This is a genomic window from Streptomyces sp. NPDC050439, from assembly GCF_040655335.1.
Taxonomy (GTDB): domain Bacteria; phylum Actinomycetota; class Actinomycetes; order Streptomycetales; family Streptomycetaceae; genus Streptomyces.
Genome location: NZ_JBFAJT010000002.1, coordinates 520,233 through 632,295, shown reverse-complemented (window position 1 = coordinate 632,295; position 112,063 = coordinate 520,233). Strand labels below are relative to the sequence as shown.

The 112,063-nt window shown below is 71.0% G+C and carries 101 protein-coding genes and 2 riboswitches (1 of these 103 running past the window's edge); of the genes, 60 read left to right on the top strand and 41 right to left on the bottom strand.

The window, feature by feature from the left end:
• On the bottom strand, positions 1-799 hold the 5' portion of the coding sequence (locus AB0I66_RS10025; protein WP_363207275.1) for a LacI family DNA-binding transcriptional regulator. Its footprint begins 218 nt before the window's first position; the window shows 799 of its 1,017 coding nt (coding positions 1-799); its start codon is at positions 797-799; its stop codon lies beyond the left edge, outside the window.
• A gap of 250 nt (positions 800-1,049) precedes the next feature.
• Here AB0I66_RS10025 and AB0I66_RS10020 point away from each other — a divergent pair, with 250 nt between their 5' ends.
• The 6 genes from AB0I66_RS10020 (at position 1,050) to AB0I66_RS09995 (ending at position 9,295) form a co-directional block, all read left to right on the top strand.
• Positions 1,050-2,357, top strand: a complete 1,308-nt coding sequence (locus tag AB0I66_RS10020) for an extracellular solute-binding protein (protein ID WP_363207274.1) — start codon at positions 1,050-1,052, stop codon at positions 2,355-2,357.
• Positions 2,358-2,379: 22 nt separating this feature from the next.
• Positions 2,380-3,297, top strand: a complete 918-nt coding sequence (locus AB0I66_RS10015) for a sugar ABC transporter permease (protein ID WP_363207273.1) — start codon at positions 2,380-2,382, stop codon at positions 3,295-3,297.
• Positions 3,298-3,389: 92 nt separating this feature from the next.
• The gene (locus AB0I66_RS10010; RefSeq protein WP_363207864.1) at positions 3,390-4,235 is read left to right on the top strand and encodes a carbohydrate ABC transporter permease; all 846 of its coding nucleotides are present in this window, start codon (positions 3,390-3,392) and stop codon (positions 4,233-4,235) included.
• A gap of 48 nt (positions 4,236-4,283) precedes the next feature.
• Positions 4,284-5,543, top strand: coding sequence for a glycosyl hydrolase (locus tag AB0I66_RS10005; RefSeq protein ID WP_363207272.1), 1,260 nt, complete (start codon positions 4,284-4,286; stop codon positions 5,541-5,543).
• Between the two features lie 241 nt (positions 5,544-5,784).
• The gene (locus AB0I66_RS10000) at positions 5,785-8,826 is read left to right on the top strand and encodes a glycoside hydrolase family 38 C-terminal domain-containing protein (protein ID WP_363207271.1); all 3,042 of its coding nucleotides are present in this window, start codon (positions 5,785-5,787) and stop codon (positions 8,824-8,826) included.
• A 97-nt stretch (positions 8,827-8,923) separates the two neighbouring features.
• Entirely contained in the window at positions 8,924-9,295 is a 372-nt protein-coding gene (locus AB0I66_RS09995; RefSeq protein WP_363207270.1) for a VOC family protein, read from the top strand.
• Positions 9,296-9,310: 15 nt separating this feature from the next.
• Here the strand turns inward: AB0I66_RS09995 and AB0I66_RS09990 are convergent, their stop codons facing one another.
• Positions 9,311-10,012, bottom strand: a complete 702-nt coding sequence (locus AB0I66_RS09990; RefSeq protein ID WP_363207269.1) for an FCD domain-containing protein — start codon at positions 10,010-10,012, stop codon at positions 9,311-9,313.
• A 214-nt stretch (positions 10,013-10,226) separates the two neighbouring features.
• Between AB0I66_RS09990 and AB0I66_RS09985 the strand changes: the two genes are divergently transcribed.
• The 8 genes from AB0I66_RS09985 to AB0I66_RS09950 are packed head-to-tail and all read left to right on the top strand — an operon-like array spanning position 10,227 to position 18,297.
• Positions 10,227-11,324, top strand: coding sequence for a sugar ABC transporter substrate-binding protein (locus AB0I66_RS09985; RefSeq protein WP_363207268.1), 1,098 nt, complete (start codon positions 10,227-10,229; stop codon positions 11,322-11,324).
• A gap of 8 nt (positions 11,325-11,332) precedes the next feature.
• Entirely contained in the window at positions 11,333-12,898 is a 1,566-nt protein-coding gene (locus AB0I66_RS09980) for a sugar ABC transporter ATP-binding protein (RefSeq protein WP_363207267.1), read from the top strand.
• Between the two features lie 34 nt (positions 12,899-12,932).
• Positions 12,933-13,934: an ABC transporter permease gene (locus AB0I66_RS09975; protein ID WP_363207863.1), complete on the top strand. Its 1,002-nt coding sequence runs from the start codon at positions 12,933-12,935 to the stop codon at positions 13,932-13,934.
• 50 nt (positions 13,935-13,984) lie between these two features.
• Positions 13,985-15,325 carry an L-fuconate dehydratase gene (locus tag AB0I66_RS09970; protein ID WP_363207266.1) on the top strand — a complete coding sequence of 447 codons (1,341 nt, stop codon included), beginning with the start codon at positions 13,985-13,987 and terminating at the stop codon, positions 15,323-15,325.
• The gene (locus AB0I66_RS09965) at positions 15,322-16,086 is read left to right on the top strand and encodes an SDR family oxidoreductase (protein ID WP_363207265.1); all 765 of its coding nucleotides are present in this window, start codon (positions 15,322-15,324) and stop codon (positions 16,084-16,086) included. The genes AB0I66_RS09970 and AB0I66_RS09965 overlap by 4 nt, the downstream gene beginning before the upstream one ends.
• A gap of 5 nt (positions 16,087-16,091) precedes the next feature.
• The gene (locus AB0I66_RS09960) at positions 16,092-17,087 is read left to right on the top strand and encodes an aldo/keto reductase (RefSeq protein ID WP_363207862.1); all 996 of its coding nucleotides are present in this window, start codon (positions 16,092-16,094) and stop codon (positions 17,085-17,087) included.
• On the top strand, positions 17,084-17,398 hold the full coding sequence (locus AB0I66_RS09955) for an L-rhamnose mutarotase (RefSeq protein ID WP_363207264.1): 315 nt from the start codon (positions 17,084-17,086) through the stop codon (positions 17,396-17,398). The genes AB0I66_RS09960 and AB0I66_RS09955 overlap by 4 nt, the downstream gene beginning before the upstream one ends.
• Positions 17,399-17,412: 14 nt before the next feature.
• On the top strand, positions 17,413-18,297 hold the full coding sequence (locus AB0I66_RS09950) for an amidohydrolase family protein (RefSeq protein WP_363207263.1): 885 nt from the start codon (positions 17,413-17,415) through the stop codon (positions 18,295-18,297).
• Positions 18,298-18,320: 23 nt separating this feature from the next.
• On the opposite strand, the gene AB0I66_RS09945 is transcribed toward AB0I66_RS09950, so the two are convergent.
• Positions 18,321-19,739: a lipase maturation factor family protein gene (locus AB0I66_RS09945; protein WP_363207262.1), complete on the bottom strand. Its 1,419-nt coding sequence runs from the start codon at positions 19,737-19,739 to the stop codon at positions 18,321-18,323.
• A gap of 109 nt (positions 19,740-19,848) precedes the next feature.
• Between AB0I66_RS09945 and AB0I66_RS09940 the strand changes: the two genes are divergently transcribed.
• The 3 genes from AB0I66_RS09940 to AB0I66_RS09930 are packed head-to-tail and all read left to right on the top strand — an operon-like array spanning position 19,849 to position 24,050.
• Positions 19,849-21,021: a DUF6777 domain-containing protein gene (locus AB0I66_RS09940; RefSeq protein ID WP_363207261.1), complete on the top strand. Its 1,173-nt coding sequence runs from the start codon at positions 19,849-19,851 to the stop codon at positions 21,019-21,021.
• 42 nt (positions 21,022-21,063) lie between these two features.
• The gene (locus tag AB0I66_RS09935) at positions 21,064-23,157 is read left to right on the top strand and encodes a SpoIIE family protein phosphatase (protein ID WP_363207260.1); all 2,094 of its coding nucleotides are present in this window, start codon (positions 21,064-21,066) and stop codon (positions 23,155-23,157) included.
• Positions 23,158-23,189: 32 nt separating this feature from the next.
• Positions 23,190-24,050 (top strand): DNA-formamidopyrimidine glycosylase family protein, encoded by an 861-nt coding sequence (locus AB0I66_RS09930; protein WP_363207259.1) that lies wholly within the window; start codon positions 23,190-23,192, stop codon positions 24,048-24,050.
• Positions 24,051-24,068: 18 nt separating this feature from the next.
• Here the strand turns inward: AB0I66_RS09930 and AB0I66_RS09925 are convergent, their stop codons facing one another.
• The gene (locus tag AB0I66_RS09925; RefSeq protein WP_363207258.1) at positions 24,069-24,722 is read right to left on the bottom strand and encodes a zf-HC2 domain-containing protein; all 654 of its coding nucleotides are present in this window, start codon (positions 24,720-24,722) and stop codon (positions 24,069-24,071) included.
• 151 nt (positions 24,723-24,873) lie between these two features.
• Positions 24,874-25,389: a hypothetical protein gene (locus AB0I66_RS09920; RefSeq protein ID WP_363207257.1), complete on the bottom strand. Its 516-nt coding sequence runs from the start codon at positions 25,387-25,389 to the stop codon at positions 24,874-24,876.
• A 289-nt stretch (positions 25,390-25,678) separates the two neighbouring features.
• Here AB0I66_RS09920 and AB0I66_RS09915 point away from each other — a divergent pair, with 289 nt between their 5' ends.
• Complete coding sequence (locus tag AB0I66_RS09915) at positions 25,679-26,923, top strand: CapA family protein (RefSeq protein ID WP_363207256.1); 1,245 nt, start codon at positions 25,679-25,681, stop codon at positions 26,921-26,923.
• Between the two features lie 81 nt (positions 26,924-27,004).
• On the opposite strand, the gene AB0I66_RS09910 is transcribed toward AB0I66_RS09915, so the two are convergent.
• The 3 genes from AB0I66_RS09910 to AB0I66_RS09900 form a co-directional block, all read right to left on the bottom strand.
• Positions 27,005-27,637, bottom strand: a complete 633-nt coding sequence (locus AB0I66_RS09910) for a GNAT family N-acetyltransferase (protein ID WP_363207255.1) — start codon at positions 27,635-27,637, stop codon at positions 27,005-27,007.
• Between the two features lie 53 nt (positions 27,638-27,690).
• Positions 27,691-29,115 carry an amino acid permease gene (locus AB0I66_RS09905; protein ID WP_363207254.1) on the bottom strand — a complete coding sequence of 475 codons (1,425 nt, stop codon included), beginning with the start codon at positions 29,113-29,115 and terminating at the stop codon, positions 27,691-27,693.
• A gap of 123 nt (positions 29,116-29,238) precedes the next feature.
• Entirely contained in the window at positions 29,239-29,700 is a 462-nt protein-coding gene (locus AB0I66_RS09900) for a universal stress protein (protein ID WP_363207253.1), read from the bottom strand.
• A 130-nt stretch (positions 29,701-29,830) separates the two neighbouring features.
• On the opposite strand from AB0I66_RS09900, the gene lysX reads away from it, so the two are divergent.
• Entirely contained in the window at positions 29,831-33,133 is a 3,303-nt protein-coding gene (gene lysX / locus AB0I66_RS09895; RefSeq protein WP_363207252.1) for a bifunctional lysylphosphatidylglycerol synthetase/lysine--tRNA ligase LysX, read from the top strand.
• A gap of 110 nt (positions 33,134-33,243) precedes the next feature.
• Entirely contained in the window at positions 33,244-34,074 is an 831-nt protein-coding gene (locus AB0I66_RS09890; RefSeq protein WP_363207251.1) for a polysaccharide deacetylase family protein, read from the top strand.
• 25 nt (positions 34,075-34,099) lie between these two features.
• On the opposite strand, the gene AB0I66_RS09885 is transcribed toward AB0I66_RS09890, so the two are convergent.
• Positions 34,100-34,756 carry a class F sortase gene (locus AB0I66_RS09885; protein ID WP_363207250.1) on the bottom strand — a complete coding sequence of 219 codons (657 nt, stop codon included), beginning with the start codon at positions 34,754-34,756 and terminating at the stop codon, positions 34,100-34,102.
• A 351-nt stretch (positions 34,757-35,107) separates the two neighbouring features.
• Between AB0I66_RS09885 and AB0I66_RS09880 the strand changes: the two genes are divergently transcribed.
• Positions 35,108-35,620 (top strand): hypothetical protein, encoded by a 513-nt coding sequence (locus AB0I66_RS09880; RefSeq protein WP_363207249.1) that lies wholly within the window; start codon positions 35,108-35,110, stop codon positions 35,618-35,620.
• Positions 35,621-35,742: 122 nt separating this feature from the next.
• On the opposite strand, the gene AB0I66_RS09875 is transcribed toward AB0I66_RS09880, so the two are convergent.
• The 3 genes from AB0I66_RS09875 to AB0I66_RS09865 all read right to left on the bottom strand — a co-directional run bounded on the left by AB0I66_RS09875 (position 35,743) and on the right by AB0I66_RS09865 (position 37,263).
• Positions 35,743-36,291, bottom strand: a complete 549-nt coding sequence (locus tag AB0I66_RS09875) for a hypothetical protein (protein ID WP_363207248.1) — start codon at positions 36,289-36,291, stop codon at positions 35,743-35,745.
• A 265-nt stretch (positions 36,292-36,556) separates the two neighbouring features.
• Positions 36,557-36,775, bottom strand: a complete 219-nt coding sequence (locus AB0I66_RS09870; RefSeq protein WP_363207247.1) for a hypothetical protein — start codon at positions 36,773-36,775, stop codon at positions 36,557-36,559.
• A gap of 41 nt (positions 36,776-36,816) precedes the next feature.
• Positions 36,817-37,263, bottom strand: coding sequence for a nucleotidyltransferase domain-containing protein (locus AB0I66_RS09865; RefSeq protein ID WP_363207246.1), 447 nt, complete (start codon positions 37,261-37,263; stop codon positions 36,817-36,819).
• Positions 37,264-37,500: 237 nt separating this feature from the next.
• Between AB0I66_RS09865 and AB0I66_RS09860 the strand changes: the two genes are divergently transcribed.
• Positions 37,501-38,142 carry an HAD family hydrolase gene (locus AB0I66_RS09860; RefSeq protein WP_363207245.1) on the top strand — a complete coding sequence of 214 codons (642 nt, stop codon included), beginning with the start codon at positions 37,501-37,503 and terminating at the stop codon, positions 38,140-38,142.
• Positions 38,143-38,197: 55 nt separating this feature from the next.
• Here AB0I66_RS09860 and AB0I66_RS09855 read toward each other — a convergent pair whose 3' ends face one another.
• Positions 38,198-38,962, bottom strand: coding sequence for a hypothetical protein (locus AB0I66_RS09855; protein ID WP_363207244.1), 765 nt, complete (start codon positions 38,960-38,962; stop codon positions 38,198-38,200).
• A 15-nt stretch (positions 38,963-38,977) separates the two neighbouring features.
• Entirely contained in the window at positions 38,978-39,106 is a 129-nt protein-coding gene (locus AB0I66_RS09850) for a hypothetical protein (protein ID WP_363207243.1), read from the bottom strand.
• A 10-nt stretch (positions 39,107-39,116) separates the two neighbouring features.
• Here AB0I66_RS09850 and AB0I66_RS09845 point away from each other — a divergent pair, with 10 nt between their 5' ends.
• The 5 genes from AB0I66_RS09845 to AB0I66_RS09825 all read left to right on the top strand — a co-directional run bounded on the left by AB0I66_RS09845 (position 39,117) and on the right by AB0I66_RS09825 (position 44,832).
• On the top strand, positions 39,117-39,431 hold the full coding sequence (locus AB0I66_RS09845) for a hypothetical protein (protein WP_363207242.1): 315 nt from the start codon (positions 39,117-39,119) through the stop codon (positions 39,429-39,431).
• 365 nt (positions 39,432-39,796) lie between these two features.
• On the top strand, positions 39,797-40,765 hold the full coding sequence (locus AB0I66_RS09840; RefSeq protein ID WP_363207241.1) for an SCO0930 family lipoprotein: 969 nt from the start codon (positions 39,797-39,799) through the stop codon (positions 40,763-40,765).
• Positions 40,766-41,071: 306 nt separating this feature from the next.
• On the top strand, positions 41,072-41,884 hold the full coding sequence (locus tag AB0I66_RS09835) for an SAM-dependent methyltransferase (RefSeq protein WP_363207240.1): 813 nt from the start codon (positions 41,072-41,074) through the stop codon (positions 41,882-41,884).
• Positions 41,881-44,016, top strand: coding sequence for an EAL domain-containing protein (locus AB0I66_RS09830; RefSeq protein ID WP_363207239.1), 2,136 nt, complete (start codon positions 41,881-41,883; stop codon positions 44,014-44,016). Before AB0I66_RS09835 ends, AB0I66_RS09830 begins: the two co-directional genes overlap by 4 nt.
• A gap of 27 nt (positions 44,017-44,043) precedes the next feature.
• Positions 44,044-44,832 carry a VOC family protein gene (locus AB0I66_RS09825; RefSeq protein WP_363207238.1) on the top strand — a complete coding sequence of 263 codons (789 nt, stop codon included), beginning with the start codon at positions 44,044-44,046 and terminating at the stop codon, positions 44,830-44,832.
• A 174-nt stretch (positions 44,833-45,006) separates the two neighbouring features.
• Here the strand turns inward: AB0I66_RS09825 and AB0I66_RS09820 are convergent, their stop codons facing one another.
• A complete protein-coding gene (locus AB0I66_RS09820) occupies positions 45,007-45,885 on the bottom strand; it encodes a LysR substrate-binding domain-containing protein (protein ID WP_363207237.1) in 879 nt (292 codons plus the stop codon).
• Positions 45,886-46,020: 135 nt separating this feature from the next.
• Between AB0I66_RS09820 and AB0I66_RS09815 the strand changes: the two genes are divergently transcribed.
• From AB0I66_RS09815 to AB0I66_RS09800, 4 genes are all read left to right on the top strand, one after another.
• The gene (locus AB0I66_RS09815; protein WP_363207861.1) at positions 46,021-46,692 is read left to right on the top strand and encodes a succinate dehydrogenase; all 672 of its coding nucleotides are present in this window, start codon (positions 46,021-46,023) and stop codon (positions 46,690-46,692) included.
• Between the two features lie 3 nt (positions 46,693-46,695).
• Positions 46,696-48,654: a fumarate reductase/succinate dehydrogenase flavoprotein subunit gene (locus tag AB0I66_RS09810; protein WP_363207236.1), complete on the top strand. Its 1,959-nt coding sequence runs from the start codon at positions 46,696-46,698 to the stop codon at positions 48,652-48,654.
• Complete coding sequence (locus tag AB0I66_RS09805) at positions 48,651-49,397, top strand: succinate dehydrogenase/fumarate reductase iron-sulfur subunit (RefSeq protein ID WP_363207235.1); 747 nt, start codon at positions 48,651-48,653, stop codon at positions 49,395-49,397. The genes AB0I66_RS09810 and AB0I66_RS09805 overlap by 4 nt, the downstream gene beginning before the upstream one ends.
• An 87-nt stretch (positions 49,398-49,484) precedes the next feature.
• Complete coding sequence (locus AB0I66_RS09800; protein WP_363207234.1) at positions 49,485-50,996, top strand: acyl-CoA synthetase; 1,512 nt, start codon at positions 49,485-49,487, stop codon at positions 50,994-50,996.
• Between the two features lie 23 nt (positions 50,997-51,019).
• On the opposite strand, the gene AB0I66_RS09795 is transcribed toward AB0I66_RS09800, so the two are convergent.
• The gene (locus AB0I66_RS09795) at positions 51,020-51,919 is read right to left on the bottom strand and encodes a LysR substrate-binding domain-containing protein (RefSeq protein ID WP_363207233.1); all 900 of its coding nucleotides are present in this window, start codon (positions 51,917-51,919) and stop codon (positions 51,020-51,022) included.
• Between the two features lie 142 nt (positions 51,920-52,061).
• Here AB0I66_RS09795 and AB0I66_RS09790 point away from each other — a divergent pair, with 142 nt between their 5' ends.
• Positions 52,062-53,072: an aldo/keto reductase gene (locus AB0I66_RS09790; RefSeq protein WP_363207232.1), complete on the top strand. Its 1,011-nt coding sequence runs from the start codon at positions 52,062-52,064 to the stop codon at positions 53,070-53,072.
• A gap of 41 nt (positions 53,073-53,113) precedes the next feature.
• Here the strand turns inward: AB0I66_RS09790 and AB0I66_RS09785 are convergent, their stop codons facing one another.
• A complete protein-coding gene (locus tag AB0I66_RS09785; protein WP_363207231.1) occupies positions 53,114-53,545 on the bottom strand; it encodes a Rid family hydrolase in 432 nt (143 codons plus the stop codon).
• 156 nt (positions 53,546-53,701) lie between these two features.
• Here AB0I66_RS09785 and AB0I66_RS09780 point away from each other — a divergent pair, with 156 nt between their 5' ends.
• Together AB0I66_RS09780 and AB0I66_RS09775 are read left to right on the top strand one after the other, a co-directional pair.
• Positions 53,702-54,622 carry a helix-turn-helix domain-containing protein gene (locus tag AB0I66_RS09780; protein ID WP_363207230.1) on the top strand — a complete coding sequence of 307 codons (921 nt, stop codon included), beginning with the start codon at positions 53,702-53,704 and terminating at the stop codon, positions 54,620-54,622.
• An 80-nt stretch (positions 54,623-54,702) separates the two neighbouring features.
• A complete protein-coding gene (locus AB0I66_RS09775) occupies positions 54,703-55,497 on the top strand; it encodes an SDR family oxidoreductase (RefSeq protein ID WP_363207229.1) in 795 nt (264 codons plus the stop codon).
• A 32-nt stretch (positions 55,498-55,529) separates the two neighbouring features.
• On the opposite strand, the gene AB0I66_RS09770 is transcribed toward AB0I66_RS09775, so the two are convergent.
• From AB0I66_RS09770 to AB0I66_RS09760, 3 genes are all read right to left on the bottom strand, one after another.
• Positions 55,530-56,399 (bottom strand): glycoside hydrolase family 16 protein, encoded by an 870-nt coding sequence (locus tag AB0I66_RS09770; protein WP_363207228.1) that lies wholly within the window; start codon positions 56,397-56,399, stop codon positions 55,530-55,532.
• A gap of 196 nt (positions 56,400-56,595) precedes the next feature.
• Positions 56,596-58,941 (bottom strand): excinuclease ABC subunit UvrA, encoded by a 2,346-nt coding sequence (locus AB0I66_RS09765; RefSeq protein WP_363207227.1) that lies wholly within the window; start codon positions 58,939-58,941, stop codon positions 56,596-56,598.
• 39 nt (positions 58,942-58,980) lie between these two features.
• Positions 58,981-59,994 (bottom strand): LLM class flavin-dependent oxidoreductase, encoded by a 1,014-nt coding sequence (locus AB0I66_RS09760; RefSeq protein WP_363207226.1) that lies wholly within the window; start codon positions 59,992-59,994, stop codon positions 58,981-58,983.
• Between the two features lie 102 nt (positions 59,995-60,096).
• Here AB0I66_RS09760 and AB0I66_RS09755 point away from each other — a divergent pair, with 102 nt between their 5' ends.
• Positions 60,097-60,585, top strand: a complete 489-nt coding sequence (locus AB0I66_RS09755; RefSeq protein ID WP_363207225.1) for an HAD family acid phosphatase — start codon at positions 60,097-60,099, stop codon at positions 60,583-60,585.
• 28 nt (positions 60,586-60,613) lie between these two features.
• On the opposite strand, the gene AB0I66_RS09750 is transcribed toward AB0I66_RS09755, so the two are convergent.
• On the bottom strand, positions 60,614-60,835 hold the full coding sequence (locus tag AB0I66_RS09750) for a dodecin (protein WP_160509111.1): 222 nt from the start codon (positions 60,833-60,835) through the stop codon (positions 60,614-60,616).
• A 308-nt stretch (positions 60,836-61,143) separates the two neighbouring features.
• Between AB0I66_RS09750 and AB0I66_RS09745 the strand changes: the two genes are divergently transcribed.
• Complete coding sequence (locus AB0I66_RS09745) at positions 61,144-62,400, top strand: extracellular solute-binding protein (RefSeq protein ID WP_363207860.1); 1,257 nt, start codon at positions 61,144-61,146, stop codon at positions 62,398-62,400.
• Here AB0I66_RS09745 and egtD read toward each other — a convergent pair.
• The 4 genes from egtD to egtA are packed head-to-tail and all read right to left on the bottom strand — an operon-like array spanning position 62,384 to position 66,769.
• The gene (egtD, locus tag AB0I66_RS09740; protein ID WP_363207224.1) at positions 62,384-63,346 is read right to left on the bottom strand and encodes an L-histidine N(alpha)-methyltransferase; all 963 of its coding nucleotides are present in this window, start codon (positions 63,344-63,346) and stop codon (positions 62,384-62,386) included. The two genes, AB0I66_RS09745 and egtD, sit on opposite strands and share 17 nt — an antisense overlap.
• Complete coding sequence (gene egtC / locus AB0I66_RS09735) at positions 63,343-64,098, bottom strand: ergothioneine biosynthesis protein EgtC (protein ID WP_363207223.1); 756 nt, start codon at positions 64,096-64,098, stop codon at positions 63,343-63,345. Before egtC ends, egtD begins: the two co-directional genes overlap by 4 nt.
• Positions 64,098-65,426 carry an ergothioneine biosynthesis protein EgtB gene (egtB, locus tag AB0I66_RS09730; protein WP_363207222.1) on the bottom strand — a complete coding sequence of 443 codons (1,329 nt, stop codon included), beginning with the start codon at positions 65,424-65,426 and terminating at the stop codon, positions 64,098-64,100. The genes egtC and egtB overlap by 1 nt, the downstream gene beginning before the upstream one ends.
• Positions 65,423-66,769, bottom strand: coding sequence for an ergothioneine biosynthesis glutamate--cysteine ligase EgtA (egtA, locus tag AB0I66_RS09725; protein ID WP_363207221.1), 1,347 nt, complete (start codon positions 66,767-66,769; stop codon positions 65,423-65,425). Before egtA ends, egtB begins: the two co-directional genes overlap by 4 nt.
• Before the next feature lie 255 nt (positions 66,770-67,024).
• Here egtA and AB0I66_RS09720 point away from each other — a divergent pair, with 255 nt between their 5' ends.
• The gene (locus AB0I66_RS09720) at positions 67,025-67,900 is read left to right on the top strand and encodes a TIGR02452 family protein (protein WP_363207220.1); all 876 of its coding nucleotides are present in this window, start codon (positions 67,025-67,027) and stop codon (positions 67,898-67,900) included.
• Here the strand turns inward: AB0I66_RS09720 and AB0I66_RS09715 are convergent.
• Positions 67,854-68,324 (bottom strand): type II toxin-antitoxin system PemK/MazF family toxin, encoded by a 471-nt coding sequence (locus AB0I66_RS09715; RefSeq protein WP_363207859.1) that lies wholly within the window; start codon positions 68,322-68,324, stop codon positions 67,854-67,856. The two genes, AB0I66_RS09720 and AB0I66_RS09715, sit on opposite strands and share 47 nt — an antisense overlap.
• 7 nt (positions 68,325-68,331) lie before the next feature.
• On the bottom strand, positions 68,332-69,762 hold the full coding sequence (locus tag AB0I66_RS09710; protein WP_363207219.1) for an amidase: 1,431 nt from the start codon (positions 69,760-69,762) through the stop codon (positions 68,332-68,334).
• 181 nt (positions 69,763-69,943) lie between these two features.
• On the opposite strand from AB0I66_RS09710, the gene AB0I66_RS09705 reads away from it, so the two are divergent.
• Positions 69,944-70,996: a LacI family DNA-binding transcriptional regulator gene (locus AB0I66_RS09705; protein ID WP_363207218.1), complete on the top strand. Its 1,053-nt coding sequence runs from the start codon at positions 69,944-69,946 to the stop codon at positions 70,994-70,996.
• 31 nt (positions 70,997-71,027) lie between these two features.
• Here AB0I66_RS09705 and trxA read toward each other — a convergent pair whose 3' ends face one another.
• On the bottom strand, positions 71,028-71,414 hold the full coding sequence (trxA, locus tag AB0I66_RS09700) for a thioredoxin (protein ID WP_363207217.1): 387 nt from the start codon (positions 71,412-71,414) through the stop codon (positions 71,028-71,030).
• Positions 71,415-71,557: 143 nt separating this feature from the next.
• Between trxA and AB0I66_RS09695 the strand changes: the two genes are divergently transcribed.
• The 3 genes from AB0I66_RS09695 to AB0I66_RS09685 all read left to right on the top strand — a co-directional run bounded on the left by AB0I66_RS09695 (position 71,558) and on the right by AB0I66_RS09685 (position 74,626).
• Positions 71,558-72,985 carry an NAD(P)/FAD-dependent oxidoreductase gene (locus AB0I66_RS09695; protein WP_363207216.1) on the top strand — a complete coding sequence of 476 codons (1,428 nt, stop codon included), beginning with the start codon at positions 71,558-71,560 and terminating at the stop codon, positions 72,983-72,985.
• A 97-nt stretch (positions 72,986-73,082) separates the two neighbouring features.
• The gene (locus tag AB0I66_RS09690; RefSeq protein ID WP_363207215.1) at positions 73,083-73,832 is read left to right on the top strand and encodes an SDR family oxidoreductase; all 750 of its coding nucleotides are present in this window, start codon (positions 73,083-73,085) and stop codon (positions 73,830-73,832) included.
• Positions 73,833-73,915: 83 nt separating this feature from the next.
• Positions 73,916-74,626 (top strand): TetR/AcrR family transcriptional regulator, encoded by a 711-nt coding sequence (locus AB0I66_RS09685; protein WP_363207214.1) that lies wholly within the window; start codon positions 73,916-73,918, stop codon positions 74,624-74,626.
• Between the two features lie 67 nt (positions 74,627-74,693).
• On the opposite strand, the gene AB0I66_RS09680 is transcribed toward AB0I66_RS09685, so the two are convergent.
• A complete protein-coding gene (locus AB0I66_RS09680) occupies positions 74,694-76,685 on the bottom strand; it encodes a heavy metal translocating P-type ATPase (RefSeq protein ID WP_363207213.1) in 1,992 nt (663 codons plus the stop codon).
• A gap of 103 nt (positions 76,686-76,788) precedes the next feature.
• Between AB0I66_RS09680 and AB0I66_RS09675 the strand changes: the two genes are divergently transcribed.
• The 3 genes from AB0I66_RS09675 to crcB (AB0I66_RS09665) all read left to right on the top strand — a co-directional run bounded on the left by AB0I66_RS09675 (position 76,789) and on the right by crcB (AB0I66_RS09665) (position 78,048).
• The gene (locus tag AB0I66_RS09675) at positions 76,789-77,154 is read left to right on the top strand and encodes a metalloregulator ArsR/SmtB family transcription factor (RefSeq protein ID WP_363207212.1); all 366 of its coding nucleotides are present in this window, start codon (positions 76,789-76,791) and stop codon (positions 77,152-77,154) included.
• Between the two features lie 89 nt (positions 77,155-77,243).
• A complete protein-coding gene (crcB, locus tag AB0I66_RS09670) occupies positions 77,244-77,660 on the top strand; it encodes a fluoride efflux transporter CrcB (protein ID WP_363207211.1) in 417 nt (138 codons plus the stop codon).
• A 13-nt stretch (positions 77,661-77,673) separates the two neighbouring features.
• Positions 77,674-78,048 carry a fluoride efflux transporter CrcB gene (crcB, locus tag AB0I66_RS09665; protein ID WP_363207210.1) on the top strand — a complete coding sequence of 125 codons (375 nt, stop codon included), beginning with the start codon at positions 77,674-77,676 and terminating at the stop codon, positions 78,046-78,048.
• Between the two features lie 82 nt (positions 78,049-78,130).
• On the opposite strand, the gene AB0I66_RS09660 is transcribed toward crcB (AB0I66_RS09665), so the two are convergent.
• A complete protein-coding gene (locus tag AB0I66_RS09660) occupies positions 78,131-78,478 on the bottom strand; it encodes a tetratricopeptide repeat protein (RefSeq protein ID WP_363207209.1) in 348 nt (115 codons plus the stop codon).
• A gap of 149 nt (positions 78,479-78,627) precedes the next feature.
• Here AB0I66_RS09660 and AB0I66_RS09655 point away from each other — a divergent pair, with 149 nt between their 5' ends.
• From AB0I66_RS09655 to AB0I66_RS09630, 6 genes are all read left to right on the top strand, one after another.
• Entirely contained in the window at positions 78,628-79,593 is a 966-nt protein-coding gene (locus tag AB0I66_RS09655) for a pirin family protein (RefSeq protein ID WP_363207208.1), read from the top strand.
• A gap of 359 nt (positions 79,594-79,952) precedes the next feature.
• Positions 79,953-80,135, top strand: coding sequence for a hypothetical protein (locus AB0I66_RS09650; protein ID WP_363207207.1), 183 nt, complete (start codon positions 79,953-79,955; stop codon positions 80,133-80,135).
• An 11-nt stretch (positions 80,136-80,146) separates the two neighbouring features.
• Positions 80,147-80,854, top strand: a complete 708-nt coding sequence (locus tag AB0I66_RS09645) for a hypothetical protein (protein WP_363207858.1) — start codon at positions 80,147-80,149, stop codon at positions 80,852-80,854.
• Positions 80,851-81,870, top strand: coding sequence for a hypothetical protein (locus AB0I66_RS09640; RefSeq protein WP_363207206.1), 1,020 nt, complete (start codon positions 80,851-80,853; stop codon positions 81,868-81,870). The genes AB0I66_RS09645 and AB0I66_RS09640 overlap by 4 nt, the downstream gene beginning before the upstream one ends.
• A complete protein-coding gene (locus tag AB0I66_RS09635; protein ID WP_363207205.1) occupies positions 81,867-82,790 on the top strand; it encodes a hypothetical protein in 924 nt (307 codons plus the stop codon). The genes AB0I66_RS09640 and AB0I66_RS09635 overlap by 4 nt, the downstream gene beginning before the upstream one ends.
• Positions 82,787-83,884: a serine hydrolase domain-containing protein gene (locus tag AB0I66_RS09630; RefSeq protein WP_363207204.1), complete on the top strand. Its 1,098-nt coding sequence runs from the start codon at positions 82,787-82,789 to the stop codon at positions 83,882-83,884. Before AB0I66_RS09635 ends, AB0I66_RS09630 begins: the two co-directional genes overlap by 4 nt.
• A 20-nt stretch (positions 83,885-83,904) precedes the next feature.
• Here the strand turns inward: AB0I66_RS09630 and AB0I66_RS09625 are convergent, their stop codons facing one another.
• Positions 83,905-85,242 carry a carbohydrate-binding protein gene (locus AB0I66_RS09625; protein WP_363207857.1) on the bottom strand — a complete coding sequence of 446 codons (1,338 nt, stop codon included), beginning with the start codon at positions 85,240-85,242 and terminating at the stop codon, positions 83,905-83,907.
• Positions 85,243-85,852: 610 nt separating this feature from the next.
• Here AB0I66_RS09625 and AB0I66_RS09620 point away from each other — a divergent pair.
• Entirely contained in the window at positions 85,853-86,278 is a 426-nt protein-coding gene (locus AB0I66_RS09620; RefSeq protein ID WP_363207856.1) for a MarR family winged helix-turn-helix transcriptional regulator, read from the top strand.
• Here the strand turns inward: AB0I66_RS09620 and AB0I66_RS09615 are convergent.
• The 5 genes from AB0I66_RS09615 to aceA form a co-directional block, all read right to left on the bottom strand.
• The gene (locus AB0I66_RS09615; protein WP_363207203.1) at positions 86,260-89,427 is read right to left on the bottom strand and encodes a hypothetical protein; all 3,168 of its coding nucleotides are present in this window, start codon (positions 89,425-89,427) and stop codon (positions 86,260-86,262) included. The two genes, AB0I66_RS09620 and AB0I66_RS09615, sit on opposite strands and share 19 nt — an antisense overlap.
• Before the next feature lie 102 nt (positions 89,428-89,529).
• Positions 89,530-91,851, bottom strand: coding sequence for a 5-methyltetrahydropteroyltriglutamate--homocysteine S-methyltransferase (gene metE, locus AB0I66_RS09610; RefSeq protein WP_363207202.1), 2,322 nt, complete (start codon positions 91,849-91,851; stop codon positions 89,530-89,532).
• Positions 91,852-92,012: 161 nt separating this feature from the next.
• A riboswitch (cobalamin riboswitch) is annotated at positions 92,013-92,231 on the bottom strand.
• Positions 92,232-92,402: 171 nt separating this feature from the next.
• Positions 92,403-93,272: a 3-hydroxybutyryl-CoA dehydrogenase gene (locus AB0I66_RS09605; RefSeq protein WP_363207201.1), complete on the bottom strand. Its 870-nt coding sequence runs from the start codon at positions 93,270-93,272 to the stop codon at positions 92,403-92,405.
• Positions 93,269-94,888 (bottom strand): malate synthase A, encoded by a 1,620-nt coding sequence (gene aceB / locus AB0I66_RS09600; RefSeq protein ID WP_363207200.1) that lies wholly within the window; start codon positions 94,886-94,888, stop codon positions 93,269-93,271. The genes AB0I66_RS09605 and aceB overlap by 4 nt, the downstream gene beginning before the upstream one ends.
• A gap of 67 nt (positions 94,889-94,955) precedes the next feature.
• On the bottom strand, positions 94,956-96,257 hold the full coding sequence (aceA, locus tag AB0I66_RS09595; protein WP_363207199.1) for an isocitrate lyase: 1,302 nt from the start codon (positions 96,255-96,257) through the stop codon (positions 94,956-94,958).
• Positions 96,258-96,480: 223 nt separating this feature from the next.
• Between aceA and AB0I66_RS09590 the strand changes: the two genes are divergently transcribed.
• From AB0I66_RS09590 to AB0I66_RS09560, 7 genes are all read left to right on the top strand, one after another.
• On the top strand, positions 96,481-97,884 hold the full coding sequence (locus tag AB0I66_RS09590; RefSeq protein WP_363207198.1) for a short-chain fatty acyl-CoA regulator family protein: 1,404 nt from the start codon (positions 96,481-96,483) through the stop codon (positions 97,882-97,884).
• 95 nt (positions 97,885-97,979) lie between these two features.
• Complete coding sequence (gene tsaD / locus AB0I66_RS09585; RefSeq protein ID WP_363207197.1) at positions 97,980-99,044, top strand: tRNA (adenosine(37)-N6)-threonylcarbamoyltransferase complex transferase subunit TsaD; 1,065 nt, start codon at positions 97,980-97,982, stop codon at positions 99,042-99,044.
• Entirely contained in the window at positions 99,044-99,682 is a 639-nt protein-coding gene (locus tag AB0I66_RS09580; RefSeq protein ID WP_363207196.1) for a GNAT family N-acetyltransferase, read from the top strand. The genes tsaD and AB0I66_RS09580 overlap by 1 nt, the downstream gene beginning before the upstream one ends.
• An 85-nt stretch (positions 99,683-99,767) precedes the next feature.
• Positions 99,768-99,952: riboswitch (cobalamin riboswitch) on the top strand.
• A gap of 29 nt (positions 99,953-99,981) precedes the next feature.
• Entirely contained in the window at positions 99,982-100,749 is a 768-nt protein-coding gene (locus tag AB0I66_RS09575; protein ID WP_363207195.1) for an energy-coupling factor ABC transporter permease, read from the top strand.
• Complete coding sequence (locus tag AB0I66_RS09570; protein ID WP_363207194.1) at positions 100,749-101,138, top strand: energy-coupling factor ABC transporter substrate-binding protein; 390 nt, start codon at positions 100,749-100,751, stop codon at positions 101,136-101,138. Before AB0I66_RS09575 ends, AB0I66_RS09570 begins: the two co-directional genes overlap by 1 nt.
• A gap of 6 nt (positions 101,139-101,144) precedes the next feature.
• Positions 101,145-101,894, top strand: a complete 750-nt coding sequence (cbiQ, locus tag AB0I66_RS09565; protein WP_363207193.1) for a cobalt ECF transporter T component CbiQ — start codon at positions 101,145-101,147, stop codon at positions 101,892-101,894.
• Positions 101,891-102,754 (top strand): ATP-binding cassette domain-containing protein, encoded by an 864-nt coding sequence (locus tag AB0I66_RS09560; protein WP_363207192.1) that lies wholly within the window; start codon positions 101,891-101,893, stop codon positions 102,752-102,754. The genes cbiQ and AB0I66_RS09560 overlap by 4 nt, the downstream gene beginning before the upstream one ends.
• On the opposite strand, the gene AB0I66_RS09555 is transcribed toward AB0I66_RS09560, so the two are convergent.
• The 4 genes from AB0I66_RS09555 to AB0I66_RS09540 all read right to left on the bottom strand — a co-directional run bounded on the left by AB0I66_RS09555 (position 102,743) and on the right by AB0I66_RS09540 (position 107,990).
• On the bottom strand, positions 102,743-103,927 hold the full coding sequence (locus AB0I66_RS09555) for an MFS transporter (RefSeq protein WP_363207855.1): 1,185 nt from the start codon (positions 103,925-103,927) through the stop codon (positions 102,743-102,745). The genes AB0I66_RS09560 and AB0I66_RS09555 overlap by 12 nt on opposite strands.
• Before the next feature lie 95 nt (positions 103,928-104,022).
• A complete protein-coding gene (locus AB0I66_RS09550) occupies positions 104,023-105,852 on the bottom strand; it encodes an ABC transporter permease subunit (protein WP_363207191.1) in 1,830 nt (609 codons plus the stop codon).
• Between the two features lie 6 nt (positions 105,853-105,858).
• Positions 105,859-107,352: an ABC transporter substrate-binding protein gene (locus tag AB0I66_RS09545; RefSeq protein WP_363207190.1), complete on the bottom strand. Its 1,494-nt coding sequence runs from the start codon at positions 107,350-107,352 to the stop codon at positions 105,859-105,861.
• A gap of 104 nt (positions 107,353-107,456) precedes the next feature.
• Positions 107,457-107,990 carry a GNAT family N-acetyltransferase gene (locus AB0I66_RS09540; protein ID WP_363207189.1) on the bottom strand — a complete coding sequence of 178 codons (534 nt, stop codon included), beginning with the start codon at positions 107,988-107,990 and terminating at the stop codon, positions 107,457-107,459.
• A 115-nt stretch (positions 107,991-108,105) separates the two neighbouring features.
• Between AB0I66_RS09540 and argG the strand changes: the two genes are divergently transcribed.
• On the top strand, positions 108,106-109,554 hold the full coding sequence (gene argG / locus AB0I66_RS09535) for an argininosuccinate synthase (protein ID WP_363207854.1): 1,449 nt from the start codon (positions 108,106-108,108) through the stop codon (positions 109,552-109,554).
• 94 nt (positions 109,555-109,648) lie between these two features.
• On the opposite strand, the gene AB0I66_RS09530 is transcribed toward argG, so the two are convergent.
• The gene (locus AB0I66_RS09530; protein WP_363207188.1) at positions 109,649-110,641 is read right to left on the bottom strand and encodes a helix-turn-helix domain-containing protein; all 993 of its coding nucleotides are present in this window, start codon (positions 110,639-110,641) and stop codon (positions 109,649-109,651) included.
• A gap of 277 nt (positions 110,642-110,918) precedes the next feature.
• Between AB0I66_RS09530 and AB0I66_RS09525 the strand changes: the two genes are divergently transcribed.
• On the top strand, positions 110,919-111,959 hold the full coding sequence (locus AB0I66_RS09525; protein ID WP_363207853.1) for an NAD(P)-dependent alcohol dehydrogenase: 1,041 nt from the start codon (positions 110,919-110,921) through the stop codon (positions 111,957-111,959).
• The last annotated feature ends 104 nt before the right edge of the window (positions 111,960-112,063 follow it).

Sequence of the window (112,063 nt, the reverse complement as noted above, 5' to 3'; positions counted from 1 at the left end):
CGGAGAAGCCCAGCGAGGCCGCCGCGGCGATCCCCGCGACGGCCATCACGTCGTTGTCGTACACCAGAGCCGTCGGCGGTGACGCGGCGGACAGCACACGCCGGGTCACCGCGGCGCCCTCCGCGTCCGAGTAGTCCGTGGTCACCGAGCGGACCTCCGACAGGTCGCGCCGCTCGGCCTCGGCCCGCAGCGTGCGGATCCGCCGCTCGGTGTGGGCGAGGCCGGGCAGTCCCGCGATGTGCACGATGCGGCGGTGGCCGAGGGCGTGCAGATGGTCCACGACCGCTGCCATCGCGCCCGCGTCGTCGGCCCAGACGGTGGAGAGACCGGGGTGGTGTGCCTCCGGGTCCGGTACGCCGCCCGTCACCACCGCGGGCAGTCCGAGGTCGTCGAGGAGCGCCGGGCGCGGATCCTGAGTGCGCGGGTCCACGACGAGCACGCCGTCCACCCGGTGCTCGGCCCACCAGCGCTGATAGACCGCGCACTCGGCGGTCACATCCTCCACCACCTGGAAGAGCAGGCCCAGTTGACGTTCCGCCAGGACCTCCTGGATGCCCGAGATCAGTTGCAGAAAGAACGAGTCGACGCCCAGTGTCCCGGCGGGCCGGGCCACCACGAGCCCCACCGTCGCGGACCCCTCGCCGGACAGCGCGCGCGCCGCCGTGCTCGGGTGCCAGCCCAACTGCTCGGCGACCCTGCGGACCCGGTCGCGGGTGACCTCGGAGACTCCGGGCCGGTCGTTGAGCGCGAAGGACACGGCGCTCTCGGAGACGCCGGCGCGGCGTGCGATGTCCTTCATGGTCGGCCGGCGTGCCGGGGACCGCTTGCCTTGCACCGGTAGTGCCCCTTTCCTGTGGCGCGCATACTAATGCGCTTGAGCCAGCACACTCTAAAGCGCTTTAGTCGATCCCCGCAAGAAGTTCAACGTACCGCTCTGACCTGCATAGTTGAAGAGATTCCCGGGAGTGTTCCACGAATCCATTGACTTTTTGCCGGAGTTCCATGCAAGGTCTGCCTCACGCTGGGCCGAGCAAAGGAGCCGTTTCACCGTGCGCATCTCCCACCACCCCCGCATCCCCAGAAGGGCAGCCGCCGCTGCCGCCGTCCTCGCCGTGCTCCTGCCGCTGAGCGCCTGTGGCGACGGAGGCGACGGCGGCGGTTCGACCGACGCGTCCGGCAAGATCGAGGGCGAGATCACCTTCCAGACCTGGAACCTGAAGGCGAACTTCAAGTCGTACTTCGAGGGCGTCGTCGACGGCTTCGAGAAGAAGTACCCCGGCACGAAGGTGAACTGGGTCGACCAGCCCGGCGAGGGCTACGCCGACAAGATCAGCGCCGACGCCGCGGCCGGCACCCTGCCCGACGTCGTCAACGTCTCGCCCGACCTGGTGGCCCCGCTCGCCAAGGCCGGTCTCGCGCTCGACCTCGACAAGGCCGCGGGCAAGTACGAGAAGGAGTATCTGCCGGGGGCGTGGAAGAGCCACCAGATACCGGGCACGGAAGGCACGTACGCCTTCCCGTGGTACCTGAACACCGGGCCGCTCTTCTACAACAAGCGGATCTTCAAGGAAGCCGGGCTCGACGCCGACAAGCCCCCGAAGACGTACGACGAACTCTTCGCCGACGCGCTGAAGCTGTCGAAGGAGACCAAGGGCAAGACCGCCACGCTCGCCAACGTCCCCACCATCGAGGACTTCGGGCGCTACGGCGTACCGCTGATGGACAAGGAAGGGACCAGGTTCACCTTCAACGGCCCCAAGGGCGTGGAACTCCTCACCAAGTACAAGGAGTTGTACGACGCGAAGGCCCTGGACGGCCAGGCGCTCACCGCGACGCCCGAGTCGACGGGCAAGAAGTTCCTCACCGAGGCCGTCGCCATGAACCCCGGAAGCGCCCTGGACCTCGGCAAGTTCAAGAAGGACGCGCCCGGCCTCTACAAGAACATCGGGATCACGCCGCAGATCACCGACACCGGCAAGGACAACATGTACGTGATGGGTGTCATGGTGAACACCCGCACCAAGCAGACGCCCGCCGCCGTGGCCTTCGCCCACTACGTGACGGACGCGCAGCGCCAGATGTCTTTCGCCAAGAAGGTGGCGATCTTCCCCAGCACGAAGGGTTCGCTCGACGACCCGTACTTCACCAAGCAGGACGGCACCGACGACACGCGGGTGCGGGTCGCCGCCGCCAAGTCCATCAAGACCGCGGTGAACTACACGCCCGTGCTGTTCAGCGAGCAGATGAAGATCGAGCTGCGCAACGGCGTGGCCAGGGCGCTGCAGGGCAAGCAGAGCCCCAAGGAAGCGCTTGACAACGCTGTCAAGAACTGTGACCGGCTGCTGAAGCAGAGCTGACAGGACGACACGGACCACCACCATGAAAAGCTCCAGCACCGCGGCCGACCAAAGCCCGCCCCTCCGCCGCATCAGACGTCAACTGCCTTCCAGCCCATGGCTGTTCGCGGCACCGGGCCTGCTGATCGTCGGCATCTTCATCCTCTATCCGTTCGTCAGCACGCTCATCAACTCCTTCACCGACAAGCGCACCCTGATCCCGGGGGAGTACGTCGGTCTGGACAACTTCCGGGAGCTGCTGCACGACGACATGTTCTGGATCGGGCTCCGCAACTCGACGCTCTACATCGTGGGGGTCGTCCCCGCGCTCGTCCTGCTGCCGCTGCTGCTCGCGATGCTCGTCCAGAAACACATCCCCGGCATCACCTTCTTCCGGTCCGCCTTCTACACGCCGGTGGTCGCGTCCATCGTCGTGGTGGGCCTGATCTGGGTGTGGATGCTGGATGAACGGGGCCTGGTCAACGCGGTGCTGGAGGCCGTGGGCGTCGGCTCGGTCGGCTTCCTCAGCGACCAGTGGCTGCTCCTGCTGAGCGCCATGGCCGTCACGGTCTGGAAGGGCCTCGGCTACTACATGATCATTTACCTGGCGGCGCTCGCCAACGTGCCGCGTGAACTCCACGAGGCCGCATCCGTGGACGGCGCGGGCTCCGTCCGCCGCTTCTTCACCGTCACCGTGCCCGCCGTGCGCTCCACCATGGTGCTGGTGGCCGCACTGTCCTCGGTCGCCGCCTTCAAGGTGTTCTCCGAGGTCTATCTGATGGCCGGGCCCAACGGCGGCCCGGCCGGCGAGGACACCACGCTGGTGATGCTGGTGCAACGCGTCGGCACCGGCCTGACCGGCCGCGTCGGATACGCGTCGGCCATCTCGGTCGTCGTCTTCGTCGTCACCGTCGCGCTCATGCTGCTCGTGCTGCGCGCGGACCGGAAGGAGGACGCGTGAGCATCGCGACGGACACGCGCGAGACCGAGCAGGCGGCGCCGAGGACGAAGGGCGGCAAGGCCGGCAAGAGCGGCGCCCGCAGGCGCGGGCGGATCACCGACGAGAACGGCCGCAGGATGCCCATATGGGAGATCATCCTGCGCTACGGCCTCCTGCTCGCCGTACTGGCCCTGATGATCGGCCCCTTCCTCTGGCAGCTGTCGACCTCCCTCAAGGGCCCGCACGAGAACATCTTCAGCTCCCCGCCCAAGTTCCTGCCGAGCAGCCCCACCTTCCACAACTACGAACGCGTCGCCGACACCATCCCCGTCTGGGACTACGCGCTCAACTCCCTTAAGGTGGCCGCCGCCAACGTGGTGACCAACTGCGTGGGCGCCACCCTCGCCGGCTACGCGCTCGCCCGCCTGCGCTATCGCGGCCGCCGCGCGGCCACGATCGTGTTCGTGCTCGCCATGCTGGTGCCCGTGGAGGGCATCATCATCGCCCAGTTCACGACCATGCGGGAGCTGGGCCTGAACAACACCCTCATCGGTGTGCTGCTGCCCGGCTGCGTCTCCGCGCTCAACGTCCTGCTGATGCGCAACGCCTTCCTGAACCTGCCCTACGAGATCGAGGAAGCAGCGTACGTCGACGGCGCGAACGTCTGGCAGCGGTTCCTGCGTATCGCCCTGCCCGCGGTCAAGGGCACGCTCGCCGTGGTCGCGATCTTCGCCTTCATGGGCGCCTGGGACGACTTCCTCTGGCCGCTGATCGTGCTGAGCGACCCGGACAAGTTCACCCTGACCATCGGCCTGAACTACCTGCACGGCACCTTCGCCAACGACGAACGGCTCGTCGCCGCGGGCACGGTCATCGCCGTGCTCCCGCTGATCGTGCTCTTCGCCTGCCTCCAGCGGTACTTCTTCCGTGGGGTGGGCGAGGGGGCGGTCAAGGGCTGAGCCGCCCCCCACCTCGTATACCCCCACACTCCGAGAACCAGGACTCGCATGTCTCGTACGACCCGTGTGCCCTCCGCCGCGCCGCGTTTCGGCGCGAACTACACCCCGAGCCAGGGGTGGTTCCACCACTGGCTCGACTTCGACATCGACGCCGTACGCGCCGATCTCGACGCGATCGCCGCGCTGGGCCTCGACCACATCCGGGTCTTCCCGATCTGGCCGTACTTCCAGCCCAACCGCACCCTGATCCGGCCGCGCGCCGTGGAACAGCTCGTCGCCCTCGCGGACGCCGCGGCCGAGCGCGGGCTCGACGTCAACGTCGACGGACTGCAGGGGCACCTGTCCAGCTTCGACTTCCTGCCCGCGTGGACGCAGACGTGGCACCGGCGGAACATCTTCACCGACCCTGATGTCGTGGAGGGCGAGGTCGCGTACCTGCGTACGCTCGCCGCCGCGCTGGCCGACCGGCCGAACTTCATCGGCATGACCATCGGCAACGAGGTCAACCAGTTCTCGGCGGGTCCGCATCCCGACCCCGACCGCATCACGCAGGACCAGGCGGGGGAGTGGCTGCGGCGGGTGCTGGCCGCGTGCGAGGAGGGCGCGCCGGGCAAGCTGCACCTGCACGCCGAGTACGACGCCGCCTGGTACCAGGACGACCAGCCCTTCACCCCGGCCCAGGCCGCGCGCCTAGGCGGCGCGACCGCCGTGCACTCCTGGGTGTTCAACGGCACGGCCCAGCGGCACGGCCGGGGCGGGGTTCCTACGGCCCACCACGCGGCGTACATGATCGAACTGTCCAAGGCGTGGGCGGACGATCCGCACCGCCCTGTGTGGCTCCAGGAGGTGGGCGCACCGGCCCCCCTCATCCCCGCGGAACACGCGGCCGCCTTCACCGAGGCGACGGTGGAGGCGGCGCTGGACTGTGCGGATGTGTGGGGGGTGACGTGGTGGTGCTCGCACGATGTGTCGCGGTCCTTGGCGGACTTCCCCGAACTTGAGTACAGCCTGGGCCTGCTGACCAATGAGGGGAAGGTCAAGCCGGGGGGCGAGGTGCTGGCGCGGCTCGCGAAGGAGTGGCGGGGGCGGGAGTACGCGCCTGCGGTGCGGGGCACTGCCGTGGTGGTCGGCGACTCCCCCTCGGAGCGGTCCGCGTGTGCGCCGGGGGGCACGGTGTTCGACGCCTTCATGGGCCTTGTCGCGGACGGGGTCCGGCCGACGACGGTGCTGGCGAGCCGGGCGGGGGACTCGGAGCACTTGGCTGCGCGGGGCATCACGGAGGTTGTGCGGCCGGGGGAGGTCGGTTAGGCCCAGGTCCTTTCCCCCACCCCGCCCCTTCCCGAAACTCGCTGCGCGAGGGCCTCCTCAAACGCCGGAGGGGCTGAAAAATCAGCCCGTCCGGCGTTTGAGGACGAACTCGGCGGAGCCGGTGATGACGGCACCCAGGGCCCCCGCGCCAGAGCGGGTTTTCGGGAAGGGGCGGGGTTGGGGACAAAAAAATTCACCCGCCCCCCAGAACCCGCAGTGAACGAGCAACCGGAGAACCCACATGCATGACGACCGCACCCTCATAGAAGCCCGCCTCAAGCGCGTCCTCGACGAGCGCATCCGCCCCGCCGTATACCCCGAGTCCGTACCCCTGGACGTAGCGGTGTGGAACGCACCGGGCGAGCCGGTCCCAGTAGCCGAAGGCCTCGCCGCGCACCCCGACCCCACGGAGGTCGGCGCACGATGGGGCGCCCCCTGGGCCACCAGCTGGTTCCAGGTGACCGGCACCGTCCCCAAGGACTGGGCGGGGAAGACCGTCGAGGCCATCCTCGACCTCGGCTTCGACGAGAACATGCCCGGCTTCCAGTGCGAGGGCCTGGTCTACCGCCCCGACGGCACCCCGGTGAAGGGCCTGAACCCCCGTAACCAGTGGGTGCGGATCGCCGCCCCGGCGACCGGCGGCGAAGACGTCCACCTGCACATCGAGGCCGCCTCCAACCCCGTCATCCTCGACTACCACCCCTTCCTGCCCACCCAGCTCGGTGACAAGGAGACGGCCGGCAGCGAGCCCCAGTACAAGCTCGCCCGCATGGACCTCGCCGTCTTCGACGAGACCGTGTGGCAGCTCGTCATCGACCTGGAGGTCCTGGGCGAGCTCATGCAGGAGCTGCCCGAGGACTCCGGTCGCCGCTACGCGATCGTGCGCGCCATCGGCCGTGCCCTGGACGCGGTCGACCTCCAGGACGTGAACGGCTCCGCGCCTGCCGCCCGCGCCGAGCTCGAAGGCGTCCTCACCACCCCCGCCGAGCCCTCGGCCCACCGCATCAGCGCCGTCGGCCACGCGCACATCGACTCCGCGTGGCTGTGGCCGTTGCGCGAGACGGTGCGCAAGGTCGCGCGTACGACGTCGAACATGACCGCGCTCCTTGAGGACGAGCCGGACTTCGTCTTCGCCATGTCGCAGGCGCAGCAGTGGGCGTGGGTAAAGGAGCACCGGCCCGAGGTGTGGGCGAAGGTCAAGAAGGCGGTCGCCGACGGGCGGTTCGTGCCCGCGGGCGGCATGTGGGTCGAGTCGGACACGAACATGCCGGGGTCGGAGGCGATGGCCCGGCAGTTCGTGCACGGCAAGCGGTTCTTCCTGGACGAGTTCGGCGTCGAGAACGACGAGGCGTGGCTGCCCGACACCTTCGGATTCGCCGCCGGGCTCCCGCAGATCATCAAGGCGGCGGGCTCCAAGTGGCTGCTGACGCAGAAGATCTCCTGGTCGCAGACCAACCGTTTCCCGCACCACACCTTCAACTGGGAAGGCATCGACGGCACCCGCATCTTCACGCACTTCCCGCCCGTCGACACCTACAACTGCTCGATGAAGGGCAGCGAGATCGCCCACGCGGCGAAGAACTTCAAGGACAAGGGCGTCGCCCGGCACTCCCTCGCCCCGACCGGCTGGGGTGACGGAGGCGGCGGCACCACCCGCGAGATGATCGCGAAGGCGGGCCGCCTCCGTGACCTGGAGGGCTCCGCAACGGTCAAGTGGGAGACCCCGGCAGCCTTCTTCGAGAAGGCGGAGGCGGAGTACCCGAACGCTCCCGTCTGGGTGGGCGAGCTGTACCTGGAGCTGCACCGCGCCACGCTCACCAGCCAGGCGGGAACCAAGCAGGGCAACCGCCGCAGCGAGCACCTGCTGAAGGAGGCGGAACTCTGGGCGGCGACGGCGGCGGTCCGCGCGCCCGAATTCGCCTACCCATACGAGGAGTTGGACCGCATCTGGAAGACGGTGCTGCTCCACCAGTTCCACGACATCCTGCCCGGCTCGTCCATCGCCTGGGTGCACCGGGAGGCGCGCGCGACATACGCGAAGGTCGCCGAGGAGCTGAACGGCATCATCGAGGCAGCTCAGCGGGCGCTGGCAGGGGAGGGCAGAGGCACCGCCACCACCACCCTCGTCTTTAACTCCACCCCGCACACCCGTGACGGCGTCCCGGCGGGCGGCGCGCGGCCTGCCGCGATCGACGGCCAGTCGGCGATCGCCTCGCGTGCCGAGGGCGGCCATGTGTTGGACAACGGTCTGCTGCGGGTCGAGATCGACGCGCGCGGTCTGATCGTCTCGGCGTACGACATCCTGGCCGGCCGGGAGACCGTCGCGCCCGGCCAGGCGGCGAACCTGCCGCAGATCCACGCCGACTTCCCGAACATGTGGGATGCGTGGGACGTCGATGAGTTCTACCGGAACACGGTCACGGACCTGACGGAGGCGGAGTCGGTCGAGCCCGTAGAGTCCCTCCGGGGCGGCGCCTCGGTCCGTGTCGTACGCAGCTTCGGCGCGTCGCGGCTCACGCAGACGCTGTCCCTGGCGCCCGGCTCCATGCGCCTGGACATCGACACGGAGGTGGACTGGCACGAGACGGAGAAGTTCCTGAAGCTGGCGTTCCCGCTGGACATCCACGCGGAGCGGTACGCGTCGGAGACGCAGTTCGGCCACTTCTACCGGGCCACGCACACCAACACGAGCTGGGAGGCCGCCAAGTTCGAGGCGTGCAACCACCGCTTCGTGCACGTGGAGGAGCCGGGCTGGGGCGTGGCCCTGGTCACCGACTCGACGTACGGCCACGACGTGACCCGCACGGTACGCGCCTCGGACTCCGGTACGACCACGACGGTCCGCGCCTCGCTCCTGCGCGCCCCGCGCTTCCCCGACCCCGAGACGGACCAGGGCGTCCACCGCTTCCGGCACGCGCTGGTCCCGGGGGCCGGGATCGGCGACGCGGTGCGTGAGGGCTACCGGATCAACCTGCCCGAGCGGCAGGTCCCGGGCAGCGCCGAGGTGACCCCGCTGGTGACCCTCGACAACGACGCGGTGGTCGTCACGGCCCTCAAGCTCGCCGACGACGGCAGCGGCGACGTGGTCGTCCGCTTCCACGAATCACGGGGCGGCCGCGCGAAGACAACGCTGACGCCGGGCTTCCCGTTCGGCTCCGTCGTGGCGACGGATCTCCTGGAGCGCCCCCTCACCGACGCACCGGCTCCGGAGCGCTCGAACGACGGTGTCGCCCTCACACTGCGCCCGTTCGAACTGGTAACGCTGCGCCTGACGCGGGCGTGACGTCGCGCTGAGCTGAGCGAGGAGACGCCGGCGGGGCAGAAGGACAGTCCCGCCGGCGCCGTCGTGCGCCCTTTCATCCGGGCGCACACTGACCCACATGCCCATCGCGCTGCACCACATCGTCATCGACGCCCACGACCTGCCCGCCCTGGCCCGCTTCTGGGCGCAGGCGCTGCGCTGGCGGATTCTGTCCGAGCGGGAGCGGGAGGTGGTCATCGGCCCCGACGAGAACGCGCCGGTCGGCATCTGCTTCATGCCGACGGCGGACCGCAAGGTCGTCAAGAACCGCCTGCACCTGGACCTGACGTCCGACGCGGGTGAGCGCGAATCCGAGATCGCCCGCCTGCTCGCACTCGGGGCGCGGAAGGCGGACGTCGGGCAGAGCGGCGAGGAGTCGTGGACCGTTCTCGCCGACCCCGAGGGGAACGAGTTCTGCGTGGTCCGCCCGAAGCGGACCCTCATCGGGTAGGGCGGGGGTGACGCGTCAGCCGTCCACCTGTGCCCGCATCCATTCCTCCACCTCTCCCACATGTGCCGCCGCCGCGGCCCTCGCTGCCTCTGGGTCTCGGGCCGCCAACGCCCGGTGGATACGGGCGTGTTCTCGGCGGGTTCGGTCGAAGGCTCCCTCTTCCTGGTAGCCGCGCCAGACCCTTGCGCGGAATGTGCGGGAGGACAGGCCCTCCAGGATGGCCGCCATCGTGTCGTTGCCTGCCGCGAGGGCGATCGTTCGGTGGAACGCCAGGTCGTGGGAGAGGATTTCCTCCGGGTCCTCCGTGGCGTTCATCGCCTCCAAGTGTTCCTCCACGTCCGCCAGTTGGTCGGCGGAGATCCGTGCCGCCGCCAGCGCCGTCGCCGTGGATTCGAGGATCCGGCGTACCTCCAGGAGTTCCACGAGGCGCGGTCCTCGTGACAGGTCGGCCACGACGCCGAAGGTCTCCAGGAGGTCCCCGGCCTCCAGCTGGGTGACGTAGATGCCCGAGCCGTGCCGGGCCTCCAGGACCCCCATCACCGTGAGGGCGCGGATCGCCTCCCGCATGGAGCTTCGTGAGATGCCCAGCTGCGTGGCCAAGTCGCGTTCCGTGGGCAGGCGTTGGCCCGGTTCGAGCCGGCCCTCGCCGATCATCGCCTTGATCTGCTCGATGGCCCGCTGCGTCACGGTGCCCTTCTGCGGGCCGGTCTGGTCCACGTAACGCTCCTCCACTAGCCGAGTGCGCCGCAGTCTAATCCGAGATGTGGTCGGACCACTACGGCCTGAAAGCGGCAAAACTTGGTGTCGAGGGGTGTTGTGAGCGCCAAGTGGTCTGATAAATATTCGCCATCGGTCGCTGGGACAGTCCGCTCGGACCGTCACTGGGACAGTCGTCAGGACTCCCGACCCACCCTCGATGAGGAGCCGTCAGATGGCCGGCAGAACAGCGCGCGACAGGGCAGGCAACAGGACCAGCAGGGCGGGAACCTCGCGTGTGGCGCGGATCGCCGCCGCCGCGGCCTGCGCGTCCCTCGTGCTCACGGCGTGCGGCAGTACGAAGGACAGCGCGGCGCCCGCGGGCGGCGGAGGCGGCGGAGAGGGCAAGGTCGGGGTGATCCTGCCCCTGCTGACCTCGCCGTTCTGGCAGTCGTACAACGACTACGTGCCCAAGATGGCGAAGTCCGAGGACGTCGACGCGATGAAGACCGTCAACTCCAACAGCGACCCCTCGCAGCAGATCACCGACATCAACAACCAGCTCAATCAGGGTGTCAAAGGGCTCGTCGTCGCACCCCTCGACAGCGCGGCCATCTCCGCGGGACTTGACCAGGCCGAGCGCAAGGGCGTGCCCGTGGTCGCCGTCGACGTCGCCCCCGAGAAGGGCAAGGTCGCGATGGTGGTGCGGGCCAACAACGTCGCGTACGGCGAGAAGGCCTGCGACTACCTCGGCAAGCAGGTCAAGAGCGGCAAGGTCGTCCAGATCATGGGAGACCTCGCCTCCGTCAACGGCCGTGAACGCTCGGAGGCCTTCCGCACCTGCGTGAAGGAGAAGTACCCCAAGCTGAAGGTGTTGGAGATTCCCGCCAAGTGGGAGTCCGACACGGCCGCCTCCAAGCTGGACACGCTGCTCAACTCCAACCCCGACATCAAGGGCATCTACATGCAGGCGGGCGGGGTTTATCTCGCGCCCACCCTGCAGACCCTGAAGTCGAAGAAGATGCTGAAGAAGACGGGCGAGAAGGGTCACATCGCCGTCATCTCGAACGACGGCATCCCGCAGGAGTTCGACGCCATCCGCAAGGGCCAGATCGACGCCACGGTCTCGCAGCCGGCCGACGCGTACGCCAAGTACGGCATGTACTACATCAAGGCCGCGATGAGCGGGAAGAAGTTCAAGCCCGGCAAGACCGACCACGGTTCCACCATCGTGAAGCTGCCCAGCGGCATCCTCGAGGACCAGCTGCCCGCACCGCTGGTCACCAAGGAGAACGTGGACGACTCCGAGCTGTGGGGCAACACGGTCAAATGAGTACGCCGATGACCGAGACCCCCACCGGCCCGACGACGACCCCGCTCGTCGAGGCGGCCGGCATCACCAAGCGGTACGGGCCCACCGTCGCCCTGCAGGACGGCCGGCTGACCGTCCTGCCCGGTGAGTCCCACGCCCTCGTCGGCCGCAACGGCGCGGGCAAGTCCACCCTCGTCACCATCCTCACCGGACTCCAGGCCCCGGACGCGGGCACCGTCCTCTTCGACGGGCAGCCCGCGCCGCCGCTCACCGACCGCGACGCCTGGCGCCGCAAGGTGGCCTGCGTCTACCAGAAGCCGACGGTCGTGCCCGACCTGACCGTCGCCGAGAACCTCTTCATCAACCGGCAGCCCGCCGGCCGCGGCGGCTTCATCAGCTGGCGCAAGCTGCGCGCCCAGGCCGCGGAGGTGCTCGACACCTGGGACGTGCGCGTCGACCCGGACGCCCGCACCGCCGACCTCAAGGTCGAGGACCGCCAGATGGTCGAGATCGCGCGGGCGCTCAGCTTCGGGGCGCGGTTCATCGTCCTGGACGAGCCCACCGCGCAGCTCGACAACCGGGAGATCGAGCGGCTCTTCACGCGCATGCGAGCGCTCCAGGAGTCGGGGGTCACCTTCCTCTTCATCTCGCACCACCTCCAGGAGGTGTACGAGGTGTGCCAGACCGTCACGGTCCTGCGCGACGCCCGCTGGATCACCACCGCCCCCGTGGCCGACCTGCCCCGCGCCGCCCTGGTCGAGGCCATGGCGGGCGAGGCCCTGCGGGAGAAGGAGGCCGCCGAGGAATCCGTGGCCCGGACCGAGGTCCCCGCCGACGCCCCGGTGATGCTCGACGTCAGGGGCCTCGCCGGCGACTCGTACGCGGACGTCGACCTGACCGTCCGCAAGGGCGAGGTCGTGGGCCTCGCCGGGTCCAGCGGCAGCGGAAAGATCAACCTCGCGGAGACCGTCGCGGGGCTCCACACGCCCACCACCGGAAGCGCTCGACTCGACGGCGAGAAGCTGCCGTTCGGAAACGTCACCGCCTCGCTGCGTGCCGGAGTCGGCTGCGTGCCGCGCGACCGGCACGACCAAGGCCTGGTCTTCGGCATGTCCATCGGCGACAACGCCACGATGACCGTGCTCGACCGGCTCGGGAAGTACGGTTTCGTCGGCACCGAACGCAAGCGCGGCTTCGCCGAGGAGCTCATCGACCGCCTCGACATCCACGCCGAGGGACCCGACCAGCCCGTGTCGGACCTCTCCGGCGGCAACGCACAGAAGGTCGTCATGGCGCGCGCACTCGCCTCCGACCCGCGCCTCCTCGTCCTCATCAACCCCACCGCGGGCGTGGACGTGAAGTCCAAGGAGTCGCTGCTCGCCCGGATGGACAACGCCCGTGAGGACGGCACCGCCGTCCTCGTCGTCTCCGACGAACTGGACGACCTGCGGCGCTGCGACCGCGTCCTGGTCCTCTTCCACGGCAGGGTGGTCGCCGAGCACGAGGCGGGCTTCGCCGACCACGACCTGATCGCCTCGATCGAAGGCGTGGAAGAAACCCAAGGAGCACGAGAAGGAGTGAATGACCGTGGCTGACACGAAGGCCCCGTCGGCCTCGACCACACCGGACCTGACCGCGAAGACCGACGACGCCCGCGCCCAGGCACGCTCCGTGCTGCTCCGGCGTGCGCGTGAACTCGCTCTCGTACCAGCCCTGTTGCTGCTCATGCTGCTCGGCACCCTGGTAAATGACTCGTTCCTCACGGAACGCAACCTCATCTCGATCCTCGGCGCCTCGGCCGCCCTCGCGATGGTCGTGCTCGCCGAGTCCCTCGTCCTCATCACCGGCAAGTTCGACCTCTCCCTGGAATCGGTCGTCGGCATCGCGCCCGCCGTCGGCGCGCTGCTCGTGCTGCCCGCGGCACAGGCCGGATTCGGCACCGAGATGCCCGCCGCGGTGGCGCTCCTCGCGATCCTGCTCGTCGGCGCGGCCATCGGCGCCTTCAACGGCATCCTCGTCGTGAAGCTCAAGCTCAACGCGTTCATCGTCACGCTCGCCATGCTGATCGTGCTGCGCGGACTACTCGTCGGCGCGACAGAGGGCAAGACGCTCTTCGGGATGCCCGACGCCTTCTACACCCTCGCCACCTCGACGTTCCTGACCATCCCGCTCTCGGTGTGGCTGGCCGCCGTCTCCTTCGGCGTCGCAGGCTTCGTCCTCAAGTACCACCGCGTGGGGCGCGCCCTGTACGCGATCGGCGGCAACGCCGACGCGGCACGCGCCGCGGGCATCCGCGTCGAGCGCGTGATGCTCGGCGTCTTCGTCGTCGCCGGCTGTCTCGCGGCCGTCGGCGGCCTCATGCAGACCGGCTACGTCGGCGCCATCAACGCCAACCAGGGCCAGAACATGATCTTCACCGTGTTCGCGGCCGCGGTCATCGGCGGCATCAGCCTCGACGGCGGCAAGGGCACCATGTTCGGCGCCCTCACCGGCGTCCTGCTGCTGGGCGTCGTACAGAACCTGCTCACCCTCGCCCAGGTGCCGTCCTTCTGGATCCAGGCCATCTACGGCGGAATCATCCTGGTCGCCCTGATGATCGCGCGGGTCACCACCGGCCGCGCACAGGACTGACCCCGCTCCGGGTTCCCCCGTCTTCTTGCCCCTTTCCGGAAAGGCCTCCTGTGTCCCCGACTCCCGCCCGCATCACCGCGGTCGACACCTATGACGTACGGTTCCCGACCTCACGGGAGCTGGACGGATCCGACGCGATGAACCCGGACCCCGACTACTCCGCCGCCTATGTGGTCCTTCGCACCGACGCGGACGACGGTCTGGAGGGGCACGGCTTCACCTTCACCATCGGGCGCGGCAACGACGTCCAGGTCGCCGCGATCGAGTCGCTGCGTCATCACGTGCTCGGCCGGCCGGTCGAGGAACTCTGCGCCGATCCGGGGACGTTGAACCGCGACCTGGTCGGGGACAGCCAACTGCGGTGGCTCGGGCCCGAGAAGGGCGTGATGCACATGGCCATCGGCGCCGTGGTCAACGCGCTGTGGGATCTGGCGGCCAAGCGGGCTCGCAAGCCGCTGTGGCGATTCCTGGCGGACGCCGAGCCTCAATGGCTGGTCTCCCAGATCGACTTCCGCTACATCGCCGACGCCCTCACCCCGCAAGAGGCACTGGACATGCTCAGGTCGGGCCGCCACGGAGCCGCCGAGCGTGCGGCCCTGCTGCGGGAGCGCGGCTTCCCCGGCTACACGACGTCACCCGGCTGGCTCGGCTACAGCGACGAGAAGCTGACCCGCCTCGCCCGGCAGGCCGTCGCCGACGGCTTCACCCAGATCAAGCTGAAGGTCGGTGCGGACCTGGCGGACGACGTACGCCGCTGCCGTACCGCACGCGAGGCGATCGGGCCAGGCATCCGCATGGCGATCGACGCCAACCAGCGCTGGAACGTCGGCGAGGCCGTCGAATGGACGCGCGCCCTCGCGGAATTCGACCCGTACTGGGTGGAGGAGCCCACCAGCCCCGACGACGTCCTCGGCCACGCCGCGATCCGGAAGGCGGTCGCCCCGGTCAAGGTCGCCACCGGCGAGCACGTGCAGAACCGCATCATCTTCAAACAGCTCCTCCAGGCGGGAGCGATCGACGTGCTGCAGATCGACGCGGCCCGCGTCGGCGGAGTCAACGAGAACCTCGCGATCCTGCTCCTCGCCGCCAAGTTCGGCGTCCCGGTCTGCCCGCACGCCGGTGGCGTCGGCCTGTGCGAACTCGTCCAGCACCTCTCGATGTTCGACTTCGTGGCGCTGTCCGGCACCACCGAGAACCGGGTCATCGAGTACGTCGACCACCTCCACGACCACTTCATCGACCCGGTCGTGGTGCGCGAGGGCCACTACATGGCGCCCACCGCGCCGGGCTTCTCGGCCACCATGCGGGCCGAGTCCCTCGCCGAATTCACCTATCCGGACGGCGCCTTCTGGGCCGCCGACCTCGCTCAGGGCAAGGGAGCAGCCGCATGACCGACGTCCAGGACTTCGAGGGGCTCAAGGCCCTGGTCACCGGCGGAGCCTCCGGGATCGGCCGGGCCACCGCCGAACTGCTCGCCGCGCGCGGCGCCCGGGTCGCCGTGCTCGACCTGGACCCCGGCAGCGTGGAGAAGCCGCTCACCGGACACCGCGCCGACGTTGCCGACGACGCCTCGGTGCGCGAAGCCGTCGCCGCCGCCGTGGAGGAGCTCGGCGGACTCGACGTACTGATCAACAACGCGGGCATCGGCGCGCAGGGCACCGTCGAGGACAACGACGACGCCCAGTGGCACAAGGTGCTCGACGTGAACGTCCTCGGGATCGTGCGCACCACCCGCGCCGCCCTGCCGCACCTGCGCGTCTCCACCCACGCGGCGATCGTCAACACCTGCTCGATCGCCGCCACGGCCGGCCTGCCGCAGCGCGCCCTCTACTCGGCGTCCAAGGGCGCCGTGCTCTCCCTGACGCTCGCCATGGCCGCCGATCATGTACGTGAAGGGGTGCGCGTCAACTGCGTCAATCCCGGCACCGTGGACACCCCGTGGGTCGGCCGCCTCCTGGACGCCGCGCCCGACCCGGCGGCCGAGCGTGCCGCGCTCGCGGCCCGCCAGCCCACCGGGCGCCTCGTCTCGGCGGACGAAGTCGCGGGCGCCATCGCCTACTTGGCGAGCCCCCTGTCCGGCGCGACCACCGGCACCGCACTCGCCGTCGACGGCGGCATGCAGGGCCTGCGGCTGCGGCCCGTGGGCCGATGAGCGGCATGGTCCGGCGCGCCATCGGACCCGGCGGCGTCGAGGTGACCGAGCTGTCCTTCGGCGCCGCCGGCCTCGGCAACCTCTACACGCCGATCACCGACGAGGAGGCCCGCGCGGCGATCGACACCGCCTGGGAGGCGGGCATCCGCTACTTCGACACCGCCCCGCATTACGGCATCGGCCTGTCCGAGCGCAGGCTCGGCGAGGCACTGCGGGCACACCCCCGGGAGACGTACACGCTCTCGACCAAGGTGGGCCGCCTCCTCGAAGCGGTGGAGAGGCCCGTGGGCGACGACCTCACCCATGGCTTCGCCGTCCCGGCCACCCACCGCCGGGTCTGGGACTTCAGTGCGGACGGCGTCCGCCGTTCCCTGGAGGCGAGCCTCACCCGCCTCGGCACCGACCGCGTCGACATCGTCTACCTCCACGACCCCGACGACCACGCCGAGCAGGCCTTCCGCGAGGGATATCCGGCCCTGGAGCGGCTGCGCTCCGAAGGCGTCGTGGGCGCGATCGGCGCGGGCATGAACCAGACGGCGATGCTCACCCGCTTCGTCCGGGACACGGACGTCGACGCCGTGCTGTGCGCGGGCCGCTACACGCTCCTGGACCAGAGCGCCCTGACCGAGCTGCTCCCGGCCGCGTACGAGCGCGGAAAGGCAGTCGTGATCGGCGGTGTGTTCAACTCGGGCCTTCTCGCCGACCCCAGGCCCGGCGCGACGTACGACTACACGACAGCGCCGCAGGATCTCGTGGACCGCGCCCGCCGTCTGCGGACGATCGCGGAGCGCCACGGCACCACCCTGCGCGCGGCAGCCCTGGCCTTCCCCCTGGCCCACCCGGCGGTGACCACCGTCCTCGTCGGCGCTCGTTCGGCGCACGAAGTCCGGGACGCGGCACGGCAGTTCGCGTCCCACGTGCCCGACGACTTCTGGAAGGAAGCCCGCGCCGAAGAACTGCTGCCCGCCCACGTACCCGTCCCCGGAGAGGCCTCCGCGTGAGAATCGCCCTGCACACCAAGGTCCGCGCCGACCGCGTCGACGAGTACGACGCCGCACACCGCGAGGTGCCCGCCGAGCTGGTCGCCGCCATCCGCGCGGCGGGCGCCGCCTCCTGGACGATCTGGCGCAGCGGCACCGACCTCTTCCACGTCCTGGAGTGCGAGGACTACGCCCGCATGCTCGCCGAGCTGGACAAGCTGCCGGTCAACGTCGCCTGGCAGGCGCGGATGGCCGACCTGCTCGACGTCGTCCACGATTACTCGGCCGAGGGCGCGGACGCGGGCCTTCCCGTCGTATGGGAGCTGCCATGACGGCGGGAGCTGCCATGACGGCGGAACCTGCCGTGACGGCGGAAGCTGCTGTGATGCCCGGTATCGTCGACGCCCACCACCACGTGTGGGACCTCTCCGTACGCGACCAGGAGTGGATCACCGGCGACGCGCTCGCCCCGATCCGCCGGAACTTCTCCCTCACCGACCTCCTGCCCGCGGCCCGTGCCGCGGGCGTCACCGCGACCGTGCTCGTGCAGACGGTCACCGTCGCCGAGGAGACCCCCGAGTTCCTCGCCCTGGCGGCCGGCAGTGACCTGGTCGCGGGCGTCGTCGGGTGGACCGACCTCACCCACCCGGCCGTCGGCGACACCCTCGGCGGGCTGCGTGAACTCCCCGGCGGGCAGCACCTCGTGGGCATCCGGCACCAGGTGCAGGGCGAGCCCGACCCGCAGTGGCTGCTGCGGCCCGACGTGCGCCGGGGCCTTGCCGCGGTCGGCGCGGCGGGCCTCGCCTACGACCTCGTGGTCCTGCCCCATCAACTCCCGGCCTGCGTCGAGGCGGCGCGGGAGCACCCCGAACTCACCTTCGTCCTGGACCACTTGGGCAAGCCGCCCATCGCATCCGGCGCGCTCGAACCCTGGGCCGCGGCCGTTCGCTCGCTCGCCGCGCTCCCCAACACCGTCTGCAAGCTCTCCGGCCTGGTGACCGAGGCCGACCCCAAGTCGTGGACGGTCGACGGCCTGCGCCCGTACGCGGACACCGTCCTGGACGCCTTCGGGCCCGACCGGCTGATCTTCGGCTCGGACTGGCCGGTCTGTACTCTGGCCGCCACGTACGCGGAAGTCGCCGACGCGGCACGGAAGTTGACCGACTCGCTCACCGAAAGTGAACGCGCCGCCCTCTTCGCCGGAACCGCCGCCCGCGTCTACGGCCTCTGACTCACCGTGGGATCACCGACCGGTCACCGCGGCGACGACACCCGCGTCGGCGGCCAAAACTCCCGCACGTACGTCCGCTCCCAGCAGGCACCGGTCTTCCGCAGCTCGCGCCAGGTCGTGTAGCGGTAGCGGTAGAGACGGGCGCGGATGTACGCGGGCGGCTCGTCCGGCGGAAAGGGGACGTGGCGCAGCAGCCGCAAGGTGTCCCGGTCGCCGTCCAGGAGCCGCTCCACCAGCGGGCCGAACCACGAGCGCGCATAGGCGGGGGAGAGCGCGGCGAACCACATCATCCAGTCGAGCCGCAGATGGTACGGCGCGAACTGCCGGGGCCAGCGGCGTACATCGCCCGGCTTGCCCTTGAACTCGTACTCCCGCCACTCCGACTCCTGGCGGGGTGTGGTGTCCGCCGTGCCTTCGACGACCACCTCCTGCCGGACGCGGCTGACGCTGCCGAACGCGCCGTAGGTGTTGACGAGATGGAGCGGGTCGAAGGAGAAGTTCATGATCTGCCGACGCGAGAACAAATTGCGGGCCGGCCGGTAGCTCAGGGCCAGGATCAGGGCCGTCGCCGCGATGACGACCACCTCGTACCAGAGCGGGGGAGCGGGTGACGTCGACGGAGCGCCCGCGCCGCCGAAGTCGACGACGGACGCGGCGAGCACGATCGTCAGCCAGTTCAACCACGAGAAGTTGCCGGAGAGGACCAGCCACAGCTGGGTGGCGATCATCAGGCAGGCCGCGGCCGTCGCGACCGGCTGCGGCGTGAACAGCAGCACGGGCACGACGAGTTGGGTGAAGTGGTTCGCCGCGACCTCCATCCTGTGGACCGGCTTCGGAAGATGATGGAAGAACCAGCTCAGCGGTCCCGGCATCGGCTGTGTCTCGTGGTGGAAGTACAGGCAGGTGAGCTTGCGCCAGCACGCATCGCCGCGCATCTTGATCAGCCCCGCCCCGAACTCCACGCGGAACAGCACCCAGCGCAGCAGGAAGAGGATCAGCACCGGCGGCGCCGTCTCGTCGTTGCCGAGGAACACGGCGAGGAAACCGACCTCAAGGAGCAGCGACTCCCAGCCGAAGCCGTACCAGGTCTGGCCCACGTTCACGATCGAGAGATACAGGACCCACGGCACGAACCAGAGCAGCATGCCGGCCCACAGGGGGAGCAGACCGTCGGCGCCCGCGAGCAGCGCGAGGGCGCACGCGCAGCCCGACCACGCGACGAGCGCGAAGAAGCGGTCCGAGTAGTGCAGGTGGAAGAGGCTCGGCGCCTTGCGGAAGGGCACGCGCTCGACGTGGCGCGGCACCGGCAGCATGCCGCGCTCGCCGATCAGCGCACGGAACTGCAGCGCCGCTCCCAGGAACGCGACGAGGTAGAGCGCGGCGAGAGCCCGCTGGAAGACGAGACGGCCGAGCCAGTACTGATCCGCTGTGAACCACTCCACAAGGCCATCTTGCGCCCTGTCCGGCCGGGCGCCCCTCCTCGGCTTGCGCACCGGCTCCGACTGCCTCAGAGAATGGGGCAAAGTGCCCGATAGCAGGCGGGAGAGCACGGTGCGTGTGCCCACCAGGCCCACCAGGCCCACCAGGCCCACCAGGCCCAAGAGGTCCCTCAGGAGCTACGCGACGGTCTTCGCGATATCCGCGGCCCTCGCCGTCGCGGGATGCTCGGGCTCGGGCGGAGGCGAGAAGAAGCCCGCCGCCGGCAGCGGCGAGCTGTTCATGCAGCCGGTCGCCGCCCAGGGCCCCGATCCGTTCACCGATTCCACCGCGACGAGCACGGCGACCCCCTCGCCCGCCACCCCCACGCCCGTCACCCGTTCGCCGCAGCCGTCACCGACGGGTACCTCCTCGCCGACGGCTCAGGGCGTGCGCTCCCTCTCGGGCGGCACACCCGGTCTGTACGGCGGCACGCACTCCCTGGGCAGCTGTGACGTCGGCGCCCAGGTCCGCTTCCTCACCGCCGACCAGGGCAAGAGCCGTGCCTTCGCGCAGGTGTCGGGCATCTCCCGGGCGGACATGCCGAGCTTCCTGCGCGATCTGACGCCGGTCGTGCTGCGGGCCGACACCCGCGTGACGAACCACGGCTACCGCGACGGCGGTGCCACCAGCTTCCAGTCCGTGCTGCAGACGGGCACCGCCGTCCTCGTCGACAACCGGGGGCTGCCCCGCGTGCGGTGCGCCTGCGGGAACCCGCTGAAGCCGCCGGTCGCGCTCCAGGGCACCCCGAGACACCAGGGCGAGCAGTGGTCCGGCTACCGCCCGGCGCAGGTCGTGGTGGTGACCCCGGCACCGAAGATCATCGTGAACATCACCATCGTGAACATCGTCGACAACACCTGGATCGAGCGGAGGACCGGCGACGAGCACGGCGGCCACGACCACACCGTGCCGCCGCCGCACCCGACCCAGACGCCCACCCCCACCACGCCGACCCCGACCGACCCGGACGACAGCGACTCGCCCAGTGACAGCGACAGCCCGAGCGACAGCGACTCACCCAGCGACAGCGACAGCCCCAGCGATACGCCGAACGACAGCGACAGCCCGAGCGACAGCGACAGCCCGAGCGACAGCGATACGCCCAGTGACAGCGACTCGCCCAGCGAAAGTGACACCACCTCCACGGACTGCCCCACGCTCCCGCCCACCACGGGCACGGAGCCGCCCACCGGCACCCCGTCCGGGATCCCGCCGGGCTGCCCGACGCCCACGCCCGGCGGCTGAGCGTGCGCACTCGGTCCCGACAGCGAAGAATCATGAAGTGTCATGACGCCCACGCCACTGCCGGACGACTGGCCAGCGGATCCCCGGTCGATCCTGGCGGCCAACCGCACAGGCTGCTTCGACTGGGACCTCGACAGCGGCCTGATGCATCTCGATGCCGCGGGCCACGAGGTCTTCGACGTACGGGCCGACGAGTACGACGGCCATCCGACGAGCCTCGGAGTACGCGTGCCGCCGGTCGAGGCACACCGTCTCGACGCCTATGTCTCGCACGCCCTCAAGGACGGCAGCGGCACCTACGGCATCTACTTCCGCATCCGGCTGCGCGAAGGCGGGCTGCGCTGGACCCATACCCAGGGGTTCATCCACCGTGACGGGTCGGGTCGGCCGCACCGCATCGTCGGCATCGTCCGCGACGCCACGCAGGAGCTGGGCGACAGCACGGCCAGGCACCAGCGCGCCGACGAGGAGGAGGACCGCCGCCGCCGCACGAGCATCGTGCAGGGCACCACGGCGGCCCTCGCCCACGCCCGAACCGTCCGGGACGTCATCGACGTGCTCAAGGACACCCACGGCCTCGCGCACCTGGGCGCGTCGAACCTGGTCATGGGCCTGGTCGAGGCCGGGCGGATCCGGCTGGTCGCGGAGGGGCCCGTGGGCAGCTTCGTGCCGGGCACCAAGTTCACGCGGATCGACGAGCGGTATCCGATGAGCGACGCCGTGCGCACGCTGTCGCCGCGCTTCATCGAGACGGCGGCGGAGTTCGCCGCCTCGTACCCGGATCTGTGGCCGCACATAGACGAGCTGGGCATCACCTCGGCCGCGTATCTGCCGCTCATCGCGCAGGCCAAGCCGATCGGCGTGCTCGGCCTGCTCTACCAGGACAAGACCGGCTTCACCGAGGAGGAGCGCAACGTCCTGGTCGCCCTCGGCAGCGGCATCGCCCAGAGCCTCCAGCGCGCCATGTTCTACGAGCAGGAGAAGGACCTCGCCCAGGGCCTCCAGCAGGCGATGCTGCCGCGCACCATCCCCGGCGTGCCGGGGGCCGACATCGCCGTCCGCTACCGCTCGGCGGCGCTCGGCCGGGACATCGGCGGCGACTGGTACGACGTGATCCCGCTGCCCGGCGGCAGGGTCGGGGCGGTCATCGGCGACGTACAGGGCCATGACACCCACGCGGCGGCCGTCATGGGCCAGCTGCGCATCGTGCTGCGCGCCTACGCCGCCGAGGGGCACCCGCCGGCCACCGTCATGGCCCGCGCCTCCGGCTTCCTGCACGAGCTGGACACCGAGCGCTTCGCGACCTGCCTCTACGCGGAGGCCGATCTGTCCTCGGGCGTGGTCCAGCTGGTGCGGGCAGGGCACATCGACCCGCTCGTCCAGCGGACCGACGGCACCTGTCGCAGGGTGCCGGTCGAGGGTGGTCTGCCGCTGGGGCTCTCGGCCGAGTTCGGCCGTCTCGAATATCCGGTCACCACCTTCGAACTCGACGCGGAACAGACCCTGTTGCTGTTCACCGACGGCCTCATCGAGGAACCGGGCGCCGACCTCGACGACGGTCTGCGGACCCTGGGCGAGCTGGCCTGTTCGGGGCCGCGTGACCTCCAGCATCTGGCGGACCGGCTGTGCGAGACCGTGGACGAGCGGGGCGGCGAGGACGACGCGGCGCTGCTTCTGCTGCGCCGCCGCGTGGTCGACGCCCCCCGGGCCGGTGGCCGCCTCCAGCAGCACGTGGGCCCCGGCGACCCGGAGGCGCTGGCCGAGGCCCGGCACATGATCCGGGCCGCGGTGCGCGCGTGGGGCGCCGGGGACGGCGCCGACGAGATCGAGCTGGTGGCGGACGAGCTGATCACGAACGCGCTGATGCACACCGACGGCGCGGCGATCGTGACGCTGAGGGTGGTCAGCGGCAGCGAACGGCGTCTGCGCGTCGAGGTCGAGGACTCCTCCAGTGCGCTGCCGCGCCGCCGGGAGGCGGGGGAGTCGGGGGTGTCGGGGCGGGGGTTGCTGCTTGTGGACATGCTCGCGGACGCGTGGGGCGTCGAGTCGCGGGGCACCGGCAAGTGCGTGTGGTGCGAGTTCGTCGTGCCCGCCCGGGAAACCGAGGGTGAGGGTCGAGCGGATGGCGCTGTGTGAAGTTCAGCCGGAACTGGGACAGGAGTGAGCGGATGCCGGAGCTTCCCGAGGTCGAGGCGCTGCGCGCCTTCCTCACCGACCACCTCGTCGGCCACGAGATCGTGCGGGTGCTGCCCGTGGCGATCAGTGTCCTCAAGACGTACGACCCGCCGCTCACCGCCCTCGAAGGGCGCACCGTCACGGCCGTGGCGCGCCACGGCAAGTTCCTCGACCTGGACGCGGACGGCCTGCATCTGGTCACTCACCTCGCCCGCGCGGGCTGGCTGCACTGGAAGGACCGCCTCCCCGACGGCACGCCACGCCCCGGCAAGGGCCCTCTCGCGCTGCGGGTCGCCCTGGAGACGGGGGAGGGCTTCGACCTGACGGAGGCGGGCACGCAAAAACGCCTCGCGGTGTACGTGACCGACGACCCGGCGGCCATCCCGGGCATCGCCCGCCTGGGCCCCGATCCGCTGGCCGCGGACTTCGACGAGGACCGCTTCGCCGGGCTCCTGTCGGACGAGCGTCGGCAGATCAAGGGCGCGCTGCGGGACCAGACCCTGCTCGCGGGCGTCGGGAACGCGTACAGCGACGAGATCCTGCACGCGGCCCGCATGTCACCGTTCAAGCTCACGTCGAGCCTCACGAAGGACGAGGTCCACGGGCTGTACGCGGCTTTGCGCAGCACGCTGACCGAAGCGGTGGAGCGCTCGCACGGAGTCGCTGCGGGCCGCCTGAAGGCGGAGAAGAAGAGCGGCCTGCGCGTGCACGGCCGCGCCGGTGAGACGTGCCCCGTGTGCGGCGACACCATCCGCGAGGTCTCCTTCAGCGACTCCTCGCTGCAGTACTGCCCCACCTGCCAGACGGGCGGGAAGCTGCTGGCGGACCGGAGGATGTCCCGGCTGCTGAAGTAGCCCTGTACGCGGGCGGGTTCAGGGGCTCCGTAGCGTGAGCAGGCGCTGTCCGCCGGTGGTGCGCACCTCGTAGCGGGCGATGTCCTCGCGGGGCAGGGCCGCGCCGCCTTGCGTGGCGAGCTCTTCGGACGGCTCGCCCGCGGGCGCCTTCCACGTCGTCACCGTCTGCTCGGAGCCGTCGGTGCCGACGGCGATGAGCTCGCAGACGTGGGGTCCGTCCGGGTCGCGGACCCGGAGCCCGATGTCCGTGCCCCAGTCGCGGCCCCGCGCGGTCAGAGTCGCGGAGACTCCGGTGCGGCCGTCGCGGGCGGTGATCTGGTCCGGGCCGGGCCCGTCGGCCCGCAGCACCGCGGCCGCGGGAGCCGCGAGCGCCAGGACGACGCTCGCCACGACCGCGCACAGCCGGCGTCGGCGCCCGGCCCTGCGCAGCCGCACCGCCTCGGTGAGCAGCCGCTCGCCGAGGCCGGGGCCGGGCACGGCGAGCGGCTCGACGTACGGCGGCGTGCAACGTTCGTAGGCGGCCAACTGCTGTGCTGCCGGTCCGAGTTGCGCCAGCATGAGCCGACACTCGGGGCAGTCCATGAGGTGGTCGTCAAAGCGGAAGGTGTCGGCCGCGTCGAGGACGCCGAGCGCGTAGGCGCCGGCGTCGCGGTGCCGCTCCAGGGGCCTCATGGCGTTCCTTGCGTGACGAGTCGGGCAGGGGGGTGCTTCCTGCCCTCCCGTACGCAAGCGACCGCCGAATCACTCAAGACACGGGACGCGAACACGCGCACGGGGTGTCAGGGCGACTCCGTGGCGGTGTCGGAACGTCTCTGCCCGGGCGTCAGAACAGATGGATCGCCAGGTGTCCGAGCGGCAGCCCCAGGCGCCAGGCCGCCGTCCACACCTTGGGTCCGTCGTCCTCACCGCACGGCGACCCGCCGCCCGGCACCGCGTCCAGATCGGGCGCGAGCAGCTCCGTCTCCTCGAGCCATCGCCATGCCAGGTCGGCCAGCTGCAGGTCGGGTGCGGGTTCGCCGGAGGCGACCGCGTCCGCCGTGAGCAGGGCCATCCGCTCGCCGACCCAGTCGAGCCACGGCTGGTCGTACGCCGTCAGGGACAGCCAGGTCTCCAGCTGGGAGACCACGCGGATGCCCGAAAGCTCGCCATTCGTGTCGGAAAGGAAAATAGTCAGGGCCAGAGCATCACGCCCCGCGCGGTATTCGAAAGATGTCGGCGGCATCAAATCGCCGGTACGCAGTAATTCGTCCGCGATGTACTCGGCGTACAACCACGCCATCGGCACGGCCAGTTCGCCATCACTCGGGCCCTCCGTGTTTCCTCGGCTCTCGTGCAGCATCCCGTCTCGCCTTCCTCCGATCCGTGCGCGTCGCCGGCCTCTGGCCCCCTATCCGGAACACGGATGAGGACAGCCGATTACCCGAAGGGGGCTCCGAGCAAGGCGCTTTACGGAGGCTTGACCAAGCCCTCGGTTTCGTCGCAGGTAGGGACCCCTCTGTTCTTCGTGTCACATGGCCGGATGATTTAAGTCCGTTTCGGGGACTATGACGGCATTGCTGCTTGACTCGGCATTGTGTCCGAATGTGGATTCGTTTCGCCGAATATCCCCCATTCATGGAGCCTGCCCGATGACGCAGCGCACACCCCAGCGAACAGCCCTTCTGACCGCGGCAATGATCGGAGCCACTCTCGCCGGGACCGCCGCCTGCACGGCGAATACGGAGCCCGCACAGGAGCGGAATACGGAGCACCGCAGCGAAAGACAGCGGGAAGGCGCCCAGGGCGGTAATCGGGACGCTCCGCCCCCCGCCCCTTCGGCGGCCGGCGGCGGCCAGGACGCCCCGCGCGCCTTCACGCTCATCGCCTCCGGGGACGTGCTCCCGCACTCCTCGATCATCGACCGGGCCAGCGCCGACGCGGGCGGCCACGGCTACGACTTCGTGCCGATGCTCAAGGACGTCAAGCCCGTCGTCTCCAAGGCGGATCTGGCGATCTGTCACATGGAGACGATCTACGGCGAGAACGGCGACTACACCGGCTACCCCAGCTTCAAGTCCCCGCCCCAGATCGCCCGGGCCCTGGCGGCCACCGGATACGACGCCTGTTCCACCGCCTCCAACCACACGCTCGACGACGGCGCGGCGGGGGTGAGCCGGACCCTCGCCGCGCTCGATAGGGCAGGCGTCAAGCACGCGGGTTCGGGCCGCACGGCCGACGAGGGCAGGTCGCCCGCCTGGCTGCGGGCGGGCGGCGCGAAGGTGGCGCAGCTCGCGTACACGTACGGCACGAACGACGCCCCGATGCCCCCGGGCAAGCCCTGGACGGTCAACCTCATGGAGCGCGAGCGGATCATCGCGGACGCGCGGGCCGCGCGGAAGGCGGGCGCGGACGTCGTCGTCGTCTCGGTGCACTGGGGCACGGAGTGGCAGGACACCCCCGACGAACGCCAGCTGAGCCTCGGCAAGCAGCTCACGGCGTCAAAGACCGGCGGCCGCCCGGACATCGACCTGATCCTGGGCACCCACGCGCATGTCCCGCAGGCGTACGAGAAGGTCAACGGGACCTGGGTCCTGTACGGCATGGGCGACCAGATCGCCGGCGACATGATCAACCACGAGGGTGCGAACGACCCGCGGGGCAATCAGGGCACCCTCGGCCGCTTCACGTTCGCCCCGCCGGCGGCCACCGGCGGCCGCTGGGAGGTCAAGAAGGCCGAGTTCATCCCCCAGTGGTTCGACACGTCCACGGGTCGCGTGACGAACCTGAACGCGGCGCTGGAACGCGGCGCCGACGTCACGGCCGTCCGCGACCGCATCCGCGGCATCGTCCTGAGCCGGGGTGCGGGGAAGGCGGGCCTCCTGATGGGCAAGTAACGGGAGGGGCCGTCAGGTGAGCCCCCGCCGAGCCGCAGCAGCCACCCACGCCCCGGCTCCACCCGGGGTGCGGGGTGCGGGTCAGGGGGCGACGGGCTTGTGGATGAAGCCGGTCAGTGGTGCGAGGACCTTCCAGTCGAGCGTTTCGTAGAGCGCCCGGCCCTGCACGGTCGCGCCCAGGAGGCCGGTGGTCGCACCGCTCTCGATGGCCGCTTCGGTGAGTGCGCCCATCACGACCGTGCCGAGACCGAGGCGCCGGTGCGCCTCCTCGGTGACGATCTGGTCGAAGACGCCCGCCGCGCCCGTCAGGCCGACCTGACCCCGCGCGGCGAGCTCCCCGTCGGCGGCCAGTACCCGCACGTCGATGACGCCGCCGGTGGTCTCGGTCGTGGCCGTGTAGCCCCGTGGCGCGCGCACGGCGGACGGACGCAGGTCGACCGCCATCAGGAAGCCGGGGTCGGTCGGCGCCCACTCGGGCGAGAACCACGGCCTCATGACGTCCGCTGCCAGAAAGGCCTTGACGTAGGTGGCCGGCCGGGTGACCGAGCCGATGAGCCGGCGGGCGGTCTCGGTATCAGTGTCGAGCAGGACGTGACGGACCATCTGGGCCCGCTGCCCGACCTGGATGCTCAGCCCCCACGGCTCGTCCACCGGTTTCGGCGCCCTCCGCGAGACGGTCCACCCGTCGACCCATGAGCGCGCGAGCTCCCACATCCGGACACCCCTCCGAGTAATGACTGACCCTCGGGTGAGGATGTTACACAAGCCTAGGGGACGCGGTCGGTCTTGGCGAGTTCCGACTTCCGGTACGAGTAGGCGAAGTACACGATGAGGCCGATCGCGAACCACACCGCGAACCGCACCCACGTCTGCCACTGGAGGAACGTGATCAGCCAGATGGAGAAGACGACCCCGATCGCGGGCACCACCGGCATGCCGGGGCAGCGGAAGGTGCGCGGCAGATCGGGCTGCTTGTAGCGCAGCACGATCACCGCGACGCACACCACGACGAAGGCCAACAGGATCCCGATGTTGGTCAGTTCGGCCGCCTCGCCGATCGGCAGGAACCCGGCGATGGCGGCCGAGGCGAACCCGACGATCCACGTCACGCGCGTCGGCACATGGCGGGTCTTGTGCGTCTTGGCGAACCACTTCGGCAGCAGACCGTCGCGGGACATGCTGAACCAGACGCGGGTGACGCCGAGCATGAAGGTGAACATCACGGTGAGGATGCCGATGATCGCGCCGACCGCGATGACGTCGGCGAGACCGCCCAGGCCCACGGACTTGAAGGCGGTGGAGAACCCGCTCTCCGGGTCGATGTCCTCGTAGCTCTGCATGCCCGTGAGGACGAGACAGGCCAGGACGTACAGGACCATCGAGATCGCCAGGGAGTAGAGGATCGCCTTCGGCATGTGGCGCTGGGCGTCCTTGGACTCCTCGGCGGCGGTACTCATGGCGTCGTACCCGAACACGGCGAAGAAGACCGTGGCCGCTCCCGTGAACGCGCCGCTGACGCCGAAGGGGAAGAACGGGTCGTAGTTGCCCGTGTCGATGTGGAAGAACCCGACCGCGATCACCACGAGGACGACGAGGACCTTGAGGACGACCACGACCATCTCGAAGCGCGCCGCGTTCTTGATGCCGAGCGTCAGCAGATAGGCGATGAGCAGGCACAGCACCGCGGCGAACAGGTCCACCTTGTGGCCGTCACCCGTGCCGGGCGCGCCCAGCATCCAGTGGGGCAACGAGGCGCCCATGTCCTCGATCAGGAAGTTGAAGTAACCCGAGATGCCGATCGCGACCACCGCCACGATCGCCGTGTACTCCAGGAGCAGGTCCCAGCCGATGAACCAGCCGGTGATCTCCCCGAGCACCACATAGCCGTAGGTGTACGCCGATCCCGCCTTCGGGATCAGGCCCGCGAACTCGGCGTACGAGAAGGCCGCCGCCGCGCTGGCGATGCCGGCGATGAGGAAGGAGATGAGGACGGCGGGCCCGGCCGTGCCGTTGGCCACCGTCCCGGCAAGGGTGAAGATGCCGGCGCCGATGATGCCGCCGACGCCGATCGCGGTGAGTTGCCAGAGGCCGAGCGAGCGGGAGAGCCCGCCACCCGCTCCCTCTTCGGTCTCGTCGATGTGTTCGATGGGCTTGCGGCGCAGTACGCCGTGCCCCATCCGGAGTCCCGCCATGAGCTCCACCTTTTCGCGGACGGCAGTCGGCTGATGGCGGATCATGATGGCGCAGGCGCGTGCGTGACGGAAGACGCCACACCCCTCATACGTGTGGGGGTTCAGCAGTCTGGGGGCCGGGGGTTACGGCACCACGGTGACGGGCCAGCGGCCCGCCTTGACGAGGCGTACCGCGACCGAGCCGACGATCCGGTGGCCCGCCTGCTCGGAGGCGCCGACGATCACGGCGTCGGCCTTGAGGTCGTCCGCCGCGGTGACCAGACCGCTGTAGGGATCGCCGCGGAAGGTGTGGAACTCCCAGCGCACGTCGAATATGTCCTTCACCCGCTCGGCCGACTCCCGGATCTCGGCGATCAGCCCCTCGGCGATCTCGTCCGTCGTGTCGGCCACCGGGGCGCCGAGGGCGGCGCCAGCGGCCATCACCGGCTGGATGTAGACGACGGCGAGCAGGGCGCGCTGGCGTCGCGCGAGGCCTCCGGCGTAGGCGGCGGCCCGGAGCGAGGAGTCCGATCCGTCGACCCCGACGACGATCACCTTCGGGCCGTCGGTTCCGCGTTCGAACTGGTGGGAGTGGTCTTCAGTCACAGCCGAGAGGTTAACGGAGAGCGCCGTTCCTGTTGAGGGCGCCCACGGCCGGGGGCAAGGGCTTCCCCGGCCGCCGCGGCGCGCAGGGGCTCGACGGGCGGCATCGGCCGACCCTTCCTAGGGTCGGTCCATGAGCACCAGCGTGGAGAGTCCCCGCACCGCGCCGCCGCAGGGCACGAAGGACCGGTTCCTCGGGCACGTGCCGGAAGGCTTCGCCGCCTTCTTCGGCACCCTGGGCCTCTTCTGCGCGGTCCTCGCGGTCATCGCCCCGCTGCGCCACCTGCTGCGCCCGGTGGTCCGCTTCCTCGACCTCCTCACGGTCCCGGTGAGCCCCAACCTGGCGTACGCCGTCTTCCTCTTCCTCCTCGCGGCGGCGACAGCGGCCCGCAAGAAGGTCGCGTGGTGGCTGATCGTCGTCTACCTGGGGCTCCTCCTCGCCTTCGACGTGCTCGGCATGGCCCTCGGCTTCTGGGCGGATTCGCTGCCCTCCTTCGTGGTCTGCTCCCTCGCCTTCGTCGTGCTCGTACTGGCCCGCAAGGAGTTCTCCGCCGATTCCCGCCGCGGGGCGGTCCGGCGCGCCCTCCTGGTGCTCGTCGCGGGCCTCGCCGTGGCGATCCTGGTCGGCTGGGGGCTCGTCGCGCTCTTCCCGGGCACGCTGCCGCGCGGCCAGGCCCTGCCCTGGGCGGCGAACCGTGTCTGCGGCGGGCTCTTCACCGGCCACGACTACTTCGACGGCAGGCCACCGCGCGCCCTGCACTTCTGGCTCGGCCTCTTCGGCGCCCTCGCCCTGCTCAACGCCGCCGCGACGCTCTTCCGCTCCCAGCGCATGGAAGCCGCCCTGCACGGCGACGAGGAACCCCGCATCCGCGCGCTCCTCGGCACGTACGGCGCCCAGGACTCGCTCGGCTACTTCGCCACCCGGCGCGACAAGGCCGTGGTCTTCTCGCCCAGCGGCAAGGCAGCCGTCACCTACCGCGTGGAGGCGGGCGTCTGCCTGGCCAGCGGCGACCCCGTGGGCGACCGCGAGGCCTGGCCGCACGCGATCGGCGCCTGGCTGGAGGTGGCCCGGCGGTACGCCTGGGCGCCCGCCGTGATGGGAGCCTCCGAGGAGGGCGCCACCGCCTACGCCCGCTCCGGGCTCGGCGCGCTCCAGCTCGGCGACGAGGCGATTCTGCACGTCGCGGACTTCGACCTGGACGGCCGGGACATGCGGGTCACCCGCCAGGCCGTGAACCGGGTACGCCGCACCGGCGCCACCACCCGCATCCGCCGCCACTCCGCCCTCACCGACCAGGAGATGGAGGAGATCGTCGACAAGGCGGACGCCTGGCGGGACACCGAGACCGAGCGTGGCTTCTCGATGGCGCTCGACCGCCTCGGCGACCCCGAGGACGGCGACTGTCTGCTCGTCGAGGCGCTGGACGCCGACGGCCGGCTCATCGCCCTGCTCTCCCTCGTCCCCTGGGGCAAGGACGGCATCTCCCTGGATCTGATGCGCCGCGACCGGGCGACCGCGCCCAACGGCGTCATGGAGTTCATGGTCGCCGAACTCTGCGCGGACGCGGGCAGGTCCGGGGTGCGCCGGGTCTCCCTGAACTTCGCCGTGTTCCGCTCGGTCTTCGAGGAGGGGGCCCGCATCGGCGCCGGGCCCGTCCTGCGGCTGTGGCGGGGGCTGCTCCTCTTCTTCTCCAAGTGGTGGCAGCTCGAAGCGCTCTACCGCTCCAACGCCAAGTACCACCCCGAGTGGTACCCCCGCTTCATCTGTTACGGCGACGCCGGAGCGCTCGCACGGATCAGCCTCGCCTCGGGCATCGCCGAGGGGTTCGTGTCCGTGCCCTCGCTGCGCAAGCTCTGGGGCAAGGGCCGGGGGCACAAGGGCGTCACCAAGCCCGCGAGCACGGAGCACCTCCCGCCGATCTCCGCCCTCGGCCTCGCGGGCCACGGCGACGGTGCGGACGCCGATCCCCTGGCCGCGCTCCCCGACCAGGTCCGCATCCGCCACCGCAAGCTCGACCGGCTGCGCGCCGACGGCATCGACGCCTACCCCGTGGGCCTTCCGCCGCGCACCCACACCCTCGCCGAGGTGACGCCCGCCCTGGCCGGGCAGGACGTCACGGTCGCGGGGCGCCTCATGCTCGTACGCGACTTCGGCGGGGTCGTCTTCGCCGTCCTGCGCGACTGGTCGGGCGACCGGCAACTCGCCCTGACCCGCGACCGGTCCGGCCAGGACGTCCTGGCCGGCTTTACTTCCGGCACCGACATCGGCGACCACATCACCGCCACCGGCACGGTCGGCGCCAGTGACAAGGGCGAGCTCACCGTCTTCGTCACCGGCTGGCAGCTCACCGGCAAGTGCCTGCGCCCGCTGCCCGACAAGCGCCGCGGCCTCGCCGACCCCGAGGCCAAGGTCCGCCGCCGCTACCTCGACCTGGTGGCGAGCCCCGGCGCCCGCGACGTCGTCCGGGCCCGCTCCACCGCCGTACAGGCCCTGCGGCAGGGGCTGTTGGACCGCGGCTATCTGGAGGTCGAGACGCCGATGCTCCAGCAGATCCACGGCGGCGCCAACGCCCGCCCCTTCACCACCCACATCAACGCCTACGACCTCGACCTCTATCTGCGCATCGCACCCGAGCTCTATCTCAAGCGGCTCTGCGTCGGCGGCATGGAGAAGGTCTTCGAGATGGGCCGCACCTTCCGCAACGAAGGCGTCTCCTACAAGCACAACCCCGAGTTCACGATGCTGGAGGCCTACCAGGCGTACGCCGACTACGACGTGATGCTCGACCTCACCCGCGAGCTCATCCAGGGCGCCGCCACCGCCGCCTTCGGCGCACCCGTCGCCCGCAAGGCCGACGCGGACGGGCGGCTCACCGAACACGACATCTCAGGGCTCTGGCCGGTCAGGACGGTCTACGGCGCGATCTCCGAGGCGCTCGGCGACGAGATCGACGCGGACACCCCGCTGCCGCGGCTGCACCGGCTCTGCGACCGCGCGGACGTCCCGTACAAGCCCGACGACGGCCGCGGTGACGTCGTCCTGGAGATGTACGAGCGCCTCGTCGAGGAGAAGACGACGCTGCCCACCTTCTACAAGGACTTCCCGACCGACGTCTCCCCGCTGACCCGCCAGCACCGCACCGACCCGCGCCTCGCCGAGCGCTGGGACCTGGTCGCCTTCGGCACCGAACTGGGCACCGCCTACTCGGAGTTGACCGACCCCGTCGAACAGCGCCGCCGCCTCACCGCGCAGTCGCTGCTGGCCGCCGGGGGAGACCCGGAGGCCATGGAGCTGGACGAGGACTTCCTGGACGCCCTGGAGTACGCGATGCCGCCCACCGGCGGGCTCGGCATCGGCGTCGACCGGCTTGTCATGTTCCTCACCGGCCTGACGATCCGGGAGACGCTGCCCTTCCCGCTCGTGCGGCGCCGCTGATCCCCCGTTGTCTCCGCTGGTCCCATCGGGTGCTTTCGCGGCCCGCCATGGTGTTGCTGTCCGGCGTGCGCCTTCCGCCATGCGACGGATTAGTAATGAAAAAGGATCAAATGACTCCAGGGCGTCGCGCACTTCTGCGCGGCGCCGCTGTCTTCGGTCTGGTCGCGACCGCCGGATGCGCGGGTTCGGAGCCCAAGGCCCCGCCAGGGCCCACGGCTTCCGGCGGTCCGGCGGCCGGCGGCCCGCCCGCCGCGCGCGCCCTCAAGCCCTCCGCGTACCGCCTCCAGCCCATGGCGGGCAACGGCCCGCCGCGCGCCGCGCGCGCCCTGCCCCGCGTCCGCAGGGCGCCGATCCTGCGCATGGACGGACAGGGCCGCAGCATGTTCCTGACGTTCGACGACGGCCCCGACCCGCGCTACACGCCGGGCATCCTGCGCACCCTGCGCCAGTACGACGTCCGCGCGACGTTCTTCGTCTGCGGTGAGATGGCCGTCGACAACAAGGACCTGCTGCGCCAGATGGCCGACGACGGGCATCTGATCGGCAACCACACCTGGACGCACCCGCTCCTTCCGAAGATGAGCCGGAGCGCGATGCGCGAGGAGATCGAGCGCACCTGCGACGTCGTGGAGGAAGCGGTCGGCGAACCCCCCGCCTGGTTCCGCGCCCCCTACGGCGCCTGGAACCGCAACGCCTTCCAACTGGGCGCCGACCTCGGCATGGAGCCGCTCGCCTGGACCGTGGACACCCTGGACTGGACCGAGCCGGGCACCGGCACCATCATCCGGCGCGTACGGGCCGGTGCGGGGCCCGGAGTGGTGGTCCTCTCGCACGACGCGGGCGGCGACCGTTCCCAGAGCGTCGCGGCGCTGCGGACGTATCTGCCGGAGCTGATCGACTCGGGTTACCGGATCACGGTGCCGAGCCGCCACGAGATGTAAAAGGAATTTCGCCCGCCCGGTGCCGTCAGCGCACATCCACCAGGCGGGCGAAAGCGACTACATTCCCGTCGTAACCGGACCGCTTGGAGAATCCGCCGCCGCAGGTGATGACGCGGAGTTCCGGAGCTCCCTTGTCGCTGTAGACGCGGCTTCCCGGGAAATTGTTCTTCTCGAAGACTTCGATTCCGTAGATCTCGAAAACCGCGGTCTTGCGGTCCCTGCGCAGGACTTCTACGCGATTTCCCTTTTTCAGCGAGCCCAGGCCGTAGAAGACCGCGGGGCCCTGCTGATTGTCGACATGGCCGACGATCACGGACGTGCCCTTCTCGCCCGGTGACACGGCTCCGGTGAACCATCCCGCGAGGTTCGGGTCCTCGGCCGGAGGCGCGTCCACCCAGCCGTCCTCGTCGAGCCCGACCGGCATGACCGGCGCCTCCACCTGGATGCCCTTGATCCCCACGCGCTCGGCGGGGGAGAACGTCAGCGGTGCGACCGCCTTCCCCGCACCGTCGGGCGCCTGGTCCGCCGCGGCGGCCGAAGCGGGCTGCGGCGGGCCCACGTCGAATTCCCCTGAGCCATTCCGGATCAGCGCGAGGCCGGTCAGCAGAACGAGCGCCATCACGCCCCACGGCGCGCGCTTCCGCTGTGATTCCTCTTCATCGGCCGGCTGGGACGAAGGCATTCTCTGATCCCCTCTCAACGCGGCATTCGAACCGCGTCCGTTGCGCGTACAAGAACGCTAAGCGCGGCGCGCGTGCCGGGCGACAGAGCGGGAGCGAACGGGTGGCGCCCATACCGGGCATGCGCCATCCGAGTCGCGGGCGGCAGGAAATTTCTGACGGTCCGTGACCTGCGGCAATATCGGCTTGTGCGTGCGCCCTTCGGCGTGTCGCCTCACCAGTACGGCCGATCGCCGAAATGCGGGTCTGAGCAGGGCAACTGAGGGTCTGTCTGGGAGGCGCTCTCGCCGATCGACCGGGGAACGGTTACCCCGGGGCGCTTTCCGCGGAGGATTCACATGCGTACTTCTCGTATGCGCACCACTCGTGCCCTCGCGGTCGCCGTCACCGCGGGTGCCGTCGTCGGCCTCGCCGCCCCGACGGCATCGGCCTGGGCCGACCCGTCCAACATCGTCGCCATGCCGAGCGTGATCCCCCGCGGGGGACAGCTGACGGTCACGGTCGACGGCACGGCGTGCTCGGCCCCGGGCAGCAAGGTCACGTCGAACGCCTTTCCCGACACGCCGCTGCACGGCATGAACGGCGGCACCGCCAGCGCGAACCCCCGGGTCTACCACCACGCGAGCCCCGGCGCCCACAGCATCACCGTGCACTGCGGCAGCGGTGGCGCCAAGAAGACGCTCACCAAGCCCGACGCGTTCACCGTCATCCACGGCGGTGTCCGCGGTGGTCTCGGCGGCAGCAGCAGCTCCGGGGCGACCGGCACCGACATGGCGATCGGCGGGGCGCTCGTGACGGTCGCCCTGGTCGGCGGCGGAGTGTTCTGGATGCGCCGCCGCTCGGAGAACGCGGGGCGCGGCATCTGACCGCGGGCCCGGTTCCGGTGCGCCCGCTCCTCGCACGTCGGGCGCTCGTACGCCGGGCGTGAACTGTTCCGCCTCCCTGACCGGCGCGTCCCCCCTTCCGCGCCGGTCGGGCGGCGGGCGGGTCAGGACTTGTTGCCGTCCCCGGTGCGGCGGCGCGTCCAGTGGTACGCGGTGCCGAGCGTGCCCACGATCAGGGCGCCGCCGAGGGCGATCTCGTGCAGGTCGAACCCGCCGAAGCTGCCGCCCACGCCGGCCTTGACCCCGTGGTGGACCGGTCCCGTGGGGTGCGAGGTGGGGTGATGGGTGGGGCGGCCGGTGGCGATGGTGAGGTCCGTGGTGCCGGTCTCGCCCTTGCAGTCGAAGGTCACCTCGTACATCGCGCCGGGCTTGGCGTCGGGGAAGACCATCGCGGCGACGGAATTCTGCCCCTTGGGGATGTGCGCGTCGTCGAAGACGCCGGAGGTGACCTTCGTGTCGCCCTCGCAGCCGTCCACGCTGAGCTGGACCTGACCGCCGGCGGCGATCGTGGAAGGGGTGACGCGGAAGCCGAACGAAGTGATGTTGTTGGGGTTGTCACCCTCGTCGGCGACGGCCGCCGTGGCGGTGGTGGCGCCGAGGGTCAGGGTCGTGGCGGCGAGCAGAGCGGCCGAGGCGACGCGTATCGCGCGCATGATGATTCCTCCGGGTCCCCGAGGAGCAGCCGCGGACCTTCTTCCGCTTTCACCTGATATGCACCTCGATGCCGCACACGCTAAGCAGGGACCCGAGCGGCCGCGATCCACGTCGCGCGAACGGGGCAACGGTGTGGGCCGGACAGGGGAACGGGCGGGGTGTCGCGGGTGGGACGGCAGGGTTCGGGGGACGGGGCGTGTAGGGGCGACGCGAGCACGTACGCGTCCGTACGCGAGCACGTACGCGAGGCTGTACGCGGGCGCGTCAGGAAGCAGGCCCCCACAGATGCGCCGCGCCGCCCCGCCACTCCACGAGGTGCGGGTCGTCCAGGGCCATGTCCGCGTCGCCGAGGCCCGCGCGGCGCAGAAACTCCACCAGGTCGTGATCGTCGCGCGCGACACCGACGGCCTGCCCGCGCACGGTGACCCGCCGTCCGCCGTCGGAAGCGGGCGGGTGGACGATGATGGGTGTCTGCCAGGTCATGCCACCAGAGTGCGCTGTAAGGGGCCTCCGCGCAGCATGGTTTACGGACCCGTGTGCGAAGCCGGTCCCGGGAGGCCGGGGTAGCCGCTGCGCCGGTATCCCTCCCAGAGGCGCCCGCCGCACGGCGCGAGCACCTCGTCCACCAGCGCGACAAGACCCGAGGTCTCGCCCTCCATGGCCTGCCTGACCAAGCCCGCGAGCTCGGCGGAGAAGCCCGGCCGCACCTCGTCCACACGCCGCGCCAGCCACTTCCCGCCGCCCCGCCACGACCCCGCGTACGAAAGGACGAACCCGCTGACCCGGCGGGCGATCTCGGTGACGATGAACAGACGTTCGCCCGGGTGCGCGCAGCCGGCGAGGTCGTCGAGGAGATCGGTGAGCGCGTAGCGCCGGTCCTCCAGCTCCTCCTTTGTCGCTTCCGGCGGCCCGGCCGCCAGCAACCCCCGTGCCTCGCCCTGGAGTCGGGCGCCGGTCCCGTTGCGGTCCACGATCACCACTCCGTCGGCGCACATCGAGAGCAGCGACGACCATCCCCGTGGGATCTCCCTCCGCACGAACCACCACCGCCGAGAATGGCCGCCACCGCGTCGGGGTGGCGTGCCTGGACCAACTGCCGGGCGATCCACGTGGGTTCGATGGGCTCCATGGAAACAGGGTGCGCCACCCACTTTCGGGGTGCGGGTCAGACGGCCGGTCGGACGTGATGGCGCCATAGGCTGGCCCCGATGATTGAGACCGTCGTGTTCGACGTGGGGGAGACCCTCACCAAAGATGACCGCTACTGGGCGTCCTGGGCCGATTGGCTCGGCGTGCCCCGTCACACCGTCTCCGCGCTCGTGGGAGGTGTCGTCACGCGGGGCCGCGACCACACCGAGGCACTGCGGCTGCTCAGCCCGGACATAGATGTCGCCGCCGCCCATCAGGCCCGCGAGGCAGCGGGGCGCGGTGAGCACCTGGCCGAGACCGACCTCTACCCCGATGTACGTCCCGCTCTGGGCGGGTTGCGCGACCAGGGGCTGCGGGTCGTCGTCGCGGGCAACCGCACCGAACGCGTGGCCGAGTTGCTGCGGGGCCTCGACCTGCCCGTCGATCTCGTCGCGACCTCGGGGGAGTGGGGCGTGGCGAAGCCTGACCCCGCCTTCTTCGCCAAGGTGATCGAGGCGGCTCAGGCCGCCCCGGAGAACACGCTGTACGTCGGAGACCACCCCGCGAACGACGTCTTCCCCGCGAAGGCCGCCGGGCTGCGGGTCGCGCACATCCGGCGCGGCCCCTGGGGGCACTGGTGGGCCGACGACCAGGCCGTGGTCGAAGCCGCCGACTGGCGGATCGACTCGCTCACCCAGGTCGCTTCGGTCGTCGCGGAGTGAGTGGACGTCAGAACGGCTGCCCCGCCCGAGGGTTGAGGGCGGGGCAGCGCATCCCTCATCCCCCGAGGTTGTCGAAGAGGGCGCGGAACGGATCCGGGGTGGCCGCGACGCCGCGGCTGTAGGGGGCGTCGAAGTCCCAGATGAGGAAGAGCAGGAAGGCGATCAAGGCCGAGAACAGCCCCGCGAGGATGAGTTCTCGCGGGGTGCGGCGGATCTGCAGGGCGAAGATCATGCCGACGGTGACGAGACCGCCCGTGATGAGACCGAACCAGACCACGCCGGGCATGGTGGCTCCGGCACTGTCGCCGCGGGAGTTGCGCGCGTCGTCGGCGATCGCGACCTGGTCGACCAGCGGCTGGTAGGCCTGCGCCTCGAAGTCGGACTTGGGCTGGTAGTCCGTGACGTCGTGGCGCACCCGGTCCAGGAGTCGGGTGCCGCGATCGGTGAGTTCGCCGCGGTCGGTCATCGCGTCCCACTCGGTGGTCACGACATGGCTGACATAAGCGTGTACATCCGTGCGGATGCGCTCACGGACGTCGGCCGGATAGACCCGCGCACGCTCCGACACCTCGTGCAACGCCTGCGCCTCGGTGTGCACATGGTCCTCGGCGACGCTGCGGGCCTCCCAGACACCGGCGATGGCCAGGCCCAGGACGATGGCATACACGACGCCGATCATCATCGTCATGTACTCGATGACGTCCGGGGTCTCCGAGGCGTCGTAATCCGGGCTCGTCCTGCGGTGCCGCAGGAACGTGACGACCAGGACGACGCCGCACGCGGCCGCCATCGCGAGGGTGAGAACAAGCCATTCCGACATGGGACCTCCGACGGGTCAGCGCGGCCGCAGCGCGGCGACGGCGAGCACCGCGGGCGCGGTGAGGAGCAGGGTGAGCGAGACCAGGGACGGGCCGCCGCGGGGCGGTGGCGTGCGGGACGCGACGCGGTACGAGGGGTAACTCACCGGCTTCGGCGTGACCTTGGCCGGGGCTGACGGGGCCGGCTTCGGAGCCGGCCGCGGGGGTGGCGGTGGGGGCGGCGGCGCGGGCTCAGGAGGCGTCGGCCGCGCGGGCGGTGGCGGCGGCGGTGGCGGCGGAGGCGGTGGCTCCGGCGCGGGCGGCTCCGGGCGCGGCGGCGGGGCCGGAGCGGGCGGCGGCGGTGGCGGTGGCGGCGGTGGCGGTGGCGGAGGCGGCGGCTTCGGGTGGCGCGTGGGGCCCGCCCTGCAGACCACTCCGTCCCCCGAGACCGCCACGGCGTCACCGCCGGGCCCGTCACCGATCGAGGCGTAGGCGCAGTTGTCGGCGGGCGCGGTGGCGGGTGCGGTGGCAGGGGTCGCGGCAGCCGCCGGCGCACCGAGCAGCCAGGCCAGCACCAGCAGCACCAGTAAGCGTGTGACCAGGCCGGACGAGGCCCTAGTGGATCCATGCACGTCAGGGATCATGGGCAGCGCGTCGCCCTGCCACGCCGATGCCGCCCTCCTGTGACCCGAAGGGAGGAGACGCCGGGTGCGGGGTTGACGAACAGGCGGTCGCGGGCTTGACGCGGAAAAGAATCTTGAACGCAGGTTGAACGCATCAGCCGTCCCCACCCGTACCTAGGGCCATGCGTGACGCACTCAGCGGCGCGACACCCAAGCAGACAGCGGGAGTTACCGATGAAGACCTGGCGAAGCGCCTCACTCGTGGCGACAGCTGCGGCCATGCTGGCGCTGACGACGGCGTGTGGTCAGGAGAAGGGGGACCAGTCGCCGAACGGGCAGAACGTCGGCAACCAGGCCCCGGCCAAGGACGGGTACGGGGCCGGGGACGGATACGGCGCCGACACGGGCGACGCGAAGGAAGGCGCGGGGAAGGCGAAAGCCGCCGGTCAGCTCGCTGTCTGGGACAGCAAGAAGCTCGGCAAGGTCGTCACCGACAGCGAGGGCCGCACGCTCTACCGCTTCGACAAGGACACGGCCCAGCCCCCCAAGTCGAACTGTGACGGCGCCTGCGCGTCGACCTGGCCCGTGGCCTCCCCCGAGGGCGCGGAAGCCCCGGCCGGAGTCGACAAGTCCCTGCTCGGCGAGGTGACCCGCACCGACGGCAGCAAGCAGCTGACCATCGACGGCTGGCCGATGTACCGGTACGCCAAGGACACCAAGGCCGGTGACGCCAAGGGCCAGGGCGTGGGCGGCACTTGGTACGCGGCCGCCCCCGACGGCAAGAAGGCCGCGCCCGCGGCCGACGAGGCCGAACCTCCCGCCGAGACGGCTCCCGTCGACCCGGCGGGGCTCTCCACCCGCAAGGACCCCAAGCTCGGGGAGATCGTCGTCGACAAGAACGGCATGACCGTCTACCGCTTCACCAAGGACTCCGCCTGGCCGATGAAGTCCGCGTGCACCGGCGCCTGCCTGGAGAAGTGGCCGGTGGTGCCGCCCGTGGCCAAGAACGACACCAAGGGGATCCTGAAGAAGGGCTTCGTCGTCTTCGACCGCCCCGACGGAGTGCGCCAGCAGACGATCGACTGCTGGCCGATGTACACCTTCGCCGGTGACAAGAAGCCCGGCGACACCAATGGCCAGGGCGTGGGCGGCACTTGGTACGCCGCCGGTCCTGACGGAAAGCCTGTCGGCGCCCCGAAGTAGGCGTACAGGAAATAGACGTACAGGAAATAGAGGTACAGAAGCAGTCGGCGTCGAAGGGCAAGTCCGAAGAAGAAGTCGGCCAAGAAGGGGGGACAGTCAGAAGTACCTCGCGTACGGTCTACCGGTCCGTTCCTTTCCCCCTCCCGGGGAAGGAACGGACCGGTTCTTTGGGTTGAAATTCGGCACTTGCCACGGGCAGTGACCGAGAACGGACGCCCAATTTCCGTTTTGACTCGCTCCTTTGGCGGACGATCAGTAGCCTCACCTTCGAACACCGGCTCGTCTCGCCTACGTCTTGGAGTCTTGATGGAGCGTCCCGCCTGGGCCCCGCAGGGCATCGACATCACGATGCCCAGCGTGTCCCGCATCTACGACTATTACCTGGGCGGTTCGCACAACTTCGAGGTCGACCGGGACGCAGCCCGCCGGGCCATGGAGTTCATGCCGGGGCTGCCCAAGATCATGCAGGCGAATCGTGCCTTCATGCGCCGAGCGGTGCGTTTCGCCGTGGACCAGGGCATCACCCAGTTCCTCGACATCGGTTCGGGCATCCCCACCTTCGGCAATGTGCACGAGGTCGCGCGGCAGGCCGACCCCGAATCCCGCGTGGTGTACGTCGACCACGACGCGGTCGCCGTGGCGCACAGCCGTGCCGTCCTCGAAGGTGACGGGCAGACGGCCGTCGTCGCCGCGGATCTGCGCAAACCCCTGGACATTCTGGGCAGTTCGGAGGTCAAGGGGCTGCTCGACCTGGACCGGCCCGTCGCCCTTCTTCTCGTCGCCGTCCTGCATTTCGTGGAGGACGCGTACGATCCCTACACAGCGGTCGCCGAACTGCGGGACGCAACTGCGCCCGGCAGCGTGATCGCCCTCACGCACGCCTCGTACGAAGGGATGCCGATCCCCGCCGAGCAGGCCGGTCAGGCCGTAGGCGTCTACAAGGACATCCGCAATCCACTGATCATGCGCTCGCGCGAGGAGATCGCGCGGTTCTTCGAGGGATACGACATGGTGGAACCCGGCCTCGTGCCGATGCCGCGCTGGCGGCCCGACACCGCGCCCGAGGAGGAGGATCCCTATGCCTTCTCCGGGTTCGCCGGCGTGGGGCGCAGGGCATGAGCGGGGACCCGGACGGCCCCGAGGACAGAGTGCGCAGGTTCGCCACCATCTGGAGCCGCGCCATCTTCCCCGTGACGGCGACGTCGCTGACCCGTCCCGAGTTCGAGCTGCAACTGGTGCCGCTGGCAAGGCGGTTGCGTGCCGCCCTGCACGAGCGGATCTTCGACGCGGCCGAGGGCCAGGCGATCGGCGCGGCGCTCGTCGGCACGCACTGCACCGATCCCGAGGCGCTGAGCCGCACGCTCGACTGCGTGGACGCCTACCTCGTCCTGTACTGCGGCGAGGACGGACCCCAGGAGGAGCTGCGGGCCCGGTCCGCGCGCCTGCAGCACGCCGTGGCCGCGGGTTTCGCGGCGGCCCTGCGCGAGCGGACCCTCGCCGAGCAGGAAGCGATATCCCGGGCCGCCCTGGACGCCCGCAGCGCGGTCGCCGAGGCCCTGCACGCCAGCGAGGCCCGCTTCCGTGCCGTTTTCCACGGCGCGGCGATCGGCATCGGCATCGCCGACCTCACGGGCACGGTCCTGGAGGCGAACGACGCGCTGATCCGCATGTTCGGCGGCCTTGAGAGCCAGCTGCGCGGACGAAAGGTCTCGGAGTGGACCCACCCGGAGGACTCGCCCCACGTATGGAAGCTCTACGAGGAGCTGGTGCGCGGGGAGCGCGAGCACTACCGCGTGGAGAAGGCCTTCTACCGGCCCGACGGCACCGCCCTGTGGACCAATCTGACCGTCTCGCTGCTGCGTGACGCCGACGGAGTGCCGCAGTACCAGCTGGCGTTGATGGAGGACACCACCGAACGCCGGCTGCTCAATCTGCGCCTCCGCTACGAGGCGACGCACGACGCGCTCACCGGTCTGCCCAACCGCACCCTGTTCTTCGAGCGCCTGGAGAAGGCTCTCGCCGCGGGCGACGGCGCTCGCTTCGGGCTCTGCTATCTCGACCTCGACGGCTTCAAGACCGTCAACGACAGCCTCGGGCACGCGGCGGGCGACCGGCTCCTCGTCGAGGTCGCCGACCGGCTCCAGTCGTGCGCCACGGCCCCCGGCGAGATGGTCGCGCGGCTCGGCGGCGACGAGTTCGTGGCGCTGACCACGGGCCGCGACACCCAGGCCGAGGTGGACGACCTCGCCGGGCGCATCATGCACGCGCTCTCCACGCCGATCCGCGTCGAGGGCCGCGAGCTGACCGTGCGCGGCAGCATCGGCATCGTCGAGGGCCCGGCCGGTGAGCGGGGCGCGGCGGAGGTGCTGCGCAGCGCCGACATCACGATGTACCGCGCGAAGTCCGCAGGCGGCAACCGCTTCGAGCTCGCCGACCCCGAGGCCGACGCCCGCGCCATCACTCGGCACGGCCTGACCACCGCGCTGCCCGCCGCCCTGGAGCGCGGCGAGTTCTTCATCGAGTACCAGCCCCTGGTGCACCTGGGCGACGGCAGCGTGCGCGGGGCGGAGGCGCTGGTGCGGTGGCTGCATCCGCAGCACGGCATCATCGGCCCCGACCGCTTCATCCCGCTCGCCGAGCACACCGGTCTGATCGTGCCGCTCGGCCGCTGGGTCCTCGAGGAATCGGTCCGCCAGGCCCGCACCTGGGAGGCGCGGCACAAGGACGCCGGGCCGCTGCGCGTGAACGTGAACCTCTCGCCCATGCAGCTGAACCACCCCGGCCTGGTCTCGGACACCGTGGAGATCCTGGAGCGCGCCGGCCTCGAACCGGGCGCGCTGTGCCTGGAGGTGACCGAGTCCGCGCTGATCGGCGCCGACGACGACCTGCTCAAGCCGCTGCGGCGGCTCGCCGAGATGGGCGTGGACATAGCCCTCGACGACTTCGGCACGGGTTATTCGAACCTCGCCAATCTGCGCCGCCTGCCGGTGAGCGTCCTCAAGCTCGACCGCTCCTTCACCCAGGGCATGCAGCACTTCCCGGCCGACCCCGTCGACCTGAAGATCGTCGAGGGGATCGTGGCGCTCGCCCACAGCCTGGACCTCGCGGTCACGGTCGAGGGAGTGGAGACGGGCGCCCAGGCGGATCAGCTGCGAGAGTTGGGCTGCGACACGGCACAGGGCTGGTACTACGCCAGGCCCGGCCCGCCGGACCAGCTGCACGAGCTGGCGCTTGCCGACGCGGTGAGCTGACGATCTGACGCTTTGAGGAGTACGGACATGGCGCCCGGAACCATCCAGTGGGTGTACGCCTTCGTGGACCGTCCCAAGGAGCGGTTCGCGAAAGCCCATGCGTTCTGGGCGGCGGTCACCGGAACGCGGCTCTCCGCGTTCCGGGGCGACGACGATCAGTTTGTGACGCTGCTGCCGGACGCGCTGCTTCCGGAGGGACCGCTGCCGGAGGAGGCCGACGCGTTCCTGAAGGCGCAGGCGGTCGAAGGTCCCGGCGGCGCGCACCTCGACTTCGCCGTGGAGGACGTACCGGCCAAGGCGCGCGAGGCCCGCGCGCTGGGTGCCGTCCCGGTCTTCGCGGAGGAGGGCCTGGAGGTCCTGCGCTCGCCCGGCGGCCAGCTGTTCTGCGTGGTGCGCTGGGAGGGCGAGAAGGTGCGCCCCGGGCCGCTCCTCGCACCGGACGGGACCACGAGCCGCCTCGACCAGGTGTGCCTGGACGTGCCGCCGGCGGTGTTCGAGGCGGAGAAGGCGTTCTGGCCCGCCTTCACCGGGTGGTCCGACCGCCCGGGTTCGCGCCCGGAGTTCCACCTCGTCGAGCCGGACCCGCGGCTGCCGATCCGCATCCTGTTGCAGCGCCTGGACACGGACGGACCGGCCGGGGCGCACCTGGACTTCTCCTGCTCCGACCTCGACGCGGACCGCGTCCGGCACGAGGCGCTTGGCGCCGAGACCGTGTGGCGCGGGCCGCACTGGATCGTCATGCGGGACCCGGCGGGCGGCACGTACTGCCTGACGATCAGGAACCCCGAGACGGGCGGCTTGCCCGACGCGCGCTAGCTTCGCTGGAACCTGCGGGCCGGTGGGGGCTTGCCGCGCAGTTCCCCGCGCCCCTCAGGCGGCGCTGGGAACCCCGTGACGGCACGGGGGGCGCCCCTCAGGGGCGCGGGGAACTGCGCGATCAGCCACGTCCCACCCGCAGTCCACGTACCGGCCTCACCGCGAAGCGGAAACTCACCGCTCCAGCAGCATCCGCTGCAGCTCGCGCGCAGCCCGTGGCGGAGCCACATCGCTGCGGTGGGCCAGGGCGATCGTGCGGTGCAGGGCGGGGCGGGCGAGGGGTGTCATCCGCAGGCCACGTCCCGCGCGTTCGGCGACCATGCGGGGTACGACCGCGACCCCGAGCCCGGCCCGCACGAAGCCGAGCACCGCGTCCATCTCGCCGCCCTCGACCGCGAACTCCGGCTCGAACCCCTCGGCCCGGCAGGCGGCGACCGTCAGTTCCCGCAGGTCGTAGCCGTGCCGGAACATCACCAGGCGCTCCCGTTGCAGATCGGCCACCCGTACCGACTTGCCGCCGAACTTCCGTGCGTCCGGGGACGACACCACGACCAGGTCCTCGCGGAGCAGCTCCACCGTGGTCAGGGCCGGAGAAGGAGTGGGGAGGGGGAGCACGACGACGGCCAGGTCCAGGGCGCCACGGGCCAGTTCGCGCACCAGGTCGTGGGAGCCGCTCTCCTCGAGCAGGAGCTGGATGCCGGGGTGGCGGTCGTGGAAGGCGCGCAGGACTTCCGGCAGCAGGCCGGTGCAGACGCTGGGGGTCGCTCCCAGGCGGATGCGGCCGCGGCGCAGCTGGGCCAGCTCCTGGACCTCGATGCGGGCGGTGTCGGCGTCCGCGAGGATGCGGCGGGCCAGCGGAAGCAGCGCCTCGCCCGCGTCGGTCAGCGCGATGTTGCCGCGGGCCCTGCTGAACAGTTCGGCGCCCAGCTCCTTCTCCAGGGCGCGGACCTGCTGGGAGAGCGAGGGCTGGGAGACATGGACCTGCTCGGCGGCCCGCGTGAAGTGCCGGGTCTCGGCCACCGCGACAAAGTAGAGGAGCTGTTGGAACTGCATATACGGCAGCGTACGGCCGATGATAGCCACTCGCTATCGAGATGAGCTGATCCATCTCTTGGACCGATCGGGACCTTCGGCCTTAGCGTCGGTCCCATGGCTCTGGCAACGCGGACGGACCGAAAACGGTCGTCGATGACGCGCACGATCTGGGACTCGTCCGTCGGCAAGAAGACAGTGATGGCCGTGAGCGGCCTGATCATGCTGCTCTACCTGATCGCCCACATGATCGGAAACCTGAAGATCTTCTTCGGGCCCGCGGAGCTCAACCACTACGCCCACTGGCTGCGCACGGTCGGCGAGCCCTTCATGCACTACGAGTGGACGCTCTGGCTGATCCGCGTCGTGCTCGTCGTCGCCGTGGTCGCGCACGCCGTCTCCGCGTACCAGCTGAGCCGCCGCGACATCAAGGCGCGCCCCGCCAAGTACGTCAACAAGAAGGCGGGCAAGAGCTTCGCCACCCGCACGATGCGCTGGGGCGGGATCATCCTCGCCCTGTTCATCGTCTGGCACATCCTGGACCTGACGACCGGCACCGTGCACCCGGGCGGCTACGAGCACCTGCACCCGTACCAGAACATCATCGACACGTTCTCCACGTGGTACGGCAACGTCATCTACATCGTGGCCGTCACCGCCCTCGGCTTCCACGTGCGCCACGGGCTGTGGAGCGCCGCGCAGACCCTCGGCGCGGGCAAGGCGACCCGCGACCGCGCCCTCAAGATCGTCGCCAATGGCCTCGCGCTGGTCCTGACGGCGGGCTTCGTCGTCGTCCCCGTGGCCGTCATGACCGGAGTGGTGAGCTAGCCGATGAATTCCTCCCGTGAGTACGCCGAGTATGAGACCGGAGAGCCGGTCGTCGACACCAAGGCACCGGCCGGTCCCGTCGCCGAGCGCTGGGACACCCGCCGCTTCGAGGCCAAGCTGGTCAACCCCGCCAACCGCCGCAAGCACACCGTGATCGTCGTCGGCACCGGCCTCGCGGGCGGCTCCGCGGGCGCCACACTCGCCGAACAGGGCTACCACGTCGTCCAGTTCTGCTATCAGGACTCGCCGCGCCGCGCCCACTCGATCGCCGCGCAGGGCGGCATCAACGCCGCGAAGAACTACCGCAACGACGGCGACTCGATCCACCGGCTCTTCTACGACACCGTCAAGGGCGGCGACTTCCGCGCCCGCGAGTCCAACGTCCACCGCCTCGCGCAGATCTCGGTGGAGATCATCGACCAGTGCGTCGCCCAGGGCGTCCCGTTCGCGCGCGAGTACGGCGGCCTCCTCGACACCCGCTCCTTCGGCGGCGTACAGGTCTCCCGGACGTTCTACGCACGCGGCCAGACAGGGCAGCAGCTTCTGCTCGGCGCGTATCAGGCGCTCAGCAGGCAGATCGCCGCGGGCAACGTGGAGATGCACGCGCGCACCGAGATGCTCGACGTGATCGTCGTCGACGGGCGCGCCCGCGGCATCGTCGCCCGCGACCTGATCACCGGCAAGATCGAGACGTACTTCGCCGACGCCGTGGTCCTGGCCTCCGGCGGCTACGGCAACGTCTTCTACCTGTCGACGAACGCCATGAACTCCAACGCCACGGCCGTCTGGCGGGCCCACCGGCGCGGCGCCTACTTCGCCAACCCCTGCTTCACGCAGATCCACCCCACCTGCATCCCGCGCACCGGCGACCACCAGTCGAAGCTGACGCTGATGAGCGAGTCGCTGCGCAACGACGGACGCATCTGGGTCCCCAAGGCCCAGGGCGACGACCGACCGGCGAACAAGATCCCCGAGGAGGAGCGCGACTACTACCTGGAGCGCATCTACCCCTCCTTCGGCAACCTCGTGCCCCGCGACATCGCCTCACGCGCGGCGAAGAACGTGTGCGACGAGGGCAGGGGAGTGGGCCCCGGCGGCCAGGGCGTCTACCTCGACTTCGCCGACGCCATCAAGCGCATGGGCAAGAAGGCGGTCGAGGCCAAGTACGGCAACCTCTTCGACATGTACGCGCGGATCACCGACGAGGACCCGTACAAGACGCCCATGCGGATCTACCCCGCCGTGCACTACACGATGGGAGGGCTCTGGGTCGACTACGACCTGCAGACCACCGTCCCGGGTCTGTTCGCCGTCGGTGAGGCCAACTTCTCCGACCACGGCGCCAACCGGCTCGGCGCGTCCGCCCTGATGCAGGGCCTCGCCGACGGTTACTTCGTGCTGCCGTCCACGATCAACGACTACCTCGCGCGCAACCCCCACCACGACGAGGTCTCCGACGAACACCCCGTCGTACGCGAGGTGTTGGACGAGACCGCCGACCGGATCACGCGGCTCCTCGCCGTCGACGGAGACCGCACCCCCGACTCCTTCCACCGCGAACTCGGCGAGCTCATGTGGGAGTTCTGCGGCATGGCCCGTACGGAGACGGGGCTGCGCAAGGCCCTGGAGCGCATCCCGCAGATCCGCGAGGAGTTCTGGCGCCGCCTCAAGGTGCCCGGCACCGGCGAGGAGTTCAACCAGTCCCTGGAGAAGGCGAACCGCATCGTCGACTACCTGGAGCTCGCCGAGCTGATGTGCCTCGACGCCCTGCACCGCGCCGAGTCCTGCGGCGGCCACTTCCGCGAGGAGTCGCAGACGCCGGACGGCGAGGCGGCCCGCGTGGACGAGGAGTTCTCGTACGCCGCCGCCTGGGAGTTCACCGCCACCGGTGCCGCCCCCGTCCTTCACAAGGAAGACCTCGTCTTCGAGTACGTCCACCCCACTCAGCGGAGCTACGCATGAAGCTCACCCTGCGCGTCTGGCGCCAGCAGAACGCCGACGCCGACGGCGCCATGTCCACCTACGAGGTGGACGGCATCTCGTCCGACATGTCCTTCCTGGAGATGCTGGACACCCTCAACGAAGAGCTCATCGTCAAGGGCGACGACCCCGTCGCCTTCGACCACGACTGCCGCGAGGGCATCTGCGGCGCGTGCTCGCTCGTCATCAACGGCGACGCGCACGGGCCCGAGCGCACCACCACCTGTCAGCTGCACATGCGGTCCTTCAAGGACGGCGACACGATCGACGTCGAGCCGTGGCGGGCCGCCGCCTTCCCGGTCGTCAAGGACCTGGTCGTGGACCGCTCGTCCTTCGACCGGATCATCCAGTCCGGCGGGTACATCAGCGCCCCGACCGGTGCCGCCCCCGAGGCCCACGCTGCGCCCGTGCCGAAGCCCGACGCGGACTTCGCGTTCGAGCACGCGGAGTGCATCGGCTGCGGCGCGTGCGTCGCCGCTTGCCCCAACGGCTCGGCGATGCTGTTCACTTCGGCCAAGGTCAATCACCTGGGCGTCCTGCCGCAGGGTGCCCCGGAGCGCGAGACGCGTGTCCTGGACATGGTCGCGCAGATGGACGAGGAAGGCTTCGGCGGCTGCACGCTGACCGGCGAGTGCGCCACCGCCTGCCCGAAGGGCATCCCGTTGCCCTCCATCTCCGCGATGAACAAGGAGTGGTTGCGGGCCACCAGGAAGGTGAGCCGATAGAGATGTGAGGGGCTGTGGGGATCTGCGGGTCGTTTGTGGCTGGTCGCGCAGTTCCCCGCGCCCCTGAGGGGCGCGTAGCTTCGCCGCATGCATCCCGGAGCGTACGACCCCGCCAGGCCGGCCGTCGTCACCGCCGACGGCACACGGACCCTCACCTACGGACAACTCGAAGAACGCTCCCTGCGGCTCGCGGATCATCTGCGGGCCGCAGGACTGCGTCGGGGCGATCACTTCGCCCTCCTGTGCGACAACGACCCGCGCGCACTGGAGGTCTACTGGGCGGCGCTGCGCTCGGGCCTCTATCTCACCGCCGTCAACCATCACCTCAGCACGGACGAAGCCGCGTACATCGTGCGCGACTGCGGGGCGAAGGCGCTGATCATCTCCGGCTCGCTCGCCGAACTGGGCGCCGCCGTAGAGGAGTTGGCGGGCGGTCCGCCGATCCTGCTCGGCCTCGACGACGGGACGTACGAGAAGGCCCTGGAGGCCGCGTCCGCCGAGCCGCCCGCCCACCAGCCGCGCGGCACCGACATGCTCTACTCCTCCGGTACGACCGGCCGCCCCAAGGGCATCAAACCCGCGCTGCCCGAGGGCGACGTGCGCGACGAGCCGAGCACCTACGTGCTGATCTTCCAGGCCATGTACGGCTTCGGCGAGGACACCGTCTACCTCTCGCCCGCCCCGATCTACCACGCGGCGCCGCTGCGCTTCTGCGGAGTCGTCACGTCGCTCGGCGGCACGGTCGTCCTCATGGACGCCTTCGACGCCGAGGACGCCCTCGCGGCGATCGAGCGGCACCGGGTCACGCACAGCCAGTGGGTGCCGACCATGTTCGTACGGATGCTGAAGCTGCCCGCACAGGTGCGCGAGCGGTACGACCTGTCGTCGATGAAGGTCGCCATCCATGCCGCCGCGCCCTGCGCCGTCGAGGTGAAGCAGCGGATGCTGGAGTGGTGGGGGCCCATCCTGTACGAGTACTACTCGTCGACGGAGGGCAACGGCATCACGTTCATCTCGCCCGACGAATGGCTGCGCAAGCCCGGCTCGGTGGGCAAGGACGGATTCCTCGGCGAGCTGCGGATCTGTGACGAGGCGGGCGAGCTCCTGCCGAGCGGCGAGACCGGCGTCGTCTACTTCGAGCGCGAGGAACTGCCCTTCCGCTACCACGGCGACGAGGACCGCACGCGCGGTGCCCAGCACCCCACGCACCCGAACTGGACCACCACGGGAGACATCGGGCACGTGGACGAGGACGGCTATCTCTTCCTCACCGACCGCAAGGCATTCATGATCATCTCGGGTGGGGTGAACGTCTATCCGCAGGAGGCCGAGGACTGCCTCGTGCTGCATCCGGCGGTCGCGGACGTCGCGGTGATCGGGGTGCCGGACGCGGAGATGGGGGAGGCCGTCAAGGCGGTGGTGTGCCCGGCCGACGGAGTGAGCGCCGGGCCCGGACTGGAGCGTGAACTGATCGCGTTCGTGCGCGAGCGTCTCGCCCACTACAAGGCGCCGCGTTCCGTGGACTTCACGGACACGCTGCCCCGCACCCCCACCGGAAAGCTGGCCAAGTCCTCCCTGCGCAAGTCCTATTGGGAGTAGGCCGGGCGGGGTCAGCCGCTGCGTCAGCCAAGGGCGCGTCCGGCCAGGACCGTCTCACGGAAGGACGCCACCACCGGCCGCAGATCGACGGCGTGCCAGGCCGCCCACAGGTGAACGGACGCCTTGTGCCAGGGCAGTTCGCGTACGGCGACGTCGTCCGTCGTGCCGCGCACCATGCTCTTCTGGATGAGCGCGAGACCAAGGCCCGAGGCGACCAGGCCGAGCGCGGTGAGCGGCTCGGCGGCGTCCAGTCGGATGTCCGGGGTGAAGCCGGAGGCCACGCACGAGGCGAGGAAGGCGTCACGCCAGGCCGGGTCCCGGGAGTTCTCGACCGCGATCCACGCCTGCCCGTCCAGGTCGTCCGGCGTCAACTCGGGCTGCGTGGCGAGCGGATGGGCCGCGGGCAGCGCGAGCAGCAGCGGATCTTCGAGGAGGGGCGCGGCCAGGAGATCCGGGTCGTCCTTCTCCGGCGGCTCCTGTACGAGGGCGATGTCCAGGCTCCGTTGCCGCAGGCCCTCGAACTGTTCCGCCGCGGAGAGGCTGTAGAGGGCGACGTGGATGCCGGGGCGCTCCTCCTGCAGGGTGCGCAGCGCGCCCGGCAGGACGCCGGTGTGCATGGCGTCGCCCACGTAGCCGATGCACAGGCCGCCCTCCTCGCCGCGGCCGAGCCTGCGGCCGAGGTTCTCCAGGCGGTCCGCGTGCCGGAGCAGGGCGCGGGCCTCGCTCAGGAAGACCCGGCCGTCGGCGGTGAGGCGGATGCGCTGCTGGCTGCGTTCGAACAGGACGAGGCCGAGCTGCTTCTCCAGCTGGGCGATCTGGCGGCTGAGGGGTGACTGGGAGATGTGCAGCGCCTCTGCCGCGCGGCCGACGTGTTCCGTCTCGGCCACGGCCACGAAATAGCGCAGTTGTCGCAGGTCAAGCATGTAAGACCTCGGAGGACTCAACTGTGTCCAAGCGAGTCTTGGACAGTCTCAAGCATCGATCCTAACCTCGAAGGCGCAAGGCCGACGGATCACCCGAACCCCCGGGAACCGTCGCAGATCCACCACCGCGAGGACTCACCCCATGAGCATCAAGCACCTCCTTCCCGGAGCGCTCGGCTTCGGCACCGCCCCGCTCGGCAACATGTTCCGCGCGATCCCCGACGCGGAGGCCGCGGCCACCGTCGAGGCCGCCTGGGACCAGGGCATCCGCTACTTCGACACCGCCCCCTTCTACGGCGCGGGCCTCTCCGAGATCCGGCTCGGCGACGTCCTCGCGGGCCATCCCCGCGACGACTACGTACTGAGCACGAAGGTCGGCCGCGTCATCCTGGACGAGGTCGAGGACCCCGCCGCCCGCGACCTCGGCGAGAAGGGCGGCCTCTTCGAGCACGGCCGCCCGAACAAGATGGTCAACGACTACACGGCCGACGCCACCCTGCGCTCCGTCGAGGACAGCCTGAAGCGGCTGAGGACGGACCGGCTCGACATCGTGTGGGTGCACGATGTCGCGCAGGACTTCTACGGCGACGCGTGGCTGGCCGCCTACGAGCAGGCCCGTACGGGCGCCTTCCGCACCCTGGACCGGCTGCGCGACGAGGGTGTCATCAAGGCCTGGGGCCTCGGCGTCAACCGCGTGGAGCCGCTCGAACTCACCCTGGACCTGGACGAGCCGAAGCCCGACGCCTTCCTCCTCGCGGGCCGCTACACCCTCCTCGACCACGATCGCGCCCTCCAGCGGCTGTTGCCGGCCGCTGCCGCCAAGGACGTCGACGTCGTCGTGGGCGGGCCCTACTCCTCGGGCATCCTGGCGGGCGGACAGCACTTCGAGTACCAGCAGGCACCCGCGGAGATCGTCGCCAAGGTCGAGCGCATCAAGGCACTCGTCGAGCGGCACGGCGTCGGCATCAAGTCCGCCGCCCTGCAGTTCTCCCTCGCCCACCCGGCGACGGTGGCGGCGATCCCCGGCGCCACCAGGCCAAGCCGCATCGCCGAGGACGTCGCCGCGCTGGGCGAGAAGATCCCCGCCGCGTTCTGGACCGACCTGCGCGCGGAGAAGCTGATCGCCGAGGACGCGCCGGTGCCCACCGCCTGACCTGCAGCAGACCCTCGCCACCTGAGGAAAGCGGCTGCCCGTCAGACCCGGGCGGTGAACTTGACCTCGACCAGGAGCTCCGGGAAAGCCAGCCGCGGGGTGCCGACCATCGTGCTGGCCACCTGCGGGTCCGGCCGCCCGTAGGCCTCCTTGCGCACGGGCCCCGCCGCGGCGTCGGTCGCCTCGACGTCGAGGGCGTAGATGACTTCCTCGACGACGTCGTCGAGCGATGCGCCGAAGCGCCCGAGCAACTCCGCCGCGTTGGCGTAGCACTGGCGCAATTGCTCGCCCGTGCGGGAGAAGTCGGTGACCCGTCCGGCATCATCGACGGGGGCGGGGGCGATCACTTCCGTACCGCTGTGGGACACCTGGCCGGACAGATAGATGGTGTCGCCGCGTCTGACCGCCTGTGCGTACCCGTAGGTCTTCTCCCACGGGACGCCGAAACTCTCGACTTGCTGTGCGCTGCTCATGAGGTCGACGGTATGAGGCGGTCCAGGGGCGGACCAGGATCGGCTGTGCCACTTAGGGCAAGGATCGTGCCAGAGCCGGCATCAGGTCCTGACCCAGGTCCGCGATGGTACGAGGGGGAGCAGTTGGGATTCGCTGAAGGTGCAGAAGGCCGGACGGTGGTCGCGATCCTGGTGATGCCGCGGGTGTTCGCGCTCGACGTCAGCATCCCCGAGCACGTCTTCGGGCGGCATCCGGGCTATCGCGTCCTCGTGCGCGGGGACGTGAGCGGAGATGCGGGCGGAGACGTGAGCGGCGGGGCCTCGCTCGCCGACGTCGAAACCGCCGACATCGTCGTCGTGCCCGGTTACGAGGAACCGCACGTCCCGGTCCCGGACGCCTACCTGAAGGCGCTGCGGATCGCCGTCGAACGGGGTGCCCGTGTCGTGGCCATCTGCACAGGGGTGTTCGCGCTCGCGGCCTGCGGAATCCTGGACGGCAGGTCGGCCACGACGCACTGGCGCCATACCGAGGAACTCCGTCTGGCCTATCCGCGCGTGGACGTCGTCGAGAATCGCGTGTTCACCGAGGACGGCGCCATTCTCACGTGCGCGGGCGGCGGCGCCGGAATCGACGCATGCCTCCATGTCGTCGACAGGGACTTCGGTAAGGCCGCCTCGGACGGCGTGGCAAAGGACCTCGTCTTCTCCTCCACCCGTGGCGCGAACGAACCGCAGTACAGGGACGCGCCCGCACCGCCGCGCGACAGCCTGCGGGCAACGCGCGAGTGGGTCCTCGACAACCTGGGGGCCGCGATCACCGTGCAGCGGCTCGCCGACCACAGCCTGCTGTCGCGGCGGACCCTCGTCCGTCGTTTCGTGCGCGAGACGGGCCTGCCACCCATGCAGTGGGTCACCCTGCAGCGGATTCTCGACGCGCGCCGGCTTCTGGAGACCTCGGACCGGTCCGTGGAGAGGATCGCCGGGACGACGGGATTCGGGTCGGCCGCCAATTTCCGGACGCTCTTCCGAAGGGAGGTGGGAGTAACCCCCACCGCCTACAGAAAGCTTCACGCGAAGCCACCGAAACCGCCTGAATGATCTACTGGACATCGGGGACAGGACGGAGGCCACGCTTGGGGCCGCCCAGTCGCACCGCACGCAGCAGGAGGTAACACAACATGCTCGTCGATCTCTCCGGCAAGACCGCCCTCGTCACCGGATCTACCCAGGGGATCGGGGCGGCCATCGCGGCCGGCCTGGCCAAGGCGGGCGCCCGGGTGGCCGTCAACGGCCGCTCGGCCGCCTCCGTCGACAAGGCCGTCAACCGGCTGAAGGGGGAGCACGGCGCCGCCGAGTTCTTCCCGGCCCCCGGCGACATCTCCACCGACGAGGGCGCCGCACAGGTCTTCGCGGCCGTTCCCCGGGCGGACATCCTCATCAACAACCTGGGCATCTTCGGCGCGGAGCCCGCCCTCGACATCAGCGACGACGAATGGCGCCGCTACTTCGAGGTCAACGTACTGACCGCCGTCCGCATGATCCGCCACTATCTGCCGGGCATGAAGGACCGCGCGTGGGGCCGTGTCCAGAACATCGCCAGCGACTCGGCGCTCGTCACCCCGGCTGAGATGATCCACTACGGCACGTCGAAGACGGCGCTCCTCGCGGTCTCCCGGGGCTTCGCGAAGGAGGCCGCCGGATCGGGCGTGACCGTCAACTCCGTGATCGCGGGCCCCACGCACACCGGCGGCGTGGAGGACTTCGTGTACGAGCTGGTCGACCCCGCCCTGCCCTGGGACGAGGCTCAGCGGGAGTTCATGGTCAAGCACCGCCCGCAGTCCCTGATCCAGCGGCTCATCGAGCCGGAGGAGATCGCCCACATGGTGGTCTACCTCAGCTCCCCCCTGGCCTCGGCCACGACGGGCGGCGCACTCAGGGTGGACGGCGGCTACGTGGACGCGATCGTCCCGTAGCGAAGCCGCCTCACCCCGTTGGCCCGCGACGCCTAGTCGTTGGTGGTCACACGGACGTAGTCGACGACCAGTTGCTGCGGGAAGCTCGTGTTGCCGTCGGGGTCGCCGGGCCAGTAGCCGCCGACCGCGAGGTTGAGGATCAGGAAGAAGGGCTTGTCGAAGACCCACTGCTTGCCGCCGAGGTCGGCGGGGGTGCGGGTCTGGTAGACGTTGCCGTCCACGGACCACGTGACCTTGTTCGGTGACCAGTCCACGGCGAAGGTGTGGAACTTGTCCGCGAACGCCTCGCCGCCGGGCAGGGTGTAACCCGCGCCGATGCCGCCGGAGCCCGAGTAGCCGGGGCCGTGCAGGGTGCCGTGGACGGTGCTCGGCTCGAAGCCGACGTTCTCCATGACGTCGATCTCACCGCTCTGGGGCCAGCCCACGCTGCCGATGTCGGCGCCGAGCATCCAGAACGCCGGCCACATGCCCTGCCCGCGCGGCACCTTCATGCGGGCCTCGACATGGCCGTACGTCTGCGTGAACTTGCCGGAGGTGTTGAGGCGGGCCGAGGTGTACTCGCAACGGCCGTACCAGCACTGGTAGTTCTCGGGGTTCTCCTTGCGGGCGGTGATGACCAGGTTGCCCTGGCCGTCGAGGGCCGCGTTCTTGTTGCCCGAAGTGTAGAACTGCCGCTCGTGGTTGTTGACGTTGTCGCCGGTCTCGATCTGCCACTTGCCGCCGTCGACCGCCGAGCCCGCGGGCCCGTTGAAGTCGTCGGTGAAGGTGGCGGCCGCCGCGGCGGGGGTGGGGGAGGGGGCCGCCGAGGCTCCGGAGGGGAGACCGGTCAGGGCCGTCGCACAGCAGGCCAGGGCGGCTGTGGTGAGCGCCGCACGGCGGCGCCAAGAGGTATGCACTGTCATCACTTCGCTTCACGTGGGGGTGGCGAGAGAGTGGGGGGTGCTGAGTGCTGAGGCGTACGCACAGGCTGTCAAGGCATGCGCATGACAATTCGGTGTCGAGAACTGAACGCGGCGAGTGATCAACCCCGCCGCTTTGTTCAGTACTTGATTTAAGGCAGACTCCGGTGCGCCGTCAAGGAGTTGGTGTGTACCAACCTCAGCGGCGCCCTTCCATCGCCCGCGCCAGATACGGCGCCGTCCGGCTCCCCGCGGTCTGCGCCACCACCCCGGGCGGCCCCGCGGCGACCACGTGTCCGCCCTGGTCACCGCCCCCGGGGCCCAGGTCGATCACCCAGTCCGCGCCGGCCACCACCGCCATGTCGTGCTCGACGACCACCACCGAGTGGCCCGCGTCGACCAGGCCGTGCAACTGGCGCATCAGGACCTCGACATCGGCCGGATGGAGCCCGGTGGTCGGCTCGTCCAGGAGGTAGAGCGTGTGACCGCGCCTGACCCGCTGCAGCTCGCTCGCCAGCTTGATCCGCTGGGCCTCGCCGCCCGACAGCTCCGTCGCGGGCTGCCCGAGGCGCAAGTAGCCGAGCCCCACGTCGAGGAGTGTGCGCAGGCTGCGCGCCACGGCCGGGGTGTCCGCGAAGAACTCCGCGGCCGCCTCCACCGTGAGGTCGAGCACCTCCGCGATGTTCCGTTCCTGGTACGTCACTTCGAGGGTCTCGGGGTTGTAGCGAGCGCCCCCGCAGTCCGGGCAGGGAGCGTACGTGCTGGGCAGGAAGAGCAGCTCCACGCTCACGAATCCCTCGCCCTGGCAGGTCTCGCACCGTCCGCCCGCCACGTTGAAGGAGAAGCGGCCGACTCCGTAACCCCGGGTGCGTGCCGCGTCCGTGGCCGCGAAGACCTTGCGCACGACGTCGAAGAGACCCGTGTAGGTGGCCAGGTTGGAGCGGGGCGTGCGGCCGATCGGCTTCTGGTCGACGCACACCAGGCGTTCCACGCCGTCGAGGTCCTCGGTGACCTCGCCGATGAGCGTGGACTTGCCCGAGCCGGAGACGCCGGTGACCGCGGTGAAGGCGCCGAGCGGGAACTCGGCCGTCACCTCGCGCAGGTTGTGCCGGCTGACGGGGCCCACCTTCAGCCAGCCGCGCGGGTCACGCACCTCGCGCGGCGGCGCGGACTCACGCCCGAAGAGGAAACGGGCCGTCGCGGACTCCGTGACGCCCTCCAGGTCCGCCACCGGGCCGCTGTGCAGCACCAGCCCGCCGTGCTCACCGGCGTCCGGACCCACGTCGACGAGCCAGTCCGCGTGGCGCATGACATCGAGATGGTGCTCCACGACGAAGACCGAGTTCCCCGCGGCCTTGAGCCGGTCGAGGACGGTGAGCAGGGACTCCGTGTCCGCCGGGTGCAGACCGGCCGACGGCTCGTCCAGGACGTACACGACGCCGAAGAGCCCCGAGCGGAGCTGGGTCGCAAGGCGCAGCCGTTGCAGTTCGCCGGCGGAGAGGGTGGGGGTGGCGCGGTCCGGGCTCAGATAGCCGAGGCCCAGCTCGGTGATCGTGTCGATGCGGGCGAGGAGATCCGCGGCCAGGACCCGGGCCGCCTCCGAACTCGCCGTGCCCTGAAGAGACTTGGCGAGTTCCGACAAGGGGAGCGCCGCGAGATCGGCGATCGTGCGGCCCGCGAAAGTGACCGCCATCGCCTCCGGGCGCAGCCTGCTGCCGCCGCACGCGGGGCAGTCGGAGCTCGCCAGGAACCGCTCGGCCTTGGTGCGCAGGGTCTGGCTCTTGGAATCCGAGAACGTCTTCATCACATAGCGCCGGGCGCTCATGTACGTGCCCTGGTACGGGCGTTGGATGCGGTCCGCGTCCCGCACGGGGTGCACCGTGACCACGGGCTGCTCGTCGGTGAACAGGATCCAGTCCCGGTCGGCCTGCGGCAGCTCGCGCCAGGGACGGTCGACGTCGTGTCCCAGGGCGTCGAGGACGTCGCGGAGGTTCTTGCCCTGCCAGGCGCCGGGCCAGGCGGCGATGGCGCCCTCGCGGATGGACAGGGACGGGTCGGGGACCAGGAGTTCTTCGGTCGTGCCGTGCACCCGGCCCATCCCGTGGCACTCCGGGCAGGCCCCGGCCGCCGTGTTCGGCGAGAAGGCGTCCGAATCGAGACGCTCGGCGCCCTCGGGATAGGTGCCGGCGCGCGAGAACAGCATGCGCAGCGAGTTCGAGAGGTTCGTGACCGTGCCCACCGAGGAGCGGGACGTGGGCGCGGAGCGGCGCTGCTGGAGCGAGACCGCCGGCGGAAGCCCGGTGATCTCCCCGACCTTCGGTGCCCCCACCTGATGGATCAGCCGCCGCGCGTACGGGGCCACGGACTCGAAGTAGCGGCGCTGGGCCTCCGCATAGACCGTCCCGAAGGCGAGCGACGACTTGCCCGAGCCGGACACCCCCGTGAAGACCGCGAGGACATCGCGCGGGATGTCGACGTCGACGTCGCGGAGGTTGTGCTCGCGGGCACCCCGGACACGTACGAACGGATCGTGGGGGCTGTGCATGGGGACTCCGTGGGCGGCTCGGGGGCAAACCCCACGATTCTAGGTCCCGGCCAGACCCGCGACCCGAGCCAGGCGCCGGAAGGAGTCGAGGAGGGCCTCGCGGTCGTACGTACTGGTCGTGACCAGCACTTCCTGGGCCCCGCTCTCCTTGATCAGCATTTCGAGCTCGTCGGCGACCTGCTCCTCCGTGCCATGGATGTGGCCGAGGAGACCGGACTCGTAGAAGCCGCGCTCCTTCTCGGTCATCGTCATGTCCGGCGACTCGACGCGCTCGGCCGGGGGCAGGGGCGGGAAGGTGCCGTGGGTGCGTGAGTACGCCATCGACCACGCCTCCGGTATCAGCAGGCGGCGGGCCTCCTCGGGGGTCGCGGCGACCGCGACCGTGCCCGAGATGACCACGTACGGCTCGCTCGACCACTCCGACGGGCGGAACGTGGCGCGGTAGTGATCGATGCCGCGCAGCATCTTCTCGCGGCTCCTGATGTCGCCGATGACCATCGGAAGCCCGGCCCGGGCCGCGACGGTGGCTCCCTCGCCGATGGCCAGGACGAACGGCGGCACGGTCATGCCCTCGCTGGGGCGTGCGTGCGCTCCGGTGTCCGACGTGCCGCGGAACCAGCCCAGGAGCTCCGTGAGCTGCGCGGCGAAGTCCTCGGCGTCGTGCTTGTCCCGGCCCAGCGCCTTGCGCACCCCGTCGGTGAACCCCACCGAGCGCCCGAGCCCCATGTCGACGCGCCCGGGGAAGAGCGCTTCGAGGACCCCGAACTGCTCGGCGACGACCAGAGGTTGATGGTTCGGCAGCATCACGCCGCCCGTGCCGACCCGGATGGTGCGCGTCGCGGCCGCGACCGCGGCGGCGAGGACCGTCGGCGCGGAGCCCGCGACGCCCGGCACCGCGTGGTGCTCCGACACCCACAGCCGGTGATACCCGAGCCCTTCGAGCTCCTGCGCAAGGCGCACGGTGTCGCGCAGGGCCTCGGGTCCCTCGTGCCCCTCACGGGTGCGGGAGCGGTCGAGGACGGAGAAGCGGGTGGATCCGATCACTGAGGTCACGACAGGTTCAACACCTGAGCGGCGCCAGGATTCCCGGGCCCGGCGGCCGGAAGGGGGCCGGGGTCGGGCCAGGCTGTCGGAGGAACTGCCTAGGCTGGGCGCGTGAGCGACGACAGCAGGCCGCTGGCCGTATTCGACCTGGACAACACCCTCGCGGACACCGCGCACCGCCAGCGCTTCCTGGAGCGCAGGCCGCGGGACTGGGCATCCTTCTTCGCGGCGGCTCCGGACGACCCGCCGCTGGCCCAGGGAGTCGAGCTGGCCCTGGAGTCCGCGCGCGAGTGCGAGGTCGTCTACCTCACGGGCAGGCCCGAGCGGTGCCGCGAGGACACCGTGGCGTGGCTCGCGGCCCAAGGGCTCCCGGAGGGGCGCGTCTGGATGCGCCGCAACGACGACCGGCGGCCCGCCCGCCGGACCAAGCTGGAGATCCTGCGGAAGATCTCCAGGTCCCGCGAGGTCCGGATGCTGGTGGACGACGACGAGCTGGTGTGCGACGAGGCCGAACGGGCGGGCTTCACGGTCGTACGGGCGCGCTGGGCGAGCACGTCGGCCGCGTTGAAGGACGCTCAGGAGCGCGAAGGGCGGACGTGACCGTTCGGGCGCCGGCCCACGGTGAGGGTCAGGCGCTGTCGCCGTCCTCAAGGCGGAACCCGACCTTCAGGCCCACCTGGTAGTGCTCGATCTCGCCGTTCTCGATGTGGCCGCGCACCTGGGTGACCTCGAACCAGTCCAGCGAGCGCAGCGTCTGCGAGGCGCGGGCGATGCCGTTGCGAATGGCCTGATCGACGCCCTCGTGCGAGGTGCCGACGATCTCGGTGACCCGGTAGGTGTGGTCGGACATGAGGCAGTTCCTCTCCGCCGTGTGGTGACGTCACAGCTGTGTGGTGACGTCACTCCACCGTGCCCCACCACACGGCGGTGCGCGAGGCGGTGGCGCCCGGTGCTCGGCGGCACCCTCCAGTTCGAGCCGCGGGACGAGAACGGCACCGGAATCTCGGATTTCGGTGCCGTTGCCCCTTGACCGACCCATTGGTACAGACCAAACTCCAGCCATACCCGTTCGAGCCATCGCTCACCCCCCGCGTCGGGCCGCCCCTCCCTGTCCGCAGGCAGAAAGTGACCCACGTGAAACCGCACCGCCGTGTCGCCATGTCCCTGACCCTCGTCCTCGCCGCCACCACGCTGCTCCCCGGCTGCGGTGCCCTGCCGGGCGGTGGAGAGGACCGGCGGACCGTCACCGTGTGGCTCATGCGGGGCAGCGCGTCGGCGGAGTTCATCAAGCGGTTCACCACGGACTTCGAGAAGCGCAACGGCGACCTCGACCTCGAGATACGCCTCCAGGAGTGGACCGGCATCGGCGGCAAGGTCAAGGCCGCGCTCAAGGCCGAAGAGGGGCCCGACGTCATCGAGGTCGGCAACACCCAGGTCGCCCAGTACGTCGACGAGGGCGGGCTCTACGACCTCACCCTGGAGTCCGCGCGCGACCTCGGCATGAAGGACTGGCTGCCGGGTCTCGCCGAGCCGGGGCGCTACAACGGCAGTCAGTACGGCATCCCCTGGTACGCCGCGAACCGCGTCGTCATCTACAACAAGGACCTCTTCGCGCGGGCCGGGATCGAGAAGCCGCCGAAGACACGCGCGCAGTGGATCGCCGACACGGAGCGCCTCAACTCCGGCGGCGACCAGGGGATCTACCTGGCAGGCCAGGACTGGTACACGCTGGCCGGGTTCATCTGGGACGAGGGCGGCGAGCTCGCCACGGAGGCCAAGGGGTCACGCGGCGTGTGGGAGGGCAGCCTGCACACGCCCGCGGCGCTGCGGGGCATGGACTTCTACCGGCAGCTTCAGGCGTTGGGCGAGGGCCCGCGCGACGCGGACGAGGAGCATCCGCCGCAGGCCGGGGTGTTCGCAAAGGGAGACGTGGCGCAGATCGTCGCCGTGCCCGGGACGGCGCGCGCCATCGAGGAGGCGAACCCGAAGCTGAAGGGGAAACTCGGCTACTTCCCGATCCCCGGCAAGACGGCGGCGAAGCCGGGTGCCGTCTTCACCGGCGGATCGGACCTCGTGGTGCGCGGGAAGACCGAGGACCGTGCGGGCGCGGTCGCCGTGATCGAGGCGCTCGCGGGCAAGAAGTGGCAGACCGACCTGGCCAGGACGATGAACTACGTGCCGAACAAGACGACGCTCGCCTCCGCCGTCTCGGGATCGGAGGGGGTCGCCGCGATGGCCGAGGGCGCCGCGCGGGGCCGGGCGACACCGGCCTCGCCGAAGTGGGCCGCCGTGGAGGCGGACAACCCCATCAAGGCGTACATGTCCAAGGTCCTCGCCGGAGGTGACCCGGCGACGGAGGCGAAGGCCGCCTCGCGCCGGATCACCCGGGAGCTGGACGTCAGCGCGCCACGCTGAGCGACAGCGCGAAGCGTGCCCTCTCGTCCGTCCACCAGTGGGTCAGCTTCAGGTCGGCGGCGGACAGCTCGGACCGTACGCTCTCCTCGCGGAACTTGGCCGAGATCTCGGTGCGCATCTCCTCGTGGCGGTCGAAGTCGACCGCGAGATCGAGTGCCGGGATCTTCACCGTCTGGGCGGCCAGGGAGCGCAGGCGCATCTCGATCCACTCGTGCTCGCTGTCCCAGACGGCCACGTGCGAGAACGCGTCGGGGTCGAAGTCCGCGCCGAGCTCGCGGTTGATCACGGTCAGGACGTTCTTGTTGAAGGACGCGGTGACGCCCGACCCGTCGTCGTACGCCGACACGAGCACCGACTCGTCCTTCACCAGGTCCGTGCCGAGCAGCAGTGCGTCACCGGGGGAGAGCAGGGTGCGCACCGACGACAGGAACGCCGAGCGCTCCGCGGGCAGCAGGTTGCCGATCGTGCCGCCGAGGAAGGCGACGAGCCGCGGCCCCGGCGTGCCCGGCAGGGCGAGACCGCCGGTGAAGTCGGCGATCAGGGCGTGCACGTTCAGGGAGGGGCGCGAGGCGATCAGGGTGTTGGCGGCGCCGGTCAGGGCGCTCTCGCTCACGTCGACGGGCACGTAGGTGTGCAGGTCCGCGAGCGCGTCGATCAGATGGCGGGTCTTCTCCGAGGAGCCCGAGCCCAGCTCGATGAGCGTGCGCGCGCCCGTCGCCGCGGCGATCTCCGCGGCACGGGTCTGCAGGATCTCGCGCTCGGCACGCGTCGGGTAGTACTCGGGAAGCGTGGTGATCTCGTCGAAGAGAGCGCTGCCCCGCGCGTCGTAGAACCACTTGGGCGGCAGCGTCTTGGGGGTTCGGGTGAGGCCGTGCAGGACGTCGGCGCGCAGAGCGGCGTCCGTGGCGTCCACGGGCAGGGTGCGGGTCAGCTGGAACGGGCTCACGCGGTGGGCTCCTTGAGCGGGGTCAGCAGGACATCGGTACGGCTTGCGGCGAGCAGGGTGCGGTCGGGGACCTGCCGCCAGTGCGGGTCGTCGTCGTAGGGCTCGGAGGCCACGACGGTGCGGCGGCCCGGTTCGGCGAGGTACCAGAGGCTGTCGCCCCAGGCGGTCGCGGCGATCGTCTCGCCGTTGGTGAGCAGCAGGTTGAGGCGTGAGCCGGGGGCCGCCTCGGCGACCTCGGTCACGGTGTCCGCGAGGGCCTGGCCCTCGTCGTCACCGCTGCGCAGTCGGCGCAGGACCATGGCCCACACCAGCGCGGAGTCGCAGCGTGCCTCCATGGAGAGCAGGTCCGCGGGCGGCAGGAGGCGCGACAGCCGGGCCAGCGAGCCGGGCCAGCCCGTGACCGCGCCGTTGTGGCTGAACAGCCAGGTCCCGGCGGCGAAAGGCGCCGCCGCGGCCTCACCGTCCGCGCCCGCCTCGGTCGCGTCGCGCACCGCGGCGAGCAGGGCCCCGGACCGGACGACCCGGGCGAGGTCGGCGAAGGACTGGTCGCCCCAGATGGGCCCGGAGCGGCGGTAGCGGGCGGGCACCGGGTCACCGTCGGCGTACCAGCCCACCCCGAAACCATCGGCGTTGACCGTGCCGTGGCGCTGGTGGCGCGGCGCCCACGACTGGCGCAGCAAGCTGTGCACGGGGTCCACTAGGAGCTTGCCCAGTGGTTCGTCCGGCCCGAGGAAGGCCAGGTGACGGCACATCAGCGGGCCTCCGTCGGGCTCGCGTCGCGCGCGGTGCGGAACCCGGAGAAGATCTGCCGCCGGACCGGGTGGTCCCAGTTGCGGAACGTGCCCCGGCAGGCGACCTCGTCCACGGAGAACGCCCCGCCGCGCAGCACCTTGTAGTCGCCGCCGAAGAAGACGTCCGAGTACTCGCGGTAGGGGAAGGGGGCGAACCCCGGGTAGGGCAGGAAGTCGCTGGAGGTCCACTCCCACACGTCGCCGATCAACTGGCGTACGCCGAGCGGTGATTCACCGGCCGGGTAGCTGCCGGCCGGAGCCGGGCGGAGGTGGCGCTGGCCCAGGTTCGCGCGCTCGGGCGTGGGGTCCGCGTCGCCCCACGGGTAGCGCATCGAGCGGTCGGAGGCCGGGTCGTGCCGGGCGGCCTTCTCCCACTCCTCCTCGCTGGGCAGACGCCGGCCCGCCCAGCGGGCGTAGGCGTCCGCCTCGTACCAACTGACGTGCAGCACCGGCTCGTCGGGCGGCACGGCCTCGACCGTCCCGAAGCGGCGGCGCAGCCACTGGCCGCCCTCTCGGCGCCAGAAGAGCGGCGCCGAGAGTCCGTTGCCGCGGACCATGTCCCAGCCCGCCGGGGCCCACCACCGCTGCTCCTCGTAGCCGCCGTCGGCGATGAAGCGCTGGAAATCGGCGTTGGTCACCGGCGTCGTGTCGATGAAGAACGGCGGGACCAGGCGGTGGTGTGCCGGGCGTTCGTTGTCCAGCGCCCAGGGCTCGGCGGAGGTGCCCATGGTGAACGGGCCGCCGGGTACGAGGACTTCGGCGGGGCCGCTGAACGGCGGCGCGGGCGCGGGGTCGGGTGCCGTGAGCGCCGTGGGTCCCGAGCGCAGCTGATGGGTGATCAGCATTGTCTCGTCGTGCTGCTGTTCGTGCTGCGCGATCATGCCGAACGCGAAGCCCGCATCCGTCAGCGGCGAACCGCGGAAGGGTGTGCTCTCCAGGACGTCGAGCGCCCGCCCGCGCACGTCGGCCGCGTACCGGCGGGCCTCGGCGGGCGCGAGCAGCGGCAGGCTCGGCCGCTCGGAGCGGGGGTGCTCGAAGGCGTCGTACAGGCCGTCGATCTCGGGCCGCATGGCGTCACGGCCCGCCACCGCCCGCAGCAGCCACATCTCCTCCTGGTTGCCGATGTGGGCGAGGTCCCAGACCAGGGGCGACATCAACGGCGAGTGCTGTGCGGTCAGTTCGGGCTCCTCGATGCACGTGGTGAGGAGCGAGGTGCGGTCCCTGGCGGCCAGCAGAGCCGCCTGGGCGCGTCGGCGAAGCGCATCGGGATCGCTGACGGTTCCGGTCATCGGAGGATGCCCTTCTCGTGCTCGTGTTCGTGGTCGTGGTGGTGGCCGTGGCCGTGCGGATTGCCGTCGAGCAGGTCGTCCGCGGGGCAGCGGCCGCGCGCGACATACCGCTCGGCGTACGCGGCGACGGCCTCGCACACCTCGGTGCCCGCGCCGAGGCGGGGCAGCGCGTCGAGGGCCGCCGCGAAACACGCGGCCGCGGCCTCGCGCAGCTCCGGGTCGGTGAGCCCGTCCCGTGCCGCGTCCAGCCACAGCGGGCTGCGCGGCGCCGCGGGCGCACCCGGCGGGCACGCGCGCTCGGCCAGCGGCTTCACGGTGCGGTAGGCGGTCTCGGCGGCCTGCGGGTCGTCGAACAGCGCGCTCGTCACCGCGAGCGGCACGATCCAGCCGTGCTGTCCCGGCTGGGCGTCGACCATCCGCAGCTCCAGGTGACCGCGCGGACGTACGGGCGGGAAGAGCGTGGTCAGGTGGTAGTCGAGGTCGTCGCGCGTGGGCGGGCGCGGCGCCCCCGAGCGGGCCCAGTCACGGAAGGTCAGCCCCTCCGGGACGGCCCAGGGCGCGTCGTCGTCGCCGTCCTGGGATCTGACGAACATCACCGGCGCGTCCAGGGCGTGCCGGGCCCAGGCCGCCCGCGGCTCCACGTCCAGCGGCGGTGCGCCCGACGTGCCCGGGGCGACGGATGCCCATACGGCCTGCCGCGTGGAACGCCAGCCGGTGTAACGCCCGTTCTGGAACGGGGAGTTGGCGAACGCGGCGACCAGTACGGGGCCCAGCAGATGCGCGAGCCGCCAACGGCGTCCGTAGCCGAGCGGGCCCGGCTCCTCGTGCCCCGCGTCCAGGCAGATCTGCACGGACGCCGTGGAGCACATCATGCGGCGGCCCGCGGGACCCGTGCGGTCGAGGTAGCACTCCATCGCGTCATAGCGCGGCCGGTGCAGGATGCGCGACGGCGGGCGCCAGGGATCGGCACCGAGCCCGGTGAGCGTCAGGTCCAGGGCGGCGAGGCGATCGCGTACGAGGGAGAGATCCGCCGATACGGCGGTCACGCACTCCATGAGCGAGGCGGCGGGGAGCGAGCTGAGCTCCAGCTGGCCGCCTGGTTCGACGGTGATCAGGGAGTGCAGGGGCAGGGCCCGCAGTGCGGCGTAGGCCGCTTCCAGGCGGGCGGGGGACACGGGCAGATGGAGCCGGTGCGGCTCGTGGATCAGCCATTCCAGTTCGACACCGGTGATGCGCGGTGGCCCGGTCTTGAAGCAGATGCCGGCGACCAGCGCCTCTGCCTCGGACTCGGATACCGCGGTGCCGTACTTCGCGCGGTACGTCGTACAGTCACCCTCGGGCATGCTGAGGTCCTCCTGTTCAAGTCCTGCCTGGTCCAGCGGTTGTGGACCACCCGGCCGACTCGGTCGGGGTGGCCGGGGCCGGTCGGGGTCGGCAGCGCTCACACCACCCAAGACCCTGACGGCCGTTCGCACAAGAGTGCCCCTGGGGCCATGCCGGTGCCAGGGAATTCTGTTGCGGCGGGCGTCGGTGAAAGCTCACGATGCGTTCATGTGTGAGTCGGGGGACGGAAAAACGTCCGGTTCGGGGGAGTCGGCATGAGTGCGCGACTGCGCGGAATCGCGCAGCAGACCGAGGAGATCGTGGCCGCGGGGCGGTACGTCGCTCCGGGTGGCCACGAGGTGGTGATCGCGGATGCCGTGGACGCCGCGCGCTCCGGCACGCGGATGTTCGGTCCGGCGGCCCTGGATGTGACTGCGGTGACTCCCGTGCCGCCGCCAGAGCTGATCTCCACGGTAGTCGAGGTCACCGGGGAGAGCAGCTTGGAGGCCGCGCGGCGGCTGACGGCCGCGGGCGGGGGCCCGGTGGCCGTCCTGAACTTCTCCTCCGCGCGCAATCCCGGCGGCGGCTATCTGAACGGCGCCCAGGCGCAGGAAGAGGCACTCTGCCGCGCCTCGGCCCTCTACACGTGCGTGCGCTCGGCCCGCGATTTCTACGACCACCACCGCGCCCACCGCGACCCCTTCTACACCGACCGCGTGATCCACTCCCCGGCCGTGCCGGTCTTCCGCGACGACAAGGGACGGCTGCTCGACCAGGCGTACGAGGTCGGTTTCCTGACCTCGGCGGCGCCGAACGCGGGCGTCGTGCTGCGCCAGGCCCCCGAACGCGTGAAGGATCTTCCGGCCGCCCTGGCCCGGCGCGCCGAGCGGGTCCTGGAGACCGCCGCCGCCTGCGGCTACCGGCGGCTCGTGCTCGGCGCGTGGGGCTGCGGGGTCTTCCAGAACGACCCCGCCCAGGTGGCGGACGCGTTCCGGGTGCTGCTCGACGAAGGCGGCCGGTTCCACGGGTACTTCGGGCACATCGTGTTCGGGGTGCTCGACCGTACGCGCGGCACGGTGACGCGGGCCGCCTTCGAGGAAGCGTTCAGCGCCAGCCGTAGCGTTCCTGAAGTCGCCGCACGACGAGGTTGAACCGCATCCGGTCGAGCGCGCACGCCTCGCGCCGCATGCCCGCGTCGTGCACCCGAAGGACCCGGTCGATGTCCACCCAGGACTCGCGCCCCTCACGGTCCCAGGGCCCGCTGCCGATCGGCACCCTTCCCCAAGCTCTCGACTTCGCTCGAGCAGGGGAGGCCCCAATCCGGTCATTCGCGTGCTGCTTGCTGGAGAGCTGCACCGCCAGCAGCGTGCCGCGCGCCTCGCGGGCGACGACCAGGACGGGGCGGTCCTTGCCGCGCCCGTCGTTCTCTTCGTAGGGCACCCACGTCCAGACGATCTCGCCGGGGTCGGGATCGCCGTCGTGCGCGGGTGCGTACGTCGTCTGCACCCGGCCGACCTCGCGCGGCTGGGCCTCGGTGGTGGCGGTGCGGCCGGTACGGCCCGGGTGTGCGGACATCTGCGGGTCATCGGTGTTGGCTGTCACGCGGGCCACCGTAGATCGCGGGCCACTGCTCGTACCAGCGCTGATCGGCCTCCAGTTGTGCGGCGAGTGAGATCAGGAGCGGCTCGCTGTTCGCGGGTCCGAGCAGTTGCGCGCCGACCGGAAGGCCGTCGCCCACCCTGCCCGCGGGGACGTTGACGCCGGGCCAGCCAAGGACGTTCCATGTCCACGCGTAGGGGCAGGCCGCGATCATGGCCTGGTCGGTTCGCCAGCCGCTGAGGGCGGCCATGGTGCCTATCCGCGGCGGGGGAGTGGCGGTGGTGGGCGTGAGGACGACGTCGTACGTCGAGAAGATCGCGCCGATCCTGCGGTGCAGGGCGCCCTCGGCGCGGCGGGCCAGGCGCAGCGGGGCGCCGCCGAGCAGTCGGCCCAGGCGGGCCGCTTCCTTGGTCCGCGGGTCGAGCAGGCTCGGGTCCGGCACCTCGCGGGCCCAGTCCGCGATGCCCGCCGTGCCGCGGGGCACGAAGCCGAGGCCGATCTGGCCGTAGCGCGGGTCGTCCTCCACCACGTCGTGTCCGAGGGCGGCAAGGCGGTCGGCGAGGACCATGACCTTGCGCCGCACCACGGGGTGCAGCCGCTTGGGCGTCGCGGTGAACGGCATGCGCAGGGAGAGGGCGATCCGCAGCCGCCCCGGCTCGCGGGTCGCCGCGTCCGCAGCACTGATGACGGGCGGCTTGTGCAGGTCACCGCCGTGGTTGCCGCTCGCCGCGTCAAGCAGCAGGGCCGCGTCGGCGACGGTCCTCGCGAGGGGGCCGTTGACGGTGATGCCGTTGAAGGCCTCGGGCCAGGGCCATGTCGAGATGCGGCCGCGCTGCGGCTTGATCCCGACGAGGTGGGTCCAGGCCGCGGGTATGCGCACCGAGCCCGCGCCGTCCGAGCCGAGCGCGGCGGGCACCAGGCCCGCGGCGACCGCGGCCGCCGAGCCGCCCGACGAACCACCGGGAGTGTGGCCGGTGTGCCAGGGGTTGCGGGTGTCGCCGAAGCCGGGCCCCTCCGTGAAGGGCCACTGCCCGAGCTCGCACGTGTTGGTCTTGCCGACGATCACCGCTCCGGCCGCCCGCAGCCGGCGCACCGACTCGGCGTCCTCCTTCTTCGGCGGGAAGTCGCCCCGGCATCCGAACGCGGTCGGCTCGCCCGCCATGTCGGTGTCGTCCTTGACGGCGAGCGGCACGCCGAGCAGCGGCCGCCCCGCCCCGCCGGACGCCAACTCCCGGTCGGCGGCGTCCGCTTCGGCGAGCGCGGCCTCGGCCCGCACCAGCTTGAACGCGTTGAGCGTGGGCTGGGAGGCCTCGATCCGCGCCAGCGTCCGTTCCGTCAGCTCACGTGCGGACACTTCTCCGTCGGCCAGCGCGCGGGCGGTGCGCGCGAGTCCATCGGCACGGTCGACAGTCATGTGGGGGCACCTTTGATCGACGGGCAGGTGCAGGCACGCTAACCGGCCTGTCGGGAACGCGGTACGTGGGCAGGGGAGTTCACGCCGCGTGGGGCGGCCGGGGGCGCGCCGACGCGGGCCGGGGGCGCCTCGGCGCCCGCCTGGGAGCGCTCACGCGCCGTCTGGAAAGATGAGCCCCGTCATGGTGCAGATACCGAACAAGACCGCACAGAAGTCCGCGCGGCAGCCGGCGCAGTACTCCGTGCCGACGAGCGCCGACGTGGCGCGCCTGGCGGGGGTCTCGCGCGCGACCGTCTCGTACGTCCTGAACAACACGAGCGCCGTCCGCATCAGCGAGCCCACCCGCCGTCGCGTCCACGAGGCCGCGAAGGAACTGGGCTACGTCCCGCACGCCGCGGCCCGCAGCCTGCGCGCCGGGCACACCCGTGTGGTCCTGATGCCCACGCCGCAGATCCCGGCGGGCCCGCTCTTCAGCGAGTTCTTCAACGAACTGCAGTGGGCGCTGAGCCGCTTCGACTACACGGTCGTGCAGTACGGCAGCCTCGGCCTGACCGGCGAGGAGGCGGCCCGCGCCTGGGCCGAGCTGCGTCCGGTGGCGGTCCTCGCCCCCGCCGCGTCGGGGCTCGGCGCGCGCGGTGTGAACGTCCTGAAGCGCTCGGGCGCCAAGGCCGTCTTCACGATCGGCCCGCAGCGGGCGGAGGGCGCCCATGCCCTGCTCATGGACCAGCGTCTGGTGGGGCAGTGCGCCGCCACTCATCTTCTGGAGCGCGGCAGCCGGCACATCGGCGTCGTGATTCCCGAGGAGAGGGGCCTGGAGGCCTTCGCACGTCCGCGCGCCGACGGCATCCGCCGCACCCTGGCTCGGCACGGCACGGACGCCACGATGACCGAGCTGCCTCTCGCCTACGACGAGAAGTCGGCGGCGCGGCTCGCGGCGCGCTGGCGGACGCTCGGCGTCGACGGGGTGTTCACGTACAACGACGAGTTCGCGATGCTGCTGATGCGGGCGCTGCAGGACGAAGGCATCGCCGTCCCCGAGGAGACGGCGATGATCGGCGCCGACGACTTGATGCTCGGCAGGCTCTTGCGGCCGCGGCTCAGCACGGTCCGCATCGAGCTGCCGTCGGGTCAGAAGCTCGCGGAACTCGTCGACCGGGTCGTGCGCGACCCGGGCATGGAGCCCGAGGTGCACGACGTGCTCGGTGCGACGGCAGTGCACCGCGAGTCAAGCTGACCCCTCTGCTGACGGGTCCTGCTGCTCCCGCTTACTGCTCCTGCGCCTCGGCCTTGGCCTGCTCCTCGGCGACGGACTTGCGGACCTCGTCCATGTCCAGCTGCCTGGCCTGTCCGATGACGTCCTGGAGCGCGGCCTCCGGCAGGGCTCCGGGCTGCGCGAACACGGCCACCTGATCGCGGACGATCATCAGCGTCGGGATCGACTGGATGCCGAAGGCCTGAGCGAGCTCGGGCTGCGACTCCGTGTCCACCTTGCCGAAGACCATGTCGGGATTGGCTTCGGCGGCCTTGTCGTAGACGGGCGCGAACGACTTGCACGGACCGCACCAGTCGGCCCAGAAGTCGATCAGGACGAATTCGTTGTCCGTGACCGTCTGGTCGAAGTTCTCCTTGGTGAGCTCCACAGTCGTGCTCATGGTGTTTCCCTCTTCCTGCTGTCAGTCGAAGCCGTAGTGCACAACGGCCCGGGCGGCAGACGTATTCCACGCGCTCACCCGTGCCCGCTGTCGCGCGCGTACCCATGTGGCCACGGCGCACACCTGCGACCACACTGGCTTCCATGACGGATTCGAAGACATACGACGTAGTGGTCCTTGGTGCTGGTCCAGTGGGGGAGAACGTAGCGGACCGGGCCCGTGCGGGCGGCCTGAGCGTGGCGATCGTGGAGAGCGAACTCGTCGGGGGCGAATGCTCGTACTGGGCGTGCATGCCGAGCAAGGCGCTGCTCCGCCCGGTGATCGCCCGCGCGGACGCCCGCAGGGTGCCGGGACTGCGCCAGTCGGTGCAGGGGCCTCTGGACGCGTCGGCGGTCCTGGCGCACCGGGACTACTACACCTCCCACTGGAAGGACGACGGCCAGGTCGGCTGGCTGGAGTCGATCGGCATCGACCTCTACCGCGGCCACGGCCGCATCGCGGGCACCCGCCGGGTGACCGTCACGGGCGCCGACGACACCGAGCAGACCCTCACGGCCCGCCACGCGGTGGCGGTGTGCACCGGCACCCGGGCCGCCCTGCCCGACCTGCCGGGTCTGGCCGACGTGAAGCCGTGGACGAGCCGCGAGGCCACCAGCGCGGATCACGTGCCCGGCCGTCTGGCGGTGGTCGGCGGCGGTGTGGTCGCCGTGGAGATGGCCACGGCCTGGCAGGCGCTCGGCTCGCAGGTCACCCTGCTCGTCCGCGGCGGCGACGGCCTGCTCCCGCGCATGGAGCCGTTCGCCGGGGAACTGGTCACCAAGGCGCTGACGGAGGCGGGCGCCGAGGTCCGTACGGGCGTCTCCGTGACCGCCGTGCGGCGGGAGAACGGCACGGTCACCGCGACCCTGAGCGAGGGCGGCACCCTCGAGGCCGACGAGATCCTCTTCGCCACGGGCCGTGCCCCGCGCACCGACGACCTCGGCCTGGAGACGATCGGCATGGACCCGGGCTCCTGGCTGCCGGTCGACGAGAGCCTGCGGGTACAGGGCAGCGACTGGCTGTACGCGGTGGGCGACGCCAACCACCGCGCGCTCCTCACCCACCAGGGCAAGTACCAGGCCCGCATCGCCGGGGCCGCGATCACCGCCCGCGCCCAGGGCGTGCCCCTCCTGGAGACGGACGCCTGGGGCGCGCACTCGGCCACCGCCGACCACGCCGCCGTACCCCAGGTGGTCTTCACCGACCCCGAGGCGGCTTCGGCGGGCCTCACTCTCGCGGAGGCGGAAGCCGCGGGGCATCGGGTGCGCGCCGTGGACTACGACATGGCGGGCGTGGCGGGGGCCGGCCTCTACGCGGACGGCTACGAGGGCCGTGCCCGCATGATCGTCGACCTCGACCGCGAGGTCCTGCTCGGCGTGACCTTCGTGGGCCCCGGCGTCGGCGAACTCATCCACTCGGCGACGGTGGCGATCGCGGGGGAGGTGCCGATCGACCGCTTGTGGCACGCGGTTCCGGCGTATCCCACGGTCAGCGAGGTGTGGCTGCGGCTGCTCGAGACGTATCGCGGCTAGGCGGTAGCGTTGTTAACGTAATGATGTTAGCGTTGCTTCCGTCGGGTGGTGGAAACCGCCATCCCGCCCCGCGGAACTCGGAACAGGGAGCAACGCCATGAGTGAGCAGCAGTCGAGCGCGTCCCGCCGGGTGGCCCTGGTCACCGGCGGTTCGCGCGGCATCGGCCGGGAGAGCGCCGAGCGCTTGGCCGCCGACGGGTTCGCCGTCGTCGTCAACTACGCGGGCAACAAGACCGAGGCCGACGCGGCGGTGGCCGCGATCACCGACGCCGGGGGAGCGGCGATCGCGCACCGCGCCGACGTGGCCGACGAGAACGCGGTGTCCGCCCTCTTCGATGCCGCCGAGGAAACCTTCGGCGGCATCGACGTGGTCGTCCACGCGGCGGGCGTCATGACCCTCGCCCCGCTGGTCGAGACCGATCTGGAGGCCCTCGACCGCATGCACCGCACCAACATCCGCGGCACGTTCGTCGTCGACCAGCAGGCCGCGCGCCGGCTGCGGCCCGGTGGCGCGATCATCAACTTCTCCAGCTCCGTCGTGGGTCTCGCCATCCCCGGCTACAGCGCCTACGCCGCCACCAAGGGCGCCGTCGAGGCCATGACGCTGATCCTGGCCAGGGAGCTGCGCGGCCGCGACATCACGGTGAACGCGGTCGCCCCCGGACCCACGGCCACCGCCCTGTTCCTGGACGGCAAGGACGAGGAGACCGTCGCCAGGATGGCCGCCCAGCCGCCGCTGGAGCGGCTCGGCACTCCCCAGGACATCAGCGAGGTGGTCTCCTTCCTCGCGGGTCCCGCCCGCTGGGTCAACGGCCAGGTCCTGCGCGCCAACGGCGGCATCGTCTGACCGCGCGGGGGCTCCAAATGACGCCCACCGACCCGGGCACGCTCGCGTATCAGCGCTACGGCGGTCCTGCTAGCGTCCCCCGGGTGAGTACGCGCGAACGCATCCTGGAAGTGGCGGCACGCCTGGTCGCGGAGTCGGACGACGGGGACGTCTCCACACGGGCCGTGTGCGAGGCCGCGCAGGTGGGCGCCCCGGCGCTGTACCGGCACTTCGGGGACAAGCAGGGGCTGCTCGCGGCCGTGGTCGACCACGGCTTCGACCGGTACCTGGCGACCAAGCGGCGGCGCGAGGCCACCGCGGACCCGGTCGACGACCTGCGCGACGGCTGGGACAGCCATGTGGACTTCGCGCTGCGGAACCCGAACCTGTACCGGCTCATGAACTCACCCGCGATGCGGACCCCGCCCGCCGCGGCCCTGGAGTCCCACCAGATCCTCACGCGCGACCTGGAACGGGCGGCGGCGCAGGGCAAGCTGCGGCTGGCCCCCGAACTGGCCGCCCAGATGGTGATGTCGGCCAACGTGGGCGTGGCGCTCATGCTCGTGTCCCGTCCGGCGACGTTCGCCGACCCCGACGTGTCGCGACGCGTACGGGACGCCGTGCACGCCGCCGTCTTCACCCCGGAAGTCACCGGAAGCCGCCCTGAAACGGTGCGGGAGGCCGGGCAGGGAGGGACTCAACTGCCCTCTACCGCAGCCAGGTTGCGTGCGACGCTGGCAGCGGAACCACCGCAGGCGCTCACCTCCGTCGAGACGGCTCTCCTCACCGAGTGGCTGGACCGACTCTCGCGCTGAGAGCGTCCCCGTTTCGACGCGGACGTACGACGCGCTCGACCTCCCGCCCCTCTACGCCGGCTCCTCGTCAGTCCCCGGCGTCCCGCCAGGCCGCCTCCCGCAGCAGTCGCAGCCCGTTGAGGCCCACGATCACGGTGGAGCCCTCGTGGCCGAGTACGCCGAGGGGGAGCGGCAGGTTGCCGACCAGGTCCCACGTGACCAGTACGGCGATGAACGTGCCGGCGATCACCAGGTTCTGCACGACAAGGCCGCGGGCGCGCCGGGACAGGGCGATCACCCTCGGCACGGTGGCGAGTTCGTCCCGCACGATGACCGCGTCGGCGGTCTCCAGGGCGAGGTCGGAACCGGCCCGGCCCATCGCGATGCCGGTATGGGCGGCGGCGAGGGCGGGCGCGTCGTTGACGCCGTCTCCGATGACGAGGACCTTGCGTCCCTCGCCCTCCGCCTCGCGTACCGCCGCGACCTTGTCCTGCGGGAGCAGTCCGGCCCGTACGTCCTCGATGCCGACCTCGGCCGCGACCCGGGCGGCGGCCCGCGCGTTGTCTCCGGTGAGCAGCATGGGGGTCGTGCCGGTGAGGGACTTCAGGGCGGTGACGGTGGTAGCGGCGTCCGGGCGCAGGCGGTCGGCGATGCCGAGGACGCCCGCGGGCATCCCGTCTCGCATGATCAGGACGGTTGTCTGGCCGTCCTCGCCCAACTGCTGTGCTCGGGCTCGGACTTCGCGGCTTGCGGCGTCCGTGAGGCCGCCGGTCGGCCCGGTTTCGAGCAGCCGTGCCGGAGCGCCCACCTGGACGTCCGCACCTCCGACCGTGGCGCTGACCCCGACCCCCGGCGTCGACGCGAAGTCCGTCACCGGCGGAAGGTCCAGGCCGCGAGCCCGCGCGGCGCTCACCACGGCGCGGGCCAGGGGGTGTTCGCTGCGGTGCTCGGCCGCCGCCGCGAGCGCGAGGAGGGCGTCGTCGGTCAGGCCGCTGCCGGGGAGCGCGTGGACGGCGGTCACCCGGGGCGTTCCCTCGGTGAGGGTGCCGGTCTTGTCGAGGGCGACCGCGTCGACCTGACCCAGCCGCTCCATCACGACGGCCGACTTCACCAGGACGCCGTGCCGCCCCGCGTTCGCGATCGCCGAGAGCAGCGGCGGCATCGTGGCGAGGACCACCGCACACGGCGATGCCACGATCATGAACGTCATGGCCCGCAGCAGCGCCCCGGTCAGGTCGTCGCCGAACGCCAGCGGCACGGCGAACACGGCGAGCGTGGCGACGACCATGCCGAGCGAGTACCGCTGCTCGACCTTCTCGATGAACAGTTGCGTCGGCGCCTTGGTCTCCGACGCCTCCTCGACCATCGCCACGATCCGCGCGATCACCGAGTCCGACGCGTCACGTCCGACCCGCACCCGCAGCGCCCCGGCCCCGTTCAGCGTGCCCGCGAACACCTCGTCCCCGGCACCCTTGGCGACCGGCAGCGGCTCCCCGGTGATAGTCGCCTGATCGACGTCACTGGCTCCTTCGAGCACCTCCCCGTCCGCGCCGACCCGCTCGCCGGGCCGTACGAGGACGATGTCGCCGACCTTCAACTCGGCCGTGTCGACGGTCTCTTCGGCGCCCCCGTCGCCCACCCGTGTGGCCGTGGTCGGCGCGAGGTCGAGCAGACTGCGCACCGAATCGGCGGTACGAGCGGTGGCCAGGGCCTCCAGGGCGCCCGACGTGGCGAAGATGACGATGAGCAGCGCCCCGTCCATCACCTGCCCGATCGAGGCGGCGCCGAGGGCCGCGACGATCATCAGCAGATCCACGTCGAGGGTCTTCTCGCGCAGCGCCCGCAGCCCCTCCAGCGCGGGCTCCCAGCCCCCGGCGACGTACGCGACGGCGTACAGCGCCCCCCACAGCCATGAGGGCGTGTCGGCCAGTTGCAGCGGCAGCGCGATCAGGAACGCGGCCGTGGCCGCGGCCGCCCAGCGGGCCTCGGCCAGCGCGAGGACGCGGGTGCGGCGGCGTGGAGGCGCCGTGGGGCCGGCGGGGGTTCCCTGGTCGGGGCGGGGGATCAGGGCAGTGGGCATGGAGAGGTAACCCTTCACGGGCTGGAGAACGGCAACGCCCACACCGTACAGGAATGAATGAACAGCTTTTCATGCGTACATGTGTCGTCGATAGGATGGCGCCATGGGCCACGGAGTCGACGACAAGAGCAACGCCACCACGCGCGAACGCCTGGACACCGTGGGGGCCGCCGACGTCGCCGCCACGCTCCAGGCCCTGGCGACGCCTTCGCGGCTGCTGATCCTCGCCCGTCTGCAGGAGGGCCCCTGCGCCGCCGGCGATCTGGCCGAAGCGGTCGGCATGGAGCAGTCGGCCTGCTCCCATCAGCTGCGCCTGCTGCGCAACCTCGGCCTCATCACCGGCGAACGGCACGGCCGTTCCGTCATCTACGCCCTCTACGACCACCACGTGGCCGAACTCCTCGACCAGGCGCTCTTCCACGTCGAGCACCTGCGCCTCGGTCTGCGGGACACCCCGCCGGGCGGCTAGCCTGAGGGCGATCTTCAGTGGCGTGCTTCAGCGACGTTCGTCAGGACGTTCTTCTGTGGCGCTCTCTCGATTACGCGCAGGTGAGACAGGTGAGACACGGCGTATGGCCCGTGGTGGCGGTCGTGGCCGTCGGCGGCGCGATCGGCGCGTCGGCACGCTATGGCGCGTCCCTGATCTGGCCGACCGCCCCCGGCAGCTTCCCCACGACGACGCTCCTGGTGAACGTCATCGGATGCGCGGTCATGGGCGCCTTCATGGCGATCCTCACGGAGCTGCGGGCCCCGCACCGGCTGCTGCGGCCCTTCTTCGGCACCGGCGTGCTCGGCGGCTTCACCACCTTCTCCACCTACGCCGTGGACATCGAGCGCCTGGTGGAGGGCGGCCATGCCGGCACGGGCCTCGCCTATCTCGGACTGACGCTGCTCGCGGCCCTCGCGGCGGTGTGGGGCGCGGCGTGGGCGACCCGCCGTCTGGTCGTGCCGACGGTCGTACGGAGGCGGGCATGACCGGGGTGGTCCGGTGAACTGGCTCTGTGTGGTGGCCGGGGCGATGATCGGCGCCCCGCTGCGGTTCCTCACCGACCGAGCCGTGCAGGCCAGGCACGACACGGTCTTCCCGTGGGGAACGCTCACCGTCAACGTGGCGGGCAGCCTGATCCTCGGCGTGCTCACCGGCGCGACGGTCGCGGGCGCCGCCTCCTCCCACACGCAGCTGTTCCTCGGAACAGGCCTGTGCGGTGCCCTGACGACGTACTCGACCTTCTCGTACGAGACGCTGCGGCTCACCGAGGGCGGCGCCAAGTTCTACGCGGTGGTCAATGTCGTGGCCGGCGTGGTCGCGGCGCTCGGGGCGGTCTTCGTGGGCGTCGCGCTGGCGGAGGCGTTCTGGGCGTGAGTTCGCGTCACGCCCAGAACCGGACCTCTCGCTCCCGGGATCACAACCTCTGCTCCCGGGGTCGGACTCGTGATTACAGGGATCAGGCCTCGGCGAAGTCCCCGGAGAGGGCCGCCGCCATGCGCAGGTGCGGGGCCGCGTCCGCATCCCGTCCCTGCCGCTCCAGCGTGCGGCCGAGGAGCAGCCTGGCGTACTGCTCGACGGGGTCGAGCGCGATGACCGTACGCAACTCGGCCTCCGCGCGCAGCAGTTGCGCCGAGTGGTAGTAGGCGCGGGCAAGGAGCAGACGCGGGGCGACCTGCTCGGGCACCTCGTCGGCCAGGGTGCCGAGGATGCGCGCCGCCGTGGCGTACTCCTTGGCGTCGAAGAACTGCCGCGCGCGCTCCCAGCGCTCCGCCGCGGTTCCGTGGTCGTAGTACATCGTGTCCACTGTTGCCTCCTTCGAGCGCTCCAACGGTCAGGGTTAGTTAAAAATTCCACTAAACATTCCGGCCGGGACGGCGGCGCCGACGGGGTTCCTCCGTAATGACCGACGTGCGCGCCTGACGCCCGGTGCCCCACGGGTCTAGGTTGTGCGACATGAGCAATCTTGATCGTGAGGCGGTCCCGTCCCTGTGCGGTGGTCGCGGGTTCGTCGTCGCCGAACCGGTCCGTGAACTCCTCAGCCCCCGACAGGTCAAGCTCGGCGAGTCCACCGAGGTCCGCCGCCTGCTGCCCAACCTGGGCCGCCGCATGGTCGGCGCCTGGTGCTTCGTGGACCACTACGGCCCCGACGACATCGCCGAGGAGCCCGGCATGCAGGTGGGCCCCCACCCGCACATGGGCCTGCAGACGGTCAGCTGGCTGCACGAGGGCGAGGTCCTGCACCGCGACTCCACCGGCAGCCTCCAGACGATCCGCCCCCGCGAACTGGGCCTGATGACCTCGGGCCGGGCGATCTCGCACTCCGAGGAGAGCCCCAGGTCGCACGCCCGCTTCCTGCACGGCGCCCAGCTGTGGGTGGCCCTGCCCGACGCCCACCGCAACACCGACCCGCGCTTCGAGCACCACGCGGAGCTGCCCCTGGTGACGGCCCCCGGTCTGACGGCGACCCTCATCCTCGGCACGGTCGACGGCACCACGTCGCCCGGCACGACCTACACCCCGATCGTCGGCGCCGACCTCGCCCTGACCCGCGACGCGGACGTACGCCTGCCGCTGAACCCCGACTTCGAGTACGCCGTCCTGTGCATGTCCGGCGAGACCCGGGTGGACGGCGTGCCCGTGCTGCCCGGCTCGATGCTGTACCTGGGCTGCGGCCGCACCGAACTGCCGCTGCACGCCGAGTCGGACGCGGATCTGATGCTCCTCGGCGGCGAGCCGTTCGACGAGGAACTGATCATGTGGTGGAACTTCATCGGACGGTCCAACGAGGAGATCGCGCAGGCGCGTTCGGACTGGATGGCCGGCAGCCGCTTCGGCGAGGTGAAGGGGTACGACGGGGGACCGCTGCCCGCTCCGGAACTCCCGGCGGTACCCCTGAAGCCGCGCGGCCGCGTGCGCTGAACGAGTGGTCGTGTGACCCTGGCATATTCCGTTCCAGTTCTGCACGGGGGGGTGAATTCCTTACGCCCCGACAGCAATAACGCCGCACGGCCAATGCCCGTACAAGTCGCGATAGTTGATAAGCGAAATATTGCCTGCGGATGCTGCTCCGTGGTTGTTCGTCTAGGCTTATAGAGGCGCCTCGAAGAACGCAGTTCAGAGGCGTACGGCATGTAAGGCCTTGCCTCTTCGCGCATTTCCCTAATGCTCATGAGGTAAAGGAAATCCATGCGCTGAGTTTCCACGACTGGCAGTACGTGCGGGAAACGCGCTGGCATTACGTGGGCTACCCGGCGTTCTATGATGGAAGAGGTAGAAGCATGGCTTCCACCGAATTCACAGATCAGGACGTAGCCGAGACGCTGGACGTTGAGGCGGCTCTCGACCCGGTCGAGGCCGACGGCTCCTACCGCGACAGCCGCGAATGCGCGGCGCTGGCCCTAACGGGCGGGACCATCTCCCTGCTCTTGTCGCCTCCGACACCGCGGCCCAAGAAGGCTTGACGGGCACCGGTATGGAGGACTCAGGCACTACGACGCCCCTGGCGGGCGCGGTGCAGGGCCTCACATCGGAACTGGTCTCCGCTCTACGGAGCGGGGGCCGGTTCCGGCTGTCCGGCAGCGTGGCCGGGCCCGACGGAGCCGCCGCCGACGGCCTCGCTCTCGCCGCCGTACGGGTGGTGGGCGCCGATGCCGTCCTGCCGGGCGTTCTGCGCCGCACACCGCTCGAACCCGACGACCTCGCCCTGTTCGGCAAAGCCGTGCAGGCCTACCCGCCCCCCGCCGACGCCTCGCCCACGTCACTGTGGAGCCACTGGGCCATGCGACGCGCACTGGCGGGACTTGACGCCTCGTTCGACGGCGCCCCCGACCATGCGACACCGCCCCGAGCGGCCTGGCTGGAGGACGCGCCGTGGCAGGTGCTGACCCATCAACTCGCCGTGCTGGCCCCGCTCGCGATGCCCGGGACCGACTGCGAGGTGGCCCGGGTGGCCCGTACACGGCCCGTGGACGTCGCCCGCGGCTTCGTCCGTGCGGTCCGCCGCCGCGACTGGCTGCAAGCCGCCGGAGCGGGCCGCTGGCTGGTCCTGCTCGACGGTGTCCCGCAGACGCTCGGCCTGGACGCCGGGCTGGAGTTCGTGGCACACATGGGCTCCACGGACCCCCGCGTGGTGCTCCAGGTGGAGGCGGCGCAACTGCTGCGGGCCGGAGTGCCGGGGTGAGGGCGCGCGACGTCCGGGGGGTCGCCGAATCGGCGCTGGCCTGGGTGTCCGAGCATCGCGAGGACTTCGCGCTCGGAGACGACGCACTGGCCGAGAGCGGCAACGTCAACTTCACCTGGAAGCCGCTGGGAGAACTGGCGCATGTCTGCATCACCGTGCGCCGGCACAGCGAGACGTCCACATCACTGCACGAGCAAGCCCATGACCTGCTGACCTTCGCCTGGCGACAGACCGGACAGGGCGACCTCCTGTGCCAGTTGCAGCGCCTGGAGCCGTTCGCGACGTACCCGCTGGAGATCTACGCGGCGTTCGCCTCGGCAGGGCTGCGCCACGAACCCTTCGAGAAGGCGGCCGCGACGGTGGCCCGCACCCGCTCCTGGCAGGTGACCGAGCAGCAGCCCAACCGGCGCCTCGGCATCCTCAACTCCGAACGCCACATGGGCATTCGGCCGCACCAGGGCATGGAACGCGCGCTGGAACGCACCTGGCTCGGCGGCCTGCCGGAACCCTGGATGTTCGAAGGCGACGCCGGCTACACGCTCACCCATGTGATCTTCCACCTCACCGACTGGGGCGCGACCCCGCACCACGTACCACCACAGGTGGCCGCCTATCTGTCGCAGTGGCTTCCCCCGTGGCTCGACACCTGCCTGGAGGACGAGCGGTGGGACCTGAGCTGCGAGCTCCTTGCCGTCGCGGGCAGCCTTCCCGGCCCGCCCGACCGCACGATGCTGCGGGACGCCTGGACGCGGCTCGCCCGAGCACAGGCCGCGTCCGGTGCCGTACCGGAGATCGGCTCCGGGCGTGGCGACCGGGTCCCCGCGGACGACTTCATCGGCTGTTACCACTCGACGCTGATGACGGCCTTCGCCGCCGTACTGACCGCCGACGCGCTGCACGAGGACACCGGTACGCGAACTGCGGCCGACGGGAAGGTACGTGCGCAGCCGGAAGAACACCCGAGGCCCGCGCATCAGGTACAAGGCGGACAGCGGGGACGAGGAGTGTCGAGATGACCAGCACCCGCCTCATGCACACCGTCGGCACCCGCGCCCTGGAATGGCTGCACGCCCACCGCGACGGGTTCCGTCTGGAACCGGACGTCGACCCCGAAGTGGGCTTTCTGGAGCGCTTCAAACCGGTCGGCGAACTGGCCCTCATCTGCGCGGTGCTGTTCCGCGAAGGGGTCGCCGGATCGCGGCAGGCACAACTGGCACGGCAACTGCTCGACCACGCCTGGCGCGACACCCTGGACGGCGGCCAAATGCTGGTGCGCGCCCAGCGCATCGAACTGCTCTCGCCCATCCCCTTCGAGGTCTACCTCCCCTTCAAGGAGCTGGGCTACAGCCATCCCGCCTTCGAGGAGATGGTCCGGCTCAACCAGAGCCTGGAGAGTTTCGCCGCCCACGAGATGTCACCCGTGCGCCGCCTGGGGCTCTCCGCGTTCCAACGCCGCGGCGGGCTGGAGCCGAGGCCACCGGAATCCGAGGTCATCGGCCGGACGTGGCTGGGGCGCACCCCCGAACCCTGGACCGTGGAAGGGCACACGGCCTACGACATCACCCACACCGTCTTCCACCTCACCGACTGGGGCAAGAGTCCGGACAACATCCCGCCCCCGATCGCCGACTACCTGAGCCACTGGCTGCCCGCCTGGCTGGACGACTGGCTCGACCTGGAGCGCTGGGACCTCCTTGGCGAACTCCTCGTGGTCGACGCCTGCCTGCCCCGTCCCACCCTCGACGAGCGGGCCTGGGAGGGTTTCGCCGCCGCCCAGCAGACCGACGGTGCCATGCCGGCCGTGCGCACCATTCCGCAGGGCGAGCCCGAAGAACTCTTCGACCTCATCTACCACCCCACACTCGTCGCCGCCTTCGCGTCCGTCATGGCCACCTCCCGCGCCCTGACGCAGCTCACCCACATCACACCCGGATGACGTCCCCACACCCGCCCTGGCCGGGCGAGTCGCGCAACGCCACCGAAGGCTCGCCCCGCCACCCCCCGGCAGGCGCCCGCCCGGAGGACGACGACGAGACGGTGTGCCGACGCCTTGACGACGCCATCGAAGCGGTGCGGGCACCCGACGTCGTCTTCGCCCTTTCCCGCGACGGCCGACGCACGGTGCGCTGCGGCGGTACGGGCCCTCCGCCGCCGGTACCCCGTGACCAGTTGCGTTACGAGATCGGGTCGGCCTCCAAGACGTTCACGGCGCTGCTCCTTGCCCACCTGACGCAGTCCGGCGTCCTCTCCGCGGGCGAGCCGGCCCTCTCCCTCCTCGCCCCGGCACGGCGTACCGGCGCGGACCCCGTCACCCTCGCCCATCTGATCACCCACACGTCCGGACTGCCCGCCCTGCCCGCCGACTTCTACCCCCGGGCCCTGCCCACCTGGCGCACCAACCCCTACGCCGGTTTCCAGGACCGCCACGTCATCGACGCCTTCGTACGACGTCGCCCACCCCGGCGGCCCGGATCACGCTGGCACTACTCCAACTTCGGTGTCGCCGTGCTCGGTCACGCCTTGGCCGCCGCCACCGCCACGCCCTGGGACGACCTGCTCACCGGCCAGGTGCTGCGTCCCCTACGCCTTGGCGGCACGGCCCTGCACCCCGCCGGCCCGGCCACCGACGCCACCGGCCACCGCAAGGACGGCGCCACGCCCACGCCCCCGCTGACCATCGGCGGCTTCGAGGCGGCCGGCGCGGTCCGTGCCACCCCGCACGATCTGCTGACCTTCCTCGAAGCCCACCTCGACCCGACGGGCAGCCCCCTGTCCGGAGCCCTGCGGGCCGCGGCCCGTCCGGTCATCCGGCGCGGCTGGGGGCACCGGCACACGCACACCATCGGCTGGTTCCAGCACCCCGCCGAGCACGGCCCGCTCTACTTCCACTGCGGAGCAACCCTCGGCCAACAGGCCTTCCTCGGCTACCGGCCCGACACCGCCACGGCCCTGGCCGCCGTCTGCACCCGCCGCTACCACGCACGCGAAACGTTCGTGGCAACGGCGTACGCACTGCTGGCACAGACCTGAGCCTTCAGCCGGACGGTTCGTCAGACGCGCTGCCACAGGGCAGGGGTGCGGGCAGGCTGCCACATGCCCTGCGCCTGATGCGACTGCAGGCACACATAGGTGATGCCGTTGTAGGTCACCCGTGTCCCGGATTCGTAGACCTTGCCCGCACCCCAACTACCCGTGGCTTCCTGCGTACTTGGCTCGCGCTGGGCGGGGGCCGTCTTCAAAGTGAGCCCGAACTCGTCGAGCAGCGGGTTCAAGGGCTGATGGAAAGTGATCCCGCCGCTCTTGCAGTCACCGCTGCCGCCGGACGTCACTCCCTGGGCCTGGGTGCCGGAGATGTAGGAGCCGCCGGAGTCACCGGGCTCCGCACACACCGTGGTGCGGGTGACCCCTTCGATGACGCCCTCCGCGTAGCTGACGCTGGTGCCGTGCTGCTCGATGGTCCCGCAGTGCCAGCCGGTGGTGGAACCCGACCGGCAGATGGCAGCGCCCACCAGAGCCTGCACCGACCCGGCGACCTGCACGTCCGTCTCTTTCTCGCCCTTCACCCGGGGCGTGGCGGTCCACTGATCGTTCACGCCGACCCAGGACATGTCCTTGGCCGGAAAGACCGACGCCTCGAAGGCGCCTTGGGCGACCTTGTTGAAGCCGGTGGTCTTGGCGCCCGCCTTGCCGCAGTGCCCGGCGCTGGCGAACCCCTGCTGGGTGCCCTTGGTCACCGAGAATCCCACCGAACAACGGGCCTTCTCGTCGATGTAATACGCGTCGCCCCCGCGGACGTCGTGCAGCGCGCGCGGACGCTCGGCCGACACCTTGACGTCCAGGAGCCGCCGGTCGACTCCGGCGGCCGCGATCAGCTTGTCGGCGGCCGCGGCGCTGGTCGCCTGGACCGCCGCCTTGTTGGCCCGCACGTCGACGTAACGCACGGGCGTCTCCAGACCCGCACCCGCTCCCGCCAATGCAGCAGCATTCAGCTTCTTGGTGAGGGCCTCCAGCTCCCCCAGACCATGCGTGACGACCTTGGCCTGTGCCCCCTCCGCCTTGATGGCCGCGACATCCGCGGCATCCGTGGTCGCCACGACCAGACGGGCGGAGGTCGCGCCCTGCACCCAGGCACCCGCGAAGTTCTTGCCCAGCGCGGTCTGCAACCGCCCCGCCCGCGTGCCGGCCTCCGCCTCATTCACCAACCGCGTACGCGCCTGCTCACCCGACAGCCCCAGATCCCGCTGAAGCGACTCCAGCAAAGCCCTCGACGGCTTGTCGGCAGCCAATGTCTGCGCAGCCGACGGGAGCGCAGGCCCCGCGGAGGACTGCGGCGCAGGCACCGGCGGAGGCGGCGGCGCGGGCGGCGCGACAGCCGCGGCCACCGGCATCCCCGTCAGCGCGAACGCGCCCAGCACGGTCACGGCGAAGCCGGCGACTCGGGCGGGGCGGGCAGGGCCGACAGGGCCGGCAGGAGTGGCAGGACGGGCAGGGTGGTCGGCGTGTCGGTCAGCCATGAGTGATTCCTCATCCTCGGAAGATCCGGTTCGACGGGCTGGAGGCGGAAAAACCTCGGAACCTAGCCCTTGCCGACACCCACTCAGAAAATGCCCCCACACCCCCGTTTCGGCACAACGGACCACACCAGCGACCCACCCGGCCCAACGCCCGCGCTAGGCCAGAGGGAGACGAATGGATCAGCGGGCTGTGTGGTCCAGGAATTCAGACCCGTGCACCGGAACTCCCAACAGAAAGCGAGAACAGCGGGGTTCGCGGGCACAAGAGGATGCAGCGGAAACCAAGGCAGCTCATTGTCAACGACAATGATTGCGTCCAGCACAAATAATGCGGCGTGTTGGACCCTGTCAACGACAACCGCCGTCCGCCCGTGAACCGCCGATCAGGGAGCGCGCCCTCATGACCAGCCGGAAAACCCCCGCCGAGCCCGTGGAGAAGCGGTCCCCCGTGGAGAGAGGGTCCGTCGACGAAGGTGCGCCCTGGATGCGGGGCCTTAACGCCGACGCGGGGTACCTGCTCTACCGCCTCGGCCTGCGCTCCGGGCAGCTCTTCAACGCGGTGCTCCAGAGATCCGGCCTACGCCTGCGCCACTACGCGCTGCTGCGCTACCTGGCCACCGTGGAGGGCGCGGCCCAGCGCGAACTGAGCCAGGAGCTGGGGTATGACCCCAGCGCGATCGTCGGCCTGGTCGACGACCTGGAACGCCTCGGCTTCGTCGAACGCCGCCCCGCCCCCGACGATCGCCGCCGCCGCATCGTAGCCCTCGCACCCGCGGGCCACGACTTCCTGCGGGACTCGGATGAGGTGGCGCGGGGGGTCACCGAAGAGCTTCTGGACCCGCTGGGTCCGGAGGAGCGGGAGACGTTGCATGGGTTGTTGTCTCGGGTGGCTCATACGGGTGGGGGCTGAGGGCGCCGCAGGAAGCGAGTGGACCAGTTCGGGTCGTCGAAGAGTGCGCCTGCGTGAACGTCGAGTTCGTGGCCTGCGACATGGCCGGGGAGGTCGGTGCGGATGATGGTCATGATCTCGTCCAGCCAGGCCTCGCCGGGGTGGCGGCCCGTTGCGTGCCACTCGTGGACCACTGCCCGAAGATAACGCTCGATGTACTCCTGGAATTCGGCCAGCCCTCCGGGAAGGCTGTGCAGTGCGACTGTGATCGCGGTGCGGTGCGGCGACGTGGGCTCTGCCGGGTCGCAGCCTTGCTCCCGGGCTACCCAGAGGTCGAGCAGGGCATGGGCCGCCGAGACGCAGCGGTCGTCCCAGTACCCCGTGAAGTTGCTGATGGCCGTGCCCAATCCCGCAGCACACAGCGGCTCAAGGCCGTGCTGAAGCACGTCGCGATCCCTGTCGCACAGCAGGAAGGTCTCCCGGCGCATGGACTCGTGTCCGTGCCGGAGCCAGGACATGTCGCCGCGCTGCTCGCTGCCCGGGCCTATGCCATACGTCCAGTACGGATCAACCGCGGGCGCCGTCGGCAGCACCTCGGAATCCATGGCCGCCAAACTGATCCGAATGTCCTTGTACTGCACGGAGTGCAGCTCGGACCAGGTGCGTTCCAGGTCGATCGCCCTGCTGAACGTGCTCCATCCCTCCGTCGTGAGCTGCGACTTCACCAACTGCGTCAACCGGTTCCAGTGATGCGCCGGCTCCTCCTCAGGAAACAGTTCCCGCCCACACACCGGCTCCCCGAGCAGGACCAGAAGCAGCAACAGGTTCGCCGCCCACGAAGCATGCCGGGCCGGTACGGGAAGGTTCGCGGGCCGGTAGGCCTCGAAGGTCCGTTCCTGCCGGGCAAGGAGCGCCGCGTGGAAGAGCCGCAGGAGCAGTGGGCGCAGGGCGGTGAGCTGGTCCTCGGGCAGTCGGCCCAGAGCTTGGTGGAGGAACGTGAGCGTTGCGGCGCGCACGGAGAGCGTCTCGTACGAGAGGAGGGCGTGGAGGAAGGCGTCGTCAGGGGCGGGGACCCGGACGCGTGAGGCGTCCGTGCGGGCCGCCCGCGCAAGGTCTTCGAGCTCCCGCACCACCAGCCGCGCCACCAGGAATTCCCCGAAAGTCGAGTGCAGGAACTCCAGTGACCGCAGCCGGATGCCGTCCCGTGTCGCCTCCGCGCGGTGGATGAAGAAGAACCGGCCCACGACCACGTCCCCGGGAGTGAGCGAGGCCCGCAGACCGGTGGGGCGCACGGCGTGCGCGTGCTGGGGCAGCAGCACCTCCAGGTCCGCCGTCAGCTCTTTCTCCGTGATCCACTGCCTGTTTCGGTTGCACATGGCGAAGGCGGTCACGGACAGGCACAGCAGCTCGGCCTCGACCGCCTGCGCGAGTTGTTCGTCGGAGAGACCCGGGTCACTCTTGCGGACCTCGCGCGCGGCGAAGCGGGCCAGGAGGCGCTCATAGAGGTCGAAGCCCGCAAGCTCCCCCTGGTCGCGCTGGAAGGCGTTGCCGTCGGCGTCGTAGAGAGCGAGCATGAGCAACAGCAGCGGCTGGCTGCCCAGTTCACGCTGTGTCAGTACGTGCTCCGGGGACAAGGGCAGCAGCGACCGGCGGCGGAAATGCGCCGCGTTGGTGTGGTTCCACAGGTCCAGCCAGTACGCCACCTGCGCGTCGCTGAAGGGCTCCAGGCGTACGGCGACACCGCCGGGCGAGAGGCGGGCCCGGTCGGCGACCGCCGTGCGGCTGGTGACCACCACGGCCAGCGGGCGGCCGTGCGTGGCCTCGCGCTTCTGGAACGCCGCCACTTTCTGCACGTAGTCGGACTGGCTCGCGCCGGTGGCCTGGAGCAGTTCGTCGAAACCGTCGAGCAGGACCACCGGCAGCGCCCGCGGTGCCGTGCGCGTCACATCGGGCCAGGCCATGGCCTCGCCGGTGGCCTCGCGGATCGCGGCCTCGATCTGGTCCTGGATCGCCGCGTCCGCGGGTACGGCGGACAGCGGCACCCGCACGACGAGGAACTCCGCGGCGGGCAGCCGGGCCGCGAGCACGCGGGTCAGCACGGATTTCCCCGAGCCCGGCTGCCCGAGGAGCAGCAGCGGCGACTCCACGGCCTGCGGCGCGGTGAAGAACCCTGCCAGGAAGCCCGCCAGATCCTGCTGGACGGGCCGCTCGTCCCACCAGTGCTCCTCCGAAAGGCGGTCGGTGGCCCCGAACGCGGCCACCTGGAAGTCGGGGGAGATGTAACCCGCTCCGAGCGCGGGGACCATCAGGCCCTCCGGAAGGTCCTCCAGGGACAGCAGCGGCGCTTCCATCGCCGCCCGCGACGCACGGTTCAACGCCATGTACCGCTCGGCAGAGACCTGCCCGTCGGCGGCCCTGGCCACCGCTTCCTCCAGTTGCCGCAGAGTGCCTTCGAGACGGCGGACTTCGTTGCGGGTCGCCTGGTGGTCGACGACGCTGACCCAGACGGCCACCTCGGGGCACTCCGCGGCCAGCCGCCGGTACATGATCTCGTAGGCGGACAGCGCCTGTTGGGGTGCGGTGTCCGTCAGCCGGGCCCGCACGACCTCCCGCTCCGGCTCCGGCAAGGACTCCCAGGCCGCACACCCCGACACGTACGACACGAGCTGGTCGGACAGCGTGCCGTAGAACCCGAGCAACGCGACCAGTTCCGCCTCGTACGGGCGGTGCGGCGCGGGCATCGGAACCTCGGCCCGCAGCAGCTCGTCCGCGAGCGCGGCGAGCCTGCCGGACTCCGGCGACCGCCCGGTGGCCAGGAGCACGGCCTCGACCCTCCCGACGGTCAACTCCCGGCGGTCGAAAGGCAGATCCAGGTCCTTGAGCGTGTCGAAGTACGCGGCAAGGACCACGACGGCGTGCGCCGCCGCCAGTCGCTGGGTGCGGTCGAACCGTCCCAGGCCTCGTGACCGCTCCGCGAGGCCGGAGACCAGGGACTGGCTCAGCCGCGCCAGTTCACCCCGCGCGTCGAACAGACTCAACGCGAGCGCCGACCCGCCGCCGGTGGACACCAGGAGTGCACCACCGGTCAGCCGGTCCAGGGCCGCCAGGGCGGGGCTGTCCGCCACGCCCAGCAGTCGTACCGCGTCCGCGTAACTCATCGCCCTGGGCACCGGTCGCCTCCCGGTTCCGTGTCGGAACGGCCAGCGCGTCCATCATGGCGGAGTGGGGCGGCCATTTATCCGGAAATGGCCGCCCAGGCCCGCACTTCGCGGTCAGGAACCCGACGGAAGCTCCGTCCTCACCTCCCGGGCCGCCGCGACCAGGTTCTCCAGGGATGCCTTGGTCTCGGGCCAGCCTCGGGTCTTGAGGCCGCAGTCCGGGTTCACCCACAGGCGGTCGGCGGGGATGGCCTCGAGTCCCTTGCGCAGCAGGGCCGCTGCCTCCTCGACGCTCGGCACGCGGGGGGAGTGGATGTCGTAGACGCCGGGGCCCGCCTCACGCGGGTAGCCGTGTTCGGCCAGTTCGCGGGCCACCTGCATGTGCGAGCGGGCCGCCTCCAGGCTGATGACGTCGGCGTCGAGGTCGTCGATGGCCTGGACGATGTCGCCGAACTCGGCGTAGCACATGTGCGTGTGGATCTGGGTGTCCGGACGGACGCCGCTGGTGGTGAGACGGAAGGATTCCGTGGCCCACTCCAGGTACGCGGCGTGCTCGGCGCTGCGCAGGGGGAGGGTTTCGCGCAAGGCGGGCTCGTCGACCTGGATGACCGAAGTGCCTGCCGCCTCCAGGTCGTCGACCTCGTCGCGCAGGGCCAGGGCGACCTGGCGCGCGGTGTCGCCGAGCGGCTGGTCGTCGCGGACGAAGGACCAGGCGAGCATGGTGACGGGACCCGTGAGCATGCCCTTCACGGGGCGGTCCGTGAGGGAGTTGGCGTACGAGGTCCAGCGCACCGTCATCGGTTCGGGCCGTGAGATGTCGCCGGCGAGGACCGGCGGCCGTACGTAGCGGGTGCCGTACGACTGGACCCAGCCGTGCTGTGTGGCGAGGTAGCCGGTGAGCTGTTCGGCGAAGTACTGGACCATGTCGTTGCGTTCGGGTTCGCCGTGGACCAGGACGTCGATGCCCGCCTTTTCCTGGAAGGCGAGGACTTCGCGGATTTCCGTGCGGATGCGTTCCTCGTAGCCGTCGGTGTCGATGCGGCCTGCCCTCAAGTCGGCTCGTGCAGTGCGCAGTTCGGTGGTCTGCGGGAACGAGCCGATGGTGGTGGTGGGCAGTTGGGGCAGGCCGAGGCGGGAGCGCTGGGCCGCCGCGCGCTCCGGGTAGGCGTGGACGCGGCGGGCGTCGGCGTCCGTGACGGCGGCGACGCGGGAGCGCACCGCCGGGTCGTGGGTGAGGGCCGAACCCGAGCGTGACGCCAGGTCGGCCCGGTTGGCGGCCAGTTCGGCCGTGATGGTGTCCGTTCCCTGGGCCAGGGCGCGCGCCAGCGTGGCGATCTCGGTGGTCTTCTGGTGGGCGAAGGCCAGCCAGCGGGCCACCTGCTGGTCGATGTCCCGTTCGGCACCGGCGTCCAGCGGGACGTGCAGCAGGGAGCAGGACGCGGAGACGTCGACCCGGTCGGCGAGGCCCAGGAGCGTGCCCAGGGTGGAGAGGGACTTCTCCAGGTCGTTGATCCAGATGTTGCGGCCGTTGACGACACCCGCCACAAGGCGCTTGCCCGGAAGCCCGCCGACGGCGGCGAGGTCCTGCAACTGGCCGGTGGCGGCCTCCGTGAAGTCCAGGGCGAGCCCCTCGACCGGTGCCTTGGCCAGCACGGGCAGGGCATCGCCGAGCCTGCCGAAGTAGGAGGCGACGAGGAGCTGCGGGCGATCGGTGAGGGCGCCCAGGTCACGGTAGGCGCGGGCGGCGGCGTTGAGCTCGGCCGGGGTGCGGTCCTGGACCAGGGCCGGCTCGTCGAGCTGCACCCACTCGGCGCCCGCGGCGCGCAGGTCGGCGAGTACTTCCGCGTAGACGGGCAGCAGTCGGTCGAGGAGCGTGAGCGGCTCGAAGTCGGCGGCCACGCCGGGCGCGGGCTTGGCGAGCAGCAGATAGGTCACCGGGCCGACGAGGACCGGGCGCGCGGCGAGGCCGAGCGCGACGGCCTCCTTGAGCTCGGCCACCTGCTTGGCGGAGTCGGCGGTGAAGACGGTGTCGGGGCCCAACTCCGGGACCAGGTAGTGGTAGTTGGTGTCGAACCACTTGGTCATCTCAAGCGGCGCCACGTCCTGGGTGCCGCGGGCCATCGCGAAGTAGCCGTCGAGGGGGTCGGTGTCGACGGCCTCGCGGTGCCGGCGCGGGACGGCGCCGACCATGACGCTGGTGTCCAGGACATGGTCGTAGTACGAGAAGTCGCCGGTCGGCACTTCGTGGATGCCGGCGTCGGCCAGGTGCTGCCAGGTGGACCGGCGCAGCCTCGCCGCGGTCTCCCGCAGGGCGTCGGCGCCGACGCGGCCCTTCCAATAGCCCTCGACGGCCTTCTTCAGTTCACGGTCGGGGCCCTGGCGGGGGTAGCCGTACACGGTGGCCCGTGCTGCCGCGGCTGCGGACTTCGCTGTCACGGAAATCTCCTTCGCGAGATGACTCCTGAGAATCCCGGTGACGGGACACGGACGCGAAGGGATGACGGACCGGGCGGACGGACACGCGCTGATCGCGCGGTACTCCACCTGATCTGTACGCCGACCCGCCCACGAGGTCACCGGGATGTCCGCACATGAGGGATCACATGCGGGCAACGGGCAGGTCTTCGGACTCGCGGGCACATCTGCCGAGGCAGACACCTACTGGCCGTCGCTTCCCGGACCCGTGCTCGGACCCAGTGCGTATGACGGCGGTCGTTCCCGCTCACCGCTGCGGGGCAGTCCCGGATTCCCACCGGGTTCCCTCTTACGACGCCTCTGCCTGGCGGACAGGGCGAACCAGCTGCACGGATCAGGCTAGAGGGTGGTCGGCCTCTTGGGCAGTACTGATCACATTCCGGACCGTGAGGTGAGACACGGCCCCGACCGGCGCGGGTCCACGTGAAGGGGTGCGGAACAGATCACCACTCTGTTCCGCACCCCGCTCACAGCAGCCGCAGGCCCTCGGCCCCGCGGCGGACCCGGGCCCCTCAGCCCCGGTCGTAGAGGTGGAACCCGCGCCCGCTCTTGCGGCCGAGCAGCCCCGCTTCGACCATGCGCAGGAGCAGCGGCGGCGGGGCGTACAGGGGTTCCTTGAACTCTTCGTAGAGAGATGCCGCGATGGAGGCGACCGTGTCCAGGCCGATCAGGTCGGCCAGCTTCAGCGGCCCCATCGGGTGCGCGCAGCCGAGCTCCATGCCCGCGTCCACGTCGGCGGCCGTCGCGAAGCCCGACTCCGTCATCCGGATCGCGGAGAGGAGATAGGGCACGAGCAGCGCGTTGACGACGAAGCCCGCCCTGTCCTTGGACCGCACGACCGTCTTGCCCAGCGTGTGCGTGGCGAAGTCCTCGACGGCGGCGACGGTCTCCGCGGCCGTGTGCAGCGAGGAGACGACCTCGACCAGGGGCAGCACGGGGGCGGGGTTGAAGAAGTGCAGGCCCAGGACGCGGTCGGCGCGCCGGGTCGCCATGCCCAGACGCATGACGGGGATGGAGGAGGTGTTGGTGGCGAGGATCGCCCCGGGGTCCTCGACGACCTTGTCCAGGGCGGCGAAGATCTCTGTCTTCGCCGCGGTGTCCTCGACGACCGCCTCGACGACGAGCTGGCGGTCGGCCAAGTCGTCGAGACCGCCGGTGAAGACCATGCGGGCCAGCGCGTCCTCGGCGCCGATGCGGTCCAACTTGCCGCGCTGTACGGCACGTTCGAGCGAGACGGCGATGCGTTCGCGGGCGGCGCGGGCGGCGAGCGCGTCGGCCTCGCAGACCACGGTGTCCAGACCGGCACGGGCGCACACCTCGGCGATCCCGGCACCCATCTGACCGCCGCCCACCACGCCGACCCGGCGGATGGCCGCGGTCATGACTGCCGCTCCGGGCGGCCGACGATCGGGCGGTCGACGAACGGGCGGCGCACGAGATGGCGGGTGTAGGCGTCCGTGGTGAAGAACGCGGGCAACTCCCGCTCCAGGGCGGTGCGTTCGAAGATCCCGCGGATCTCGTCGACGGGCGCCCACGGGTACTCCGCGCCCAGGGCGGCGAGCTCGTCCTCCACCAGCTCCATAACCGTCGCGCGGTCGACGACCCGGTGGCGCAGCCACTGCCAGATCTGTACGCGGGCGATCTCGGCCGTGGCGGCGTCCTCCATGAGGCCGTCCAGGGCGACGGCTCCCTGCCCGTGCAGCCAGCCGGCGAAGTAGCGCAGGGCGACCGCGATGTTGGTGCGTACGCCCTCCGTGGTGGGCGGCGCGCTGATGCGACGTACGGACAGCAGCTGCGCCGCCGTCACCTCGACGTCGTCGCGGGTGCGGTCGATCTGATGCGGTCGGGTGCCGAGCACTTCGTCGAACGCCGCGCGGCAGACGGGCACCAGCGCGGGGTGGGCGACCCAGGAGCCGTCGAAGCCGTCCTCGGCCTCGCGTTCCTTGTCGAGCCGCACGGTGGCGAGGGCCGCCCGGTGCGCGTCAGGGTCTCTGCCGGGCACGTGGGCGGCCATGCCGCCGATCGCATGGGCACCTCGCTTGTGGCAGGTGCGTACGAGGAGGTCGGTGTACGCGCGCATGAAGGGGGCGGTCATGGTGACCTTCGCCCGGTCGGGCAGCAGGAAGTCCGTGCGGTGCCCGAAGGTCTTGATGAGGCTGAACAGGTAGTCCCAGCGGCCCGCGTTGAGACCTGAGCTGTGCTCGCGCAGCTCGTAGAGGATTTCCTCCATCTGGACGGCCGCCGTGATGGTCTCGATCAGGACGGTCGCCCGGATCGTGCCGCGGGGGATGCCGGCGAGGTCCTGGGCGAGGACGAAGACGTCGTTCCACAGCCGTGCCTCGTCACGGTTCTCCAGCTTCGGCAGATAGAAGTACGGGCCGTGCCCGGCGTCGATCTGCCGCTGGGCGCAGTGGAAGAAGTAGAGCCCGAAGTCGACGAGCGAGGCGGGCGCGGGCCTGCCGTCGATCTGCAGGTGCTCCTCGGTCAGATGCCAGCCGCGCGGCCGGACGACGATGGTCGCGACCTGTTCGCCGAGCCGGTACCGCTTGCCCTGCGGTGTGCTGAAGTCGATCCTGCGCTCGATCGCGTCGAGCAGGTTCAGCTGACCGCCGATGATGTTGTCCCAGGTGGGCGAGGTGGCGTCCTCGAAATCCGCCATCCACACCCGCGCACCGGAGTTGAGGGCGTTGACCGTCATCGCGCGCTCGGGCGGCCCGGTGATTTCCACGCGGCGGTCGGTGAGGCCGGGCGCCGGGGGCGCGACCCGCCAGGAGTCGTCCGCCCGGACACGGGCGGTGGCGACGGAGAAGTCGAGCGGGGAGCCGGAGGCGAGCCGGGCGCCCACCCGCCTGCGCTCCTTGAGGATCTCCAGGCGGCGTTCGGCGAAGGCGTCGACGAGGCGGCCGACGAAATCCAGCGCCTCGGGGGTGAGGATCTCGTCCTGCCGGTCGGTCGTACCGAGGACCTGGGCGCGGCTGGTCGGAGCGGAGATGGACATACGGGATCTCCTCGGGAAGGAACCGAACGGGCCGGAAGAGCCGAACGGACTGACGGAACCGAACGGACTAGTGGAACTGCTCTTCCTCGGTGGACCCGGCGAGCGCGGTCGTCGACGAGGCCGGGTTGACGGCGGTGGACACCTGGTCGAAGTAGCCGGTGCCGACCTCGCGCTGGTGCTTCACGGCGGTGAAGCCCTGCGCCTGCGCGGCGAACTCGCGCTCCTGGAGGTCGACATAGGCGGTCATGCCGTGCTCGGCGTATCCGCGGGCCAGGTCGAACATGCCGTGGTTGAGCGAGTGGAAGCCGGCCAGGGTGATGAACTGGAAGCGGTAGCCCATGGCGCCCAGCTCACGCTGGAACTTGGCGATCTGGTCGTCGTCCAGGGCGGCCCGCCAGTTGAACGACGGCGAGCAGTTGTAGGCGAGCATCTGGTCGGGGTGCTCGGCGTGGATGGCCTCTGCGAACTCACGGGCCTGCGCGAGGTCCGGGGTGCCCGTCTCGACCCAGATGAGGTCCGCGTACGGGGCATAGGCGAGACCGCGGGCGATGACGGGCTCCATGCCGTTCCGCACCCGGTAGAAGCCCTCGGCGGTGCGCTCGCCCGTGACGAACCGGGCGTCGCGCTCGTCGACGTCGCTGGTCAGCAGGTTCGCCGCGAGCGCGTCGGTGCGGGCCACGATCAGCGTCGGCACGTCGGCGATGTCGGCGGCCAGACGTGCCGCGTTGAGGGTGCGGATGTGCTGGCCGGTCGGCACGAGGACCTTGCCGCCCAGGTGACCGCACTTCTTCTCCGAGGCCAGCTGGTCCTCGTAGTGGATGCCCGCCGCGCCCGCCGCGATCATCGCCTTGGTCAGCTCGAAGGCGTTGAGAGGTCCGCCGAAGCCCGCCTCGGCGTCGGCGACGATCGGCGCGAGCCAGTCGGTGGTGTCCTCGCCGCCCTCGGCGGTGGCGATCTGGTCGGCGCGCAGCAGCGCGTTGTTGATCCGACGGACCACCTGCGGGACCGAGTTGACGGGGTAGAGCGACTGGTCGGGGTAGGTGTGCCCGGCCTGGTTGGCGTCGGCGGCGACCTGCCAGCCGGACAGGTAGATCGCCTGGAGCCCGGCCTTGACCTGCTGGACCGCCTGGCCGCCGGTCAGTGCGCCGAGCGCGTGGATGTAGTCCTGCTCGTGCAGTTGGCGCCACAGCCGCTCGGCGCCGCGCCGGGCCAGGGTGTGCTCCTCGCGGACGCTGCCGGAGAGCCGGATCACGTCCTCGGCGGTGTAGGTGCGCTCGATCCCGTTCCACCGGGCGTCGGTCGCCCATCGCTGAGCCAGCTCCTGGGCCGGTTCTTGGGCCGTTGTCGTCTTCTTGCCTGCCTGTGCCATGACCGTCTCCCGGAGATGCGTGAACTGTGCGAATGTGTGGCACTGAGTGCCGAACTGAAGGTGAGGTGCGGCCCGTCGGCGGAGCCCGGCGGGCCGCGGTACGACTCTCGCATCGGCACTCAGTGCCAACAACCAGGGAAAGATGCCAAGTTCTGCGCATCTTTCCGCGCCGAATTGCCAACGTTGTTAATGGACCTGTTAACGGACCGAACGGGAGCCACGGGTGAGCAAGACATACGCGGGAGCGCGGCTGCGCCGACTGCGGGAGGAACGCCGCATGAGCCAGGCCGACCTGGCCCGGGCCCTGGCCATCTCGCCGAGCTATCTGAACCAGATGGAGCACGACTCCCGGCCGCTGACCGTGCCCGTACTGCTGCGTCTCACCGAGGCGTTCGGCGTCGACCCGGGCTTCTTCTCGGAGCGCGACACCAGCCGCCTGGTGGCCGACCTGCGGGACGCCCTGACCGGCGAGGTGTCCGCGGGCCGGGTCTCCGCGTCCGACCTCTCGGACCTGGCGTCGCGGATGCCCGCCGTGGCAACGGTCCTGGTGGACCTCGGCCGCCGCAACCAGCACCTGACCGAACAGCTCTCCGAAGCCGCGGAGGGGCGGGGGCCCGGCACGGTGGCTCAGCCGCGCTCCGCGCACGAGGAGATCCGGGAGTTCTTCTACCGGCGCCAGAACTACCTGCACGACATCGACCTCGCCGCCGAGCGCTTCGCGGCCGAGATCGGCCTGCGACCCGGCGAGGTCGTACGCGCCCTGTCCGCACGCCTCGCCGAACGGCACGGGGTGCGACTGGCGGCGGACGCCGGTCAACTCCTGCACCACTACGACCCCACGGCCAGGGTCCTGCACCTCTCCAGCCGGCTGCGCCCCGGCCAGCAGGCGTTCCGGATGGCCACCCAACTCGCCCTGCTCGCCTACGCGGACGACATCTCCGCGCTCGCCTCGGAGGACTTCGGCGAGGAGACCGCGGCCTGGCCGCTGGCCCGCATCGGCATCGCCAACTACTTCGCGGCGGCGCTGATTCTGCCCTACCGCCGCTTCCACGCGGCCGCGGAGGAGTTCCGTTACGACATCGAGCGGCTGAGCGACCACTTCGGCCTCGGCTACGAGACCATCTGCCACCGCCTCAGCACCCTGCAGCGGCCCCTGCTGCGCGGAGTGCCCTTCTCGTTCGTCCGGGTCGACCGGGCGGGCAACATGTCGAAGCGGCAGTCCGCCACCGCGTTCCACTTCTCCCGCGCGGGCGGCACCTGTCCGCTGTGGAACGTGTACGAGGCGTTCGCCGCGCCCGGCCGCATCCACGTCCAGGTGGCCGCGATGCCGGACGGCCAGCGCTTCCTGTGGACCGCCCGCGCGGTCACCCGGCACCGCGGTGGCTGGGGCGAGCCCGGCAAGACCTTCGCCATCGGCCTCGGCTGCGAGATCCGCCACGCGGCGCGGCTCGTCTACTCCGACGGCCTCGACCTCGACAGCGCCTCGTCCGCGGTGCCCATCGGCATGGGCTGCCGCCTCTGCGAACGCACCGACTGCCCTCAGCGGGCGGTGCCTCCACTGGACCGCCGACTGGCGATCGACGAGAACAGCAGCACCTTCGTCCCCTACCCGGTGGCCGGACCGTAGGTCTTATTGCACATCACTTGCAACTACACTTCTCATGCAGAAATGCAGAAATGCAGAAATGCGCAAGACCTGTCCTGTACGTGAAGGAGACGACGATGGCCGCGGGGCGCGTTGTGCTGGGAATCGAGTCGTCGTGCGACGAGACCGGGGCGGGGATCGTTTCGGAAGGGCGGCTGCTCGCCCATGTGGTCGCGTCCAGCATGGACGAGCACGCCCGGTTCGGCGGTGTGGTCCCCGAGATCGCCGCCCGGGCGCATCTGCACTCCTTCACGCCGGTCGTCCGGCACGCCCTCGACCAGGCGGACCTCAAGCTGTCGGACATCGACGCGGTGGCGGTCACCACGGGACCCGGTCTGGCGGGTGCGCTGCAGGTGGGCCTCGCGGGAGCGAAGACCCTGGCCCACACGCTCGACGTCCCGCTGTACGGGGTGCACCACCTGGCCGGTCATGTCGCCGCCGACACGCTGGAGCACGGCCCGCTGCCCGACCCCTGCGTGGTGCTCATCGTCTCCGGCGGGCACACGTCCCTGCTGCTCGTCCGGGACCTGGTCCGCGATCAGATCGTGCACCTGGGGGACACCCTGGACGACGCGGCGGGCGAGTGCTTCGACAAGGTCGCCCGGGTCTTCGGCCTTCCGTATCCGGGCGGCCCCGCCATCGACCGTGCGGCCCGGGACGGCGACCCGCGCGCGGTGGCCTTCCCCCGCCCGCTCACCGGGCCGAAGGACGCCCCGTACGCGTTCTCCTTCTCCGGCCTCAAGACCGCCGCCGCCCGCTGGGCCGAAGGGCACGCGGGCCGGGGCCTGCCGGTGGCCGACGGCGCGGCCTCGCTCCAGGAGGCCGTCGCGGACGTCCTGACCCGCAAGGCGCTCGCCGCCTGCCGGGATCACGGGGTCACGACCCTCGTCGTGGTCGGCGGCGTCGCCGCGAACTCGCGGGTACGGGCGCTCGCGGAGGAGCGGTGCGCGGCAGCCGGCGTGCGCCTGCGCGTTCCGCCGATGACCCTGTGCACCGACAACGGCGCGATGATCGCCGCCGTCGGCGATCTGCTCGTACGCGCCGGGGCCGAGCCCGCGCCCCTGGACGTGTCGATCGACCCGTCCGCCCCACTGGAGTACGCGGCCCTGCAGCCGGGAGCGGTCCCGGCCAAGGCCGTCTGATGACGGCGGTCGTCCGCGTCCTGCGCGGCGAGCAACTGCTTGCGCACACCGACGCCTTGCGCACGGTCTATGCCGAAGCCTTCGGCCCGCCTCCTTGGCACGAGGACGAGGACAGGGTGGCGCAGTTCCTGGTCCGGCTCGGTGACGACGTGCGCCGTCCCGGCTTCACCGCGGCCATCGCCCTGCAGGGGACGGACCTCGCCGGATTCACCACCGGGTGGACCACTCCCGACCCCTTCCCCGCCGACCGCTGTTATCCGCAGGCGGCCGCCGGACTCGGGGCCGAGCGCGCCCACTCGTGGCTGTGCGGGGCGCGAGAGATAGACGAACTAGCCGTGCGTCCCGGGGCGCAGGGGGCCGGGATCGGGGCGGCCCTCCTTGAGGCGATGGCCGCGGGCGCTCCCGACGGCCGTGCCTGGCTGCTCACTTCGGTCCGGTCGGCGCAGGCCATGGCCTTCTACGGTCGCCAGGGCTGGACCCAGGCGACACACCCCTCGCCCGACGGCAAGGGTGTCGTCGTCTTCCTCGGGCCCCACCACCCCGCCAGGACCCTCGCGGTGTCCTGCGGCACAGGAGGGGCGACCGCGCGGGGAGCGGGGCGTACGCCGGGCGCGCACGGGCCGGTGCACATGGGCTGACCAGGGGCGTACGCCCTGGTCATGTGCGCTCGCGCGTGCCACAGGTCGAGCGGTCCCGCAAGTTGTCAGGTCACTGGATTCCGCACTAGGGTCACCACGCCTTGGTGCTCGGGAAATCGGTGTGATGCCGGTGCGGCCCTCGCCACTGTGATCGGGAAGTCCGGCTCCAGCCCTCGCGGCAGCCACTGGGCGCAACACGCGCCCGGGAAGGCGGAGTCCGGTCGGTACGACCCGTCAGCCAGGAGACCGGCCAAGGCACGTTGTCCATCCACGAGGTGCTGGAGAGGGTCTGCTTAGCCATGCACATAGCCGAGGGTTTTCTCCCGCCGGCGCACGCGATCGCCTGGGGCGTAGCGTCCGCGCCGTTTGTCGTCCACGGAGTCCGCTCCCTCACCCGTGAGGTCAAGGAACACCCGGAGAGCACCCTGCTCCTGGGCGCGTCCGGAGCATTCACCTTTGTCCTTTCCGCACTGAAGATCCCGTCCGTCACCGGCAGTTGCTCGCACCCGACGGGCACCGGGCTCGGCGCGATCCTCTTCCGGCCGCCGATCATGGCCGTGCTCGGCACCATCACGCTGCTGTTCCAGGCGCTGCTGCTCGCCCACGGCGGGCTCACCACCCTGGGCGCCAACGTGTTCTCCATGGCGATCGTCGGGCCATGGGCCGGATACGCCGTCTACCGGCTCCTGAAGCGGTACGACGTGCCGCTCATGGTGGCGGTGTTCTTCGGCGCGTTCGTCGCCGACCTGTCCACGTACTGCGTCACCAGCGTCCAGCTCGCCCTGGCGTTCCCGGACCCCGGCAGCGGATTCCTGGGTGCCCTCGGCAAGTTCGGCGGCATCTTCGCCGTCACGCAGATCCCCCTCGCGGTCAGCGAGGGACTGCTCACCGTCGTGGTGATGCGGCTGCTCGTGCAGTCGAGCAAGGGCGAGCTCACGCGGCTCGGCGTGCTGCTCCAGGGCAAGAAGCCGTCCGTGCAGGCGGACACCGGCAGCAAGACGACGGACGCCGACAGCAAGACGGACACCGACAGCAAGACGGAGACCGAGACGGGGGCCAGCGCCTGATGAGCCGGAACGCGAAGATCAACACCCTGCTCCTCCTCATCGTCGCCGCGCTGGCCGTGCTGCCGCTGGCCCTCGGACTCGGCGACGACGAGAAGGAGCCGTTCGCCGGGGCCGACGCCCAGGCCGAGACCGCGATCACCGAGATCGAGCCGGATTACGAGCCCTGGTTCTCGCCGCTGTACGAACCCCCGTCCGGGGAGATCGAGTCGGCGCTCTTCGCGCTGCAGGCGGCGCTCGGCGCGGGCGTCCTCGCCTACTACTTCGGTCTGCGCAAGGGGCGCCGTCAGGGCGCCGAGGCGGCGCGGGCCGAGGCGGCGCGCACCGATCCAGCCGTCGCGGAGCAGGCCGTCGACGAGGAGCACACCCGGGCCGGGACCGGGCAGGTCTGACCCGGCGTGCTGCCCATCGACGCGGCGGCGCACAGCAGTCGCTGGCGCCGCCGCCATCCCGTGGACAAAGCCGTGCTCGGGCTCGGCCTCACGATCCTTGCCGTCTCCCTGCCGCCCTGGCCGGGGGCCGTCCTGGTCCTGGTCGCCGCGCTCGCCGTGCTGCTCGGGCCCGCCGCCGTGCCGCCGCGCAAACTGTGGCGCGCCTACCGCGTGCCCCTGGGCTTCTGCGTCACCGGCGCCCTGACGCTGCTCGTCCAACTGGGCGGGTCCGAGGGCTTCGTCACGCTCGCCGACGGCGGCCCCGAGCGGGCGGGCGGACTGCTCCTGCGCACGTCGGCGGCCTCGCTCGGCGTCCTCCTCTTCGCCTTCACCACCCCCATGTCGGATCTGCTGCCCCGCCTGGTGAAGGCAGGCGTACCGGCGCCGGTGGTCGACGTGGCTCTGGTCATGTACCGGATGAGCTTCCTGCTCCTCGACTCCATGAGCCGGATCCGGCAGGCGCAGGCCGCGCGGCTCGGCCACACCACCCGGGCCGCCACCTGGCGTTCCCTCGGCGGTCTCGGTGCCACCGCGTTCGTGCGGGCCTTCGACCGGGCGAGCCGCCTGCAGGCCGGTCTCGCCGGACGCGGGTACGACGGGACCCTGCGGGTGCTCGTGCCCGACGCCCGGATCTCGCGGCCCTTCGTGGCCGCGAGCGCCGCGCTCCTCGTGGGCCTCGCGGCCCTCACCCTCGTACTGGAAAGGGTTCTGCCATGAGCGAGCCGAGCGGGTCCCTGGTCGCTCTGCGCGCCGCTTCCTACGCGTACGAGGACGGGCCCACCGTCCTCAGCGGCCTGGACTTCGACGTCACCGAGGGGCGCGCGCTCGCGCTGCTCGGGCGCAACGGCAGCGGCAAGACCACCCTCATGCGGCTGCTGAGCGGCGGACTCCGCCCGGACCAGGGCGGATTGACCCTGGGGGACGCCCCGGTGACGTACGACCGCAAGGGGCTCACGCGGCTGCGCACCACCGTCCAGCTGGTGGTGCAGGACCCGGACGACCAGCTTTTCGCCGCTTCCGTCGAACAGGACGTGTCCTTCGGGCCGTTGAACCTGGGGCTCACGGACACCGAGGTGCGCGGCCGGGTCGCCGAGGCGCTCGCCGCGCTCGACATCAGCGCCCTGGCGGACCGCCCCACTCATCTGCTCTCCTACGGCCAGCGCAAGCGCACGGCCATCGCGGGAGCCGTGGCGATGCGACCCCGGGTCCTGATCCTCGACGAGCCGACCGCGGGGCTCGACCCCGACGGCCAGGAACGCCTCCTGACCACTCTGCAGGGCCTGCGGGACGCGGGAACGACCGTGGTGATGGCCACTCACGACGTGGACCTGGCCCTGCGCTGGGCCGACGACGCGGCCCTGCTCACCCCCACGGGAGTACGCACCGGGCCGGTCGCGGAGATGCTCGCCCACCGCGAACTCCTGGCGCAGGCGGGCCTTCGCCTGCCCTGGGGGATCGCCGTCACGGAGCTGCTGCGGACCAAGGGCCTGCTGGCCGAGGTGGGCGACGGGCCGCGCACCCCCGAGGAGTTGGCGGCACTGACGGCATCGGCGCTGCCCGGCGCGTCAGCCGGCTGACGCGCCCGCGGCCCGGGTGCGGGCCGGCAGCAGCGTCACGGCGAGCAGCGGGATCGCGGCGAGCACCAGCCACGGCACCCACGGCGCGAGCCCCGCGTCGAGGAGCGAGCCGGTCACGGCGCTGCCCGCCAGGACGATCAGGCCGGAGACCGACGACAGCGCCCCGGTGTAGAGGCCGAGCCTGCCGTCGGGCGTGAGATCCGGGACCCAGGCCCGGGCGGCCGGGGCGACCAGCATCTGGCCGAGGGTGAGCAGGACGACGAACCCGGCGGCGGGCAGCAGCCCCGCCACGCCGGTCCAGGCGGCCGGTCGCGCGACGGCCACGACGGCAAACCCGACGGAGATGAGCACGAGCCCCGCCGCCATCGAGCGGCGCTCGTCGAGGCGCCTCGTCGCCCAGTGGGTGACCGGGAGCTGGGTGGTCACCACCAGGAGGGAGGAGAGGGCGAAGAGCCAGGCGATCGGCGCCTGCGAACCGGCCGTACGCTCCACCTCGTCCGGCAGGGCGAGATAGAGCTGGTTGTACGCCAGGAGATAGGCGCCGTAGGCACAGCAGACCGCCAAAAACCGGCGGTTGCGCACCAGTTCGCCCACGCCTCCCCGTACGCGGATCTTCTCCCGCCCCGGGATGCGCTGCGGCAGCAGCCACAGGTGCCCGGAAAGGACGAGGACGAAGACCCCGGCCCCGGCCAGACATACGGTGCGGAAGTCGACGGAGAGCAGCAGCGCGCCGATGAGCGGACCGAGGAACGCGCCCGCCTGGCCCGCCACGGTCAGCAGGGCCAGGACGCGGGTGCGCGGGCCGCGGCCCGACTCCTCCCAGAGCACCGCCTGCCGGGCGACCTCGGACTCCACGGCGGGGGAGAACAGGGCGGCGGCGAACCCGATCAGGAGCACCGCGCCGATGACCGACCAGGTCTGGTGCGCGTAGCCGAGCCAGGCGAAGCCGGCGATCCGCAGCAGGCAGCCGGTGAGCACCACCGGCCGCACGCCGTACCGGTCGGTCAGGGCACCGCCCACGACGAAGAGCCCCTGCTGGCTGAAGGTCCGCAGGCCGAGCACCAGGCCGACCAGCCAGCCCGCCATGCCGATCGCCGCGCCCAGGTGCTCGGCCAGGAACGGCAGGACCGCGAAGAAGCCGATGTTGAAGGCGAGTTGGGTCAGGATCAGCAGGCGAAGGAGGGGTGAGAGGTGCGGCCAGGTCCGTTCGCGGCGTGGGCGCTCGGCGGGCCGGAGCCGCGTGAGCAGGGACAGTTGACGTCGATCGCTCACCGGGCTGCCGTCCCTGCCGTACTCAACTCCCGCTTCGAGGGCGACGTTTCGGGCGTGAGGGCCGGCTCGGAGGGCCGGCGTCGACGCCGTACCCACCCAGGAATCGGCACTCCGCCCGCCGCTGTCACAGCCAGGGCACCCAGGAGGGCGAGCGCGGCCGCCGGGGCGAGCAGGGCCCAGGGGGCACGTTCGGCGTAGGGCTGGTTCTCGGCGAGCAGCAGGCCCCACTCGGGGGACGGCGGCTGGGCGCCGAGGCCGAGGAAGCCGAGGGCGGCCAGGGCCAGCGCGACGGCGGGCAGCCGCAGGAGTGCGTGGCGGGTGACGGGCGGCAGGACCGCGGGCAGCAGATGGTGCCGCAGCTGGTGGCGGCGCCCCGCCCCCAGGCTCCGGGTCGCCGTCAGGTGCAGGGTGGCGCGTTCCTGGAGGAGCAGGGCGGCGGTGTGGGCGGCCAGCGGGACCCAGGCGACGGCGGCCACGGCGATCGCGGGGGTGGCGGCTCCGCTGCCCGCGACACCGGCGACGAGGAGTCCCGCGAGCGTCGGCGGTATCGCGTTGAGCGTGTCGAGCAGCGGGCCGGAGAAGCGCGGCAGAAGCCCGAGCAGGATGCCTGCCACCAGGGCGAAGGCGCTGATCCCCAGGGCCAGCGCAAGGGTGTGCAGCGCGCCGTGCCCGACCCGCGCCAGGACGTCGCGGCCCAGGGCGTCGGTGCCGAACGGGTGTGCCAGAGACGGCGCCTGGAGGCGGGCCGCGGTGTCCAGGGCGAGGGGGTCCCGGGCCAGGCTGAAGAGGATGACGCCCAGCAGTGCCCCGCCGTACAGCAAGGGCAGCCGGCTGGGCGCGGGCGGCGCCGGAAGATGCAGTGTCGGCAGGGCCCCGTCCCGCAGCGCCGGACCGCTCACCAGCCGCGACACGAGGCGGAAGAGGCCGCCCGCCACGGTGGCGAGCAGGACGAGCGCGAGGGTTCCGGCCTGGAGGACGGGCAGATCCTGCGCCACCGCGGCCTGCAGCGTGGAGCGGCCGAGCCCGGGAATGTCGAAGATCTGCTCCACGGCGACTGCGCCACCGGTCAGACCCACGAGGAAGAGGCCGAGGTTCGGCAGGAGGCCGGGCAGGCAGCGGCGCAGCGCCTGGCGCGCGATGCGTCCGCTCGGAATGCCGCGGGCGGCGGCCGCCCGCGTCCACGGTTCGGCGAAGGCGCCGGGCAGCAGGTCGTCGATGAGCCGGCCGAGCAGTGCCCCGGCGGGAAGCCCGAGCGAGAGCGCGGGCAGCACGAGCCACTGGGGTCCGTACCAGCCGAGGGCGGGCAGCCAGCCCAGATGGACGCCGACCACGGTGGCGAGCACCGAGGCGGCCAGGAATTCGGGCATCGCGGCGACGACCGCGGCCCCGCCACCGGAGGTGCGGCGCCCCGCGAGCCGGCGGCGGGAGCCGAGCCACAGGGTGCGCGAGCACACCGCGCCCGCCATCACGACGGCCACCACCAGCGCCGCCGACATGAGCAGCAACGAGACGCCCAGGGCCTGCACCACGGAGGGCAGCACCGCTTCCCCGGAGATCCACGACCGTCCGGCATCCCCGTGCAGAAGCCCACCCGTCCACTGGCCGAGCAGCCGCAACGGGCCCTGGTCCAGGCCGAGTTCACCGCGGACGGCCGCGAGGACCTCGGGGGTGGGGGTGCGTTCCGCCGCCCGCGCCTTGAGCACGGTGAGCGCCGGGTCGGTGCGGGACAGCCAGGGCAACAGGCCGATCAGGCACAGCAGCGCCGCGGCGAGAACCACGCGCCACAGCAGCACCGGTCCGCCGGTACGGGCGAGGCTCCTGCGCATGCCGCCTCAGCGCCTGGTGCCGGCGGCGACCAGCGTCCGCTCGTACGGGTCGAGGATCTCGCCGCGCACGGAGTCGCCGACGCCCGTGATGATCCGCTGGTGGACCAGCGGCACGACGGCGTCGGTGCCGAGGATCGCGGCCTCGGCGGCCATGGCCGCGTCCTGCCGCTTCGCGGTGTCGGTCGTGTTCTCGGCCTTCCGCACGGCCTTGTCGACCGAGGTGTCGCACAGTTGCGAGAGGTTGTAGCTGCCGTCGCAGGTGTAGTCGCTGGCGAGGACCGACACGGGGTCGCCGGTGTCGAGCATGGTGTTGCGGGCGCCGACGAACGCGTCGAACTTCCCGGCCAGGGCGTCGCCCTCGATGCGCGAGGACTCGCGCACCTCCAGGGTCACCTTGAAACCGGCCTTCTGCAGCTGCTGCTTGAGCACCTGCGCGACCTCGGGGAGCTCGGGCCGGTTGTCGTACGTGCCCAGGGTGATGGACTTCCCGCCGGGTGCCTTCGCCTCCGCCTGGTCCTTCGGCTTGCCGCGCTTTCCGTCGGCCCAGGTCAGGGCGGGGCCGAAGATGCCCTTGCCGGTGTCGGCGTGGCCCTCGTAGACGTCCTTGGCGAGCGCGGAGGTGTCGATCGCGGCGCGGGCCGCGGCGCGCAGGCCGGGGTCCTTGAAGGCGCCCTTCTCCGTGTTGAGCTGGAGGGCCGTGGTGCGTGCCGTGGCGGTCTCGCGTCCGTGGCCCTTGTCGAGGGAGGCCGCCTGGGAGACGGGGACGGCCTCGGCGATGTCCACGTCGCCGGTGCGCAGGGCGTTGGTGCGCGCGGTGCCGTCGGCGATGAACCTGGCGTCGACGCCGGACGCCTGGGCGCGGCCGCCCCAGTAGTCGTCGAAGCGGTCGAGGGTGGCCGCGGTGGCGCCGGTGGTCTTCGTGAGCTCGAAGGGGCCGGTGGCGGTGCCGACCGGGCTGACCTTGTCGCCCTTCGCGTACGCCTTGGGGGAGAGCACGGCCAGGCCGGGGCTCGACAGGCGCAGGGGGAGCGCGGGGTCGGGGTCGGCGGTGGTGATCCGGACGCGGTCGTCGCCGACGGCCTTGGCGGTGAGGGCTGCTCCCGACAGGGCGGCGGTGACGGGCTTGGCCTTGCCCGCGTGGGTGAGGGCGGAGGCGACGGCGGACGGGGTGACGCGGCTGCCGTCCTGGAAGCCGGCCTGGCGCAGGGTGAACAGCCAGCTGCGGTCGTTCTCCTGCTGCCAGGACGCGGCGAGCGCGGGGGCGGCGGCGCCGTTCGCGTCCAGCTTGGTCAGGCCCTCGGTGACGCCGAGGCGGCTGAGGAGGGTGGCGTCGGCGCCGTACGGGGAGAAGTTCTCCGAGGGAGGGAAGGCCAGCGCGATCTTGAGGCGGGCGCCTTCCGCGGAGTCGCCGGACGCGTCGTCCTTGGCGGCGAAACAGCCGGTGAGCAGGGGAGCGACGAGCAGGCCGGCTGTGAGGGGACGGCGGCGGACGGAGCGCATGGTCCTCGTTCTCGGGGTGGAGTGGGTCCTGAAGTGCGGTGGCAGCCACGAAGACTACATGACAACCATTTCCATTAATGCGGCCGGGTCGCGGAGAGCGGGGGCTATGGCTGCATGGGCACTTCGAAGTGCACGACTCGTGACCCGTCGGATTCCTCGCGCTCGTCGTGCACCACTTTCCCCATGGAGCGCCAGAAGCCCTCGGCGCCGGTGACCGCGGGGTCGGTGTGCAGATAGACGGACCGGTAGCCGCCATCCGCCGAGGCGAAGCCGAGCAGCTCGCCGACAAGGCGCCGGGCGAGACCGCGGCGTCGGTGCTCGGCCCGCACGTAGACGCGCCGCAGCTGCGCCGTCTCCCCGGAGGGGAAGCGTTCGGCGATCCAGCGCGGGTTCGGCGGGTGCGCGGGGCCGCGGGAGTCGAGGGCGGCGGTCGCCGCGACCGTCCCGTCCCGCTCGTCCACCGCGACGAGCAACGTGTGGCGGACGGGTCTCAGGTACGCGGAGTCGAGGTCGATGATGTCGCCGTGCCAGCGCGGCACGTACCCCGTGCCGAAGTCGTGGTAGACGGTGTCGAGCATGACGGCTCGTGCGGCGCCGAGGTCATCGGCGGTGGCCGTCCTGATGCGGTATTCAAGCACTTGCACATCCTAAGCATTAAGCCGATATGGCCTGCCACCAGCGGTATTGCCGACCGTTCGAACCGCCCACGCGAGCAACGTTGCATGACCATGCGAAGTCATGCATACTCTTCCTATGTCCAAGGTCCTCACCTCCCTCCCCACCGGCGAGCGCGTCGGCATTGCCTTCTCCGGCGGTCTCGACACCTCGGTCGCCGTCGCCTGGATGCGTGACAAGGGCGCAGTGCCCTGCACGTACACCGCCGACATCGGCCAGTACGACGAGCCCGACATCGCCTCCGTGCCCGGCCGCGCCTCGGCGTACGGCGCCGAGATCACCCGACTCGTCGACTGCCGCGAGGCGCTGGTCGAGGAAGGGCTCGCGGCACTCGCGTGCGGCGCCTTCCACATCAGGTCGGGCGGGCGTCCGTACTTCAACACCACGCCGCTGGGCCGCGCCGTGACCGGCACGCTCCTGGTGCGGGCGATGCTGGAGGACGGGGTGCAGATCTGGGGCGACGGCTCCACGTTCAAGGGCAACGACATCGAGCGGTTCTACCGGTACGGGCTGCTCGCCAACCCGCACCTGCGGATCTACAAGCCCTGGCTGGACGCGGACTTCGTCACGGAGCTCGGCGGCCGCAAGGAGATGTCGGAGTGGCTGCTCGCGCACGAGCTGCCCTACCGGGACTCGACGGAGAAGGCGTACTCCACGGACGCCAACATCTGGGGCGCCACGCACGAGGCCAAGACGCTCGAGCACCTGGACACCGGGCTCGAGACCGTCGACCCGATCATGGGCGTGAAGTTCTGGGACCCCTCGGTGGAGATCGACGCGGAGGACGTGACGATCGGCTTCGACCAGGGCCGCCCGGTCACCATCAACGGCAAGGAATTCGCCTCCTCGGTGGACCTCGTCATGGAGGCCAACGCGATCGGCGGCCGGCACGGCCTCGGCATGTCCGACCAGATCGAGAACCGGATCATCGAGGCCAAGAGCCGCGGCATCTACGAGGCGCCCGGCATGGCGCTCCTGCACATCGCCTACGAGCGCCTGGTCAACGCGATCCACAACGAGGACACGCTGGCCGCGTACCACAACGAGGGCCGGCGCCTCGGCCGGCTGATGTACGAGGGCCGCTGGCTGGACCCGCAGGCGCTGATGATCCGCGAGTCGCTGCAGCGCTGGGTCGGCACGGCCGTCACCGGTGAGGTGACGGTGCGGCTGCGGCGCGGCGAGGACTACTCGATCCTCGACACCACGGGCCCGGCGTTCAGCTACCACCCGGACAAGCTCTCCATGGAGCGGACCGAGGACTCGGCGTTCGGCCCGGTGGACCGGATCGGCCAGCTCACCATGCGGAACCTCGACATCGCCGACTCCCGCGCGCGCCTTGAGCAGTACGCGGGCCTGGGCCTCGTCGGCTCCGGCCACCCGACGCCGATCGGCGCCGCGCAGGCGGCCTCGACCGGTCTGATCGGCGCCATGGACGGCGGCGGCGCGGAGGCGATCGCCTCACGCGGTGAGACCACGGACGAGGAGTCGATGCTGGACCGTGCCGCGATGGAGTCCGGCACGGACTGACACGGCTCTGGTCGTACGAAGGTGATCAGTGGGCCCCGGCGGATGACGACTGCCGGGGCCCTCTGCTGTCTGCTGTCAGCGGCTTTCGGTCACGTCAGGCAGTGGCTGCCGTGCGGTCGGCGCGGACCACGCCGAAGGCGTCCGCCATGCGCAGCGCCGCCTCCAGGTCGCCGTTCACTTCTATGACCTGGGCGCTGGCCGCGTCCTCCAGCGGCAGGGAGCCCGCGCCCAGTTGCAGCAGGGTGCCCAGATCGGTGACGAGTGTCGCGGCGGCGTCCGGCGCGGGGCCCAGGCCCGTCTCGACGGTGCCGTCGTCGACGCGGGCGTGGAAGACGAGATCGCCGATCACCCACTCGTAGGTCTCGCGTACGCCGAGGGCGTGGTCGGGGCGGAACGAGGCCCCGACGGCTCCGACGATGCCGTGCCGCCCGCCGGTCGCCTCGGGGTGTGCGCCGAGGATGGCGATCACCCGTGCGGCGGCCGTGCGTTCCCCCTGGAGCCGGGCGAGGCCGCGCGCGACGGCGTCCTCGATGTCGACGAGGCGGGCACCGACGGCCAGGAACGTCCCGAGGTCGGTCGTGATGGAACAGACGGGGTCCGTGGCGCCGCCGTTGCGGATGTCGAGCACGCCGTCGTCGACGCGCAGGTGGAACGTGTCGCCGTCGACCCGGAACTCGTACGTCTCCCGCAGGCCGCGGGCCTGTTCCGGCCGGAAGCTGGCGCGCAGGCAGCCGAGCACCCAGCTGAGCCGGAAGGTGTCGCCGGGCCGGGGAGCGGCCGGCAGCCGCATGCCCCAGCGGGTCAGCTCGTCGAGCACCGGGCGCATGGCGGCGCCGAGTTCGGTCAGTTCGTAGACCGTCGAGGAGGCCGGTGGCGGCAGCTCGGCCTGGCTGATGACGTCCGCATCGCGCAGGGCGCGCAGCCGCTCGGCCAGGACGTCGGGGCCGATGCCGGGCAGTCCGGCGACGAGGTCGGTGTAGTGCCGGGGCCCGAGCAGCAGCTCGCGCACGATGAGCAGGGACCACCGGCCGCCGACGACGTCCAGGGCGCGCGCCGCCGGACAGGACTGGTCATAGCTGCGTGTCATGCGGGCCGTGCCGCCTTCCCCCGTGGATGGCTGAGTTTTTGATGGTACTCGCCAACTCTCGTGTTTCCGCGGCTTCTTGGGGCCGGACCGGGCGGGACCGGCGACGCGACAGACGCGTATTCAATGTCCCGGTGGGTCACATGTCTCATTGGGACATTCCGAGGAGTACAGTCGGAGGCGAGGGGGACAGCAGGCGCACAGCACGAGCCGAGAACGAGAAGAGGCATCCCAGATGTCAGCGCAAGAAGGCCCCGACAGCCCCGACATGCCCGCCGAGATGAAGGCCGTCCAGTACCGGAGCGTCGGCTCCGCTCCCGAGGTCGTCACCGTCCCGCGCCCGGAGCCGGGCCCCGGCCAGGTCCTCCTGAAGGTCACCGCCGCGGGCGTGTGCCACTCCGACATCGCGGTGATGAGCTGGCCCGCGGAGGCGCTGACCTTCCCGCTGCCGCTGACCCTCGGCCACGAGGGCGCGGGGACCGTGGCCGCGCTGGGCGACGGCGTGACCGGCTTCGAGATCGGCGACTCCGTGGCCGTCTACGGACCGTGGGGCTGCGGAGCCTGCCTGATGTGCTCGCAGGGCAAGGAGAACTACTGCTCGCGCGCCGCGGAGCTCGGCATCCTGCCGCCCGGACTCGGGGCGCCCGGGGCCATCGCCGAGTACATGATCGTGGACAACACGCGTCACCTGGTCCCGCTCGGCGGCCTCGACCCCGTGACCGCGGTGCCGCTCACCGACGCGGGCCTGACCCCGTACCACGCGATCAAGACCTCCCTGCCCAAGCTGACCCCCGGCAGCACCGCCGTGGTCATCGGCACCGGCGGCCTGGGACACGTCGCGATCCAGTTGCTGCGGGCGCTGACCCCGGCGCGGGTGATCGCCCTCGACGTCACCGACGGGAAGCTGCGCCTCGCCCACCAGGTCGGCGCCCACGAGACCGTTCTGTCGGACGAGCACGCGGCGACGAGGGTCCGTGAACTGACCGGCGGTCTCGGCGCGCAGGCGGTGTTCGACTTCGTCGGCGCACCGCCCACCGTCGCCACGGCGACCGCCTGCGCGGCGGTCGAGGCGGACGTCACCATCGTCGGCATCGGCGGCGGGGCCGCGGCCGTCGGCTTCGGCACGACCCCGTACGACGCGGCGGTCCGCGCCCCGTACTGGGGCAGCAGGTCCGAACTGATCGAGGTCCTCGACCTGGCCCGTTCCGGCGCGATCGACGTGCATGTGGAGACGTACGCGCTTCAGGACGCGCCCAAGGCGTACGAGCACCTGCACGAGGGACGGATCGACGGCCGGGCGGTCATCCTGCCCAACGGCTGACCCCGTACGGCGACGCACGACGTGGGGCCCGGGGCGAAAGCGGCGACCCGCTCGGCGCGCTGCGCGGCGGTGAGGCGGACGTGCTGTTCACCTGCCTGCCCGTC

Excerpts from the sequence above, each read along its gene's own strand:
- AB0I66_RS10015 (WP_363207273.1), top strand. The coding sequence starts at position 2,380 with ATGAAAAGCTCCAGCACCGCGGCCGACCAAAGCCCGCCCCTCCGCCGC.
- AB0I66_RS10005 (WP_363207272.1), top strand. The coding sequence starts at position 4,284 with ATGTCTCGTACGACCCGTGTGCCCTCCGCCGCGCCGCGTTTCGGCGCG.
- AB0I66_RS10000 (WP_363207271.1), top strand. The coding sequence starts at position 5,785 with ATGCATGACGACCGCACCCTCATAGAAGCCCGCCTCAAGCGCGTCCTC.
- AB0I66_RS09995 (WP_363207270.1), top strand. The coding sequence starts at position 8,924 with ATGCCCATCGCGCTGCACCACATCGTCATCGACGCCCACGACCTGCCC.
- AB0I66_RS09985 (WP_363207268.1), top strand. The coding sequence starts at position 10,227 with ATGGCCGGCAGAACAGCGCGCGACAGGGCAGGCAACAGGACCAGCAGG.
- AB0I66_RS09980 (WP_363207267.1), top strand. The coding sequence starts at position 11,333 with ATGACCGAGACCCCCACCGGCCCGACGACGACCCCGCTCGTCGAGGCG.
- AB0I66_RS09965 (WP_363207265.1), top strand. The coding sequence starts at position 15,322 with ATGACCGACGTCCAGGACTTCGAGGGGCTCAAGGCCCTGGTCACCGGC.
- AB0I66_RS09960 (WP_363207862.1), top strand. The coding sequence starts at position 16,092 with ATGGTCCGGCGCGCCATCGGACCCGGCGGCGTCGAGGTGACCGAGCTG.
- AB0I66_RS09950 (WP_363207263.1), top strand. The coding sequence starts at position 17,413 with ATGACGGCGGAACCTGCCGTGACGGCGGAAGCTGCTGTGATGCCCGGT.
- AB0I66_RS09935 (WP_363207260.1), top strand. The coding sequence starts at position 21,064 with ATGACGCCCACGCCACTGCCGGACGACTGGCCAGCGGATCCCCGGTCG.
- AB0I66_RS09930 (WP_363207259.1), top strand. The coding sequence starts at position 23,190 with ATGCCGGAGCTTCCCGAGGTCGAGGCGCTGCGCGCCTTCCTCACCGAC.
- AB0I66_RS09925 (WP_363207258.1), bottom strand. The coding sequence starts at position 24,722 with ATGAGGCCCCTGGAGCGGCACCGCGACGCCGGCGCCTACGCGCTCGGC.
- AB0I66_RS09920 (WP_363207257.1), bottom strand. The coding sequence starts at position 25,389 with ATGCTGCACGAGAGCCGAGGAAACACGGAGGGCCCGAGTGATGGCGAA.
- AB0I66_RS09915 (WP_363207256.1), top strand. The coding sequence starts at position 25,679 with ATGACGCAGCGCACACCCCAGCGAACAGCCCTTCTGACCGCGGCAATG.
- AB0I66_RS09910 (WP_363207255.1), bottom strand. The coding sequence starts at position 27,637 with ATGTGGGAGCTCGCGCGCTCATGGGTCGACGGGTGGACCGTCTCGCGG.
- AB0I66_RS09905 (WP_363207254.1), bottom strand. The coding sequence starts at position 29,115 with ATGGCGGGACTCCGGATGGGGCACGGCGTACTGCGCCGCAAGCCCATC.
- lysX (WP_363207252.1), top strand. The coding sequence starts at position 29,831 with ATGAGCACCAGCGTGGAGAGTCCCCGCACCGCGCCGCCGCAGGGCACG.
- AB0I66_RS09890 (WP_363207251.1), top strand. The coding sequence starts at position 33,244 with ATGACTCCAGGGCGTCGCGCACTTCTGCGCGGCGCCGCTGTCTTCGGT.
- AB0I66_RS09885 (WP_363207250.1), bottom strand. The coding sequence starts at position 34,756 with ATGCCTTCGTCCCAGCCGGCCGATGAAGAGGAATCACAGCGGAAGCGC.
- AB0I66_RS09880 (WP_363207249.1), top strand. The coding sequence starts at position 35,108 with ATGCGCACCACTCGTGCCCTCGCGGTCGCCGTCACCGCGGGTGCCGTC.
- AB0I66_RS09875 (WP_363207248.1), bottom strand. The coding sequence starts at position 36,291 with ATGCGCGCGATACGCGTCGCCTCGGCCGCTCTGCTCGCCGCCACGACC.
- AB0I66_RS09870 (WP_363207247.1), bottom strand. The coding sequence starts at position 36,775 with ATGACCTGGCAGACACCCATCATCGTCCACCCGCCCGCTTCCGACGGC.
- AB0I66_RS09860 (WP_363207245.1), top strand. The coding sequence starts at position 37,501 with ATGATTGAGACCGTCGTGTTCGACGTGGGGGAGACCCTCACCAAAGAT.
- AB0I66_RS09855 (WP_363207244.1), bottom strand. The coding sequence starts at position 38,962 with ATGTCGGAATGGCTTGTTCTCACCCTCGCGATGGCGGCCGCGTGCGGC.
- AB0I66_RS09840 (WP_363207241.1), top strand. The coding sequence starts at position 39,797 with ATGAAGACCTGGCGAAGCGCCTCACTCGTGGCGACAGCTGCGGCCATG.
- AB0I66_RS09835 (WP_363207240.1), top strand. The coding sequence starts at position 41,072 with ATGGAGCGTCCCGCCTGGGCCCCGCAGGGCATCGACATCACGATGCCC.
- AB0I66_RS09830 (WP_363207239.1), top strand. The coding sequence starts at position 41,881 with ATGAGCGGGGACCCGGACGGCCCCGAGGACAGAGTGCGCAGGTTCGCC.
- AB0I66_RS09825 (WP_363207238.1), top strand. The coding sequence starts at position 44,044 with ATGGCGCCCGGAACCATCCAGTGGGTGTACGCCTTCGTGGACCGTCCC.
- AB0I66_RS09820 (WP_363207237.1), bottom strand. The coding sequence starts at position 45,885 with ATGCAGTTCCAACAGCTCCTCTACTTTGTCGCGGTGGCCGAGACCCGG.
- AB0I66_RS09815 (WP_363207861.1), top strand. The coding sequence starts at position 46,021 with ATGACGCGCACGATCTGGGACTCGTCCGTCGGCAAGAAGACAGTGATG.
- AB0I66_RS09810 (WP_363207236.1), top strand. The coding sequence starts at position 46,696 with ATGAATTCCTCCCGTGAGTACGCCGAGTATGAGACCGGAGAGCCGGTC.
- AB0I66_RS09805 (WP_363207235.1), top strand. The coding sequence starts at position 48,651 with ATGAAGCTCACCCTGCGCGTCTGGCGCCAGCAGAACGCCGACGCCGAC.
- AB0I66_RS09800 (WP_363207234.1), top strand. The coding sequence starts at position 49,485 with ATGCATCCCGGAGCGTACGACCCCGCCAGGCCGGCCGTCGTCACCGCC.
- AB0I66_RS09795 (WP_363207233.1), bottom strand. The coding sequence starts at position 51,919 with ATGCTTGACCTGCGACAACTGCGCTATTTCGTGGCCGTGGCCGAGACG.
- AB0I66_RS09790 (WP_363207232.1), top strand. The coding sequence starts at position 52,062 with ATGAGCATCAAGCACCTCCTTCCCGGAGCGCTCGGCTTCGGCACCGCC.
- AB0I66_RS09785 (WP_363207231.1), bottom strand. The coding sequence starts at position 53,545 with ATGAGCAGCGCACAGCAAGTCGAGAGTTTCGGCGTCCCGTGGGAGAAG.
- AB0I66_RS09775 (WP_363207229.1), top strand. The coding sequence starts at position 54,703 with ATGCTCGTCGATCTCTCCGGCAAGACCGCCCTCGTCACCGGATCTACC.
- AB0I66_RS09770 (WP_363207228.1), bottom strand. The coding sequence starts at position 56,399 with ATGACAGTGCATACCTCTTGGCGCCGCCGTGCGGCGCTCACCACAGCC.
- AB0I66_RS09765 (WP_363207227.1), bottom strand. The coding sequence starts at position 58,941 with ATGCACAGCCCCCACGATCCGTTCGTACGTGTCCGGGGTGCCCGCGAG.
- AB0I66_RS09750 (WP_160509111.1), bottom strand. The coding sequence starts at position 60,835 with ATGTCCGACCACACCTACCGGGTCACCGAGATCGTCGGCACCTCGCAC.
- AB0I66_RS09745 (WP_363207860.1), top strand. The coding sequence starts at position 61,144 with ATGTCCCTGACCCTCGTCCTCGCCGCCACCACGCTGCTCCCCGGCTGC.
- egtC (WP_363207223.1), bottom strand. The coding sequence starts at position 64,098 with ATGTGCCGTCACCTGGCCTTCCTCGGGCCGGACGAACCACTGGGCAAG.
- egtB (WP_363207222.1), bottom strand. The coding sequence starts at position 65,426 with ATGACCGGAACCGTCAGCGATCCCGATGCGCTTCGCCGACGCGCCCAG.
- egtA (WP_363207221.1), bottom strand. The coding sequence starts at position 66,769 with ATGCCCGAGGGTGACTGTACGACGTACCGCGCGAAGTACGGCACCGCG.
- AB0I66_RS09720 (WP_363207220.1), top strand. The coding sequence starts at position 67,025 with ATGAGTGCGCGACTGCGCGGAATCGCGCAGCAGACCGAGGAGATCGTG.
- AB0I66_RS09715 (WP_363207859.1), bottom strand. The coding sequence starts at position 68,324 with ATGTCCGCACACCCGGGCCGTACCGGCCGCACCGCCACCACCGAGGCC.
- AB0I66_RS09710 (WP_363207219.1), bottom strand. The coding sequence starts at position 69,762 with ATGACTGTCGACCGTGCCGATGGACTCGCGCGCACCGCCCGCGCGCTG.
- AB0I66_RS09705 (WP_363207218.1), top strand. The coding sequence starts at position 69,944 with ATGGTGCAGATACCGAACAAGACCGCACAGAAGTCCGCGCGGCAGCCG.
- trxA (WP_363207217.1), bottom strand. The coding sequence starts at position 71,414 with ATGAGCACGACTGTGGAGCTCACCAAGGAGAACTTCGACCAGACGGTC.
- AB0I66_RS09695 (WP_363207216.1), top strand. The coding sequence starts at position 71,558 with ATGACGGATTCGAAGACATACGACGTAGTGGTCCTTGGTGCTGGTCCA.
- AB0I66_RS09690 (WP_363207215.1), top strand. The coding sequence starts at position 73,083 with ATGAGTGAGCAGCAGTCGAGCGCGTCCCGCCGGGTGGCCCTGGTCACC.
- AB0I66_RS09680 (WP_363207213.1), bottom strand. The coding sequence starts at position 76,685 with ATGCCCACTGCCCTGATCCCCCGCCCCGACCAGGGAACCCCCGCCGGC.
- AB0I66_RS09675 (WP_363207212.1), top strand. The coding sequence starts at position 76,789 with ATGGGCCACGGAGTCGACGACAAGAGCAACGCCACCACGCGCGAACGC.
- AB0I66_RS09655 (WP_363207208.1), top strand. The coding sequence starts at position 78,628 with ATGAGCAATCTTGATCGTGAGGCGGTCCCGTCCCTGTGCGGTGGTCGC.
- AB0I66_RS09650 (WP_363207207.1), top strand. The coding sequence starts at position 79,953 with ATGGCTTCCACCGAATTCACAGATCAGGACGTAGCCGAGACGCTGGAC.
- AB0I66_RS09645 (WP_363207858.1), top strand. The coding sequence starts at position 80,147 with ATGGAGGACTCAGGCACTACGACGCCCCTGGCGGGCGCGGTGCAGGGC.
- AB0I66_RS09635 (WP_363207205.1), top strand. The coding sequence starts at position 81,867 with ATGACCAGCACCCGCCTCATGCACACCGTCGGCACCCGCGCCCTGGAA.
- AB0I66_RS09630 (WP_363207204.1), top strand. The coding sequence starts at position 82,787 with ATGACGTCCCCACACCCGCCCTGGCCGGGCGAGTCGCGCAACGCCACC.
- AB0I66_RS09625 (WP_363207857.1), bottom strand. The coding sequence starts at position 85,242 with ATGCCGGTGGCCGCGGCTGTCGCGCCGCCCGCGCCGCCGCCTCCGCCG.
- AB0I66_RS09620 (WP_363207856.1), top strand. The coding sequence starts at position 85,853 with ATGCGGGGCCTTAACGCCGACGCGGGGTACCTGCTCTACCGCCTCGGC.
- AB0I66_RS09605 (WP_363207201.1), bottom strand. The coding sequence starts at position 93,272 with ATGACCGCGGCCATCCGCCGGGTCGGCGTGGTGGGCGGCGGTCAGATG.
- aceB (WP_363207200.1), bottom strand. The coding sequence starts at position 94,888 with ATGTCCATCTCCGCTCCGACCAGCCGCGCCCAGGTCCTCGGTACGACC.
- aceA (WP_363207199.1), bottom strand. The coding sequence starts at position 96,257 with ATGGCACAGGCAGGCAAGAAGACGACAACGGCCCAAGAACCGGCCCAG.
- tsaD (WP_363207197.1), top strand. The coding sequence starts at position 97,980 with ATGGCCGCGGGGCGCGTTGTGCTGGGAATCGAGTCGTCGTGCGACGAG.
- AB0I66_RS09580 (WP_363207196.1), top strand. The coding sequence starts at position 99,044 with ATGACGGCGGTCGTCCGCGTCCTGCGCGGCGAGCAACTGCTTGCGCAC.
- AB0I66_RS09575 (WP_363207195.1), top strand. The coding sequence starts at position 99,982 with ATGCACATAGCCGAGGGTTTTCTCCCGCCGGCGCACGCGATCGCCTGG.
- AB0I66_RS09570 (WP_363207194.1), top strand. The coding sequence starts at position 100,749 with ATGAGCCGGAACGCGAAGATCAACACCCTGCTCCTCCTCATCGTCGCC.
- AB0I66_RS09560 (WP_363207192.1), top strand. The coding sequence starts at position 101,891 with ATGAGCGAGCCGAGCGGGTCCCTGGTCGCTCTGCGCGCCGCTTCCTAC.
- AB0I66_RS09550 (WP_363207191.1), bottom strand. The coding sequence starts at position 105,852 with ATGCGCAGGAGCCTCGCCCGTACCGGCGGACCGGTGCTGCTGTGGCGC.
- AB0I66_RS09545 (WP_363207190.1), bottom strand. The coding sequence starts at position 107,352 with ATGCGCTCCGTCCGCCGCCGTCCCCTCACAGCCGGCCTGCTCGTCGCT.
- argG (WP_363207854.1), top strand. The coding sequence starts at position 108,106 with ATGTCCAAGGTCCTCACCTCCCTCCCCACCGGCGAGCGCGTCGGCATT.
- AB0I66_RS09530 (WP_363207188.1), bottom strand. The coding sequence starts at position 110,641 with ATGACACGCAGCTATGACCAGTCCTGTCCGGCGGCGCGCGCCCTGGAC.
- AB0I66_RS09525 (WP_363207853.1), top strand. The coding sequence starts at position 110,919 with ATGAAGGCCGTCCAGTACCGGAGCGTCGGCTCCGCTCCCGAGGTCGTC.